This is a genomic window from Paenibacillus sp. fava2 (assembly GCF_058313675.1).
In genome coordinates this window covers 2,244,536-2,359,878 of the sequence record NZ_CM177755.1, presented here as the reverse complement: position 1 = coordinate 2,359,878, position 115,343 = coordinate 2,244,536, and the positions used below count along the sequence as shown (strand labels likewise).

Sequence of the window (115,343 nt, the reverse complement as noted above, 5' to 3'; positions counted from 1 at the left end):
GAAGGAGTGGTTTCCTTGAAAATCGATATCGGCTGCGGTTCTGCCAAAGAATCCGGTTATCTGGGAATCGACCGGACCTCGTACCCCGGAGTGGATATGGTATGTGATATAAATCAAGAGCTTCCGTTGCCGGACAACACTGCAGAATTCGTCATGGCCAGCCGCGTACTGCCGTACGTGGACGATCTGATGTCGGTTATGGCGGAGATTTACCGGATCAGCTGCCATAAAGCGGTTGTCTGCATCCTGGCTCCTTATGCGCATAGTTATCCGCACAGCTCCAACCCTTTTTTCAAGCAGAAGTTCGATGAGTATACCCCCCGCTATTTCACAGGCAGCTTTTATCAGCCGTCTGCAGGCCCGCTTTCGCCGCCGGTTCCCGATTATCCTGCTCCCGCACCTTCGTTTGATTACCGGCTGCTCCGGATGGAGCTGTTCTATCAGTATCCTTTTGACCAGTCGCTGTATGAAGCGGAGGAGCTTGATGTCCTTAAAACACTGCAAGCAAACGTCGTTCATGAAATCATGTACCATTTCGTTGTGGTCAAAAAGGACATTACCTTTGCCGAGCTGGAAGCGATGAGCCGTACGCCTTATCCGGAGCCGCGTGTTCTCCTGGAACGCAGAAGGTTAGCCGGACTTAGAGAGAAACCAATGTAAAAAAGCCGCCGCCCGGAATGGAAGCCCTCCTGAGTTTCACTAAAAATTTTGCTATGGACAAACAAGTAACCTCATTCCCCCTCATAGGCTAATATATCACAAGAAAGATGGCACATCGTCTCTGCAGGTGACGGTCTGCTTTTTTTTCGTTGCAGATTATAAGCAGTATTCAATGAAGGAGGTGAAAAAGATTCCTTTAGTCGTTCGGTCTACGATCAATGCAACCGGTGCTATTACTTTTACAGGCAATACACTCGGATTGAGCCGTTCGGATACATCGGGCGTACCGGGCACACAGGACAGTATAGGCGCCTTCACTACAATCAATACGGCCTCTACCTTCGGCACTTATCCTGCCGGGACTACCAGCCTGTATCAAAATAACAGCTCTTCCGCCATTCTGACGATTCCCGCCGGAAGCACGGTGCTGTATGCAGAACTGATCTGGGGCGGCTCCTATATTAACGGGTCCGTCAATCTTAGCGCGGCCATCAATAATCCGGTTTCGCTGACAACGCCGGCCGGCAACACAGTCAGTGTCTCTCCGGATTCAGCCACCAGCAACACGGTTGATCTGGGCGGCGGCGCTTCTGCCTACGTGCGTTCAAATAATGTAACCAGCGTCATTCAGGCCGGCGGAGCCGGAACCTATACCGTAGCCGGGGTAGTCGGCACCATAGTGATCTCCGGTGATTCTACAGCCAACCATGCCGGTTGGACCCTTGGCGTCATCTACCAGAACCCGGCGCTGCCTTTCCGCAATATGTCGCTGCGTGCCGGTGCTGTACTAGTCCAATCGACTTCAGCACCTGTGGTCACCACCATTACAGGCTTTGCTACCCCTGTAACCGGTGCGCTCGGCGGACGCATTTTGTTCAGTGCACAGGAAGGCGATGCCAACCGTTCCGGAGATCAGGCACTGTTTGGCCCTACCTCCAATACCCAGGTTGCACTGTCCGGTCCCAATAACTTTGCTAACAACTTTTTTGCCTCACAGATTAACAATGATGCCGGAGCGCTAAATACCACCGGCACATTCGGCAACCGCAACCAGACCAACGGCAGTCCCGGCAGCAACATTGTCGGCGGGCGACAGGGCTGGGATATTACGAATGTTGATGTGTCAGCCAGGCTGATTAATAACCAGTCTTCTGCTCTGCTTACACTGACGACTTCCGGTGATGCCTATGTAGTAAACGGAAATGCCCTGCAGATTGATATCAACGCCCCCAAGATCAGCCTTACCAAAAGCGCCAACGTAACCGGGACCATTGTCGGCGATACTGTAACATACACCGTAACCGTCAGCAATACCGGTACGGCAAGCGCCGCCAGTGTTGTGCTGTCGGATACTTTGCCGGCCGGTCTGACCTTTGTCGCCGGAAGTGTTGTTGTCGCCGGGGTCTCGAGGCCTACCTACGATGTAACAGCAGGCATTCCCTTAGGTTCACTCGCTCTCGGCACCTCTGTGACCGTTACATATCAGGCAAGGGTCACTTCACTGCCTAGCCCGCAGTTTGTTCCAAATACCGCCAATGCGGCCTTTACGTTTCAAAGCGTTGCCGGCGGCCCTGTTGTGTCCGGCGTCATCCCGTCCAATACCAACACTCTGCCGGTATACTCTCCCGTACTGGGACTTGTCAAAAGCGCCAACACCGCTAATGCAACCGTTGGCGACCAGATTACCTACACAATACAGATCTCCAATACAGGAAATATCGGGGCAACCACCACCCTGACTGACAACATCCCTGCAGGCAGCACCTATGTTCCGGGCAGCTTCACCGTTAACGGCACACCTGTAGCCGGAAACCCTGCTACCGGCATTCCCATCGGCACCATTGCTGCCGGAGCAAGCTCAACTGTGCAGTTCCGGATTGTGGTTAACAGCCTGCCATCACCGCCCCAGCTCGTTGATCAGGCAACGGCTGCATACAGCTTCCAGGTACCTGACGGCCGTACCGTTCCCGGCAACGCCGCTTCAAATACGCTGACCATACCTGTAACCCTGCCAAATGTATCAGTAGTCAAGAGCGCCAGCCTTCCTGATGTTGCCGTAGGGGATACTCTGCTCTACACCTCAGTCATCAGTAATAACGGCATTGCTGCCGTCACCAGTGTTGTTCTGTCCGATCCGATTCCCGCCGGCAGCACCTTTGTTCCGGGCAGTGTTGTTGTCGCCGGTTCAGCCCGGCCCACAGCGGATCCGGCATCAGGGATCAGCATCGGATCTATCCCCCCCGGCACCAGCGTCACTGTCACGTTTCAGGTTACTGTCACTTCAATCCCTGCAGGCTCCCAGCTTTCGAACCGCTCATCGGCCTCTTACAGCTCAGGGGCATTCACCGCCATTACACAGTCCAATATTACAACAACCCCGGTCTTCCAGCCTGTCATCGGGATCGTCAAAAGCGCCAGCCCGTCCAGCGCAACCGTCGGCGGGAATGTCCTGTACACGCTGCAGGTGCAAAATTCAGGCAATATTGCTGCTATCGTCACCCTGAGCGATAACATTCCGGCAGGCTCGGCTTTTGTACCGGGCAGTGTCATTGTGAACAACGTCGTCCGTCCGTCGGATTCCCCGCTCACCGGTATTCCGCTCGGATCAGTAGCACCGGGAGCAGTTGTAACGGTGACCTTTCTGACGTCAGTACAGTCGCTGCCTTCACCGGCGGTGCTAACCGATCAGGGCAGCAGCAGTTATACCTACCAGCTGCCCAGCGGCCGTTCACTGGCCGGCACAAGTGTATCCAATACGGTTAGCATTCCGGTATCCGCACCTAACATTAATCTGCTGAAAAACGCCAGCCTGAATGCCATTGCCGTCGGAGAATATATCACCTATACCGTGTCAGTCGCAAATCCCAGCGGCGTGGCGGTTAACAATGTGGTCCTCTCCGATCCGATTCCGGCCGGAGGCGCTTTTGTGGCCGGTAGTACCACCATAAACGGTACTGCGGCTGCTTCAGCCAATCCCGGCGCCGGCATCAATCTGGGAACGATCGCTGCGGGTGCAACTGTAATCGTCACCTTCCAGGTAAACGCTACCTCCGTTCCGACTTCCGGGCAGCTAAGCAACCGGGCCAGCGCCTCCTTTAACGCCGGCTCATTCAGCGGAACTGCGTTGTCCAACACTGTCAATACACCGGTCTTTATACCGGCAATCAGCCTTGTCAAAAGCGCCAATGCCGTTCAAGCCTCGGTAGGCAGCACCCTGTCTTTCTCCATTCTGGCCAGTAACACAGGCAATATCGCTGCTACCCTGAACCTGACAGACAGCCTTCCGCCCCAGGTGACCTTTGAGCCTAACAGCGTCATCGTCGGCGGCACACCGCTGCCCGGCTATAATCTGGTAAGCGGCGTGCCGGTCGGTCCGCTCGCGCCCGGCGACAGCGTTACGGTGAGCTTTCTGGTCACCGTCACAGCCCTGCCGCCGAACCAGCAGCTGCCAAACTCTGCTGCCGCCTCGTATACCTTCACCCTGCCGGACGGCCGGCAGCTTGGGGGGAATAGCGTTTCGAACACACTGTCCGTCCCTGTCTCTGCACCAAATATCAATGTCGTTAAAAGCGTAAATGCCATCGACGCCGTTACAGGTGATATCCTGACGTTCACCTCCGTGCTGACGAACACCGGTATTGCCGCTGTCAATAACATCATTCTCAGTGATCCCCTGCCTGAGAATGCAGCCTTCATCCCCGGAACCGTAATTGTGGGCGGCGTCTCCCAGCCGCTATCAGTTCCGTCCACCGGCATTCCAATCGGCAGTCTGGCCCCAGGGGCATCAGTTGCCGTAACATTCGAGGTGAGGATTACAATGCCGATTCCTTCACAGATTAATAACCAGTCAACCGTCAGCTTTACCTCCGGGGTCTTTTCCGGTTCATCCAGCTCAAACGTGACGACTACGCCGGTCATACAGCCGCAGATCTCACTTGTAAAAAGTCCCGACGAACTTAATGAAACCGTGGGCGATACAGTAATCTATACCATAGTCGTCAGCAATACAGGTAATCTTGCGGCAAATGTAACCCTGACCGACAATATCCCGGCAGGGACTACCTTTGACCCGAACAGCGTCATAGTCGGCGGCTTTCCGCAGCCCGGGTCCGCCCCGGATACCGGGATTGCCGTCGGTAACGTCAATCCCGGTTCCAGTGTTACTGTCAGTTTCATTGTTATCATAACCTCACTGCCCTCCCCGCAGCAGCTTGTCAATCAGGCTCAGGCAACATATACCTTTACTCCACCTGACGGACGCTTGTTAACGGGTACGGCTTTATCCAATATTGTAACAATAGCGGTCTCTGCACCAAATCTTACAGTAGCTAAGAGTACTACTTCGACCGCAGCGGCAATTGGAGATAGCATCCCCTATTCAATAATAATAACTAATGCGGGAATCGACCCTGTTAATAGTGTGGTGCTAAGTGACCCTACACCAACCGGTACTGTATTCTTGCCTGGCAGTGTCTCGGTTAACGGGGTTCCGTTCCCAAACGCAAATCCTGCAAGCGGGGTTTCCATCGGTTCTCTGTCTGTAGGAGCATCGGCTACAGTTACCTACAGTGTATCCGTTACTTCCGTGCCATCAAGTGCTTCAATTAATAATCAGGCCACTGTCACTTATACCTCCGGGGTTTCTTTTTCAGGCTCTACCTGGTCCAATCCGGTGGCCGTACCCGTCTTTCAGCCGAATATCGCTGTCGTCAAGGGTGCCAGTACCACCAATGCTACAGTCGGCGATACGGTGACCTACTCCCTGACTGTTAGCAACACCGGCAACTATCCTGCTGTTCTGACCGTGACCGATAATATCCCTGCGGGCACAACCTTTGTTCCAAACAGCGTGCTGGTGAACGGCCTGCCGCTGCCGCAAGCGGATCCTGCCACAGGCATCGCCGCCGGAACCATTCCTGCTGCCGGAAGCGTACAGGTGCAGTTCTCGGTTGTTATCACCTCACTGCCGTCGCCTCAGCTGCTTGTCAATCAGGGAACAGCGTCCTACACCTTTACCCTGCCGGACGGGCGGACGCTCAGCGGGTCTGCTCTGTCGAATACATTTACCATTCCGGTATCCAATCCGAATCTTGGCGTGGTCAAGAGCACAACTACTACTGCTACCACCGTCGGCGATTCCATTACTTATACAGTGGTGCTGACCAATAACGGCATCGCTGCGGTCAACAATGTCGTCTTTACCGACGCGCTTCCGGCAGGCACAACCTTTGCAGCCGGCAGTGTGCTGGTGGACGGGGTACCGCGTCCGGCTGCCTCACCGGCTACCGGGGTTACCATCGGCAGCATCGCTCCAGGGGCTTCAGTCACGGTCGCCTTTACGGTCAACGTTACCTCGCTTCCGGCGGGGGGAGTGCTTAACAACCAGTCCTCCGTCAGCTTCACTTCCGGAGCACTCGCCAATGTCGCCTTCTCCAATATCGTCACTACACCGGTCTATCAGCCGATCGTCGCTGCCGTCAAATCATCCAATGTCACCAATGCAACGGTCGGCGACACCATCACCTATACGGTTACCGTCAATAATTCAGGGAATTACCCGGCAACAGGCACTCTGACGGATACCATCCCTGCCGGCACTGTACTTGTAGCCAATAGTGTACTGATCAATGGTCTTCCGGTTCCCGGCAGTGACCCTGCTACAGGCGTCCCTCTCGGAACCATTGCTGCCGGGGCAACGCTGACCGTCACTTTCTCTGTGCTGATCGACACGCTGCCGCCGAGCCAGCAGCTCAGCAACCAGGCTATCATTTCTCTGGCATTCACGCTGCCTGACGGCCGTACCTTTAACCGGACTGCCTCATCAAACATTAATCTGATTTCGGTATCTTCACCCAACGTTGCGGTTGCCAAAAGCACCAGCGTTATCGATGCCGTCATCGGCGACACCGTCCCTTATACGGTCGTCGTCACCAATAACGGAATTGCGCCGATCAACAACGTTGTGCTCAGTGATCCGATACCGGCAGGTGCTTCCTTTGTTACCGGTAGCGTAGTTGTAGACGGCACTCCGGTACCGGGGGCAAGTCCGGCCAATGGTATTGCCATCGGCACCATTGCACCGGGAGCATCAGCCACCGTTACCTTCAACATTCTGGTAAATGCCCTGCCTGCCAGTACGGTACTGAACAACCAGGCTTCGGTAAGCTTCACCTCCGGTGCCTTCTCCGGTGCTTCCTATTCCAACAATCTGATTACGCCGGTATACCAGCCGTTCATCAATGTCATTAAGAGTGCAGATACAGCTAATGCTACTGTAGGCGATACAGTCACTTACTTCCTGAATGTGAACAACACAGGCAATCTGCCGGCTAATGTCACTATAACAGACGCTATTCCGCCGGGTGCTGTATTCGTCGCTAACAGCGTTCTGATCAATGGCGTGCCGCAGCCGGGGGCAGATCCTGCAACAGGCATTGCCATAGGTACGGTAGCAGCCGGAGCGACTGTTACAGTAACGATTACTCTGCAGGTAACCGTAGCCTCCCTGCCGTCACCGCAGCAGCTCGTCAACCAGGCAGCTTCCAGCTTCACCTTCACTCCGCCGGACGGACGCCTGCTCTCCGGTTCCTCACTCTCCAATGTGCTCGTCATTCCGGTCTCATCTCCGGACGTTACAGCCGTTAAGAGCACTCCGGCGATTGATGCGGTAGTCGGCGACCTTATCAACTACACCATTGTGGTTACCAACAACGGCATTGTCGCTGTTAACAATGTCGTACTGGTTGACCCGATCCCTGCCGGCAGCCAGTTTGTAATAGGCAGTGTAACCGTTGATGGTGTTCAGCGGCCAAATGCCAACCCTGCAGCCGGTATCGTAATCGGCACCATTGCAGCAGGAGCCTCATCGACAGTAACCTTCCAGGTACAGGTAATTGAGGTATGACACCCGGCCCGAATCTGCAGCCCGTCGTGACGAATCAATCCATGGTGCTGTTCAGCTCAGCGTCAGGAAATGACGGAATCACCTTCTCCAACACCGTCAATACACAGGTTGTAGGTCCTGTTCTCTCTCTGGTCAAAAGTGCAGACAAAACCAGTGTTTCCCTTGGGGAAACACTGGTTTATACCATCACGGCGGGCAACAGCGGCAATCTTCCTGCGCTGGTTACCATTGTGGATACCCTTCCCGCAGGGGTATCGTTTATTGCCAACAGCGTAATAAGAGATGGTGTGCCGCTGCCCGGCGTATCTCCGGAGGCTGGCATCCCGCTTGATGCGGTTGCCCCGCACAGCCAGGTTACAGTTGCTTTCCAGGTTGTCGTCGTTTCGCTTCCGCCTTCTCTTGAGCTGCAGAATGCCGCAACCGGCAACTATTCCTTTGTCACTCCGGGCGGCAGAATGGTGCAGGGGGAGCTCAGCTCGAACATCGTTACGGTACCTTTGCTGTCTTATCAGCTCTCTATCCTGCTTACTGTAAACACCCCGACCTCCTTCATCGGGGATGTGATCACCTACACGCTGCTGCTGAGAAACGAGGGTGTACGGCCGCTAACCGCTGTTTCTGCAGTCATCCCTGTGCCGGAGGGCGCCGTGTTTATCCCCGGAAGTGTAATCGCCGGGGGAGTCTATTCACCAGAAGCGGACCCTGCTGCCGGAATTCCGCTAGGAACCCTGAGCGCCAGTGCCGCGGCGGAAATCTCCTTCCGGGTACGGGTCAGCTCAGTCCCGCCGGAATCCGTACTTGTAACTAACGCGACACTCTCCTACATTGTCGATGAGGATGCCGAACAGGTGGAAAGTAACACCGTAGCCATTACAATTGTGCAGGCAGGTATCCATGTGAGCCTGAAGGTAGACCGCCATAATGCCACTCCAGGCGACAATCTCCGGTATGAATTTACGGTCCGTAACAGCGGCAATCTGGCAGTGGAAGCTGTACTGACCGATACCATCCCCGCCGGCACCCTGTTTATCTGGGACAGTATACAGGTAAACGGAGTGCCCCGTCCGGGTGTGCGGCCGGGGGATGGCGTTCTGCTAGGCACGGTAAGACCGGGAGCAGCCGTTCATGTTGCTTTTCTCGTGTCTGTACCCGCTGCTACTGATATTCTTGAATTGCCCGCTGTACAGAACCAGGGAAATACTGTGTATACCTACACTCTTCCGGACGGACGGAGCGTCAGGCAGAACGCCAGGTCCAATACGGTCATCACATTGCTCTATGCTCCGATCATTACCATTCAAATGAGCGGAGAGCCGCCGGTTGTCGAGCACGGGAGCATTGCCGAATTCAAAATCCATGTTACGAACAGCGGCAATTACCCTGCGGATGTAACCGTAATCCGGATTGTCCCGCAAGGCACGGTCATTGATCCTGATATAGTTACGACCAGCTTAGTCGCTGCACCGGTTACACCGTATAGCGGCGCTGTACCTCTCGGGATCCTTGAGCCGGGACAGAGCGTTCACCTGACCTACAGTGTGAGGATCAACATCGACTACATGGGTAACACCCTTCAGGGTAATTCAGCGGCTCTCTATGTCTATACCATTGAAGACCGCCGCTATTCAGGTGAAGCAAGATCCAACACTTACCGTCTGAGTATTGAAGAAATCAGTGAATAAAGACAGTTCACATATCCCCCATCCCCATGAATATACTTTAGTTACAACCCTTTAAGCGGACTAAGGCTTGTGCATCGACTGATTTATATTTCATGGGAGGTGGTCATCCTGCCGCAATCACCGGAGCCGTATGCGTTTGTTGTCTCGAAAGAAGACTGGTCCCTTCACCGTAAAGGCCATCAGGATCAGGAACGTCACCAACAGAAGGTCAGGGAAGCCATCAAGGATAATCTGCCGGACCTGGTTACCGAAGAGAACATTATCATGTCTGACGGCAAGCAGATTGTAAAGGTGCCTATCCGCAGTCTGGATGAATACCGGATTATCTATAATTTCCGCAAGCAAAAGCATGTCGGCCAGGGGGACGGAGACAGCCAGGTGGGCGATGTGCTCGGCCGTGACTCCCAGTCCTCCCAGCCGGGCAAAGGCGACAAGGCCGGGGACCAGCCGGGCCAGGACACCATTGAAGCAGAGGTCAATCTGGAGGATCTGGAGGACATTCTGTTTCAGGATCTGGAGCTTCCGCATCTGGCCCCCAAGGACAAGGAAGAAATTGAGGTCAAGTCAATTGTATTCAACGATATCCGCAAGAAGGGCATGATGTCGAACATCGACAAGAAGCGTACCCTGCTGGAGAATCTGCGGCGCAATGCCAGCAGCGGCCGGCCGGGCATCCACAGCATCAGCCCCGATGACCTGCGCTATAAAACGTGGGATGATGTCACGGTCCCTCACTCCAATGCGGTTATTATTGCAATGATGGATACTTCAGGCAGTATGGGCACCTTCGAAAAATATTGCGCCCGCAGCTTCTTCTTCTGGATGACCCGCTTCCTGCGCCGCCAGTACGAGAAGGTGGATATTGTCTTCCTGGCCCATCACACTGAAGCCAAGGAAGTCAGTGAGCATGATTTCTTCACCCGGGGCGAGAGCGGGGGTACAATCTGTTCATCGGCCTACCAGAAGGCGATCGAAATTATCGACAGCCGTTACCCGCCGGCCAAATATAATATTTATCCCTTTCACTTCTCTGACGGGGATAATCTGACCTCCGATAACGAACGCTGCGTCAAGTTGATCGGCGAGCTGCTGAAGCGCAGCAACATGTTCGGCTACGGCGAAGTGAACCAGTATAACCGCAGCAGCACGCTGATGTCCGCCTACCGCCATCTGAAGCAGGAGCAGTTCATGCATTATGTCATCAAGGATAAGAAAGAAGTGTACCAGGCGCTCAAGACCTTTTTTGGCAAAAGAAGCCCTGTAAAGTAACCTTAGGCATACCTGAAACCTCCTCCCTCTGCGGATGAGGTTTTTTTGCGTATTAATGCCTGTTGACATCTATATCGGCAGACGATATAGTTGTTATATCGGTTGACGATATAACGTTTGACGGTATATCAGGAAAGAGGTGATCCGGAGTGCCGGACAATAAAGATTACGGAGCCTTAACGGAAGGGGTATATTATATTCTTTTATCCTTGCTCACCCCGATGCACGGCTATGGCATTATGCAGAATGTGAAGCTGCTGAGCAATGAGCGGGTTGAGCTGGGCGCAGGCACATTATACGGGGCGCTGAGCACACTGGTGGAGCGGGGCTGGATCGAGCTGCTGCAGGGTGTACAGGATTCCCGCAAGAAGGAGTACAGAATTACGGAGGACGGCCGGATTGCAGTCCGGACTGAAATGGCCAGACTTGACGAGCTGCTGGCGAACGGCAAAAAGCTTATAGGAGGTGACCCGGAATGAGTCTCGTAAAACACAGATTTTTCAGTGATTTTGAAAAGGAAGAGGAATGGCTGAATGAGATGGCTGCCAAAGGGCTAGCACTTAGTGAATATTCCTGGGCAAGGTACACCTTTGAGGAAAGCGGCAAGGGGGAATATATCTACCGTATTGAGCTGCTGAAGGAAGATCCGAAAGGACCGGAGGCTGCCGAATATCTGCAGTTTATGAAAGAGACCGGGGCAGAGCTGGTGCCTACGGGCAAATGGTTATGGGGCATGCTTAATTACAGCAACCTGCGCTGGGTGATCTTCAGAAGAAAGGCATCTGAGGGTGCATTCAGCATCTATTCCGATCTTGATTCCAAGATCCGGCACTATAAAAGAATCAACCGCCTGTGGATGTCCCTGGCGATGATGGAGCTGATTATTGGCCTGCTCAACATCTCCCTGATGTTTGTGAACAACCCCACTGCCCTCAACAGGATTAATCTGGTCATGGGGCTGCTCCTTATCGTGCTAAGCCTGTTTTTCATTTCAATCAGCAGACCTATCCGCAAAAAGATAACGAAGCTGCAAAATGACCAGCTGATCCGGGAGTAAGGCTTCAATTCTCTTATATAAAAAAGGCCGAAAGCAGACATTCCCTGCTACCGGCCTTCTATTTGGTTTAGTGCACCTTCTCGCGGTCCTTGCCCTTGTCGGATTCACCGGCATTTTTATTGGCGGCATCGCGGTCCTGCTGCATTTCTTCTACGGTTTTCACTTTCAGGCGTGCTGCCCCTTCGTTATCTGAACGGGTAGGAATCAGGTTGCCTGAAGCCAGGCGTTCCTTCGCCGCGGCAATCGCCGTCTTGTACTGCGGCAGCCACTGCTCCCCGGCAACTAACATCTCATCGACCATCTGCCAGATTTCCTTCGGATTGCAGACTGCCCCGACCAGCGGGTCCATCATGAACGCCTGGCGCAGCAGCTGATCGTCCCCGTGCACCGCCGCTTCAACCGCCAGACGCTGTACCGATATGCTGACATTGCAGACCGCAGCCGGACCGAGCGGCAATTCACCGACCAGCGGCATCGAGATGCCGTTATGATCCGCATATCCCGGAGCTTCGATAATAGCATCTGCAGGCAGGTTGGCAATTACGCCATTGTTCACTACATTGAAGTGGCCCCGGTAGACCCGGCCTGTCTCAAGCCCTTCAATAATATAGGAGCCGTGCTCCTCCCCGCGGTTCTCCGCCGTATACTCCAGCGCAGGGTCCTTCATCCAGTTCGGAAAATCCGTCTCGAACCAGTTGCGTCCCTCGGTGCACACCCGCAGGTAACCTCCTGTTTCGCCGTTAATCCAGCTGCCGAGATCAATCCAGTCCATGATTTCGCCGCTGCGTTTGCGGTACCATGGCACATATTCACTCAGATGGCCGTTGGATTCCGTGCTGTAGTAGCCGAACCGGCGCAGCATATCAATCCGCACCTTCTCTGTCCGGCTGAATTCCGGATGACGCTCGAACGCTTCCAGCAGGCCTGCCGTCAGATCCTTGCCCTTATGCTTGGCCGAGATATACCAGGTCTGATGGTTAATCCCGGCACAGATGATGTCCACTTCGGATTTCTCCAGCCCGTATACTTCAGCGATCTGGTGATGTCCATGCTGTACACCATGGCATAAGCCGATCGTCCGGACACCGCCGTATTTGTTACAGGCCCAGGTCAGCATGGCCATCGGGTTGGAGTAATTGAGCAGCAGCACATCCGGCGAAGCCACTTCACGGATATCACGGCAGATCTCCAGCATTTCAGCAATTCCGCGCTGCCCGTACATGATCCCGCCGGCACACAGCGTATCACCCACACATTGATCCACCCCGTACTTCAGCGGAATATCCACATCGGTGGCAAACGCCTCAAGCCCGCCCATACGGATTGTACAAAATACGTACTTGGCATCCTTCAGCGCCTCTTTGCGGTCAGTGGTGGGCTTGATCGTGATCGACAGGCCGTTCTCTGTGATATCCCGCTGGCACAGCTCGGTCACCATCTGCAGATTGTGGACGTTAATATCCATAAAGGATACTTCAATATTGCGGAATTCCGCTACAGTAAGCAGGTCGCGCAGCAGTCCGCGGGTAAATCCGATACTGCCTGCCCCGATAAAGGTCACTTTAAAAGACATCGATATCATCCTCCGTTAAAGGTTATTCTACCTGTCCATTGTAGCAAGGAGACTAACGGAAGCGTAACCAATATCATGACCAGTTTACTGTTAGACTGTCAACAATTCTCACCTTTTGTCTGTAAAAGAGCTGATTTCACTCCATGAATAACGCTCGATGGAGTTACGGAATTCGACCGGAGTGACACCGGCATACTTTTTGAACAGCAGATGAAAATACTGTCTGCTGCTGATTCCGACATAATCGGCAATCTCCGCCACCGGGATCTCACTCTGTCCGAGCAGCATTTTAGCCTTCTCCATCCGCAGCAGGTTGAGATAATCGGTCAGTGTCTTGCCTGTCTGCGCCTTGAAAATGCGGTGCAGATACCCGGGATGTACATTGACAGCCGCTGCAACCTCCTTGACCTGAATACTGCGGTCATAATTCTGGTGCAGGAATTCGATGGCCCGCCGCACATAGAGCTGGGAGGGCTGCTGACTGGCTATCAGCCGTTCGCGGTGCAGCCTGGAGAGCCGGAGCAGCAGCTCCGCGAACAGCAGCTGAACGAGGCTGCCTCCCTCCTTGCCATACTGGTCCAGTTCCAGCACCAGCGCCTTCAGTACATGAAAGACTTCCTCCGGATCAGACAGCACGAGGCTGATGAACGGTTTTTGCAAAAAATCAGCCAGTTCTCCTTCCTCCCGGGCCAGCCTGCTGAGTGACGGTGCCACTCCCTTGTGCTCAGCAAAGCCAAACTCGACATTCAGCATCCGGCAGGCGCTGCCCGGTTCAACGATCAGCCGGTGCGGAACATTGGCGTCGAGCATAATCAGCTCACTTCGTTTCAATCTGAACCGCTCCTCTTGACCTGAAGCACTCTGGACATCCACCGCGCAGCTTCCGGAAATGACATACATTATTTCAGTTGAGTTATGCTGATGGAACGGCATTGTATATTGATCCCACTGCTTATAATAATAAGCAAAAAAATGCGGGCTGTACTCCTTCTCCAGCAGAGAGTGCTGAAACAGGCTCCCGCTTAGCTCATTCATGCTGTTCACTCCCTTCCATCTTGCAGCCGGTGCTTGCCGGTATACCGCTAAACTAAGCTGTACTTTGTACAATACAATAACCCTTGGCCAGCAAACAAGCCTCTGTCCCCGTAACAGTAACGGTGACAAAGGCTTGTTGTATCAGCTGCAAGGTTTATCTGCAGCGGTGCAGCGGATCTCGGCTCTATATAGTCAGCCTTCAAAAGAAACCAGTGACTGCTTCAGATTCTCCGCCAGCTCCTCCAGCTTCGCCGAGAGCGCAACCAGCTCTTCGCTGACAATGAATTGCTGCGATGACATCGAAGCTACCTCCTGAGTGGATGCGCTGGTCTGCTGCACAACCGAAGTTACGCTGGCCATCGATTCACCGAATTGGCGCTGGAATCTGCCCAGCTCGGCGACGGAGGCAGAGGATTGGCCGATCAGCTCCAGGAAAGCTTCCATTTCCGTCCGGACACTCTCAAATATAATAGAAGATTCCCGAACGGATGTAATCTGCTCCCGGAACAGCGGCCCGGCTTCGCTTACGACCTTTACTGTATTTTCAATATGGCGGCTGATCTCCTCTGTTATTCTGGAGACGGACTGGATGGATTGATTGGACTGGTTCGCCAGGCCCCTGATCTCATCGGCAATAACAATAAACCCTTTACCTGCCGCCCCTGCACGGACCGCTTCAATTGAAGCGTTCAGCGCCAGTATATTCGTCTGCTTGTTGACGGCTATCATCGGGCTCAGGATACTGCGGATCAAATGGGTGCTCTCCTGCAGCATAGCAGAGTTCTCCTGAATCAGATTCATCATCTGGACTGTGGATTCGCTCTGCTCGACCAGCGTCCGCATCAGCCCGGCTCCCTGGTCACTGACCGTCAATACCCGCTCTGCCGTACTGTCCATAATGGAATTGATTCCGGCCACCTCCTGCATCTTGGCGCCCATCAGCTCCACATTCCGGTTGCTGGCCTCAGCTTCAGCAGCCAGGCTGGCTGCCCCCTGCGCAATTTCCCCGGTTGCTTCTGCAACCTCTTTTGCATGATTGGAGGTTGCGCCGGATGCTCTCACCAGCTGCTCCGAGGTTGCCAGCACTTCAGCCGCCGATCTGCTGCTCTGGCCGGCCAGAAGGGAGATCTGTTCCATCATCTTATTGAAGCTGTGGCCCAGACGTCCAATTTCATCCTGACCTTTGAAATTCGTCCGGACCTGCAGATTGCCCCGCTCGCCTTCTTCCATCAGCCTGGCCAGCTTGCCCAACGGGCGTCCGATCAGACGCACCAGAACATAACCGATCAGCAGCGCAATGAGAGCTGCTGCAAGCACTACAGCCAAGGTAATATAGAGCAGCTTATCAGCGGATTTGGTAAAATCACTGACCGGGGCGTATCCGAGAAGGGTCCATCCACCTGTAGCAAGGGGCTGGTAGACTACCAGCTGGGACTCGCCTTGTTCATCCTTGGCTGTAAAAGACTGTTCCTGCCCGTCCTGTGGTTCTGTGGCGGCTTGTATGTATGAGGCCTGTCCAAGCAGCGCATTGTCCGCTCCATATACAATGCTGCTCTGCGGGTCCAGAATACGGATTTCTCCGGTCTGACCGATGTGGAGATTAGACAGCACATCCGTCAAGGCGCTTCCTTTAATCTCTATGAGCATATAATATTCGGCAGCCGGATTTTGAATATTGCGCAGCAGCCGGCCCATGGTCATGGATGACTCGCTGTACATCCCGAAGAACCCTTTATCCATTACCGGGAACCAGACCGGCCGGCCCTTACCTTCGTCGATCTTTTTAATTCTAGACTGAATCTCCTCACCGCCCCGGACAGCACTGACTCCGGCCGATTTGTATGACTGCGCATCCACCAGGCTTCTGGATACAAGCCGTATGGCGATCAGCCGGTCGTCTGACCCTTTTACCGAATCAAGCTTGCGGCGGATGCGGTCCTCGGCTGCTACCTTGGCTACCGTTCCGGCCGCCGGATCATTTACCAGCTCCATATCCGCCTTCAGTGCAGAATCAACTGCAAACTGTCTTGATAACGCTTCATATTCTGCAAACAAAAAATCCAGCTTGTCCGCTGCCTGAACGATCGATTGAGAGGAGGCTGCTGCTACTTCATCCGTAATAATGCCTTTGGCTGCATAGTAAGAGGTGATTCCAAGCACGGTGGACAGCAGGACAATGGTACTGAAGAGAATAACAAACAATTTGACGCCTACCGATTTAAATTGAACGTTTCGCGGCCGTTTCATCAGGCTCTCTCTCCTCATGACAGAAATAAACAGGGTACCCCCTTACTGAACTGCATAAAGGTGTACCCTGTTTTCATGGAATGCTCTAAAGTTGCTGTGTTTATCCTTTGCTCGCGCCGGCGGTCAGACCGTCAACCAGCAGACGCTGCAGGAAGCCGAACAGGATCATAATCGGAACGGAGATCATTACAGCGCCTGCAGCGAACAGCGTAAAGTTCGAATTCTGCTGGCTGTTGACCATATCCCACATCCCGACTGCAACCGTCCAGTTCTCCTTGGTCCGCAGAACCAGCTTGGCAAAGATGAAGTCCACCCACGGGCCGACAAACTGGGTCAGCGCCATATAGGTAATCATCGGACGGGACAGCGGAAGGATAATCCGGGTAAAAATCCCGAAGTTGCTCGCACCGTCAATCCGTGCCGCTTCATCCAGTGAACGCGGTATGGTATCGAGGAAGCCTTTGGCAATCAAGGTTCCTCCCAGCGGCGCTCCCGCTGCATACACAATAATCAGGGCCAGATGCGTATCAAGCAGGTCGAATTGCTTCAGCAGCAGGTAGATGGCAATCATACTCATGAAGCCCGGGAACATTCCGAGAATCAGCAGGGTTGACATCGTGGTCTTGCGGCTTTTGAACCGGAATCTTGACAGGGCGTAGCTTGTTAGAAGTGTTAACAAAACGCCGATCAGCATGGAAAATACGGCAATCTTCAGCGTGTTGGTGTACCAGGTGCCGAACATGTACACATCTGAAGTAAACAGCTCTTTATAATGGGAAAGAGTGAACTGCTCGGGAATAAGTGTCTTACTGTACAGGGATTTCCCCGGACGGAAAGAGGCCAGAAGAATCCACAGAGCCGGATACAGCGCTCCAACCGCCAAAACAATCAGAATAATATAGCTTGCTGCCAGGCGTACGAAATTCGCGAATTTGCGTCCGATCATTGGATCATATCCTCCTCTTTAAATGACTTGGTCCGGCGGTAATTGTACAGGGAGAATCCGGCCACAATGATAAAGATGATAATCCCGATTGCGGAAGCCATATTATTTTTGTTCTGGTCAGATGTTAATTTGTACAGCCAGGTGACCAGCAAGTCGGTTGAGCCGGCGTATTGATAGTTACCGTTAACCGGGGCACCGCCTGTCAGCAGGTAAATGGCGTTAAAGTTATTGATGTTGCCGGCAAACTGCATGATCAGTGTAGGTGCGGTTGAGAACAGAATCATTGGAAGTGTAATGATCCGGAATTTCTGATAGTTTGTAGCACCGTCTACTTCAGCAGCTTCATACATATCACGCGGGATAGTAGTCAGTACACCCATTACCAGCAGCATGGATACCGGTATCCCCACCCACATATTAACGAGGATAACCGTTACCTTAGCCCAGAACGGATCGGTCAGCCATGGCAGTCCGCCAAGCCCGAAATAGCCCAGATACTGGTTAATCGGACCGAATTGCCCGTTGAACAGGTTGCGCATGAGCAGCAGCGAGATCATCTGCGGAACCGCATACGGAACAATCAGAATAATTCTCCAGAAGCCTTTGAAGCGGATTCCCTTCTGGTTCACCAGCAGCGCCACAAGCACGCCGCCGAAGTATGTAGTAACCGTCGAGAGCACCGCCCAGATGATCGTCCACGTTAATACGCCATAGAAGGTTTCGCTCCATGTTTTCAGAAACAGCAGATTGCGGAACGTTTCAAAGCCGACCCAGTCAACCAGCTTGGCAGGCGGAATATGATCCGGTGCAGCAAAGTTGGTGAAGGCAAGCATGATCATAAAGATAATCGGCATGATCGTAAAGAATAAAATGCCTATGCTGGGAAGAATCAGAAACGTCTGGGCAAATTTATAATCCAGAATATATCTGACCGTCTGCTTGAATGTATTGGACTCAAGACCGGCATCACGTGCCGCTCCGATCTTATAAGCATCTCTAATGTTTATATACCAGGCACACAGTATAATGACAAAAAACAGGAGAGTAATCAAACTCTCAATCATAATGAAGATGGAGTGGTCACCTGCGACCATTTTGGCAATGCCGTTTACTTTTTCAAGACGGTTTGGAGTATCTCCCAGTGTGGTAATGCCCCAAATGGCTCTTCCAAGGTTGTTGATGAAATAGATAAGGCCTAACGCCTCTACTGCTAAGAAGATAATACCCTTGATGAATTGGCGGTTATATATTTGTCCCAATCCCATAAATACGGTCGACAGTATTGCGGCTCTCGTACGGTGTCGCTGCATTTCCCTTCCGTTCTCCTCTCCGCGCGGAATTCAGGAAACTGCCCGCCGGTGAAGCTTCGGCGGGCGATTCATTCCACAGTTTGCTATTGGTTGTTCACTGCTACGCATTCATGGTCTTACTTTGCACCGTTGTTAAGATCTTTAATTTGTTGAACTGCTTTGTCCATTGCTGTTTTTGGATCAGCATTGTTATCCCAGATTTCAGGGAGTGCAGCATTTACAGGAGCCCATACGTTACCCATTTCAGGGATGGAAGGCATTGGCTGGGAGCTCTTGGCCTGTTCAGCAAAGGCGGATACATAAGGGTCGCCTGTGATCTGCGGATCTGCAAGTGCTTCATTGTTAGTAGGGATGGAACCGACCAGCTTGTTCAGGGTCAGCTGTGAATCTTTGCTGGAAGCAAAGTGTGCATACAGCTTGGCTGCGTTCGGATACTGCGTATAAGCGTTAACCCCGAAAATTTTGATACCGGAGAAAGTAATCGCCTGTTTGCCATTAATGGTTGGTACCGGTGCAACACCCAGGTTGTCGCCAAGCGCTTCTTTGTAAGCTGCAAGCTCCCAAGGACCTGTGATGTCCATGGCTACGTCGCCGCTGGTGAACAGGGCGCGCTTGATGTCAGCGCTGATGTCACCGCTCTTGACCGGCAGTGCTTCTTTGATTTTGGCGAATGCAGTCAGACCTTCGATAGCACCTTCGTTGTTCAGGCCGATATCATCCTTGTCAGTGCCGTTTTTACCGAACAAGTAACCGCCGGTAGTTGCAATGAAGGTGTAGCCGTAGTACATGTTGCCGACTTCCCACATAATGCCGTATTTGTTCTGGTCTTTGTTAGTGAAGGTTTTGCTGAAGGCAAGAACGTCATCAAAGGATTTCGGTGCTTCAGGCAACAGTGTCTTATTGTAGTAGAGGGCATAAGTTTCAGCCGCTCTAGGGTATCCGTACAGTTCACCGTCATAGGAGGAACCTACGATGGAAGCTTCAGTATTTTCAGCTTTGGTCTGCTCGGCAAAAATATCATTTGGCAGCAGCAGGCTCGCGCTTGCGGCTTTACCAAGGTTATCATGCGGAATCAGGATAACGTCTGCAGCCAGTCCGGAAGGTCCATCCTGTGTCAGCTTGCCCACTTGGTCTGGCGGCGGAATCTCTTCAATCTTAACCGGGACATTGTATTTCTCAGTAAACTGCTTGGCGATTTCTTCAGCAAATTTTCTCTCTTCTTTACTTTCCCATACAACCAGCGATGCGCCTTCTTCAGGTACGACCTCACCAGTTACAGCCTCGCCGCTGTTTGTAGCAGGTGCGTTAGTGGCCGTGGTATCTGCCGGTGCATTCGTTGCTGCTGCGTTACCCCCGTTATTGTTGTTGCCGGAGCCGCATGCTGAAATGGACGCTGCCATTGAAACCGCTGCGGTGATAACCATGAGTTTTTTCAACTTCATTACTTTAACCCCTCCCGATTTTGTATATCGCTTTTTGTACTTGAGATGATGCTGCAGAACATGCGCAAACGATTTCAGAAGAGTCAAAAAAAATGTATGTGCCTGTCAACCATCCTTCTGAATACGCTTCAACAAGTTCTAGAAAGCGCTTCATTCATAAATTCATAATACAACAGTAATGTTAATTGTTAAAACGTTTGCACAGTGTATATTTGCCCATATAACCCATTTAACACGGGTTAACAAACAATTATCTTCGTATTTCACAGGATTACTCTTATTTACTCTCAAATACAACTTTAATAGCATAAGGTTTGGCCAAAATCAGTCACTCCTGCAATAAAACACTGTGATAAAGGTGTACTTTTTCTTATTTTGAGTACAGAAATGCTGTGCCGCTCGTGAAAAATAGTGCAATGGTTTGAACAATAGTATTGTACGGCCATATATTCCATGCTATAATCCAAACCATTATGAGCAGCCAGCCCTGCCGGCGGCAGAGGAAGCATGCGCCCTTGTTCTTACAACAATCAAAAGGCAATGTTACTTATCAGGGACAACCTCGGACAAGCTTAGGCTGGAGTTGTGCCTTTTTGCTATGGGCAAATTTCGCAATTAATATGTGCAACTGTGGCGCAAAGATGGTGCCATACAGGCATAACGCCTGTTTCTTCACATATTTATCCGGTTTTAGTCTGAAGGATCTCTGGAAGCGCAGCTCACAAAACTAAGCCTAAGCTTTCGAAGCCAGTTTTGTACGAAGGATCTCTGGAAGCGCAGCTCACAAAACTTTTAGGAGGAATTATCATGTTACTTGAAGCTGTATATCACCGCCCGCGGTTAAACTGGTCTTACGCCTATGACTATGAAACCATCCATCTCCGTCTGCGTGCCAAAAAAGGTGACCTGACTGAAGTATTCGCCTGGGCCGGGGATAAATATGCATGGGACACTACTAAAGAACTCATTCCAATGAAGCTGTTCACCAGTGATGCAATGTTCGATTACTGGGAATGTGAATCCGTTCCCCTGTACCGCCGCCTGAAATACGGATTTCTGCTGCAAAAGGGACATGAACGCATTTGGATGACAGAAAGCGATTTTCAGACGGAGCGTCCGGCAAACCCTAACCGGCTGTTCGAATTCCCCTACATAAACCGCGGAGATGTCTTCACCCCGCCAGCCTGGGTTAAAGATGCTATTTTTTATCAGATATTCCCTGAACGCTTTGCCAACGGTGACCCCGGCCTGAATCCGGAGAATGTGCAGCCGTGGGGCGGAACGCCTACCCCCGAAAATTTCTTCGGCGGAGACCTGCAAGGGGTTATCGATCACCTCGATCATCTGACAGAGCTGGGGATAACGGGCATCTATTTCACGCCAATCTTTGCCGGGACCACCAACCACAAATACGATACCGAAGACTATATGAAGGTCGATCCGCATTTCGGCGATGTCGAAACGCTCAAAAAGCTGGTCAGCGCCTGCCACGAACGCGGAATCCGCGTGCTGCTGGACGCTGTATTCAACCATTCGGGCAGAACCTTCGCCCCGTTCGTGGATGTGCTGGAGCACGGTGAGAACTCCCGTTATAAGGACTGGTTCCATGTCCGCGAGTTCCCGCTTCAGGTCGTGGATAATATTCCGAATTATGATGCCTTCTCGTTCGAACCGCATATGCCTAAGCTCAATACAGAGAATTCTGAGGTCAAGGAATATCTGCTTAAAGTGGCAGAGTATTGGATCAAAGAGGTAGGCATCGACGGCTGGCGCCTGGATGTGGCGAACGAAGTGGATCACGGCTTCTGGCGCGAATTCCGCAAGGTTGTCAAAGCCGCTAACCCGGAAGCCTACATTCTCGGTGAAATCTGGCATGAATCCGCTCCTTGGCTGGAGGGGGACAAATTCGATGCCGTAATGAACTATCCGTTCACGGATGCTGTTCTTGACTTCTTTATTGGCGGCACCCTTGACGCTGAAGCCTTTGCCAATGCAATCGGCAAGCAGCTGTCGCGTTATCCGCTGCAGGCCAGCGAGGTTGCCTTCAATCTGCTGGACAGCCATGATACCGCCCGCCTCCTGACTCTGGCCGGCGGCGACAAGAAGAAGTTTAAGCTGGCTGCGCTGTTCCAGTTCACCTTCATGGGCACGCCTTGCATCTATTACGGCGATGAAGTCGGCCTCGACGGCGACAACGATCCGGGCTGCCGCAAATGCATGGAATGGGACCCTGCCAAGCAGGATCATGACCTGTTCAGCTTCTATCAGAAGCTGATCTCTATCCGCAGCAGCCATCCTGCCCTGCGCGGCGGCTCCTTCAAATTCCTTGAAGCCGGCCGCAGCGGAAGCAAAATTGCCTTCGAACGCAGCCTGGGCGACGAAATCATCATCGTTCTTATGAATACGGAAGAAACGGCCCAGACCTTCCGGCTGGGCGTTGAGGAGCGCAGCTGGGAAAACCTGTTCACCGGTGATTCCCTGCGTGCAGAACGCGGCACATTGTCTGTCAAGCTCCCGGCTTACGGGTATACCGCAATTAAGGCGGTTTTGTAAAGACTGCCTTCTGCCGCTCAAGAGCTGGCCGGTGAACTAGATGGATTTTCGGCACTTAATTCTACTATTTTCCAATATTCATAATAACTTAGTGGAAAAATGCCATTTAATTCAGGCTCTTACCACGTTTAGGAGCTAATTCTGCAAAACTAAGTAGCGTTTTTCCACCTAAATTCTCAAAAAAGGCATATGTTAAAGAACTAAGCTGCGAAAATCCACTTAGTTTGGTCAGCACCTCCCATGCAGGCAGCATTCTCCCTGCATGGTTCCTGATCACGCTAACTTCCCGAAATATATACAAGTCAAACAGCACTCTTCAACAATTGAAGAGTGCTGTTTCCCGTTGGCCGGGATAAGCCTATCAGCGTTTGGTATTATCCACAGCTTCTGCAGACCCTCATAAACAGCTACTATTATTCAGATCCCTCTAATCAAGTCCTTTCTCATCCAAACTAATTCATACAACGCAAAGCAGCGGTCCCCGGTACATGGGGATCGCTGCTTTTTGTAACTTGGCTATAAATGCTACTTAGCCAGCAATTTGAAGATAACCTGGGCGCTTTCTGCGCGGGTCATATTGGCTTTAGGCGCAAACTGGTTGCCATCTCTGCCCTGCACCAGTCCAAGACCGGCGGCTGTATTCACATACACCGCTGCCCATGGGCTGATGCTGGCTGCATCTGCAAAGCCTGCGGAAGAAGAGCTCTGGCTTACCTTCTGCCCCTGCTTCACTTCAAGCGCACGGATGACCATAGCCGCCATCTCTTCACGGCTGATCGCCGCATTCGGCGCAAAGAGCGCGGAGCTGCGTCCGGAAACAATGCCCTGGCTGACTGCAGCAGCCACATAAGGGGCGTACCAGGCATCCGCCTGTACATCGCTGAATGTGGTCTGGCCTGCTGCTTCGATTCCCAGTGCACGGATCAGCAGTGCAGTAAATTCTGCACGTGTAACATTCGCCCCGGGGTTAAATGCTGAAGCAGACACACCTGTTACAATCTGCTTGGCGCTCAATGACTTCACGGCCTGAGAAGCCCAGTGCGAAGCAGGTACATCTGCAAACGACTTGTTCAGCTCAAGTGCCGCATATTTGCTGAAATGCGTTACCTGTGCTGTAATCCGGTCACCGCTAACCGTGCTGCGGACATACTCCAGACTGTTGTTCTCACCTACATAGAACACGCCTGTGAGATCTTTATCCGCATTGCCGCTGATAGCAAAGGTTAACTCAACCGGTGCTGTGAAAGTGCCTGCCGGCGTGCTTGTGCCGTCCTTCTTCACTACCGACAGTGAGAAATCATAAATCTTCGATGCTGCGCTAACTTGGGTAAAGGCGTTGCTCAGCCCGTTCACCAGAGCGCTTGCCGCACTATCCTGCAGCGGATTTACACTAAACTGAATTTGTGCACCCTCCGCATCTGCTCCGCTGAGAGATTTCTGGAGCTGTAGCAATACTGCATTAGGCAGATTCACACTTAATCCGCCCATCTGCAGCTCAAGAGCGTTCGTGCCCAGCGCTGCTGCAGCCTGAACAGGCAGCAGGACAGATGTTGCTGCTGAAGGAATTTCCAGGACTACTTTGCCGTCCTTGGCATTCTTCAGACTGTCTGCACTGATGGTATGGGTATTCTGTGCAGCCGGAGTAACCGGTGTACCTGTAGACGGATTTGAGCCCGGCACGGATACAAGCGCCGCTGCCAGAATAACGGTACCTCCGTCAGCTCTGCCCGGCAGCTCAAACGCTACTTTCCGGTCAGAAGATACTGTATACGTCTTGCCGCTGTATTCATCTGTTACCTTTGTTTCTGCGGCAAACGGCACAGGAATGCTTACAGATACTGCCTCAGCTTTGGTATTGATTACTGTTACAACATTTTCATTGCCATACTGCTTGTTAAACGCCAGGTATCCCAGCTCATCCGAGCCTGCCAGCGTTGTGCGGGTCCCCTTGGAGTACACCTTGGAGTACTTGGCACGGATATTCAGCAGCTTCTGGTAATGGTCGTGCAGCCCTTGCTCCGCAGTCAGCTGATCCCACGGCATATCGCTGCGGTTCTCGCTGAACTGTCCTTGCGACATATCGCCGGCATTGCTGCCGGAACGGCCGAGCTCTTCGCCGTAATAGATTACCGGCTGGCCTTTTGCCGTAATCTGCAGCGCGGCTGCGATCATCAGCTTGCCTTTATCGCCGCCCACATAATCCGAAAGGAAGCCATTTTCGTCATGGCTGCTCAGGAACTGTGCCATAGTCTTCGTATTGTCCAGCTTGGCTTCACGGTCCTGCAGATAAGCATCCACTTCGCTGATTTTGCCGTCCGTGAAATTTTTGGCTGCGCCCTTAAATCCGAAATCAAGCAGACTGTCCATCTGGCCGGACTGCAGATTGCCGCCGTCGCTGTCAATCGTGCCGCCGAAATATTCGCCAACCAGCTTGAATTCAGGATCAATCGCAGTCAGTGCATTTTTAAATGCCTTCCAGGTTGTGCTCTCCACATGCTTGACTGTGTCCACACGGAAATAATCGATTGTATCCCCGCGGTCAGTCCGGGCATTGTCAAGCCAGCCGGTCTGCCAGTCAATAATCTGCTGACGCACCGCAGGATCTTCGGTTTTGAAGTCCGGCAGTCCGGCCAGCTCACCTTTAACCGGATCGGTATCCGAAGATACGCCGTCCGTACGGAGCATGCCGTCGAAGCGTGCCTTATCTTCAGCTGTTACTCCTTCTTCATTGTCGCTCGATTTCAGGCCATAGCCTGCATGGTTAAGGACAACGTCGACCATAATTTTGATGCCTCTGTCATGCGCCTTCTCGATCAGTTCCTTGAAGGTGTCCATGTCGCCCAGATGCTCATCCAGCTGGGTGAAATCCTTGGCCCAGTAGCCGTGGTAGCCGTACTGGATACCGCCGAAGCCGACACCTTTGTTAAAGTCGATGTTATCGACAACCGGCGTAATCCACAGCGTATTGATGCCGAGCTCCTTAAGATAATCGAGATGCTCGATCATCCCCCGGAAATCCCCGCCGTGATAGGCTTCCAGATGGCTTTTATCCACATTCTCATTATTCGTCGGGTCGCCGTCTGCAAACCGGTCAGTCAGCGCAAAATAAATCCGCGCCTCATCCCAGTCAAAATCAAGCTTATCGCCGCTGTAGGTTCTGGCTTTGACTTCCAGCGTTGCCGAGCCTTTATGCGTATTGCCGTACTCGTCAACCAGTGTAAGCGGAATGGTTTTGATTCCCGCTGCCACGGTATCTTTTACCGCAACCGTCTGCTTCATCAGACCGGTATCGAGCTGAACTTTAGCCGGTCCGCCAAGTGCGGTCAGATCCATATAGCCGTCTTTATAGGAGACTTTCTCTGCTGAAGCCGCGGTAAGGGCAATGACCGCATTTTCATTCGAGCTCACCGCTTGCGGTGCTGCTGCTGCAGTAATTTTAACCTCCGGTTTGTGGTAGGTTACTGAGGATTCTCCGCCGGCCATATTTTTCGGATCAGCCAGCTCCTCGGTTACCCCGTCCTTTGTGACCAGGAAGGTGTATTTGTATGTGCCGGCCTCGGCACCTGTCAGCTCATAGCTGAACCACTCATTCACAGCGTCGTAAGTCATCGGATATTCGGAACCATTTACTTTTACAGCAACGGCCTCAATATCCTGCTGATTGCCGCTGCGGAACAGCGCATCATCACGATACATGAAGGTGATTGTTCCGTCCTTCATCACCGGACCGCTGATAAACGGCTTGATATCCAGCTCCTTCACCATACTGGTGACAATGACCTTGGTGTAGCTCTCGCCTGCCGTCAGCGGAATGACCCGGTCATCCGGATAATCCTGCTTGCCGGTATTCCAGTCAGTGCCCTTGCGCAGAACAAAGCCTACACTGGTCGCATTCGGGGCAACCTCAATCAGCACACTGGCCTTGCCGTCCTTGAAGGTGGTAAAGTCAATCTGGTCGTTCTTGGCGCCTGTATTCCAGACCCAGATATTCCAGTCCGTATAATCCTTGTCTGCACGCACATACGTAAATTCAACATAACGTTTGGTGTCTACAGCTTCTGTGACTACCTTAACCGTTACAACAGCGGATTTTCCGCCGTAAGTAACCGTAATATGGGCTGTTCCGGCTTTAATCCCGGTCACAACACCCTGGGCCGACACGCTGGCCACTTCAGGTTTGTCAGAAGTATAGACGGAGGTTTTGGTAATATTACGTTTGCTTCCGTCGTCATATTTGGCATAGGCAGCTGTCTGATGGCTTGTGCCCGTCTGCAGTGAATATGCTGCGCTGTCTGTCTCTACTGAAGTAAAGACCGCTGCCGCTGCATCCATACGGATGATTACTGCAGTAAGCGGCTGGAGCTGGATCGACGTGCCGGTAAGCGTAAACCCGCTTTGCTCTCCGGCCGGAATAGCCGTCACTCCTGCCTGATCATCATCAGCAAGAACAGTACCTTTAGTCAGATCTTCCGACAGCGAAAGTGTTCTGACTTCATCGTCTGCGTTAACGAACACATAGTAGTTGCCTGTGCCGTCTGTTGCTTTATTTTTGTAGCCGATCACGAGATCCGTTGCCTTCATTTCCGGTGCCTGGATCAGCGTAACATTGGAATCCACCAGACTTTTGTCACCCAGACGGAACGCGTCCGAGGACTTTCTGAGCTGGATCAGACCCGCTGTGTAATCCTTTGTTGTGTTCTGTACCGGATATTTCACTTCGTCCGTTACTTTAGACCAGTCAAACATGTTGACTGCATCGGAGGAATCATAGGAATCATGAATAAAATAGCCAAAGGACTGGCCGTTCTCATCCTTCATCTCGGTGTATTTCTGTTCAGGTACGCCTGTACCCAGCCATTGCTTGGTTCGCCCGTATTCCTGGCCGGCCTGCATAAAGGCCGTTCCCTGTGAAGTCAGCTCCAGCGTGTTGCCGAGACGAATCCGCTGCTGGATTTCCAGCTCGTTAGCCGGGATCGCCGGATCTTTTTTAATAGACTGGGCAATAACATCATGCAGGGTCAAATTGTCATGGGCCTCGATATAAGGCACCACATCACCCGGATCATCCGCCGGAATATTAGACGGCTGTGCCTTGATATTATTCAGAATGGTCGAAATGGAACGCGCTCCGCCTGTAATAAATCTCGGCTCTCCTTCCGACCCGTAGCCTGATTTCAGCTCGTTGCGGAACTCGTCGGAGAAGACGCCGACGCTGTCCGTCTTATTCATCCACAGCTGGTCAGCACCCTGGCCGGCAAGTGACGGGTCAGAAGCTGCACCGCCAAACGTAATCCAGCCTTCACCGATAAATAATGCCTGCGGATTGATCGCCTGGGCTGCATCATAGGCCGCCTGCACCGCATCCTGTGTGGCATCGCCCATCATATCCCAGCGCATGCCGTCAATCTTGTACTCGCTGAACCAGTATTTGACGGAATCCACCATCAGCTTCTCGGCCATTTTATGATTGGTGGCCAGATTATTGCCAAAGCCGCCGATAAAGTTGCCGCCTGCATCCTGGAACGCGTAGTAATTAGGCACAATGTCGTCCAGAAAATCTTTTTTGGCCATGTGAGTATAGACAACGTCCAGAATGACACCCATTCCGGCTTCATGCACCGCATCGATCAGGCCCTTCAGCTCTTTGATCCGTGCTTCGGGATCAGCAGGATTCTCTGAATAGGCACCATCCGGGGAGAAGTAGCTGTGCGGATCATAACCCCAGTTGTACTCGTTATTTTGTGCAGAATAGGCTGTTTCCCTTTCACCCATCTTCGTTTCATCCCCGTAATACCAGGCCATCACCGGGAGAAGCTGAATGTGGGTAACACCCATCGACTTGATGTAATCAAGTTTTTTGGCAAAAGCATCATAAGAGCCCCAGCGTTCGCCGCCCAGACTGCTCTCAATAGAGACATCGGAGGTAAAGTCACGGATATGGACTTCGTAAATAACGGCATCCTCGCGTTTTTCGTAGCCCTCGATATCTGCCGGATGAACCTCCGCAGGATAGGTTTTGCTCAAATCTACGATTGCCGCTTTGCCCACAGTATCCCCGTCCGGACCGGCAGCACCGGTTGTGTCAACAGTGAATACAGCCATTGATTTGGCGTATGGATCAAGCACTGGCTTCGTAACGCCGTGGTTGGTTACTTCATACTGGTAGTAATAGCCGCGGACATCCTTTTCCCCGCTCACTCCAGTGATATCGGCCGGTGTAAGCTCGGCAGACCATACGCCCTGCTCGCCCCTGGTCAGGCTTACATGTCCGACTTGCTTGGAAGCATCCGTTTTGCTGTATACATTGACTGTAACCGAGCTGGCCACAGGGGCCCACAGCTTCAGCGTTGCCGATTTATCTGCGGCGTGATAGGTTGCACCCAGGTCATCGCCAGTGTAATTGTACATTTCATCAAGCATTCTCCAGCCGCTGGACGCGGACACTGTTTTGCCTGAATAGGTGACACTCAGCGGTGCTTTCTCCAGGTCAAAAGCGGCCGTATCCACTTCGACAGAAGATGTGCCGGTAATTCTCACTGCTGACACGGCAATGGCAGCGCCATCTTTGTCTTTTACAGTGATCGCGCTCTTCAGCGCTGCAGCATCAAGTCCGTCAGTAAGTGTAAATCCGAGCAGCAGCTTGCTGCTGGATAGCACTTCGGCCGATACCAGCCCTATAGGCTGCTCGCCGAACGGGGAGACATACACTGTATTGTCGCCTTCTTTGATCCACAGCTGATTGTAGCGGTCAAGCAGGCTGAACGCTTTATCTCCGCCGTCCTTTGCTTCATTTGACGGGTTAACGACAAGGAAGCCCAGCTTTCTGGCATTCTCTTTCAGCGGAATATCTACATAAGCACCGAAACGGTCTGTATTCTCAGCCGGGAACATAACAGCATCTGTCGGCCATTTAGCCGGAGCCTGTGCTACGTCCTCCCAGGTCCATAAACCGAATTCGCTCTGTTTGTGATCCGCTCTGATGTAATGAATCCGGACCGTATTCGCTGGCAGTGTCGCCGGCTCGTAAGGCGTTACTTCATTGCTGCCCTGCTTGATCCAGATTTCATTGGTTTGCGGAGTGTTGATCAGGAAGGTTTTATCCCCGCTGTCCTTAGTCTCATTGGTACGGTTAACGATAAGGAAGGAGATTTTTTTCGCGCCTTCTTTTAACGGAATATCCACATAAGCCCCGTAGGAGTCCTGCTGTCCTTCAGGAAAAGCAGTCGCTCCGGATGGCCAGCCGGACGAGGCGGCAGCTACATCATCCCACAGCCACAGGCCCTGATCGGCATAATCGCCCGCCGGACGGTTGTAGTGAATCCGCATATTTCCTTCGGGAACAGGAGTTACAGTGCCAGGATTGATAGGAGCTGTAAACTTGGCGCTCACATCATGTGTCTGAGCATTATAACGGAACGTAACCGGCAGATCGGCCGGCAGATCAAGGCTCTGCTCAGCTGCAGGATAATATTTATCCCCCTCTGCAGAGGCTCCCGGTACAAAAATCTGATATGCATAATCGCCCTTAGGCAGATTTGCCGTATGCTCGTAAACGCTGTCAAAATTAGTGTCTGTCAGTAAGGTGCGGGCATCTGCCGCAGAATGGTCTTTCGCATCACCCAGCTCAGTCTGCAGGGAGCCTGTAAGTCTTGGCAGTTTATCCTGGGGAAGTAGTGTGTAGTACGTGGAGTCGGCAATTTTCTTCGTAATATCATTGTAATAAAAAGTCACCGACGTCTCGGCTGCGAGCGTAAGCACAATATTGCCGTCTTTGTTTACGCCCTGGGGATTGGTATAGCTGCTGTATCCGTAGCTTTCATCCCATGTGCCGTTTAGCGCAACCTTATATTCATAAGTGCCCGCCGGCAGTGTTCCTGTGAACATATAAGTGCCGTTGTTCATATACGTCATTTCAGTAACTGTCGTATCCGGATTCCAGTCCGCCGTCTGATTGGTTTCCGCAGACAGCTCCGACTGAAGGCTGCCGACCAGAACTGCCCTGGTTGCTGCAGCCTGTACCGTAGATGCCGGAAAACTAAAATAGGAGCACACCAGAACGACAATCATACTGATGGCGAACATTTTTTTGCTCCATGAAGCCAGTTTCATTCCAAAAAGCCCCCCTAAATGTGAGATTTGCTCCGCGGTCCGCGGGATTGCATCATGCCGTGAATGGGTTCACTTTCCGCCGTGGCTGCTCAGACCCTCTTAAGCCTGTTCCCTCCTTCTCATAATGAATGTTGAATGTAGTGCTTCTTCCAAATCCACGAACACTAGCGCAAACGTTTGCAAAAGTAAGCAAAGGACGCTGCCGCCATCAAAAAACAGACTTTAGGGTTACTCCTGCATGACAAACACACTTGTAAGCGCTTTTAAGTTCTGTTTACCATATTAATCCTCGTTTTAAAGCGTTGTCAACTGTAATTCTTTATTTTTCAGGAACAATAATACAGGAAGCTCACTGAAAATATTTTCAGACAGTTGCACATAATTGCACAAACCTCTCTGCAAAAAACCAATAAGGAAACCGGTTTTCTCAATGAAAACCGTTTGCACACTTCTATATTCCGTATTTGACGCCAAGATAGCCAACTACGCCGCTGAAAGCCCAACCCTGCCCGAGTTTGTCTGATCCCGCTGTAAAAACATGCAAAATCGGGCCGCGAATCGTGGATATTATTCCAAAAAGGCAGCAAAACAGCCTGCTGCAGGACTTTCTCTATTTACAATTATCAGCACTTCGATTAATATTACTGTGTAAAGCAAACGGTTCCATGAAGGAGGTTTCTATGACAGTTACCATCAAGGATGTGGCTAAGAAAGCGGGAGTTTCTCCCTCCACGGTATCCCGGGTGTTGTCAGGCCATCCCAGAATCAGCCTAGAAACTTCCCGTAAAGTGAAAACGATCATGGAGGAAATGGGCTATACTCCGAACATGATGGCAAAGAGCCTGGTTTCGAAAACAACCAACAGCATTTGCATCATCCTGCCGAAGCCGGCCGAGGAGCTTTTCTCCAATCTGTTCTTTATGGAATTGATCCGAGGGATTGTCACCCAGTCAAGCCGTTCAGGCTATGATGTACTGATCAGCTCCGGAGCCAACGAGAAGGAAGAGCTTGAAGCTGTTTCCCGCCTGCTCAAGGGACGCCGTGTTGACGGCGTTATTCTGCTGTACTCACGTAAGGATGATGCGGTTATTGATTTTCTCGAATCCGGCGGATATCCGTTCGTCCTCGTTGGACGAAGCGACCGCTATGAGGATATATTATCCGTGGATAACGACAATGTCATGGCAGCCTTTGACGCCACGAATCATCTGATTTCAATGGGTCATGAGCGTATCGGCTTTGTCAGCGGACCACCCAATCTGATCGTTTCGCGCGACCGTCTCGAAGGATACCGCAAGGCTATGCAGAACAGCGGTCTCGAGATGCGGCCTGAATGGATTGTAGAAGGCGAGTTTCTGCAGGACAGCGGCTACCGGGCGATGTCATTCTTTATGAATCTCCCGAACCGGCCGACAGCACTGGTCGCGGTCGATGATATGGTCTCTTTCGGCGTACTGCGCGGACTGAATGAGCTGAAATACAAGGTTCCCGAGGATCTGGCGATTGTCAGCTTTAACAACATCCCGCTCTCGGAATTGTCCAGCCCGCCAATCAGCAGTATTGACATCGGTATTTATCATCTCGGATATACGGCTTCCCAGGTGCTTATCCAGACCATCCAGAAGCCTGACAATGATCCCGGATATACGAACCGTTTCGTCATTCCTCACCGTCTGATCGTGAGAGAGTCATCCATGTATGCCCCAGGCAAGAAATGACCCAGGATTCAAAAATAAATGAAGCAGTCCGATGCTTCATTTATTTTTTCGAATATTGTACAAACGTTTGCGCTAAATTTCGGTTACAGCTATTCAAAACCGGAACCCTCATACCGAATCTAGTTCTATACACAGAAACGACGGGAAGCAAGCGCTAACAATACTCAGCATGCTTCCGAAGCAAGTTTTGTACGAAGGATTTCAGGAAGCGCAGCTCACAAAACTTAGTCCATGCTTCCGAAGTGAGTTTTGTACGAAGGATTTCAGGAAGCGCAGCTCACAAAACTTTTAGGAGGTTCAACATGTCAGAAATCAAAGCCTGCCTGTTCGATTTGGACGGCGTTCTCGTGGACACCGCCAAATATCACTTTATTGCCTGGAGAGAGCTCGCCGAGCAGCTCGGCTTCGTATTCACCGAACAGGACAACGAGCGGCTCAAGGGTGTCAGCCGGGCGGCCTCGCTGAATATTCTGCTGGAGATCGGCGGACTTACATTCAGTGAAGAGGACAAAGCGCGCTTTGCCGAGCAGAAAAACAACCGCTATGTCGAATACATCTCCAAGATGGACAGCTCCGAGATTCTGCCGGGCGCCCTCTCCTTCCTGCAGGAATGCCGCGAAGCCGGGATCAAGGTCGCCTTAGGGTCTGCCAGCAAAAATGCGATGGCCATCCTGAACAACACCGGCCTGACTCCTTACTTCGATGCCATCATCGACGGGACACACACCAGCGCCGCCAAGCCTGATCCTGAGGTCTTCCTGCTGGGCGCACAGGCGGTAGGCATTGCCCCTGAGCATTGCGTCGTATTCGAGGATGCCGAAGCCGGAATCCTGGCCGCAACCCGCGCCGGCATGCGCAGCATCGGCATCGGCTCACCGGAAACCCTGGCCGAAGCAGATTTCGTCGTCCCTTCGCTCGCCCAGGTCAGCGTATCCAAGCTGGGAGAATGGTTTGCAGCGGTTTGATGAATATTAACCGGTAATTGCGAAATGCGTCTGTTACTGCCCTACTACTTATAAAAGAACTATCTGTGAGAGATCTGAAGACACGTGATTAGCGGAGAAGGTAAAAGGAATGTGAAGAAGCGCCAGCGTTCGCCTGAAAGCTTTCCGCAGGAAAGTTCTCTTCGAAAGCCTATGCTGTCCCCGGATGCTTACCTTATAACTTCAATCTGAGCATCCGGGGACAACAGCGATCGTAACATCCTTTTACATTCGGAGCGGTTCCCCACGTGACCGTAATGTCGAACCAATAGTTCCATTTATATCATCCCTCATTTAAAAGGAGCCCAAAAACAATGAAACAATATCTCAAAATTGATGAATGGTCCATCATTGAAGAATCCTTTGATCCGCACACCCAGGAAATTTCCGAGAGTATCTTCAGCATCGGTAACGGCTACATGGGCGGCAGAGCCAACTTTGAAGAGCAGTACAGCGGCCACAGCCTGCAGGGCAGCTACATGGCAGGCGTCTACTATCCGGATAAAACCCGGGTCGGCTGGTGGAAAAACGGCTATCCGGAGTATTTTGCCAAGGTACTGAACAGCACCAACTGGATCGGCATCAACATTGATATCGATGGTACACCGCTCGATCTGGCAGCCTGCACCGTGACCCAGTTCCGCCGTGTACTTAATATGAAGGAAGGCACACTGTTCCGCAGCTTCACGGCTGAGCTTGAAGACGGCAAGCAGGTACAGGTGGAGAGCATCCGCATTGTCAGCATGGCCCGTCATGAGATCGGCGCGATCCGTTACTCGGTTACACCGCTGAATTTTGCCGGTACGCTTACTGTTACTCCTTACCTCGACGGGGACATCAAGAACAAGGACTCCAACTATGACGAGAAATTCTGGAATGAAGTGGAGAAGCACAGCGGTACAGAAGGCGGCTATCTGACACTCAAAACGAAAAAGCTGGACTTCCATGTGACTTCGGCCTTCGCTTTTGACATTGTGGTTAACGGTGAAAAGGTTACTGCCGAAGCTGAAGCGCTTGAGCAGGAGAAATATGTGGGCAGCAAAGTGGCGCTTTCTGTGCAGTCCGGCGACCAAGTGGTTATTTATAAGTATGCCGCCAATGTAACCTCCCGCAATTACGGCCTGGGCCAGCTTGTTGAAGCCGCCCACAGCGCATTGAATGGTGCCCGCGAAGCCGGCTTTGTTACCCTGCTGAACGAGCAGGCTGCAGCCTGGGGCGACAAATGGAAGGAAAGCGACATTATTATTGAAGGCGACGTGTCGGCGCAGCAGGCGATCCGCTTCAATATTTTCCAGCTGAATCAGACCTATACCGGAGAAGATGACCGTCTGAACATCGGGCCTAAGGGCTTTACGGGTGAAAAATACGGCGGCAGCACCTACTGGGACACTGAAGCGTATTGCGTGCCGTTCTACCTGAGTACTGCGGATTCCGGCATTTCGCGCAACCTGCTGATCTACCGCTACAAGCATCTGGAGAAGGCTAAGGAAAACGCGCGCAAGCTCGGCTTCAAAAAAGGTGCACTCTACCCGATGGTGACCATGAACGGTGAGGAATGCCACAACGAGTGGGAAATTACGTTTGAAGAGATCCACCGCAACGGCGCAATCGCTCACGCCATTTACAACTATGTGAACTACACCGGCGACAAGGCATACCTGGGCCAATACGGTCTTGAGGTGCTGGTGGAAATCTCCCGCTTCTGGGAGGAACGCGTGCATTATGTGCCGCGCAAGGATCAGTATGTCATGCTGGGCGTTACCGGCCCGAACGAATACGAGAACAATGTCAACAACAACTGGTACACCAACCGGATTGCTGCCTGGACGATGGAATATACGCTCGAAGCACTGAAGTACCTGCAGGAGAACGAAGCTGCCCGTTACGCAGAGCTGGCTGATAAGCTGGAGCTGCTGGACAGCGAAACGGCCAAGTGGAATGAAATTATCGGCAAAATGTACTATCCATCCGATGAGGAGCTCGGTATCTTCCTGCAGCAGGACGGCTTCCTTGATAAGGAAATTATTCCGGTGAAGGAAGTGGCTCCGGAGAATCTGCCGCTCAACCAGAAATGGTCCTGGGACCGCATCCTGCGCTCCTGCTACATCAAGCAGGCCGACGTCCTGCAAGGGCTGTATTTCCTGGGTGACCGCTATGATCTGGATACGAAAAAACGGAATTTCGACTTCTACGAGCCGATCACCGTTCATGAGTCCTCCCTGTCCCCTTGCATCCATGCCATTCTGGCCTGCGAGCTGGGCTACAAGGAAAAAGCCTATGAGATGTACCTGCGTACTTCCCGACTTGATCTCGACAACTACAACAACGATACGGAAGACGGCTGCCACACTACAAGTATGGCAGGCACCTGGATGTCGGTTGTACACGGCTTCGGCGGACTGCGCGTTCTGGCAGACCGGCTGATTCTGAATCCGTCCAACCCGGGCCACTGGACCTCGTATTCGTTCAAAATCATGTTCCGCGGCTCACGGCTCAAGGTTAACGTTACCGATGCACAGGTAACAGTAACCAACGAGACCGATGTACCGGCGGCACTCACGATTCACGGCAAAGAATATACTGTGAACGGGCTTAGCAGCGTCACTGCTGAAGGTTCCTCGGTAACGGCATAATTTTTGGCGGCCCCGGGACTTAGGTCCACGGGGCTTTTTATGTGGGTACACAAATAAGCATATAAAAGGAGTCGTTACAATGAACAGAGCTTTTTGGAAAGAAGCCGTTGTTTATCAGATCTATCCCCGGAGCTATCAGGACAGCAACGGAGACGGCATCGGCGATCTGCGCGGGATCATATCCAGGCTGGACTACCTGAAGAAGCTCGGCGTCGATGTCGTCTGGCTGTCCCCGGTCTATAAGTCGCCGAACGACGACAACGGTTACGACATCAGCGATTATGAGGACATTATGGATGAGTTCGGCACGCTGCAGGATTGGGAAGAGCTGCTGGCCGGGCTGCATGAACGCGGAATCAAGCTGATGATGGACCTTGTCATCAACCATTCCTCGGATGAGCATGCCTGGTTCGTAGAGTCCCGCTCCTCCAAGGATAATCCGTACCGGGATTATTATATCTGGCGCCCGGGCGGCCCGGATGGCGAGTTGCCGAACAACTGGAGCTCGATCTTCAGCGGTCCGGCCTGGGAGCTGGATGAAGCAACAGGTGAATATTACCTGCACCTGTTCTCGCGCAAGCAGCCGGATCTGAACTGGGAGAACCCCAAGCTGCGCGAAGCGCTCTACAAGATGATGACCTTCTGGCTGGACAAGGGTGTAGACGGACTGCGGATGGATGTCATTAACATGATCTCCAAGGTAGACGGCCTGCCTTCAGTCAAGCGCGACGATCTGGAGCCCGGCAGACTTGCAGGGGGCGGCGAATTTTATATGAACGGCCCGCGGGTCCATGAGTATCTGCAGGAGATGAACCGTGAGGTGCTGTCCAAATACGATGTGATGACCGTCGGGGAAACCCCGGGAGCCAGTGTCGGGGATGCGATTCTCTATACAGCCGAGGACCGCAAAGAGCTGCAGATGGTATTCCAGTTTGAGCATATGGACATTGATTCCGGTCCCGGCGGCAAGTGGGAGGTTACACCGTGGAGTCTGAAGGGGCTGCGCTCTATTTTGCATAAATGGCAGGTAGGGCTTGCTGAGCAGGGCTGGAACAGCCTGTACCTGAACAATCATGACCAGCCGCGTATGGTCTCACGTTTTGGGCATGACGGTGAATACCGCGTCCAGTCGGCCAAAATGCTGGCTACCCTGCTGCATACGCTAAAAGGGACTCCTTACATTTACCAGGGCGAAGAAATCGGTATGACCAATGTAAAGTTCCCTGTGCTGGAAGACTATAAGGATATCGAAATTCTGAATATGTACCGGGAAAAGGTTACGGAGGGCGGCGCGGATCACGATACGATTCTGAATGCCATCCATGCCAAAGGCCGTGACAATGCCCGCACTCCGATGCAGTGGGACGACTCGGCAAACGCCGGCTTTACGGAAGGCACACCATGGCTCAAGGTCAATCCGAATTACAAGGATATCAATGTAGAGCAGGCCTTAGCGGACTCCGATTCCGTTTTTTATTACTACCAGCAGCTGATCGCCCTGCGCAAGGAACACCTCATTATGTCCTATGGCGAATATGAGCTCCTGCTGCCGGATCATGAATATATTTATGCTTACACCCGGACACTGGATAATGAAAAATGGCTGGTGCTGCTTAATTTCAGTGGTATTCCACAGCTCGTAGAGCTACCGGAAGAGCTTGCCGCTGTAAGCGGTAAGCTAATCGGCAATTACCCGGACGAGCCGGCTGCCGCCGAACGGGAAACCCTGCGTCCTTATGAAGCCAGAGTGTACCGGCTCGGAAACTGACAGAAGTGCCTGTAGTACGTTATACTTTGAAAAGAAACCTGTCATTAATGAGCAGAGAATAACAGGACTGGTTCCTCTGACCATGATAGGATGAACTCAAAGGGAGATGACAGCGTCTTGGAATGGCTGATCCGGATGAAGGAAGCTATGGATTATATGGAGAGCAAGATGACCGAACCGCTGCGAATCGAGGATGTGGCAGGGATCGCACATGTATCTCCGTTTCATTTTCAGCGGATGTTCAGTATGCTGACCGGCTTTACGGTGGCAGACTATATCCGCAAGCGCAGGCTGACACTGGCTGCCCAGGAGCTTGCAAGCTCCAAGATCAGGGTGCTGGATGTAGCGCTGAAATACGGCTATGACTCACCGGAATCCTTTGCCAAGGCGTTCCGCAAGGCCCATGGGCTTACTCCCTCGGCGGCGCGTGAACCCGGGGTACAGCTCAAAGCGTTCCCCCGCCTCTCTTTCCACCTATCATTGAAGGGAGATCAGGAAATGGAATACAAAATTGTGGATAAGCCGGCTTTTAACGTAATCGGCAAATCAATACAGGTTACCTGCAAGGACGGAGAGAACTTCCGCAGAATTCCCGAGTTTTGGAACGAATGCAACGAGGACGGCACCTCGGATGAGCTGATTGGACTTGCTTCAGAGGAAGCATGGCTCGGTATCTGCATGAGCATGGACATGGAAAAGGATCTGCTGTCCTATTGGGTCGGGGTCCAGGCGGATGAAGCTGCAGATCCGCATGGCTACGAGAAAGGCGTCGTTCCTGCTGCCAGCTGGGCGGTATTCACTTCCAAAGGACCATTGCCGCATACGCTTCAGGCTGTCTGGCAGCGGATCTATCAGGAATGGTTTCCGGGAACAGGCTACCAGCATGCCGGCGGGCCGGAGATTGAGCTGTACCCTCCCGGAGATACATCAGCCGAAGATTATGTCTGTGAGGTTTGGATTCCGGTTGTCAAAAAATAACCGGTATTCTTCCAAGCTGCGAGAACCTAAAACAGTGAAGACCATCCCCTGCGGATGGTCTTTTTTCTATCAGGCTGTGATTTTTATTTTGAGATTCGGCATGGCCTTGGTATAATAGACAGATTATATGGTATTTCTGTAACTTATAATTGTGATCCGAAGTTCAGATTCGGTGAAGGAGAATTTAATGTCTAATGTAAAGATTTTTTCAGACAGCACTTCCGATTTGCCGCAAGGCTGGAAGCAAACGTATGATATCGGCATCGTTCCGCTGTACGTAGTATTTCAGGACGGTACATACAAAGACGGGGTAGACATTACACCCGAGGAAGTTTACCGCCGAGTAGCGGCTAACGGAGCTCTGCCGAAGACGGCTGCCCCGTCACCGGCTGACTTCATCGCAGCTTTTGAGCCGGTTATCGCAAGCGGCGGAGATGTAGTCTATATCAGCCTGTCTTCTGCCTTATCCTCTACATACCAGAATGCCCTGCTGGCTGCAGGCGAATTCCCGGAAGGACGCGTCAGCGTCGTTGATTCCGAGACCTTATGCGGCGGGATCGCGCTGCTGGTCATGAAGGCTGCCCGCGCAGCCGCCAAAGGCCATAGCAGTGCAGAAATTACCGCCATGCTGGAGCAGTGCCGCAGCCGGGTGGAGACTGAATTTGTCGTTGATACCCTTGATTACTTATATATGGGCGGCCGCTGCTCAGGGATGCAAAATTTTATCGGCAGCCTGCTGAAGATCCGGCCCGTTCTGCGGCTGATTGACGGCGCCATCGTGCCGGTCAGTAAAGTCCGCGGCAAAAAGGAAAAGGCTGTGGAGCAAATGCTGCAAAACGCGCTTGCCAATGTCAGCGAGATGGATCAGGAGCTGCTGATTATCGCCCATACGCTGGCCGAAGAAGACGCGAAGTTCCTGGAGAAGGCGCTGCGCGAGCAGACCAGCGTTAAGGAAATCGCCGTTATCAATGCCGGCTGTGTTATCGGCAGCCACTGCGGACCGGCTACTGTCGGTCTGATGTATATGCGCTAGGAGTGGTGGGACAACCTATCTACTTACGGGTTAGGGGCTGACGGGTTAGCGTAGTTAACGCTAAAACCTGCCCAAGGAGAGCCTGTGAAGATTTAGTTGGATTTTCGCCACTTAATTCAGTCTAATTTTAACTTTTACAATGATTAGTTGGAGAAACAACACCTATTATAGGCTCAATAGCCTTCCAGCGATGAAATCACTGAAATTAAGTAGCATTTTTCCAACTAAAGTTCCGAAGCCGCTGTTCTGGCGGAAAATAGGTGTCATAATTCCACTTAGTCTGTTGAGCACCCTCTGCAGCTGAAATGCAAACAACAAATAAGCCAGCCTGACCCCGGATCTCGGGGGCGGGCTGGCTTTTGTATTCATAATATTTACAATAGCTGTAACGTCCGCAAAAGGCACCGTCCTGTTACGCTTCCACCGTTTCCTTTACGAACGGGAGCATGAACCGGAAGATGGAGCCGCGGCCTTCTTCGCTCTCCACAAAAATGGTTCCGCCCATCAGCTCCACCAGCTGCTTGCAGATCGCAAGCCCGAGGCCGGTGCCGCCGTATTTGCGGTTAATGAACGGATGCAGCTGTGAGAAGGACTGGAACAGCAGGTTCAGCTTGCTGTCGGCAATTCCGACGCCGGTGTCACGCACCGAGAATTCCAGCAGATATTCCTCCGAGCCCGGCAGCGGTATATTCTTCACCGATAAGGTCACGCTTCCCCGTTCGGTGAATTTCAGCGCATTGCCGACCAGATTCACGATGATCTGCCGCAGACGGCTGGGATCGGTGGTTACAGCCTCCGGAACACTGGTATCAGCCCACCACCGCAGGGCAAGCTTCTTCTCCTCCGCCTTAGGCGTGAACAGGTCAATCACACTCTCAATCATCTCCCGCAGATCGAAGGTCTCAGACTGCAGCTGCATCTTCCCGGCTTCCATCTTGCTGAAATCGAGGATGTCATTCAGAATCTGCAGCAGACTGTAGCTGCTGCTCCGCAGAATCTCCGCATAGCTGCGCTGCTCTTCTTCAAGCTCCGTCTCCAGCAGCAGATCGGCCATGCCGATCATTCCGTTCATCGGTGTACGGATTTCATGGCTCATCATGGCCAGGAAATCGGACTTGGCCTGGGCTGCCTGCTCAGCCGATTCCTTGGCACGCCGGATTTCCCGTTCATTGGTAATATCGGCGAAGGAGAGAACTACCCCGCAGATCATGCCTTTGTCAAGCAGCGGAGCGATCCGGTAGCTTACAAAAAAGCTGGTGCCGTCCTTGCGCCAGAATATTTCGTCTGAGCTGCTGCGGATAACCCCGTCGTCCAGGGTACGTCGGATCGGGCACTCCAGCGTGGCATAGGAGGCGGTGCTGCCATGGGTCTGATTAATCAGGTCCATCAAATGGACGCCGTACAGCTCTGAGGGATGATAGCCCAGCATGTCCGCGCCTTCCCGGTTGATAAAAATGGTACGGCCTTCGGTATCCAGACCAAAGATTCCTGCCGATACCGAATTCAAAATCAGGCTTAGCCGCATATCTTCAGCCATCTCGCGCATCAGCGCCGGCCGCTTCCCTCCCTGCTGCTCTGGATGCTCTTCTTCCGTCCCGGCTGCCGTGAGCCGGCTGAACCATTCTAACAGTGCTGCAGGGAGCAGCGCATTCACATCATAATGGATAATCGCAAACACACCGGCTATCCCCTCATCTGCCTTAACCGGAGCATACGTTATGGCGGGAGAGACGGATACGCTGCCGTCTTCCTCATTCGCTGCAAGCTCAAAGCTGGAGGTTACCCCTTCCAGGGCCGCAGTAAAATGTGCTTCACCGGGAGTCAGCGCCTCCTCGGTACCACTAAATGTGTGCGCCGGAGCGCACGGAACGGCAGAGCCGAAGGCCCGGTTGCTGTCCACGAATTTCCCCTGCCTGTCCAGTATGATAATCAGGTCGGGATGATGATCATATAACGATTTAAAAGCACCTTCCTCAGAAAGCACCCTGCCCAGAATGGCAGCCCAGTCTTTAAGCATTACCCACCTCCTCCGCTGCTCAGAACCTGCTATTATGCATCCGCAAATGCGGAAATTATCTATATATGTAGAAATTCCTGAATTAAGCTTTATTATAGCAAAAAAACCGCTTGCGGTCGCCAGAAAAACAGCGGCATCAAGCGGTTTTTTCACCTTTTTTATAGTCCAAATTTCCCGCTATGCTACGTCATGAGTCTCAATCTTGCGGATCGAGAGATAGGCAATGGCAACACCTGCAATTCCGAGAACTAATGAGACTCCTACCTGATTGCCCAGCCGGAAGCCGCTGAAGTTGGATGACAGGACGCCTGAGATCAGCACGCCGGATACGATCGTAGCCGGAACTGATTTTTTGCGCATCCCGAAGAATAACGGTATCAGCCCGATTCCTGCCGAGTATATTGCATCTGAAGCGGATATTGTAAGCTGTTCACCGATCAGCCCAGGCGTCAGCTCACCGGAGATGGCATTAACAAAGTAATGATTGAAGCCGACCATCGCCGCACCCACCGCCACATTGGATACAAAAATTGTAACCAGCATAAACAAGGAGACAATCAGCAGCTTGGCTGCCATCAGCTTTTTACGGGGGATCGGGTACATGAAGAGCAGGTCAATGGTATTATTCTTATACTCATCAATGACCAGCTTGCTGATCAGGACGGACCCGAAGACCATAAATACTACTTTTACGAAGATATGCACACCGTCAAAAACATCGGCATAGGTAGCGAAGTCACCCGGATCATCTATTTCTGTGAATACAACCAGCAGCATAAACAATATAATCGCCAAGGCTGCTATCAGAGATCCTTTAAACAAACTGATTCTGTTCTTGCGCAATTCAAGTCTGATCAGCTTAAGCAACGACTTCACCCCCCATCAGTCCGACAAAATAATCTTCGAGCGAATGCTGCTTCCGGTTCAGGCTCTCCAATTCCACATCAGCCGCCGCCAGCGCTTTGCTCAGCTCCAGCTGTGAGATTTTCTCATAAATCCGGATGGTCCGCGCACCCATTACCTTAAAGTTGCTAAGTCCAAGCGTATTCGTCAGCGTGTATACCGCTTTACTGCTGTTATCCGTGATCAGCTCGATATAGTCCGTGTCCCGACTGCGGATTTCATCCATGGCAACCTCCTCCAGCAGCACGCCGTCCCGGATTACGCCGATGGTATCAGCTATCTGCTCCACCTCACCCAGGATATGGCTCGAGATCAGCAGTGTCATCCCGTATTCACGGCTCAGCATGCGGAACACCTCGCGCAGCTCCTTGATGCCCAGCGGGTCCAGCCCGTTAATCGGCTCATCCAGAATCAGCAGCTCCGGCTTGGTCATTACCGCTCTGGCAATGCCCAGCCGCTGCTTCATGCCCATCGAAAACTGCTTGACCGGCTTCTTGTCTGTCCCGGTAAGATTCACCAGCTCCAGCGCCTCCTTCAGCGCCTTCGGGTCATAGTACCCCATGTATTCCCCGTGCAGCTCCAGATTCTCCCGGGCGGTCAGCTTGTCATAGAACACCGGATACTCGATGATGCAGCCCATGCGCTTGAGCATTTCGTAAGAGCGGGATGTCATCTTTTCGCCAAAAAATTCGATTTCGCCCGCAGTAGGCTTCACCAGATTGGTGATCATTTTCATCACCGTTGTCTTGCCGGCTCCGTTCGGCCCCAGAAAACCGTAAATTTCACCCTTCTTAATATTCATATTCACATTGTTCACGGCTTCTTTGCCCTGATAGACCTTGGTTAAATTCCACGTCCGCAGTATGGTTGTCATTTCCGTTATCCCCTTTGGCTTCGTTGTCTTCCTTGATTTATATAATACAGGGGGGAATTTTCTTTTTTATTACCTGTTTCTTACGAAAATCTTAAGCTTGGAGTTTTCCTCTCCGCCTCTTTTCCAGCATTTATTTTCAATTCCAATCTGTAAAGCCTTAATTCTTAAAACTCCAGCCTGCGGAAGGACAAAGTGAACGCCGTCTTAACGTAGGGCTTGCTGGTCAAAGTAATGCTGCCGTTCATCTGCTCGGTCAGTCTTTTGGTAATGGTCAGGCCCAGACCGCTGCCCTGGTAATCACGGTTCCGCGAATCCTCCAGGGTGTACAGACGCTCAAAGATTTTATCCTGATGGCCTTCGGCGATGCCCTTCCCTCTATCCCACACCTCAATGCATACCCTGTCTTCCTTGGAAAATAGCTTCAGGCCCAGTACGCCCCCGTCACCGCCATAGGTGATTGCATTGGACAGCAGGTTGCCGAGCACCCGGTCCAGCGCCTCCTCATTCCCCATAATGTACAGCGGTTCATCCGGAATGTCGATCTGCACATCACTTCCCCCGGCGCTGAGCAGCTCATAGAAGGACAGAATGTTGCGGCGGCACAGCTCGCCCAGCTCCACACGAGTAAGCGGGATTGCTTTATCCCCTGACTCCAGCTTGGCCAGGTCAAAGAACCGGTTCATCAGCGCAATGACCTCCTGTGCTTTGGCATGAATGGTCCGCAGCATCGCCTCCCGCTCCCCGGCAGGCAGATCATGGTCCTGAAGCAGGGTCTCAATATATCCGAGTACAACGGTCAGCGGTGTCTTCAGGTCATGGGAAATGTTAGCCAGCATATGACGCATCGATTGCTCCAGCCGGACCCGTTCCACCGCGCCTTTGTGGTTGACATTTAGCAGGTCATTGAGGGTGCCCAGCAGCTGCTGGAGCGCCGGATCGCTGTTGAACAGCAGCAGCCGTTCATGCGACCCGCTCGCCATTATGCCCGTAAGCTTGGTCCGGATGTACTGCAGCTGACGCCCGTGCTCTCTCAGCCGCAGCGATTGCCACAGGATGAGCAGCAGAAGCACTGCAATAATTCCGCCGAGAAAAATAATCATGGCAGCACATCCCCCAGCTTATAGCCGATGCCCCACAGTGTTTTTATGTATTCGGGATGGGAGGGGTCATCCTCAATCTTCTCGCGCAGTCTTCTCATGTGTACATTGATGACATTCTCGTCTCCGTAATAATCATCCTCCCAGACCAGGCTGTAAAGCTGCGCCTTCGTGTACACTCTGCCCGGATTGGCCGCGAACAGCCGCAGGATCTGGAATTCCTTGGCGGTCAGCTTGACCTCTTCTCCGTGCTTCTCTGCCGAAAAGGTATCCAGATTAACAGTCAGCCCGCGCAGAGGGATGACCTTGGCCTGCTGTGCTTCGGCTGCCGGAGGTTCCTCAGCCCTGACAGCACCGGCAGCCGCATAGCCAGCCCGGCGGATCGCCGCCTTGACTCTCGCCGCAAGCTCAATCATCGAGAAGGGCTTCGTAATATAATCATCTGCGCCGAACCCGAGTCCGAGCGCTTTATCCACATCACTGTCCTTGGCGGACATAATCAGCACCGGCACCAGGCTGGCTGCACGGATACTCTGCAGCACATCCATCCCGCTGCGCCTGGGCAGCATGAGATCCAGCAGCACCAGATCATAAGCCTCCCCGCTGCGCACCTTGCGCTCAGCGGCTTCCCCGTCAAATACCTGCTCGACCTCGTAGCCCTCTTTTACTAAATAAGAGCTTACCATTCTGCTAATATCTTCATCATCTTCAATTAGTAGTACACGCTGTTGCATAACCAGGACCTCCGCGAATTCTAGTAGTTATTAATGCTTATATAAAAGATTTGCTTATTGGGGCTTGGCTGTGGCCAGCTCTTATTCATAATACCCCTTCGTCTCGGGCAGCGCTTGGTAATATTCGCTCTCCTGCACCTCGCTGATCATGTGCTCTACCAGTGCAGTCATTGCCTTTCCGTCTGCGCTTTGGTCGCATTCACTCCAGGCAAACTTCCGTTCGCTGCCGTTCATTTGTACCAGCAGCTCATAGCTGACAGCAGGCTTGATATTGCAGGCTTCCGTCAAGGTCTTGTCCTGTACATAGCCGGCCAGCACCAGCTCACGGTAAATGCTCTGCAGCTTCGCCTGCGGCAGCCGGAACTCCGCTGCTTCTGCTGTAGTGCCATCCTGGAGGTCCTTAACCAGCTTTCCCTTGAGCGTATTGATTTCGTTCTTCCGGTTCACCCCGTACTTCAGCACAAAGCCGAAGTCATCCTGCTCTGACAGCTCGTAATTAATCCAGAGCAGTGCGGCTTCCGGATATTCCCCTTCACAGCCTGTAAGTGTATATTTCAGCGCTGTGCTCCCTTTACTCTTTTCCAGTGCCCGGCAGGTATACGTTCCTGTCTCCTTGGGGCCAAAAGCGTCCTCCGTGCTGTCATAAGCAACAACCAGCTTATTATCTCTATACCGCACCTCCGTGAAGATCGGATCACCCTCAATCGTGTACAGAATAATCCGCTGGCTGCCTTTTTTCCGCTCCATGAAGTCATCCAGCCTGTCCAGGTTCAGCGGCCCCATTCCAAAGGAGTAGACCACATCCTTCTGCTCATCGATCTCATGGCGAAGCCCGCCTTTGCCAGTAAGGAAGCAGCCCTGCAAAAGCGTCATAGCCAGCAGTACGGTTAGCGTCAATGCCCCTTGGCGAAGCCCCCGACCCTTCATAGATTCAGGCTTATGCATCCGTCTGTTTTTTGGTGATAACCGCATTTTTACAGCTGCCTCCTTATCCACTCTGGAAAAGTTTGTCTATTGCTTGAGTATACCAAGCCGCTGCGGCTGTTACTACCCCATTACCGAAACTTGCAGACAAGCAGAATCTTTCTTCTCCATCCCTGTCTTTCATTTCAGGTTCACTAAAGGTAACGCGCGTATCATCCTGCTTAAGAACTTACACATAGAGGTGATGCTGTAATGATACAGATGGACAAAAAGAAAGCACTCAGCTTCAAACAAAAGATAGGAGTCGTTATTCTGGCCGTAATCCTGGTGATTGGCGGTGTGGTGTATAAACTGGCTGACCGTTACTTAATTGAGCATGTTGAGGTGGTTGTGGCAGATGATACTGCAGCTACATCAGACAACAACGGTACGACGGCAAGTGCTGAGACTGCTTCCTCCTCAGCCGAAGTTGATGCTACTTCCGACGAATGGAGCTACAGCAGCGATGACATCCAGATCAAGATTGACCAGGCTCAGACCGGGTCCGGATCAGACAAAATCACCTATTTTGTGGCGGATGTCGTGTTAAAGAAAGCAAGTAGCCTGAAGTCCGCTTTTGCCGATAACAGCTTTGGTACGAATATTACCGAGGTGACTTCGGAGATTGCTTCCAGTAATGATGCGATTTTTGCGATTAACGGTGATTATTACGGCTTCCGCGAGGACGGGGTGATTATCCGTAACGGTACGGTGTACCGCGATGAACCGGCACGGGATGCAATGGCCTTGCTGGAGGATGGAACGATGGAGACTTATAACGAAGAAGAGGTTTCTTCTGATGAGCTGCTGGCGCAGGGGGTAACCAACACGCTGTCATTCGGACCGATTCTGATTCAGGACGGGCAAATCACCAGTGATTTCAGCAGTGTCAAAATCGACACCAACTTCGGCAACCGCTCGATCCAGAATGCCAATCCGCGCACGGCCATCGGCATGATTGCCCCGAACCATTATGTGTTCGTGGTCGTTGACGGCCGCAATGAAGGCTACAGCCGCGGCATGACATTGACCGAGCTTGCGGACCTGATGCAGGATCTCGGGGCAACCGAAGCCTACAATCTCGACGGCGGAGGTTCCTCGACTATGTACTTCATGGGCCGGGTGGTCAACAATCCGCAGGGTAAAAACCAGGAGCGCGGCGTCAGCGACATACTTTACATTAAGGAGTGACCACGATTATGACTATACTAATTCCTGCATATGAACCTGACGACCGGCTGCTTGACCTGATTATTAAGCTGCAGGATTACGGGCTTGGCCCGATTCTGATAGTAGACGACGGCAGCGGACATGCTTACCGGGGACTGTTCCAGACGGCTGAAGCGTTCGGCTGCACGGTACTGACGCATCCTGTCAATTACGGCAAAGGCCGGGCGCTCAAGACCGGCTTCCGCTACATCCAGGAACAAGGGCTGCCGGGCTATGTAGTCTGCGCAGACAGCGACGGACAGCATCTGCCCCATGACATCAAGCGGGTTGTGGAGCTGCTGCACAGCCAGAGCAAGCCCGGAATCGTACTGGGCAGCCGCCGCTTCAGCGGTAAGGTTCCGCTGCGCAGCCGCTTTGGTAACTCCGTAACCCGTGGAATATTCGCGCTGACCACCGGCAGCAAAGTCCAAGATACCCAGACCGGCCTGCGGGGTTTCCCGCCGTCCATGCTGGACTGGCTGGGCCGGATTCCCGGCGACCGGTTCGAGTACGAAATGAACATGCTGCTGACCGCCCGCAAGGAGGGCTACGACATCACCGAGGAATTCATTGATACCGTGTATCTGGACCACAACAAATCGTCGCACTTCCGCCCGCTCGCCGATTCCATCAGGATCTATCTGCCGATCCTGATGTTCAGCACCTCATCGCTGCTGTCGGCGCTGATCGACTTCGTGCTGCTGTTCCTGTTCCAGCGCCTGACGCACAATCTGTTCCTGTCCGTAGTCGCCGCGAGACTGTGCAGCTCGATCTTTAATTATTCCGTGAACCGGAGATATGTCTTCAGCAGCGGCAAGCGTTCGCGCCTGCAGTCGCTCCCGAAATACTTCTCACTCGTCGTTCTGGTGCTGCTATTCAACTACGGCCTGCTCTACTTCTACAGCGAGCAGCTGATCATCCCGCTGGCAGTTGCGAAGATACTGACCGAGGTATCGATCTTCGTATTCAGCTACTGGGCGCAGCGGAGGTTTGTGTATTGAGGTGGGGACGGGAGCGGAGTCCGTCAAAAGCAAAGAGCAGCGTATCTCCTGTGTAACGGGAGGTGTGCTGCTCTTATTTTTTCTCGTACAGATCCCACCACGGCATTTCCGTATTGAAAATCAGTACAAAATACTGGTGATTGGGGTCATCCTTAAGCTCAAGAATCCGGTCACCTGTCTGAGTTTCTCCAATAGGCTTTCGTTTGGTTTTTGCACTGTATTCAATTTGATCCGCCCCGCCGCGGTAGACATAGGTTCCATACTTGGGGCTTGAAAGCTCCTTTTGGTGAATGACTGTAAAAGGTTCATATGAAGGGAAGAGTATATTTTTCACAAAATAACCCAGACCAGCAACCCCTAGAAAGATGATGAATGCTATCACCCAAAGGAGCGGTTTATTCTTAGATCGCTGATGTTTCATTGGCGGATCACCTGCTTAGATATGATTAAGTCGTTATAGCGGTAGAGTGAGGTATTTTTTATAAAACAGACTGCAACGATGAAATGACTTGATTCTTTAAAGATAGGTCTGTTCTCCATCTGCGAGGATGAGAGTAATGCCCATTTTTGTCCATGGCATATACCAAGCTTGATACTTGCTCAGACCATGAAAGTATTTGACGCATCTTCTGATTAAATGCACCATTTACAAAACCCATAATGACAAAGCCTGCTTTGTTGCATTCATTTAAAAACTCTTCTCTATTATGAGTTATTGGATCTTCCAGCAACGCAATATTGGTAGATGTAAGAGCTATTTTAGCCTTATTGTGATATATCTCAGCTTCATGACCAGCTGCATGACGAACATTAGAAAGATTATATACTCGCAAGGTTCCATCCGGTTTGCCTTTTCCTGATACTTCATAAGCACGTCTGACCACTTCAATTACATTCTGCATAGACAAGTCTGGATAATCACTGGCTTCAAAAGTGTATGCAGAACCTTTACCAGATTTAAAATCCTCCCAGCCCAATGTATTCTTAAATTCAAATCTTCCTGGATTTGTCATAACGACCATACCTATAAATTCATTAGATTCTCCAAAATGTATTTCTGTAGAATGCCTCATTAATAATACCTCTTTCTCATGCAATACCCGGATCATTGAAGCCGTTACACGTTCAGGATATTTTCTTATGGGATTCCCCCCCTTTCTATTTTGTTAATTAATGTAATCTTAACACAATTAGATTGCTATTGGTTTATGTTATAATGAGCAAAAGGCGGTGAATGAAATGTCCATTTCCAAGGAGCAATTGGAGCAAAGCTTTCGGGGCAAAGCTTATGTTGAACTTAAAGATCTGGTGCAATTGATCGAGGATAATTTCGGATTTAACGTTACGCTTCAGAGGAAAGATGAACCCGCATTTACGGAAGAGCAAAAGAAAAGAATGACATCCGTCATTTTCAAAGATGAAGATGTTCTGTACCAGATTCGTCAGGCCAAACATGACCGTGAGAATGGGATTTCCACATATAGTGACAGCGAAGAGGAGTTTGCACAATTACTGAAAGAGGTTAAGAATGATTGACCGTTACAAGGTGCTCTGGACCACTTACGCTAGGGTAGCTCTTGCCCGAATGAAGGAATATAAGGTTGACCCCTTGAACGTATTCAGACGTTCTAAATCTGTCTTAGCCGATGAGCCGAAATACAAAGCTGACGGCGTATCCGACTTTCCTGGGTTTGAATTCAACGGCTATTATTGGACATTGATTGGTAATGTAATTGTTATTTACAGGATTGATGATGAGCTTCGCGAAGTGTATGTGGATGCTTGTTACTTTGCTAATACTGGACTGTCTCATTATGTATTTTGGGGAATTGATCCAGATGAAGAATAGCCTAACCCGCGGACGTAATCTACGCATGGGTTAGGCTATTCTTTTTTCTATAATTCTTCTATCTCAACAATATCTATATCCACTACTGTATTTCCCGCTTTAAACGCTTCAATCTGAAGTAGTACTTGATTGACCATGAGCCCCACCATCATACTCTCCCCCTCCCGCCCATATACTTAAAAAGAACAGCAAGCCGGAGGGAGAGTAGAATCATGCCAAGTGAAGATGAAATCAAGGCACTGGAGCGGTCGATAGCCGAGATTACGGAGATTGCTACCGGGTTCGGGCTGGATTTTTACCCGATGCGGTATGAAATATGTCCTGCCGATATTATTTATACCTTTGGGGCCTACGGGATGCCTACCCGGTTCGGGCACTGGAGCTTCGGAAAAACGTTTCATAAAATGAAATCACAATACGACTTCGGACTCAGCAAAATTTACGAGCTTGTCATCAACTCCAACCCCTGCTACGCCTTTCTGCTGGACGGCAATTCCCTGATCCAGAATAAGCTGATTGTCGCCCACGTGCTTGCCCACTGCGATTTTTTCAAAAATAATATGCGCTTCTCCATGTCCAACCGCGATATGGTCGAGAGCATGTCTGCCACAGCCGACCGGATCGCCGGTTATTCGGTGACCTACGGCATTGACCGGGTGGAGCGGTTCATCGACTCGGTACTGGCCATTCAGGAGCATATCGACCCCAGCCTGATCCAGCCGCGCAAGCTCGGCAAAACCGATCTGCTGGAAGCCAAGATGAGAGCCAACAAGGATACGCAGGCCGGTAAACCTGGAGAGGACAATGCCTACAGCGAGCTGTGGAAGCTCGATCAGGCCAAAGCCGGTCCGCAGGAGCCTGATGCTGCTGCCAAGCGTGCCTTTCCGCCTGAGCCGGAAAAGGATATCGTCTGGTTCATCCAGCAGTATTCGACCACTCTGGAGGATTGGCAGCGCGATATTATGACCATGCTGCGCGACGAGATGCTCTATTTCTGGCCGCAGATGGAGACGAAGATCATGAACGAAGGCTGGGCCTCCTACTGGCATCAGCGGATCATGCGCGAGCTGGATCTGACGCCGGAGGAGACAATCGAGTACTCCAAGCTCAATTCGTCCGTCGTGCAGCCGTCACGCCAGAGCCTGAATCCGTATTATTTGGGCCTGAAAATCTTTGAGGATATCGAGCGCCGCTGGGACCGCGACAAAATGTTCGAGGTGCGCGAGCTCGACTCCGACATCTCCTTCATCCGCAGCTACCTGTCGAAGCAGCTGGTTAACGACCTTGACCTTTATGTGTTCGAGAAAAAAGGCCCGGAATGGAAAATCACCGACAAAGCGTGGGAAAATGTCCGCGACCAGCTCGTGCTCGCCCGGGTCAACGGCGGCTCCCCATACCTCGTCATTCAGGATGCCGATTATGAGCGCAACGGTGAGCTGCTGATCGTCCACCGCTACGAGAGCATCGAGCTTGACCTGAAATATCTGGAGCGTACCCTTCCGCACATCTACTCTCTCTGGGGCCGCACCGTTCATCTGCAGACTGTCGTGGAGGATAAAAAAGCTTTGTTCACCTATGACGGGAAAAAGGTGCAGCGGAAGTTTATGTAGGTTATTAGGAGAATACAGTATGCTAAAAAGAGAGCCTATCCCTGTCGGGATGCTCTTTTTTTGTGATGTTCGTCTGGATTGTATTGTGTAATAGCTGACACTATGGGCCCTCATCGCCGTATAAGCTACGCCCGTACCTGGAACCGTTCCGCCAAATTCCATAAAAACATTTATTTATATTATTAATAGTTATAATGGAATACAGGGGTGATTGAATTGAGTACAAGCAAACAACGTGTTCATCTGATTGACGGGCTGAGGGGGTTTAGCTTATCCGGCATCCTACTGGCCAATATGCTGATCTTTCAGTACGGAATGTACGGGGAGTCTGAGCCGCAGCTGTTCGGAATCGTGGGAACTGACCTGGTGTTCCGCTCTCTAGTGTTTATCTTTATCGTCGGCAGCTTCATGCCTATCTTCACTTTCATGTACGGGTTCGGCATGGTTAAACTGTCTGAAAGCCTGAAGGAGCGCAGTCTCCGGCCAAAATGCCACCTGGCCCGCAGATTTCTCATGCTGCTGGTCTTGGGGCTGCTGCATTCGTTTTTGCTGTGGGAAGGCGACATATTAACCTTTTACGGGTTAACCGGCTTCTTCCTACTGCTGTTCCTGAACCGGAAACCCAAGACGCTGCTGGTCTGGTCGGTGCTGCTGCTGTCGGTAATGGGGATACTGGGTGTCATTCCGCAACAACCGGGAGATCCGCTGGCCGGAGCATCGCCGCATACGCAAAACTACATACGGGAAAGTATTGATATTTATGGTTCAGGAAGCTACGCAGAGATCATGAATTTCCGCAACAATGCTGACCCGCTGTCGGAAGAGGATAGCACCATCATGGCAATTGCAGCCCTATTAGCTCCATTGCTGACGGCTCCTCTGTTCCTTCTTGGTATGCGGGCCGCCCGCACCGGCATATTCGATAATCCGCAAGCCAAACGCAGCATGTATCTTCGGCGCACGCTCATTCTGATTCCGGCAGGACTGCTCACCAAAGTATACAGCGTACTGGCCCAGCAGCTGGGAGGAGAATTCCTGCCCGGAGCGGGAATCGGCGATTTGGCTGGCGGGTCGCTGCTCGCACTCGGTTATATCTATGCCTTCGCCCTTCTGTATACGAGACCTGCCAAGACCGGTCTGCTGCAAAAGTTCGAAGCCGTGGGACGGCTTTCGCTGACGAATTATTTGATGCAGAGTGTGATCTGCACAACCATCTTTTACGGCTATGGACTGGGTCTGTTCGGCAGGGCAGGCGTGCTCGGCGGCTTCGGAATCGTTCTGGTGGTCTACGCTGTGCAATTATTGCTAAGCCCCTACTATTTAACATTTTTCCGCAACGGCCCTGTTGAACAGCTCCTGCGTATCTGGACTTATCTGACATGGAACGGCCGGCCAAAGCGGAATCGTCACAGCGAATCTCCGCCGGAGGCTGGTTCTCCCACAAGCAGCCAATCGACAGCATAACCGCAGCCGGTTCTCTGGGATATGAGGTTGTGACGTGAATAAGGCACTATCTGCCGGCACTCCGATGAGAGCGCCGCTGATAGTGCCTTCTCCTTTTTATCTACAAAAATACCACGGTGATTGTATTCGATACAATAGAATGCGCAACGTAGATTGTATTTAGGCTAATGTTACGAAGCTGCAGCAACTATAAGTAATCTACCATCCGCTGATTCATCCCGCTTTTTCAATGCAGGCTGCTATTCGCCAAGGAAAAACTGCATCGTCCGGTCCCCGCCGCCCGGCAGATATTCATGCCCGAAGTCCGGGTAAACGACAAGCTGCTTGGGCGCGGTGATTTTGTTATAGGCTGCGAACTGGGTGGACGGCGGGCAGATGGTATCCATCAGACCGGTGAAGAACAGTACCTCACCCTGAATGCGGGAAGCCAGATGCTGCAGGTCGATATAACCCAGCTTTTCAAAAACCTCGTCCTCCCGCTCATGCAGCGGATCGAACTTGCGGAAATAGATGTTCAGCTCATGGTACGCATCCTTGGCCAGATCCATTTCCCATACGCGTTTGTAATCACATAGGAACGGATATGTAGTGGCAGCCTTTTTTACCCGCGGCTCGAGTGCGGCACAAGCGATGGTAAGAGCTCCGCCCTGCGACCCGCCCATAGCATATACACGCTCCGGATCTACTCCCGGCAGTTCAAGCGCAATTTGTGCCAGACGGACGGTGTCGAGATAGATGTGGCGGAACAGCAGGTTATCCGGATGATCATCCAGCCCGCGGATAATATGTCCGTTATGTGTATTGCCCTTCACACCGCCTGTATCCTCCGACAATCCACCCTGTCCCCGGCAGTCCAGTGCCAGCACCGAAAAGCCCAGCGAGACATAAGCAAGCTTATCCTGCCACTCACCGGCGTCACCGGTATAACCGTGGAACTGAAGAACCGCCGGCTGCGGCGTGCTTACTGCTCTCGGACGCAGGTATTTGGCATGGATGCGCGCACCGCGCACTCCCGTAAAGTACAGATCGAAGCATTCGGCCTGCGGTGTCTGAAACGTACTCGGAATCAGCTCAAGCTGCGTGTCTACCGATGCAAGCTCCTCGAGAGCGCGTTCCCAGTAAGCGTCGAAGTCAGCCGGACGCGGGTTTCTTCCCTGGTATTGTTTTAACTGTTCTAGCGGCATATCTACTAATGGCATTTGCGGAACATCCCTTTCGGCAATAGGTATACATTCTAACCCATTATAGAATCCGCCGGGAATGATTGGTATTAGATGATCTTACGAAAAAAACGTTTGCAATGCTTGCTCAAGTAGGCGTGATGGTGGAAAAAATGCTCATTGCGGAACTGCGTTTCCTTAGTCCAGGATTTTTGGCTTTTGTTCTTTAACCGCGATCAGCGGAATCAATTGAAGTTATCCGGTGAGCGCAGCACCGGAAAAGCTGATGCATCTGAGATGCTGTCATGCATCGCAGGCAGCACCTCACAACAATGGCCCGCCAGCACGGGTCCCGTGCGTCGCGGGCCTGATCCGGCCGCCACCACAGCGGCCGTGAAAATAGACAGGCAAATGCTGGCCGGGTGGGCGCAACGGAGGGAATTTTGGAGCTGCAGGAGCGGTAGCGTCCGCCTTTAAGGTTGGATTTCGACCGCTGCATAGCGGCCTCAATCAGGAAATCCAACCTTAACAGCGGCCGGAAGCCCAAACATTCCCGCAGTGCAGCCCCTTCACCCGGACAGTATTTGCCCCGATTTAGTGACTATTTTCACGCCCGCACCCTCACAGGAATGTAAATCTCCATCACCGTATCCACCCGCGAATGGCAGCGTTCGTCGTAGAATTCAAAGTCCAGCTTATCCTCGTCGAACGCGTAGCCGCTGCCCGGAAACCACTCCTCAAAGATGTACTTCCAGGTGCTTCTGATCACCTGGACGAATACATCCGGGTCGCCGTTCTCTGTCCCGTCCACCGGGGGGGTGGTGAACACCGCATACTCTGCCGCAGGCACCTCCACAGTCAGCATATCCGGCGTCACCCTGGAGAAATCATCGACTATCACACCTAGCAGATACACAGCGTTGCCGTCACCATTAGCGGGCACACATAGCCCTACTTCTCCGTGTCTTGGCGGATTAAGGATGCTGTACATTTTATCCTCCAGATTCTCGCCCTCATACTGGCTCCAGAACGAGGCAATATCCTTGGTATAGCTGCTGTCCGTCACATTCGTCGCAATGCCATAGCCTGCCGCCTTAAAAGCCGGCTTCGTCACAAACACTGGATTCATCAAATACCCTCCGATCTCATATTCCGGACCATCCTGAAGATACCCTGCCGTCCGCGCCGCGTACTGCGAGGGACTGTAGCCGTACGCTTTGCGGAACGCTTTGGTGAAGCCGCCGGGTGTTTCGAACCCGTAATCCAGCGCAATCTCCGTCACACTCCGGCCGCTGAACAGCTCCACTGCCGCCAAAGACAGCTTCCGGCTGCGCACGTATTCCATCACCGGCACTTCCCTGCACAGGCTGAAAACCCGGCAGAAATGATACAGCGAATAGCCGGCCACAGCGGCGATCTCCTCAGCAGTCAGGTTTTCCTTAATATTCACCTCAATATAATCGATGCATCGCTCTATATCTTTACTGTAGTTCACTGAGCAGCCCAGCCTTTCCCGTACGGTACCTTCATTATAGCAACCCGCTGCGCAGAGGACTGTTCCTGTTTTGCTGGATTAAAGATTCAGGCAGCATAATTAAACCTGACGCACTGTGGTCAAGTTAGATGAGGTATAGTTAGTATAGAAAAAATAACCACTACACCCTATTTACAGGAGGATCTATTAATGGCACCAAAAACTAACGCTCAGCGGGTATCCGAATTTCAGTCTTTTATCCCCTATATTCAATCCCTGGAATCCCTGGACAAGACTGTCTGGGAAAGCCCCATCGGAGAGGGGAAATGGTCGCTCAAAGAGCTGCTGTGCCACATGATGCGCTGGGATCAGTATTTTTACGAGGAGGCATTTGCCAAAGTGAAGGAAGGTCAGCCGGTGACCTCGAAGCATCTGAATTTCAACGAATTTAACGCCCGGGCGATCCAGTACGCGCAGACTGTAACCGTGCAGGAGGCGATTCAGCAGTTTGTATGGTACCGGAGCCTGATCGTCGGCCAGATGACAGACATTAGCGAGGAGGAATTTATGCGGACGCATAAGGACGGGGACGGCAAAAACTTCAGCTACCGCGGGCATCTGCGGGGCTTCCTGCCCCACGATAAGCACCATAAGAAGCAAATGGAGCAGTACATACAGTCTCAGACAGTCTCCAAAGGCTGATTTTAACCATCACGTATCCGGGTGATCTTTTCACATAGTTGCCGGCAGGGTCCAGCATAACGTTTCTGTCCCTCCGCCAGACTTAACTGCACTCTGTATAACTAAAGCAGCTCTTTTTTCCAGAAAAATCCGTTTAGCTGTATTGCATACACTTAAAAAGCGCATAAAAGCCTGTACCAGGCCGATACAAGCAAATTTAGCTGCAAAACTACACTTATATCGCGAAGATACAAATTTTTGCCCCTTTTAACTGCACAAACTGCACTAGACATGCGGCAAACCTAACATAAATTTTTTTGAAATAGTTAGCTAATTATGGATAAAAAAGATGAGTTTACTCTGGTGAAAAATGAAAAAAGCCCTAATGTAGAGAGAGTAGGCAGGTTACCCACATCTCTCCACAAAAGGAGCTAATCCATGGGTAACATATCGCAAAATTCAGTTTTACGCAAGTACTTACAGCATTTAATGTTACATTCTTTTCGTTGTCCATTCGCAGATCATTATTCGAAAAAACTTACCGTTGGGGCCGCGATTACCCTTTTTGTAGAAGCTCAGTTGCAGCAGAGGCGGACTCTTTCCGACATTGTGCTCCATTTGGAAACGAATGCAGAACTTCAGGACATTACCGGACTCACGACCATTCACGAATCGACCTTGAACCGCAAGCTCGGCACCATCCCTCTTGCTTATCTCGAGTGGTTGTTTACCGATCTTGTTCAGGAATTAAAATTGCGAAAAGCGGAAGCCAAGGGCATCAAGCATCTTGGAAAGTTAGCACCCGTCGATTCAACGAGCCTTTCGCTACCCAAAATACTCGGCGATTGGGCGTTTTATCAAAATAAGACCAAGGGTGTCAAAATCCATACGCGGCTGCTTTCGCTGGAAGCAGGGTGTCATTTTCCGGATGAGATTGTCCTTTCCACTATCGGTGTGTCGGATCAACAAGCGGTCAAATATCTGGTTGTGCCTGGAGAATTCACCTACATTTTCGACCGTGGCTATGTGCATTACGGAAACTTCAGAGAATGGTCGGAAGGGACGGTGCTTTTTGTAGCCCGGATCCGTGCAAAAACAAAGTACACCGTGCTGACCGAACATCCCCTTTCGGGTAGCAGCAATATTACTCGGGACGCTGACGTTGAGATTCTGGATAAAAAATCGGGCCAAACGTTTTGCGTTCGCCTTGTACAATTCCAAGATAAGCATGGAAAAATCTACGAGGTCATCACAAATCGTCAGGATCTTTCAGCCGAAGACGTTGGTGAAATTTATCGCTGTCGCTGGCAAATTGAGCTGTTTTTTAAATGGATCAAGCAGCATCTGGCCACCGTAACGTTCCACAATCACCACCCCCACGCAGTGTGGGTCCAATGTTACATCGGAATCATTACGGCGCTACTTTGTCAGCTCATCCATTTAGAAGTGCGGTCCACCCTAAGTGTATGGAGCATGCTGCGAAAGATGAGGTATTACGCCATGAAAGACTGGGATGTATTTATTGAAGCGCTGAATCGTGAACCGACTCGTCGTTCTAAAGGTCGGCAAAAGATCCCTAAGCCCGCAGAAACTCCAGAACAAACGAAAGAGAAACGAGCGACGGTAAAGATAATTCTCAGATAACAAACATAATATACCATTTATTGGTAACTAACCTACGTTTTAAGACGCCACTGTTCTTTTTTCATTGAGTCTATAAAACTAACTGTAAAATTATTACTTTCGGTTTAATTTAGCTCTCATGTAAGTTTGTATGCATGTCTAGTGCACAAACTGCAGCTATATCAGCAAACTCCACTCAACTCTGCAAAAAAAAACTGCCCCTCCCCCTCGAAAGGGGAAAGAGCAGGCAGCTCCTCGGGACCACACGCTACCTTACAGCAGCACATGATTCTCCACATTTACCGGGTGGATCAGCACCCACATATAATACAAAGCCTTGGCGGCTTTGGCCCGGGTAACCCGCAGCTTGGGCTCAAGACCGTCAGCGTAGGACAGCCCGCCCCGCTTTCTGCCTCCAGCTCACTAAGCTCGAATCCTCCATGAGCAGCCGTAATCTGCGCACGGTTCACCCGGCGCGGCGGCAAGGCACCGGTCTGCTCCACAAAACCATAGCTGCCCGTATCCTCATACCGCACTGCCCCGGTCTCCCGGTTATAGGGAACCGTTACATACCCGTCCTTCGGAATGCCGGTGAAGTTATACCGGTATCCCCCCGGCTGCTCAGATTGTTCCGGCTGCTGTCTGCTGCCCGTCCCCATATTTCTCCACCTCCAGTGATGCCAGCAATAGCGGCCCCACTCCCATCGGTGTATCCGATACAACAGCCTCGGAAATGTAGTAATCGTAAGAACCGTTGCGGTCTTTACTCAGTCCGGCTCCATTGCAGATTTGATGCAGATGAAGACCGTCGTTGTCCTCTGTGACCAGATGCTTCACAATGCCGTCATAGCCCTTAAGCATAGCTTCTCTAAAAGAACGCTCCAGATAACCCAGTCTCAGACCTTTAGCCATGGCATAGACGAACATGGTTGAGCCGGTCGCTTCCAGGTAGTTGCCTTTACGGTCCGCCTGATCCAGTACCTGATACCAGAGGCCGGTCTCTTTGTCCTGTACCTCCAGAAGCGCGCCGCATACCCGCTGGAAAATACCGATAATCGTTCCGCGCTGCGGATGGGTCACCGGGAAATGCTCCAGACAGTCTACGCAAGCCATTACATACCAGCCCATCGCCCGGCTCCAAAAGTGGGAGGATAATCCGCTTGAGGAGTCCGCCCATTCCTGCTCCTTCGATTCATCCCAGCCGTGATACAGCAGCCCGGTACGGGGATCGCGGGTCCGGCGCTCGATCAGCAGCAGCTGGTGGGCCGCCTCGTCAATCAGCTCAGGACGCTGGAAAATCGCACCGAACTGGGCCAGGAACGGCGAAGCCATATATAAGCCGTCCAGCCACATCTGGAACGGGTATACCTTTTTGTGCCAGAAGCCGCCTTCCGAGGTGCGGGGGTGGCTGATCAGCTGCGCAGCCAGCAGGTGGGCTGCTTCAGCGTAGCGCTGCTCTCCGGTTTTCTGGTAGAGCAGGAACAAGTTTTTACCCTGGTTGATCTGGTCCAGGTTATATTCCTCCAATCGGTACGTCCGGATCGAGCCGTCCTCCCCGATGAAGCTGTCCATATGCCGCTGCATATAATCGAAATACTCCGGCTCATCCAGCTGAATGCCGGCTCTTGCCATCGCCAGCTGCAGCATTCCCGGGACATAAGCCCAGCGCTCCAGCAGATAAGCATGTTCACCTTGCTCATTACACTGCCCGAGGATGGTGTCCGCAATCCTGCGGGACCAGCTCAGGGTACTCACTTCAGTTGTAGGCATCCTTCATTCCTCCTGTCGTTTATCTTGCATATCAAGTCAATCGGCTAGCTGCCCGCGCAGCCAGGCAAATGCCGGTCCGCCGTGAATCTCATGCCCGCCCGGGAAAAAGTCCGCAACGGCCTGCCCCGCATGGCCCGCCGCGCTGTAAATCTCCTGCAGTCTGGCTAACGCCAGCGACGCGCCTTCCGGACCGAACAGCGGATCGGCAGCGCCCGACTCCAGAAACAGTCCGCGCGGCGCGATGAGGCCGAGCAGATCCGGCATTTCAGCTTCCAGTAAAATCTCCGGAATGTAGTTATCCAGGCAGTGGTTCCGGGAGAGAATACTGGCTGCGAATGTATTGGCATAGCCGCTGACTACCGCGCAGGCGATCCGTTCATCGAGCGCCGCTGTGAACCCGGCTACCAGTCCGCCGCCGGAAATGCCCATAATGCCGGCCCGCCCGTGCCGCACCTCTTCGCGGGTCTGTAGGTAATCCACTACCCGCATCGTCTCATAGATGCGGTATCCCGCCATCGTCTGCCCGGCCATTAACAGCGCCGCGGACAGGCGGAAGCAGGAGTTTTTGCCCGGCTCGCCGCTTGCACGGTCTTCAGCCAGCCGCCGGTCACCGAAGCCAAGCACCTCCGGCGCAGCAACAACGAATCCCTCTTTGACCAGGGATACGGCAAAATCCTTATGCAGCCCAGGGTCACTTTGCCGCTCTGAACCGTCCGGATTCAGGCCGCTAATCTCCCGGCTGCCGTAGCCGTGCCCGTGCACGGCGATAACGGCAGGCGCAGGCGAAGCTGAAGCCTGCTCTGGAATCAGCAGGTATAGCGGCATCCGCAGTCCTTCATAGGTCGTAATCTCGATCCGCTCCCGGACATACCCGGAGCAGGCAACACGCTCCAGCAGTACGGGCTGAAGCTCGGCATGCCGCTCCGGGAATCCGCCCAGCTTCTCCGTGAAGGCAGCGGCAAGGCCAGATCTCCACTGGCTAAACGGGACATTCCCGCGGTAAGCCGAGCTGCGGGGCGCAGAATCCGTCAGCATGTTCATATATTGCTGCAATTTATCCATGCGTTGTCCGCCTCCTCAATTCAGCCTGCATTAAGCAGGTGCTTAATACCCTTCCGGATGCCAGCCGCCGAGCACGTTCAGCACCCTGTATTCAGCTGCTTCTTCGGCACTCAGCTGCCGGGACCAGGATACTCTTGCCTCAGAATTGGCTCCCGGGCCGCTGCTGGCATATTCCTCATAACGGCTTGTTGTTTCCCGCTCCGGCTGCCCCCAGTTGTGCCACCCTTCCGGGGTAACAGAAGCATCCATAGCGGTGCGGATAAAGGCCACATGGGCAAAGTCCCGCCAAGGCCGTCCCAGATACACCTCACTTACTCCCTCGCCACCGGTAATCCGGCAATCAAGGAACACATAGCCGAACCGCGTGTTTTCCGGAGTGGAAGCTGCTGTAATGTAGCCTCTGGAACGCTTGTTGTGCAGCTCGCAGCGGTCGAACAAAGCGGTGGCCGCGCCGAAAATATAATCCACATCGCCCTCAATGTAGCAATTGTCGTAATACTGTCTGCCTTGGCCGGTATAAAGGGTGTCCTGGTCGCCAAGCAGGCGGACACGCCGGAAGACGGCCTGGTCTGCGTCGATAAAAGCAGCTACCGCCTGGCCCGTACCCGGACCGGAGGCGTTACGGACGGTCAGGTTCTCGGCCGTGAAGCCTGCGGCGAACACATTTAGTGTGCCCGACCGGAATGTGCCTAGCGGCTCTCCGTCCGGGCCGGGTGTATGCGCATTATCCGACCAGCTGAGGATCGTGGAATGCGGATCTTCGCCAAGCAGCAGAATAGGCGGCAGATGCTGCCCTACGATGATTTTTTCTTCATAGACACCGGGCTTAATGCGGATGGTGACCGCAGCGCTGTGCTCCGGCGGAATGGAATCCAGCGCCTCCTGCAGGCTGCTGAACGCTTCAGTGCTATTTTTGGAAACGGTAATAAGCATGTGCGGCTCCTTTCATAACCACCTGAATGTATTCTATAATAGCCGTATCGGCCTGTAGAAAAGAGGAGACTAATGAACAGCGTAAGCAGCCCTAATCCCAAATATCATATTGCAGACGGGCGCTGCAGCATTCAGCATATGAAGCGCAAGGGCATTACCGCCATGCCGCGTCCGCACAGCCATGAACTAACGGAGCTGTATTATCTGCTGGAGGGGGAGCGCGTCTACTTTGTCGATGACAGGGTGATTACGGTTCACAAAGGTGAGCTGATTCTCATCCCCGGCAACGAGCTTCATGCTACAGCCAGCTCCGAAATCGCCGAGTTTGAGCGGATTCTGATCAATTACGACCCGGCACTGCTGCCGCCGGCACTGCGCAGCAGTGCGCAATGGTTCAGCAGCCGCGGCTACCGCCTGTTCAGGCTGACACTGCGTGAGCAGGACGAGGCGGCAAGCCTGCTGAACCGGATGCTGGAGGAATGCCGGCTGCAGCGGCCTTTTTATGAAACGTCGATCCTTACGCTGCTGACTGAGCTGATGATTCTGCTGCAGCGTTCCGAGACTACCTCACAAGCCGGGGCAACCAAACATCCGCTCCATCAGCTGGTAACAGAAGTCGCCACCTATATCCGCGATCATTACCGGGAGTCACTGACGCTTGAGCAGACTGCAACGCATTTTTTCATCAGCCCCTCTTATTTAAGCAGGGTCTTCCACCGCCTGACGGGCTTTCATTTCCGCGAGTACATCGTGCATATCCGGGTCAGGGAAGCAGAGCGGCTGCTGGCTGGCTCTGCCGGTAAAATCCAGGAAATCGCCTCGGCAGTCGGCTTCGAGCATCTCTCCCACTTCAATAAGACGTTTAAAAAATCAACCGGGCTGACACCGCTTCAGTACCGGAAGGAAGCCAAGGCCCGGCCGGCCTCGGGCTCACGGAGTACCCGGGAGACCGCAGACGGTGACATCATCTTAACTCCGGGCGAGTAACAGCTCATCTGAATTCGTAATGGTGACATTGCTGCATTTCGTAATCTGTAACCCCGGCAGCTGAGCAGTCTGCAGCCTGATCCCATCAAGCTTCAGCCCGTCGGCATTGCGTAAAATAATGCCCTGCTCACTGTCCGCCCGCAGGTTCTCAACAGTGAGCCCGGCCAGCGGCAGCTCAGGCAGCCCGTTCACCAGCAGTGCGGTATTCGCTCCCTGGCAGACGATATTGCGCAAGGTAATATCCTTGAACTGCGGCGTTTCTTCGGTTACGGGCAGCAGCTGCTCATCATGTCCCTCCGAGCCCTCGACGCCCGCGTAGAACATGTGGAAGGAAACAGCCTCATGAATAATGCCGCTCATAGTGATGTTTTCCATTACGATATCCTCGACGACCCCGCCCCGGCCTCTGGCGCTTTTGAATCTGAGGCCAATGTCCGTTCCGATGAACAGGCAGTCATTGACCCGGACGGCATGTACGCCGCCGGACATTTCGCTGCCGATGACCACGCCGCCATGCCCGTGATACACGGTGCAGTGGCGGATCGTAATATACCGGCAGGGTTTGCCCAGCCTGCGCCCCTCTTCATCCTTGCCTGATTTCAGGCAGATCGCGTCATCCCCGACATCGAAGCTGCAGTGTTCAACAAGCGCATGACTGCAGGATTCCAGATCAATGCCGTCCCCGTTCTGCGAATACCAGGGATTGCGGACCTGGACATTCCGTACCGTAATCTGTTCACAGGCCATCGGATGCAGACACCACGCAGGCGAGTTCTGGAAGGTCGGCCCGTCCAGCAGTACTCTGCTGCAGTTCCGCAGGCTGAGCAGTGTCGGGCGCAGATAGTCACGTACCGGCAGATACGCTTCCATAGCGGTCTCCCCGCTCTCCTGCAGCTTGCGGACATAGGCCTCGCCCTCCAGCGCTGCACAGGACGGCCACCAGATCTCCCCGTCCTCATCCACAACTCCGCCGGAGCCGGTCAGCTTCTTCCACTGCTGCTCTGTCATTTTGAACCGCTTTACCGGACGCCAGCCTTCACCGCTGCCGTCAAAAACTCCCTCGCCTGTAATGGCTACATCGCTTAATCCGTCACCGTCCAGCGGTGCCTGGCAGCGCCAGCCGGAATTGCCTTCATAAAAGGACGGCTGCAGCGGATACAACGAGGAGTCGGACACAAACTTCACCATCGCTCCCCGCTCAGCGTGCAGATTAATCCGGCTGTGCAGGGTCAGCGGTCCGGTACGCCAGAGGCCCGGAGGAATGATAACCGTTCCGCCACCCGCCTCAGCACAAGCATCCAATGCACCCTGGATTGCGGAGGTACAAAGGGACAGTCCGCCTGCCTCAGCCCCGTAGTTGGTAATTTCAAAGGTCCGCTCCGGAATCTGCGGAAGCTCGGGCAGCGGATAAGCCTCTCTGCTCTCATTAACACTCATCTTATGGTCTCCCCCTGTTCAAGCCCTTCATAGCTGAACCAGTCGAAATCTGCGTAATTGCCGCTTTCTGCGCCTTGCGAGCAGGCATACATGCCGATGTATGCCCCGGTAAACCCTCCGGCCAGATCGGTGCTCAGCACGGTTCCGTCCGCTTTTTCATGCAGCGCTGTCCACTTGTCAGCCTCGGATATTCTGTAAAAAAAGCTGTATTCCTGTCCCTTTGCCTGGACCTTAAACTGCACTTTATTTCCTGAATACGGCTTCGACGCGAGCAGCTGCTCACTTCCGCCGCGCCGCTCAATCAGGCGCAGCACCTGCTCACCGGCATCCAGTCCCAGCTCATAGCGGAAGTGGTAATTTTCATTCTGCAGCAGCACAAGTCCTGCAGCTTCACCCTCCTGTGCGGGACTAAAGGTCATCTCCGCCGCAGCCCGGAAGCTGAGATGCTGCTGTCTTCTTCCAACAAAAGAAGGATTGGCTACCTCCGACAGCTTTTCCGGCTTCAGATGCAGACGCAGATGTCCCGGGTTCTCGGTAAGGCTCCAGAATTCACCGCGCGGTGTCCGCAGGAAGTTCCAGCTCAGGCCCAGCTCACCGCTTGCAAAATCATCGCGCGCCGGCAGCTCCGGCCATTTCGTCTCCGGCAGATCCGGTGCGGCGGACTCGAATTCCAGCACGCCTTTGCCGGGATTCACTACAGGCCACTCATTCTCCCAGACTACCGGAGTAAGGAAGGTTTCGCGGCCCAGGTTGCGGTAATAGCCGCCGCAGGTGCGTGAAGCCAGACAGAACATCCACCAGTCGCCATGCTGGGTCTCAACCAGCTCGCCGTGGCCGACGTTGACGATCGGGTATTGCCGGCCGAGATGCCGGTGGGTCAGAATCGGATTGGCTTTGTGTCCTTCATAAGGTCCGGTTACGTTTTTACTTCTGGCGATCGTAATCGCATGGGTATGCCCGGTACCGCCTTCGGCAATCAGCACATAATACCAGCTGCCGATCCTGTAGATATGCGGACCCTCCTGGGCGTGGGCCACTTTAAGCGACCCTTGCCAGATGCTGATTTTGGGTCCGACCAGCCTGCCTGCCTCAAGATCAATCTCCTGCAGCCAGATATCCATATGCTTCGGATAATCCTGCCCTTCAGGCGGAACACGGTTACCGGTGTAGTACACCTTGCCGTCTTCATCGAAGAACAGCGAGGAATCAATCCCCGGAGCATCCTCCAGCCAGACCGGATCGGACCAGTCTCCGGCAGGATCAGTGGCGGTGACATAGAAGTTATGCTGGTTTTTGTCATTGTCTACATAGGTCGTAATCATATAAAAGATTCCCTGGTGATAGCGCAGCGTCGGCGCCCAGATGCCCATGGAGGGAATCGTATGGTCGAGATTCAGCTGTGACGGCCGGTCAAGCACATGCCCAAGCTGCCGCCAGTTGACCAAATCCTTACTGTGAAAAATCGGAACGCCGGGAAAAAATTCAAAGCTGGAAGTAACCAGATAATAATCCTCACCGACACGGATAGCGGATGGATCAGGATAGAAACCCGGCAGGACCGGATTGCGGAATGTTCTCAATACAAGAAGCCTCCTTAAAAGCGGTAGTATGTAAGCACCACCAATTATAGTTCGCATGAATACAACTTTCTTGCATTTTCCATGCTCTCTTTCTCCATTTTTATACTTTCATGCTCTAAATCCGCTTTTTCACTGCTTGTCAGAAGCCGATATGTCACCATAGAATGGGGGTAGCAGGTTTTACACAAAGGGGCGATTTGTTTGGGAAAACGAAAGCGATTGTACACCCGTTTCTTTATAAGCCTGACCACAATATCCGTCTGCTGCATTCTTGTGCTGGCGGTGGTCATCTTTTTCTGGTACCGGAATATATCGATAGCGAATGTCAACAAAGCCAACCGGAATGTGCTGCTCAATACTGAAACCGTATTCATGAACTATAAGGAGATCGTCCAGAATTACACGATGGATTTCTATGCCAATCCAAACATTAATGCGCTGATGCTAAGCGGCGATACAGGCTGGAGCGACCAGCTCTACAGTGCCTTGAGCCAGATTAAGGGTGCGCTGGTGGTCAACCAGTATTTGGAGAACGCTTATATTTTCGGAGTGGATGAGCCGGTTGCGATGTTTGAAAATATGCCGCTGAGTCCCGAATCCAAGCTGCAGCTGGCGGAGCGGATGCGGGATAGCCGGATTGTCGAATCTCCGTTTCTATGGGATGCTGCCCAGAACAATGGCGCTCCTGTAAAGCTGATGACGGTTTTCTATAATGACCGGGCGTTTGCGGACAGTGAATATTACGGGGCTGTTGCTTTAACTGTGAATTTGTCCAAGCTGCAGAACAATCTTTTTACACAGGCTGAAGGAGAAACGACACGTTATGCTGTGCTGGATGACAACGGTACTGTACTTATGCACAGTGCGCTTTCCGGCCATCCGCTGGAATCCGGGATGCTGGAGCAGATCGTGAAGTCTTCTCCCGGACAAGGCTCCTTTGTCTATAGGGGAGGCGGCGAGCCCCGGCTGGTTACCTTTGTCTATTCCCTGCAGGATAAGCTGTGGTTTATATCGGACACTCCCTATAAAGACAGTATCCGGGATATCTCCAGTGCCCGTAATCTGATGATTACGCTGTGCCTCGGCCTCATTGCGGCAGCAGCAATAGTCTCCGGCCTGATCTCACGCCGGATGTACCAGCCGATCGGCCGTCTGTTCGGCAACATCCTCCACCTGTCCGGCAATGAGGAAGCGCTGAAGACCGGCAGCGATTTTGCGGCGGCCAGCCAGGAGCTGGAGCTAATCGGAGCACGGCTGAACCAGCTCAAAAAGGAAAGCGACGACAGCTCCCTGATGCGCTGGCTGCTCTCCCCCCGCAGGGCTCCGGACGAGTCGCTCAACCCCAATATGAGCCTGGGCGCAGCCGGTGGTGCATACTGCGTCTGCGTACTGGCCGTGCTGGAGGAGGCTCCGGCTGCCGGGCTGCAGCAGATTTGCGGCGCAGCGGTAGAACAGATCCGCACGGAATTCTCCGGACTGGCCGCTGTGCAGGCCTTCCACCCGCATGAAGGATCGGCCGTCCTGATCCTAAGCGAGCTGCACAGCGGAAGTCTAGGAGACTATGCCCAGTATAGGGATAATTGGGAGACTCTGGCGGCCCGGCTCACCCGACCCGGAGTCCGCTGCGTGCTTGGAATCAGCGGATTGGCGGAGGACCTCAGCCTCCTGAAGCCCAAATACAATGAAGCGGCTAACGGCCTCCAATACGCCAAGTTTCAGGAACAGCGGAACATCATTTTTGCCGATGATACGGTCCACCTGAACAGCAGCCCGGTTCCTGACAGCACACTTGAACCGGTGCTGCAGGCGGTCCGGCTGCCGGAGCAGCGCAGCCATATCCCGCAGGCTGTGGAACGTCTGCTTGCCGTAGTGACCAGCTACCGGATAGAACAGGCTACCATCGCCGTTTCGAGGCTTGTCCTGGAGCTGGAACGTACTGCCGGACTGGGCAGCGATATCCGGCACTCCGGCTTTCTGGATCATTACCAGGTCATCTGGCAGATCCAGAGCTACGAGAAGCTGCGCGGCTGGCTGGAGGAATGCTGCTATACTGCGACCGGACGGATCGACGGCATGAGCGCAGTGCAGTCCCGGAGTATCGCGGCTGAAGCCATCTGCTATATCAGGGAGCATTACAACGATCCCGGGCTGTCGCTTAACTCGCTTGCCGAGAAGCTGTCACTCAGCCCTGCTTACCTCAGCCGGCTGATCGCCGATGAAGTGGGCAGCAGCTTCCCCGACTTCGTCAACCAGATCCGGCTGGAGCAGGCACAGCTGCTGCTGGTGAATGAGCTCGCGCTGGACATCCGGCAAATCGCCGAACAGGTCGGCTACAACAGCAGCACCTATTTCACCACCCAATTCAAAAAACGCTACGGGGTAACCCCGTCCAAATGGCGGATGAACCACATTCTGCAGTCGCATGGATAGCAGATTAGCTGGGATAGCACCGTTAGGCGCAAATAGTCGGTTAGTAAGGACAGCACGTGTAGCGTGGACAGCACATATAGAACCAATACCACCTATAGCACCTATAGCACCGTTTGCGCCAATGGCACCAATAGCACCAGTAACACCAGTAGCACCAGTAGCACATATAGAACCAATAGTACCTATAGCACCAATAGCATCAATAGCACCGTTAAACGTATCACTTCACGCTACAACAACTACAATGATAAAGGGGATGCTTCCTCAGCTGTAGGCTGTCAGGAGGCATCCCCTTTTGCAGAAGTAACATGAGCCACAATGGAAACAGCCGCTCTTCCTGAAGCTGACCTTCCAGTACCTAAGTGGATTTTCGCTACTTAAATTTGTCCTTTTCCGGCTTTTACAATCATTAGTTGGAAAAAGCACACTTAATTGCGGCCATAAAGCGTAATTGAGATGATTCCGGAGAAATTAAGTGACGTTTTTCCACTTAGTTTCTTTATTCCTGGATTTATCGAACAATTAGATAGCATATTTCCACTTAGTCCAACCGGTGAATGCATAACAAGGGGACGCTATATCCGGCAAGCTTCTTGTACTCGGCAAAGCTAATCCCATCAACCACTCCGCAATCATCAATCATCAATCACCAATCACCAATCACCAATCACCAATCACCATCAACCACACCGCAATCACCCATCACCAATCATGCCGTGTTATCCGCAAAACAGCCCCCAAACGCCCCTTTTAAGCCCAAAAAGCAGAAAACTGAAGCCTTTTACGTTTTTTTAAGCCCGCAGATTCCGCTTTTTTTAACTTTTTTCCGTTTATTTTGATAGCGTTTACATTTGTCTGCGATTTATGCTTTGCCATGTAAAGCGTGCTGCCAAGGCACGGAAAAAATACCGCTACACAAGCTGGCTTACAAATGAAATGTACAGGCGGCAGCAACAAAAGGGAAGCCTGGAACTGCAAGGAGCGTAGCATCCGCCTTTAAGGTTTGGATTTCTACCGCAAACAGCGGCCGGAAGTCTAAAACTCCCTGCAGCTTACGCCCCTGCGCCGGCCAAGTAAACAGAAGTCAGCTTGTTTTAGCGGCACAAAGGAGTGACTGTTAATGATCCAAGAGGCTGCACCCGGAACACCGGTACGGCAGAGCCCGGTCCCCAAGACTTCCCGTATCGGAAGCCTCCGCAAATCGCTGAAGCGGGACAGCTCGCTGTATCTGCTTGCCCTGCCGGGCATCATTATTCTGATCCTGTTCGCCTACCTGCCGATGAGCGGCCTGATTCTCGTCTTCAAAAACTACAACTATAATGACGGGATTTTCGGCAGCCCGTGGGCGGGCTTCTCCAACTTCGAGTTTTTCTTCTCCAGTATGGAGGATGCTCTGCGTGCAACACGCAACACCGTAATGTTAAATGTGCTTTATATGCTGACCGGCACCTTCTGCTCCGTGGCGATCGCCGTCATTCTGAACGAGCTGCGCAGCAAGTGGTTTATCAAGGTAACGCAGAGCGTGATGTTTTTCCCGTATTTTATCTCTTGGATTATTATCGGGGCGATCCTCTTCTCCCTGTTGGATTATGACAAAGGGATTCTGAACCAGCTGCTTCAGGCGCTTGGGGTCAGCCAAATGGACTGGTATTCCAGCCCGTGGCTGTTCGTGATCATTCTGGTGCTGGCGAATATCTGGAAAAGCGCCGGATACGGCGCCATCATCTACTATGCCGTGCTGCAGGGGATCGATACCTCCTACTATGAGGCGGCCAAGATCGACGGGGCTTCCCGGTGGCAGATCATCACCAAAATCACCGTTCCGATGCTGATTCCGTCCATCATTCTGATGACCCTGCTCGGAATCGGCGGGATGCTGAAGGGCGATCTGAGCATGATTATGGGTGTCACCTTCCTTAACCCGCTGCTGCTGCCGACTACGGACATCATCGACGTCTATGTGTACCGCACAGCCATACGGTCCGGGGAATTCGGCTTCGCTTCAGCCATTACGCTCTACCAGTCCGTCTTCGGCTTCATTCTGGTGCTGCTGGCCAACAAGCTGGCGGGCTGGTATGACAAAGACAGCAAACTATTCTAGGAGGCCAGAATCATGCCCGCTACTGAAAATAAAGGCCTGCTCGTTTTCTTTTACATCTGCATAGCTGTATTCTCGGTCATCTGCCTTGTACCGTTTGTGCTGGCGGTGTCCGGCTCCCTCTCCACGGAATCGAGAATTGCCGCTGAAGGCTACTCCTTCTGGCCGCGCGGCTTCAGCCTGGAAACGTACCAGTTTCTCTTCGGCTCCAAAGCCGATCAGATCCTAAGGGCCTACTCCATGTCGCTGGTTGTAACCGTTCTCGGTACGCTTACTGCTGTGCTGGTGACCACTGCCTATGCCTACGTTATTTCTGTCAAAGGCTTCCGGCTCAAAAACATTTTCGCCTTCTTTGCCTACTTCACCATGCTGTTCAGCGGCGGAACGCTGCCGTGGTATCTGCTCAGCACCAAATATTATCATCTCGGGGATACGCTGCTCGGACTGTTCATTCCTTACGTGCTAAGTGTCTTCCTGATGTTCCTGATGGCCAACTACTTCCGCAGCATTCCGCATGAGATTGTGGAGTCGGCGCAGATAGACGGCGCGGGCCACCTGAAGATCTTTTTCAGCATTATGATTCCGCTCGGCCGGGTCGGGCTGGTCACGATCTCCCTGTTCTACGCGCTGCAGTTCTGGAACGACTTCTATCTGCCGCTGATGCTGGTAACCGACCAGGAGCTCTACACGATCCAGTATCTGATGTACAACATGATGGCCAACATCCAGTTCCTTGCTTCCGGCAACGCCGCACAGGTTGGAGGCGCGATTATCGCTCCGCCGCTTGAGACCGCCAAAATGGCCATGACCTGTCTGACCGTTCTGCCGATCGCTATTCTGTACCCGTTTCTGCAGGGCTTTTTTGTCAAAGGGATTGTGGTCGGTTCGGTCAAAGGCTGACCCCGGCACCATGCCGCCGTACGGATTGCTACAGGCCTGTGCCCCCGTGTCCCGACTTGTTGTACAATGGGTAAGGGAGCACAGCCGCTGCAATATATGCTTCATGAGTACATTCTAGTTCAGGAGGGTTCATCATGAAAAAGAAAAAAGGTTGGTTAAGTCTGCTCCTCTCCGCTGTGTTCCTGTTAAGCGCCTGCTCTCAGGGCAATAATGAAAGCGCTAACTCAGGTAACTCCGGTAATACTGGCAGCACAGGCAGTGAAGGAACAACACCTGCAGCTACAGCGGACAGCACAAACAACAGCAGCACCCTGGCACCGGCCAAACTGAAGATCGTCCTCTACGGCGACGAGTCCAACCGGATGAAAGAGCTGGCAAAGACCGAATTCTACGATGTGATCAAAAAAGAAATCAATGCCGAGGTGGAATTCCAGTTCCTGCCCTGGACCGAATACGGCGGAGGCAAAACCGACCTGATGCTCTCTACAGGTGAGGATTTTGCCACCTATACCGATACTAATTACATGGTAAAATCAGTAGCCAAAGGCTTGTACGCCGATCTTACCCCCTATGTTGAAGCTTTGACCGATCTCAGTGCTAATGTGGATGAGGCTTCTTTTACCGCCTTCCAGCTGGATGGCAAGCAGTACGCGATCCCTGTAGGCAACAAACCGAACTCCGCCGAATTTTACAGTGTGCTGGTCCGCCAGGATCTGCTGGAGGAGGCTGGCATGGCTCAGGTGACTTCCCTGGCTGAGCTTGAGACTTTTTATGATAAGGTCCATGCCGTTCATCCCGAGCTGATCGGCTACGCCGGTACGGATGCCCGCAGAATGCTGCAATACGACTTTACCGACAAGAATCTCTTTTGGCAGAATGACTTTATCGCCCTAGATGAATCTATGCAGGATGATAAGATTATCAGCTGGTTTGAATCCGAAGAATTCAAGGCCTATGCGGGCCTGATGCGGGGCTGGTATGACAAAGGCATTATTCCAAAATACGCCGCCACCAACGTGCCGCAGCTGCAGTCCGACTGGAACTCCGGCAAGGCGATGTTCTGGGCCGGAACGGCAGCCCGTCCGTTTGAAGGTGCGGCTACGATTTCCCAGGCTGTCCCTGACGCCAAGCTGGTCAACTATTTCCTCGGCACCGGCCGTCCAAAAATCAGCCGCGGAACGTACAGCACCGCCTTTTTCGTCTCCGCGGCAGCCAAGGACCCGGAACGGTATCTGATGTTCTTCAACCTGCTGCAAAAGAACCAGGAGCTGTATGACCTGTTCGCCTATGGTATTGAAGGCACTGACTACACCCTGGATGATAACGGCCGCCTGACCAAAATCAATACAGACTCACTCATCCCCGACTGGCTGCTGATGAACAAAAACTTCATCCGCTTCGACAACACCGTGCCGGATGATTTCATCGCCGAATACAAGGCATGGGATGACGGGGCAATCATCTCCAAGGGCGCAGGCTTTAACTTTGACAACACACCGGTCAAAAATGAAGAAACCAAGCTGAACGGTGTATTCACCGAGTACCTTGCACCGATCGGCAGCGGCTTCAGCGATTATGAGACTGCCTTCCCGAAAGCGCTGGAGCGCCTGAAGGCAGCGGGTATCGACAAATATATCGCCGAGTACCAGAAGCAGTTCTCGGAGTGGTACGCTAAGCAGGCGAGATAGCAGCTTGTACACAGCCCCGGTTCATTCAAGCCTGAATGAACCGGGGCTTTTGGGGTCCGCCGCCTGGTACCGCAGCCTTTCAAAGTTATATGATGAAATTCAGGCCCGGCCTGACCCGGTAATCGGTCGGCGACAGGCCGTTGCGCTTCTTGAAGGCCTTGCTGAACTGATAGACGTCGGAATAACCGCAGGCTCTGGCTATATCCCCGATGGAATCTCCAGTGAAGCGGAGCCGGCGAACCGCATGCTCGTTGCGGAGCTGGACGAGATACTCCTTGGGGCTGCATCCGTAACGGGCTGCAAAGCTTCTGCGCAGATAGACAGGAGAGTAGCCGGTCTGTCTGCACATTTCTTCAATGCGCAGCTCACCCGCAAACCCTGTATCAAGCTGCTCCTTGAAGCGGCGCAGCACCGCTGCCACATCCCCCTCACCACCCTTGCTCCCTCTTTCTTGGGCGGCTTCATGCAGCTCGGGAATCAGCCGGTACCACAGCGATTTCACGCGCGCATCGCGCACGGAATCTCCGGGCACCCATTCCTGCTCCGCTTCCCGGAAGAGCCCGCTGATCCTCCGCATCCGCTCGCCGGTCAGCGGCATAAGAAAAGGCAGCCTCAGCCTGTCGATGGATTCCGGGACAGCCCACCCCTCCTCACTTCTTTGCAGCGATGCACAATCGAACAGCAGCATGGTCATCCTCAGAGGATGGGATTCAGATGACTTCATGTACAGCGGCAATCCCGGCCAAAGATACACCACTGTGCCTGTTTCAACTTCCTGCTCCTCCTCCTCGCAACGGAAGACTCCTTTGCCGCTGTAGATGTAGTACAGCGTATGCCCGGATACGGTCTGCCGGATATCTTCCCAGCCCGGTACCGCCGGCTTGGCCAGTACCCAATGGACATGCGCGGCCAAATTCCCCAACTCGTATTCCACCCATTTCCCTCCCCACAATACATTGTATCGTTTATGATAAATGATTCAGATTGGTTTTACCATTGTCGCTGTACTCTGACCAATGCTAAACTCCCTTCATAAAGGACATCAACCTATGATGTACCTTAAATTCATATTGGGGATGATCATCTTGATTCGAACGTTTCAACAGCACCGGCTCAGGGATTGCCGCCTGCTGGACGGATTATGGGATTTCGTTTTTGATAAAGAGAATATCGGTTTAGCGGAAGGCTGGCATGAGCAGTTCCCGGCTGAATCCACTCAGATGCCAGTACCGGCATGCTGGAACAATGAGCTTGGCAAATATGAGTACGAAGGGGTAGCCTGGTACCGCACCCGGGTGACGATTGAGGAGACCAGCCATCTCCGCCTGCTGTTTCACGCCGTGCTCGGACATGCGGATGTGTACTGGGACGGCATCCATTTAGGCTACCATTACGGCGGTTATACGCCGTTCAGCTTTATCGTTCCTGATGTCCGGGCAGGCGTCCACGAGCTGGTCGTCCGCACGGACAGCCTGCTTGAACGCAAAACGATTCCGTATCATATCGTGGACTGGTTTCACTACGGAGGCATTATCCGTCCGGTAGAGCTTCAGCTCCTTCCGGATGTCTCCATCGAGAGCATGCGCATCACCTACAATATGACGGGTGATACCAGTGCCGGCATCCGGGTGGCGCTTAATCTCCGCTCCCTGTCAGACAGTCTGTCAGAAGTGCCGGTTGCCCTGTACCGTAACGGAGAGATCGTCTATACCGGAAGCGCAAGCCTTGATCCCGGCGGAAGCGCAGTATTAAACATAGAACAATCCTGGACGGAACTCCACCGCTGGGAGCCGGATAATCCCGCGCTCTACATGATCCGGGCCGTAGCAGGCCGGGATGATTTGACCGACCGCATCGGATTCCGGACCGTGGAGAAGCAGAACAAGAAGATCCTGCTGAACGGCAAAGAGCTGTATCTGCAGGGCGTGAACCGCCACGAGGAGCATCCGGAGTGGGGATTCGCTTTCCCCAACAAACTGATGACCAAAGACCTTGATATTATTCTTCAGATGGGGTGCAACACGGTGCGGGGTTCCCACTACCCCCAGAGTGAATACTGGCTTGACCTGCTGGATGAACGCGGCGTGCTCTTCTGGGGTGAGATTCCCATCTGGGGTGCCGCCTTTCCGGCAGAGGATACCGGAGATCCGGTGTTTATCCAGCGGGCATTAACGATGATGGGCGAGATGATTGAGCGGGATCTGCACCATCCCTCCATCCTGTTCTGGTCTGTCCATAATGAGATTGACACCCGCTCAAGCCAGGCCTATGACCTGTCCGTCAAGATGACAGAGCTTGTCCGGAGCAGGGATCAGTCACGGCTGGTGGCTTATGCCACGATGCATCCTATGACAGATATCTGCCTTGGCCTGTTCGACGTGATCGGTATCAACTACTATGACGGATGGTATTTCGGCCATGCAGGTTTTGCGGAGATGCTCACCACCTTCCATGAGCGCTGCAAGGCATACGGAGCAGAAGATACGCCAGTGCTCATGACCGAGTTCGGGGGAGCGGGTATACAGGGTGACTCCGGCTGGGAGCCCCGTTTATTCAGCGAGGATTACCAGGCTGAAATACTCAGCAAGGCCTTGAAGCTGTTCCGGAGTGACGGCAAAATCAGCGGCACTTACGTCTGGCAGTTTGCCGATACCAGGGCACAGCTGGAGAGCTTCCGTCCCCACTTCAGGGACCGCGCGCGCTCCTTCAATAATAAAGGGCTGGTCAATGAATACCGCAAGCCCAAGCTGGCCTACCGCATAGTCAAGGGTATTTATACCGGTTGCTCCGATCCTTATGCCTGGGGCTCAACCCTGAAATCCTAATCACATCAGGAGCCGCTCCCGAGCGGACGGCTCCTCTCTTCCAGAAATCTTCTTACGGGGCTGCTCTGCGGGATAACAGGATTTAATGATCGTCAATCCATTTAAACAGGGAGGGCATTTTCAATGTCAATGCACAGAAGAACGGGCAAGCCGGCAGCTTCGCTGGCTATGCTGGCACTGGTTATAACGGTGGTAACGGCGTGCGGCGGAGGGGGAAATGAAGGCTCAAACGGGCCGGCATCACAAAAACAGGCTGCGGCCACATCAGAAGGATCATTATCCAAGCTAACGTATTGGGTGGAATTGTTTCCGGATGCTGCCGCCATTATGAAAAGCTATGCAGAGGTTACCGCCTGGAAAGAAATCATGGCCAAAACCGGCGTTAAGGTTGAATTCCAGCACCCGGCACAAGGCCAGCTCGCAGAGCAGTTCAATCTGATGGTTGCATCCAATACGCTGCCGGATGTTGTGGATTATGGCTGGAACCTGTATCCCGGCGGAGCCCAGAAAGCAATTAGAGATAAAAAAATCATTCCTCTAAATGACTATCTAGATAATGCCCCCAACCTGAAAAAGCTGCTGGATGCCGATCCGGAATGGAGAAAAATGAGTTCTACCGATGACGGCAATATTATCGGCTTTCCGTTTATCCGTGAAGATGTCACCCAGCAGGTATTCCTGGGTCCTGCCATCCGCCAGGACTGGCTGGATAAACTAAATTTATCCTCACCGACAACCATCGACGAATGGTACACCGTTTTGAAAGCGTTTAAAGAACAGGATCCGAACGGCAACGGCCAGGCCGACGAGATTCCGATCCTGATTCCGGCGGGAGAATTGGCCTTTGCAGGGGCCTTCGGAACACCAAACGATTTTTACCAGGAGAACAATACCGTCAAATACGGCCCTATCGAACCCGGATTCAAGGATTACCTGACTACCATGAACCAATGGTACAAGGAAGGGCTGCTCGACAAGGACTTTGCCAGCACCGACAACAAAATGAGAGATGCCAAAATAACAGGCAGCCAGGTCGGCTCTGCAGTGTTGTTCCTTAACGGAGGAATCGGAAAGTATATGGATCTGATGAAGGAGACCCAGCCTGATTTCAAAATAACCGGAACGGCCTATCCGACATTAAAGCCCGGAGAAAAACCGGTATTCGGTTACAGGGATAATCCGGTTACCGGCATTTTCACCGCAATTACCGGGAGCAACAAGCACGTGGCCGAGACTGTAAAATTCCTGGATTTCCTCTACAGCGAGGAAGGAAAACGGATCATGAACTTCGGCAAGGAAGGAGAAACGTATACTATGGATGGAGACAACCCGGTGTACACGGATCTTATCCTGAAGAATCCCGACGGCCTGCCGGTTTCCCAGGCATTCAGAAAACATATCATGGGTGCCACCTCAGGCCCTTTTGTGCAGGATATCCGCCATTCGCAGCAGTATACAACCAAGCCGGAACAAAAACAGGCAATGGAGCTGTGGTCCGCCCCTACACATGAGAACAGAATGCCGCCGTCCACGATCGCTGTGGAAGACAGCAGCCGGTTCGCCTCCATCATAACTGACGTCAATACGTACAAAGATGAGATGATGCTGAAATTTATTATGGGTTCGGAGTCTCTGGAGCAGTTCGATAAATACGTCGAAACGCTCAAGGGCCTGGGCATTGAGGAAGCGATTCAGATTCAGCAGGCCGCTCTGGAACGCTACAATAACAGATAAGTTCATGAATACCCGGAATAGAAGCAGCCGGCCGCTGCTTCTATTCCGGAAACCTTTAATGGAGGGAGAACACCGTGCCCGACTTACAACAAAATGTAATGCAGCCCACAGCCGCAAAGCCTTCGGGAGGCAAATGGAATTTCATCAAACGGGATATCATCCGCAACCGCTACATTTATCTGATGCTGCTTCCCGTCGTCTCCTATTACGCTCTGTTCCATTACGGGCCGATGTACGGCCTGCTCATAGCTTTTAAAGATTATGGTATCGCGGATGGCGTCTGGAAAAGTCCATGGGTCGGTTTAGACCACTTTATAAACTTCTTCAACAACCATTATTTTTGGCGGCTGATCCGTAACACCTTATTGATCAACATTTTTCAACTGCTGATTGCCTTTCCCGCACCGATCATTCTGGCTCTCCTGCTTAATGAACTCCGCAGTGTTCTCTTTAAAAGGGTTGTACAGACCATCAGCTATCTCCCCCACTTTATTTCAATAGTAGTTGTTGTAGGGATGATCGTTGATTTCGTTGCACGCGACGGTCTGATCAACAATATTCTGGGCATGTTTGGCATAGAGCCGATCGCTTTCCTGCAGGAACCCGGCTGGTTCCGCCCGCTATATATCTCTTCCGAAGTCTGGCAGGGCATCGGCTGGGGCTCCATCATCTATCTTGCCGCCATGTCTACCATTGACCCTGCCCTGTATGATGCAGCCCGTATAGATGGGGCCGGCCGCTTCAAACAAACCTGGCATGTAACCATTCCGGGCATTATGCCGACGATTGTAATCCTGCTTATCCTCAATATAGGGTCCATGCTCTCCGTCGGAAGCGAAAAAATCATTCTCATGTATAACCCGCTGACCTATGAAACGGCCGATGTCATCTCAACCTATGTCTATAGAAAAGGGATTCTCGGAGCCGATTTCGGATATTCCGCTGCCGTAGGCTTGTTCAATTCAGTGATCAGCTTCATCCTGCTTACACTCGCCAACACCATCAGTAAACGGTTAAGCGAGCACAGGCTGTGGTAAAGGGGAGAGAACACATGTTATTTAAGCCCACTCCGGGTGAAACCGTATTCAAATGGTTTAATTTAGGCTTTATGCTGCTGCTCTGTTTCGTCACGCTGTATCCGTTTATCTACATCCTGCTCGCCTCTCTGAGTGACCCGGCGCAAATCGCCCGGTTCCGCGGGATGCTGTTCTTCCCCCAGGGGTTCAGCCTGGATGCGTACAAAGCCGTGCTGGAAAATCCCATGATTCTGACAGGCTACCGGAATACGCTATTCTATGTCACGGCAGGCACTGTTATCAACCTGATCATGACTACACTCGGCGCTTACGCGCTCTCCCGCCGCAATGTTTATTTCAACAACACGATCATGCTCATCATCATTATTACGATGGTGTTTCACGGAGGGCTTATTCCCTCCTTCCTGCTGATCAATAATCTGGGGATGCTGAATACGCCCTGGGCGCTCCTCCTGCCCGGCGCTATCAGCTCCTTCAACCTGATCATTATGCGCACCGCCTTCCAGGGCATTCCCGTCAGTCTGGAGGAATCCGCGCGCATTGACGGGGCCAATGACTGGGTAATCATGCTGCGGATTATTTTACCCCTATCCATGCCTGTAATCGCGGTAATGATATTGTGGTATGCGGTGGGACACTGGAATTCTTATTTCAGCGCACTGATCTATCTGCGTGACCGGGAGCTATTCCCGCTTCAGCTGGTGCTCAGGGAGATTCTGATCTCCAACAGCACCGACAATATGATGACCGGGGCGGCAACCAGTGACCGGGCGGATATCGGAGTGACGATCAAATACGCTTCCATTATTGTATCGACCCTGCCGATTCTGGTGCTTTATCCGTTTCTGCAAAAATATTTTGTGCACGGGGTCCTGATTGGCGCATTGAAGGAGTAATACAGCCGTTAAAAAAGGCAAGCTGCCGGAACCCGGAAGCTTGCCTTTTCAATTGCCTTTTTTTAAAACTGCAGCAGCTCTTCTCTTTAACACATATAGCCGGCCCCTGGCCTGCTGCACAGCCGCAAGCTTACCGGTTCAGCAGGCTTCCGACATATTTCAGCAGCTCATTAGCGCAGATCGGGCAGTAGTTGTGCTCCTCGATCAGGCGTCTGGACACCTCATTGATCCGCTTCAGCTGGCTTTCATCCGGCGTTTTGGACGAGGTGGTGATCTTCACGATATCCTTCAGATCGGCAAACAGCTTCTTCTCAATCGCTTCGCGCAGCCGGTCATGATTGTTGTATTCGAACTTTTTGCCCTTGCGGGAATAGGCCGAGATGCGGATCAGGATCTCTTCGCGGAAGGCTTTTTTGGCATTCTCCGAGATGCCGATCTGCTCTTCAATCGAGCGCATCAGCCGCTCATCCGGCTCCATCTCTTCATCTGTAAGCGGATCACGGATTTTGGTCCAGTTGCAGTAGGCTTCGATGTTGTCGAGATAATTCTCGAACAGTGTTTTGGCCGACTCTTCAAATGAGTAGACAAATGCCTTCTGCACTTCGCTTTTGGCAAGTATATCGTATTCCTTGCGGGCAATGGAAATGAAGTTCAGGTAACGCTCGCGTTCCTCTTTTGTAATCGAGGGGTGGGAATCCAGTCCGTCCTTGATCGCCCGCAGCACATCCAGCGCATTCATGCACTGCAGATCACCCTTGATCAGGGCGCTGGAAATCCGGTTAATGACATACCGCGGATCGATGCCGGACATGCCCTCATCCAGATATTCGGTCTGCATCTCCTTGAGATCGGCTTCCTTGTAGCCCTCGACCTCTTCGCCGTCGTACATCCGCAGCTTTTTGATCAGGTCCATCCCCTGCTTCTTGCTCTCCTTGAGCCGGGTCAGGATGGAGAAAATCGCTGCTGCCCGCAGGGCATGCGGCGCAATATGCACATGCTTCATGTCGCTCTGGCCGATCAGCTTGGCGTAGATCTTCTCCTCTTCCGATACTCTCAGGTTGTACGGCACCGGCATAACGATCATGCGGGACTGCAGCGCCTCGTTCTTTTTATTGGAGATAAAAGATTTGTACTCCGTTTCGTTGGTGTGGGCCACAATGAGCTCATCTGCACTGATCAGCGCGAAGCGCCCGGCCTTGAAATTTCCTTCCTGGGTCAGGGACAGCAGGTTCCACAGGAACTTCTCGTCGCATTTCAGCATTTCCTGGAACTCCATCAGGCCGCGGTTGGCCTTGTTCAGCTCCCCGTCGAACCGGTAAGCGCGCGGATCGGATTCCGAGCCGTATTCCGTGATCGTCGAGAAGTCGATGCTGCCGGTAAGATCGGCAATATCCTGGGACTTGGGATCAGAGGGGCTAAAGGTTCCGATGCCGACACGTTCCTCTTCCGATAAAATAACGCGGGTGACCTTGACCTGTTCAATATCGCCGTGGTAATCATTTCTCAGCCGCATCTGGCAGGACGGGCACAAATTACCTTCGATGCGCACCCCGAGCTCCCTTTCAATCTCCGGTCGAAGCTCGAGCGGAATCAGGTGCAGCGGTTCCTCATGCATCGGGCAGCCTTCAATCGCGTATACGGCGCCGGCATCGGTACGCGAATACTGCTCCAGGCCCCGTTTTAACAGTGTAACCAGAGTCGATTTACCGCCGCTGACCGGCCCCATCAACAGCAGAATCCGTTTGCGGACGTCGAGCCGGCGGGCAGCGGAATGGAAATACTCCTCCACCAGCTTCTCCACCGCACGGTCAAGCCCAAAGATTTCCTGCTCAAAAAACTTATACCGCTTGCGTCCATTGATGTCCTCTACGCCATGTGATTTGATCATGTCGTATACTCTGGAGTGAGCCGTCTTAGCGGGAGAGGGGTCTTTTCTCAGCAGTCCTATATAGTCCTTAAAGGTGCCGCTCCACGCCAAACGGTCATTCTCAGCCCGATACGAAGCTATACGCTCAAAAATGTCCATTGCTCGCTGCCTCCTCTTGCGCTCCTACTTGCTCGATTGGCTTTAAAAGTGTATTACATACCTATGCGGGGAGCCCGGAATAGTTGACCTCTTTTTTGCTGTGCTATAATAGAGAATCATTATGAATCATAGAACTTCACATATAACGTTAACTACCTGGTGATTGGATCCAGGGAAAAGGGAACGGAGGGAACTCCGGGAGCTGCAGGGTGTTCAAAACATTAAGCAATCAATAGATCTGTAAAGTGCACAGGAGTGACTACGATGGCAATCAAGCATGAAACGGAGCTGTATGCTCCTCTTAAGGCTTACTTTGAGCGGTATGGCTACTCGATCAAGGGGGAGGTGCGGACCTGCGATCTGGTCGGCCTGCGGGACGGCGAGGAGCAGCCGCTGATCGTGGAGATGAAAAAAACGTTCAACCTTGCCCTGCTGCTGCAGGGGGTTGAACGTCTGCGTCTCAGCCCCAACGTCTACCTCGCCGTGGAGCGTGTCCGCGACAAAAGAGGGGCGGTGAACCAGCGCTGGGGCGAGCTCACCGGGCTGTGCCGCCGGCTCGGCCTCGGGCTGATCACCGTCGTCTTCTACAAGACGAAGGCTCCGCTCGTCGAGGTGCTCGCGGAGCCGGGCGACGCGCCGCCTCAGGTGCGCAGCGGCGCACGGCGGCGCGAGAAGCTGCTTCTCGAGTTCCGCGAGCGCAGCGGGGACTACAACACCGGCGGCAGCACGCGCGTCAAGCTCGTGACTGCCTACCGCGAGAAGGCGCTGCGCGTGGCACTCGCGCTGCAGGCCGCTGAGGCCGACGCTGCGCTCGGCCTCGTTTCGGGGCGCGCCGGGCGGAGCCGCGCGCCTGCCGTTGACCCGGCCGCTGCGCCCGGCCGGGAAGGGATTACGCCCGCCGAGCTGCGCAGGCGGAGCGGGGTGCCTGGCGCTGCAGCGATTCTGCAGCGCAATTACTACCGCTGGTTCACACGGGTGAACCGCGGGCGGTACCAGCTCACGCCAGCCGGCACGGCCGCGCTGGTGGAATACGCCGCGATCGCCGAGATCAGCGCGGGCAAGGTGTAGTACTGCGGCGGTGCTGCGGCGGTGCTGCAGCTACACAGGCGTCACTTGCGCTGCCCCTGGCTGCATGCTTCCCGCGGCGGCGCAGGTCCCACGCTTCTGCTGCTGCGCCTACCGTATGCTTCCGCAGGTTTTTTAATCAATTGGGAGAAGAGCCCTCGGCATCTAGTTGGATTTTTGCCACTTCATTTGAGCGATTTGCGCCATTTGTTATGATTAGTTGGAAAATCGGCATCTATTTTTGCCTATATCCCTCTTTGGAGGGGAAAATCGAATCATTAAATGGCGTTTTTCCACTTAGTTCCGCTTTCCTCATAGTTTCCTCAGAAATAGATGGCAAATTTCCACTTAGTCTTGATTTAGCTTAGGCCCATCCCTGATTCAGCTTTTAAATCCCTCAGCCTGATGACAATCCGGTCCAAGTCACTCCGGCGGGGTGCCCCCAACTAATTAGCTATAACCGCATCCACCCGCCCGGCCCGCTATTCACAGCTCATAGCTCCGCCCGTTCAGCAGCAGGGCTGCGGCGCTGCCGGCCAGCAGCATGACCAGCACATTGCTGGCGACCGTCAGCCAGTTAATGGTGTCGTTAATATCTGCCGCCCGGACCCGGGTGACCGGGGTCACACTCAGCAGGTTGGCGTACAGCTTAAAGGAATCCACCGATGACGTGCCGATGCTCCAGTGCCAGCTCCCCTGTACAGCCCCTGCAAACTGGACAGCCACCACTCCGGCCAGCACTGTCACAATGCAAAGGTGGCTAAGCTGCGGTTTACGGAATCTTTTGCCGGCAGCCAGTGCCAGTCCGATCAGAGCGAGACCCGCAGGCAGACTGAGCAGCTTGGACAGCACCAGATAAAGGATACCGAGTGCAGGACTCGAGGACGGCTCTATACGCATCTGATACAGGCCGGACGGATTCAGGAACACCTCCAGCAGTGTGGTTGACCATACCGCCATGCTGCCAAGGATGAACACGGCTGATTTTACAGCGAACAAGGAGGAGGTCCTGACCGGCAGCAGGTGATTAACAGGCATAACGCCGGTGAAAAATTCCTTATACAGGTCTGTGTAGATATACAGCGGAACAAGCAGACCGATTACCATATTCGCAGTCAGCGCCAGAAAGGCCAGATCCTGCTGCGTACTGAACAGAAAATACAGATTGATCAGCATACTCAGACCAGCAAGTGAGCCAAACACCGCCAGATGCTTCCTGCATTCGAGCTTAAACTGATGGACAAGTATCATATCGTAACTCCCTTTACTTCACAATTTGTTTAAAAACATCCTCCAAAGACATGCCATACTCCCGCTTTATATCCGCGACACTCCCCTGCAGCTGCACCCTGCCCTCATCCACAATGGCAATATCGGTAAACAGCGGCTCCACTCCCTGAATCAGATGCGTGCTGACCAGAATGGTGCTGTCCCCGGTAAAATGGTCGAGGATAATCGTCATGATTTTATCCCGGGTGGAGGGGTCCACTGCTGCAAGCGGCTCATCCAGCACATAGAGCCTGGCCTCCCTGGCAAAAGCAAGCGAGAGACTCAGCTGCTCCTTCATTCCTTTTGACAGCGACTTCACCTTGTCTTTCACATTCAGGCCAAGTGACCCGATCATCTCACGGGCTCTATCCTGCCTGAAATCAGCAAACGCATGTCCGAAGAACGAGACACTCTCCTCCACCGTCATCCACGGATATAGAAACTCGTGGTCGGGCAGGTAGGATACGATCTTCTTCGTCTCTACACCGGGCCTCTTCCCGTCTACCAGCAGAGTGCCTTCGTAATGGCGGAGCAGTGAGACGATCAGCTTCATCAGGGTTGTTTTCCCTGCCCCGTTCCTTCCCAGCAGCCCGACAATTTTTCCCCGCTGAATCTTCAGCTCCAGCCCGTTAAGGGCCGTTTTGCGGCCATAGCTTTTGCTAAGGCCACTGCATTCCAGTATGTTCTCCACAGCCATCCTCTTTCTGCCTTCCTTTCTGTTTGAGCCTGCACCAAGCCTCATCAGCTTCTGACCGTTAGACCAGCCTTTTCCATAAAACCCCTGCACCGTCACCGAATTTACACATTTGATGGTTTCCTTGTGCATCTTCATTGCAGTAACTTTCCAGCTCTCGTTCCCTTTAATTCACACTGCTTTCCCCATTCAGATCCTGCTCTTCTCCCGGACAAAAAAAAGCAAGCCCCCTACAGCGGAGCTTGCCTATCTGCTATTCGATTACCCTTTGGCCTGCGACTTGCCGGCCGAGGTTAGCTTCTTCCGCCCCTCAGCTCCGGGCCGTAAACTCAGTCACAGCCTCGCTCATCAGGTTCATGCCGAGCAGCAGCTCATCCCGGCCGGGATGGCTGAAGTTAAGGCGGATGCGGTTGCCGCCGCCGTTTACGCTGCAGAGCTGGCCGGGAAGAAACGCGACTCCTTTGGCCAGTGCAACCTTCAGCAGCATCATCGCGTCCAGCCCTTCCGGTAGAGAGACCCACAGAAACATGCCGCCCTCCGGCAGGTCATATTCACTGTTCTTCCAGGCCGGACGCTTCAGCAGCTCAGTCATCAGCTTCAGCCGGGTACTGTATTCCCGGTTCAGGACAGCAATGTGCTCCCGAAGATTAAAAGCTGTTACATCCAGCAGATAATGCAGCAGCCGCTGATTCAGCGAGCTGGACTGCCAGTCCGCCATCTGCTTCGCGGCAGCCATCATCGAGATCAGCTCACGGCTGCCTGCAGCCCAGCCCGTCCGCAGGGCAGGCGCGACCGTCTTGCTGAACGAACCTATGTAGAGTACGTGCCCGCCTATGCTGACATTCTCCAGCGCGTAAAGCGATGGGTAATTCGCAACCGGAGATGCGCTACCGGAACGCTTGAAATGCAGATCCCCATAGGAATCATCCTCGACGATAAGCAGGTTATGAGCAGTACATAGCTCAAGTACCTCCTTGCGCCGCTCCAGGCTCCATAGAATACCGCTCGGATTGGTATAGCTTGGCGTTGCAAACAGCATCTTGGGACGGTGCTGATGAATCTGGGCGCGCAAATGATCCGGGAGCAGCCCGTTGCAGTCTCCCTGGACAGGTATAATAACCGCCCCCTGCATCCGGAGCGCCTGCAATATCCCCGGAGAAGTCGGATTTTCAACCAGCACCCGGTCACCTGGATCAATATAGACCCGGGAGAGCAAATCGATCGCTTGTTGACTTCCCGTTGTCAGAAGAACCCCGCCTTCCGCAGTGTTCACACCTTTTCCCTTCAGCCAGTCACCGGTCAGCCACTCACGCAGCGGCGCATAGCCCTCGGGATCACCGTACTGCAGTGCGCCCGCATCAGCCGTGATTACTGTCGAAGCTGCTTCTGCAAGCAGTGATAACGGGAACAATTCTTCTGCCGGCAGCTCTTCTGCCAGAGAGATTAATGTACCGCGCCGCGTCTGGGTACGGATGCTGAGCTGCGGTGAAGAAACCAGCGTATGCGCACGGGCAGAAAACTCATACTTCATATTGTTCCCCCTTCCCTGGTACCAAGAATATTCCCGCCTTACCGGTAATATGTCGCCAATGCCGGCTTACGCGTAGATTTGCTTGTTCTGCCTTGAGAAAAGCGCGAATTTTTCAATAGCCTGGGCTCTCGTCGATACATCCAGCTTCACATAAATCTTTCGCAGATAATTATCAATAGAACGGCGGCTCACTTCGATTTCAAGGGCAATTTTGTCGTAAGTGATTCCCTGCACAATCCTCTCCATGATAAACATCTCCGTTTGCGTCAGCTGCATTACACTATCCAGCCCGCGCGATGAGGTTACAGGCCGGTATCCCTTTTGTATCCAGGTCAGCGGAAGTGACAAAAAGCCTTCACGCAGTCCACCGATCATCAAAAGCAGCTGCCGGGATGATGCCCCCTTGGACAGCACTCCGCTGGCCCCCAGCTCAAGCAGAGGCTGAAACAGTTCGCTGTCTTCTTCCTCTGTCATAATAATAAAATGTGCTTCCTCACAGCTGCTCTTCAGCTCCGGCAGCACATTCTCCACATTGCCTTCCGGCATCTGATAATCCGCCAGCACCAGATCGGGCTGAAGCTCCTTCACACTGTACATGCCTTCGCTCCAGCTGTTGTGCATGGCCAGAACAGCAAGCTCTCCTCCTTCCTCCAAAATCAGTTTAGTCCCCAGCATACTTGTGGGATGACATCCCACGATGACCACCCGCCAAACCTTCATCATTAATCCCCCAGACCTCCTGCTGTCTATATATTTACTCCGAGTGGAAAGCGCTCTAAGCGTGTTTTGCTGATACGCAAGCAAGGATGGTTGACGATATATGTATAGTTTTTCCTTCTTTTTCCTTGAATACGCCCCTCAGATATTCCAATCTATAGAAATTGTATCGCAGTACTTTAATAGGATGCAAATACTTTTTCTCCTTTGCATTTAGGCTCTTTCACTTTTGCGAAACTTGTAAAAGTCTGATAGAATGAGGACTTGAAAAAAAGTGCTTGAGGTGATGTTGAAATGCAACCGCTAGCGGAATCGACCCCTGTACACTCGCGGCGTACTGCAGTGAGAAAAGGCCCTTCCGTAAAATGGTTTTTACTGTTCTGGATTGTGATGATTGGAGTAGGTGCATATGCCGTCTACAGCTACACCAACCATCTGAAGCAGCAGGTGCTGGCTGAGCTCGGTAATCAGAGCCGGCAGCAGCTTACCGTTTTGCAAACCGATTACGAGGCGCGGATCGCCGCCCTCTCCGAAGAAGTGAAGGAGCTGCAGAACACGGTGCAGACCTTTAATGAACTGCTGACGTTTACCAAAGATAACGCAAGCAATAAGACCGACAACAGCAATAAGCTTTACACCCAGCTAAATGAGGTCAAGAAGCAGCTGGATGCACTCAAGAAAGAGATGGATCTGTTAAAATGATGACCCCTGTCAAAAGAGTCAACCGTTTCTTCATGCTTCTGACGGCGCCTTTTATCGGACTCCTGATTGCCCTTTGGGCATATCAGCCCAAGCTGACACTGGATCTGGATACGAGCCAGTTTGCTGCCGCTCCCGGACCGCTTGAACAGACGGCTCAGCTGAAGCAGGATTTGCTGCAGGCCCAGAATGCCGCATCGCACACCATTGATGCGATAGGGGCCACTGCCACACTGTATAACCAGACCACGAATGCGATGAATTCGCTGGTCACCACAGCTGCAGCCCAGGTGTCCCGCCCGGAGCTGATCTATAACAGACGGATCACGGCAAGGCTCGGCGTTCCCGCGGATGTCATCAGCAGTGACCGGATTACCATTGAATTATACCGGCTGAACCCCGGCAACTATAAAGCATATGCCTTAAAAATCAGGCTGAAGGATGCTGCAGCGATGAAAATGAGCCTGGCCGGCGACGGCACCGGCCAGGCAGAAACAACCATGCAGGCCGCAAACCGTTATGGCGCGGTTGCCGGCATCAACGCCGGCGGCTTTGCCGACCAGAACGGCAAGCGGTATCCATTGTCCACGACCATTGCGAACGGCAGCTATCTGTACGGCTTTGAACCAACCTATAAGGATCTCAGCTTCGTCGGCCTCAGCAAAGCCGGCAAGCTGATCGGCGGCAAATTCAGCAGCAGGGCACAGCTCGACCAGCTTGAACCGGCATTTGGCGCAACCTTTGTGCCTGTACTGATCAAGAACGGCATGCTGCAGCCCATTCCTTTGAAATGGCAGATAAGCCCCAAACGTGCCCCTCGTACCATAATCGGCAAATATAAAGATGATCAGCTGCTTGTGCTGGTTGCCGATGGTTATAACGAGAGCGGCAATTCCGGGGCAACTCTGACGGAATTACAGAGCAAGCTGTGGCGCATGGGTGTAGTTGATGCCTATAATCTGGACGGCGGAGGCTCATCCTCACTGATATTCCGGGGCAAAGTCATCAACAAGCCGTCTGACGGAGTTCTCCGGCAGGTGCCGACCAATTTCCTGTTTTTCAAGTAGCATCATTTCTATTGCAAGCTTTCATCTATTCAATGCGATATCCTGTCAATGTCTTTTCTCACTTTTCCGCTTTTAATTTATGACCGCAGCAGGTTATAATGAAGGTAACGTTTACAATCCTTTACGGAGGTGTCCAGTATGTCGTTCTCCTTAACCTTTTGGATTGTCACCCTCGTACTCCTGCTTTTTCTGACCGGTATACTAACCGCTGCTTACAACGACGATAAGACCAAAGGTTTGTAGTTGACCGCCGTGTCCCATACGGTACACACTGCTTCGAATCCGAAAAAACGCCGCACAGTGTGCGGCGTTTTTTTTCAGTGTTGGCCCGCTGTGGATGCGCAGTACCAGAACTATGTAGGAATGTTACTTGCCGCCTTCTCCGGGAGAAAAGGGACAGGACTTAAGCATGTCTCGGCAATTGGGTCATTTCTGAAAGACATTCTGCACAGATGTAACGTTCTTTATACTCGCTTACGCCTTCCATGGATCCGCAGAACACACATTTGGGACGGTAGCGCTCCAAAATGATGTGGTCGCCCTGCACAAGAATTTCTACCGGGTCTCCTTCATTCATTTGGTACCTTTTACGCAGAGACTTAGGCAGAACAATTCTACCCAGCTGATCTACTTTACGAACTACGCCAGCAGGTTTCATATCTTACGTACACCTCTCCTGTTCAACTATTAAATTAGTAGTTACTACTTTTTTCGGCAGTATTCTTCTATTTCGTTATTCATATTGTCGAATCCTGCTGAAAAAAACAAAAAATCATGTCTACTTTTAAAAAAGTTCCGGAAAATCCAGCTGACGCAGTGCTTCATAGACAATAATCGCTGCCGAATTGGATAAATTCAGCGATCTGACCGCCTGGCCCATCGGCATACGCATCGCTGTTTCCTTCCCTGCTTCCAGTATCTCTGGCGACAGCCCTTTGGTTTCTTTGCCGAAAACAAAGAAATCACCGTCCCGGAAGGCAAAGTCTGTATACCGCTTCTCAGCCTTAGTCGTAGCGTAGAAAAAACGTCCTTCGCTGTATTTCTCCAGGACCTCGGCAAACGAATCATGATATTCAATGGTGACAGCATGCCAGTAATCCAGCCCCGCCCGCTTCAGCGTCGCATCGTCGGTGCGGAAGCCCAGCGGCCGGACCAGATGAAGATGGGTGCCGGTAGCCGCACAGGTACGGGCAATATTGCCGGTGTTCGCCGGTATTTCCGGTTCAACCAGCACAATGTGTAATGCCATTTAGGTAAACTTCCTCTCTGTAGGCTTCAATAGCCCTGTGTTGTAAGTAAACATACAGCTCTAGGATGACAGACGGACCGTTCAAAGGCAAGCAGAAGACCTTCCGCCTAAGCAGCGGAAGGTCCGGAAATTTGAATCATTAGCCTTGAGTTTGCCGGAAATGCTTCATGAAATCAGCAAGCGCCTTAACGCTCTCATAAGGAACAGCGTTATAGATGGAAGCACGCAAGCCTCCGACGCTGCGGTGTCCCTTGAGGCCGATGAAGCCTTCCTGCTCGGCAGCCTTGACGAACTGTTTCTCCAGCTCCTCGGACTGCATCCGGAAGGTGACGTTCATAATGGAACGGCTGCCTGCCTCTGCTACTCCGCGGTAGAAGCCGTCGCTGCCGTCGATATGATCGTACAGCAGACCGGATTTATCACGGTTTTTGGATTCGATGCCGGCAAGCCCGCCCTGCTCCTCAATCCATTTTAACACTTCATTGACCATATATACAGAAAAGGATGGCGGTGTATTGTAAAGAGAGTTGTTCTTGTAATGTGTATCATAACGCAGGATCGTCGGGATGTTCGCAGGTGATTTGGCAATAAGCTCTTCTTTGGCAATTACCACAGTCACCCCGGAAGGTCCAAGATTCTTCTGCGCGCCGGCGTAGATCAGCCCGAATTTGCTGACATCAAAGGAACGGCTCAGAATATCACTGGACATATCTGCAATCAGCGGAAGAGAGCCTGTATCCGGATATTCCGCATATTGCGTCCCTTCAATGGTCTCATTGGAGGTAATATGCAGGTAAGCTGCATTGTCAGCAGGCTTGATACTGCTAAGCTCCGGAATAGCCAGGAACTTCTTGTCCTCGGAGGATGCGGCAACATGCGCTTCTCCTACCAGCTTCGCTTCCTTGAGTGCCTTGTCCGCCCAGCTTCCTGTCATTACATAGCTGCCGACTTGTCCGCTGGAGATGAGGTTCATCGGGATCATGGCGAACTGCGTGCTGGCTCCGCCCTGCACAAATAATACTTTGTAGCCCTCAGGATTGCCGAGCAGGGAAAGCAGACGCTCCTGCGCTTCATTATGCACGGATTCGTATATTGCCCCGCGGTGCGACATCTCCATAATGGACATTCCGCTCTCCCGGAATTCAACAAACTCCGCCTGTGCGCGTTCGAGTACTTCAAGCGGCAGCGCCGCCGGTCCTGCATTGAAATTGTATGCTCTCTTGCTCAAAATTGCCCCCATCCTTTCTCTCCTACGAATATGGATATCGCTATGATAGCAGCATTCCAACACGCCAGCAAGTATAATTATTCACATGTAGCGTAAGATCGCCTGGCCTCAGAACGTGAAAAACTGATAGCTGCGGCTCCAATCCCTGCTGTGACGCGGTAAAATGCTGATGTCCGCAAAAACCTCAGGAGAAATCACATGCCGTTCCCCCCAGAGAGCCATACGCTCCGGACGGAAGCTTCCGCTCTCACGCATGCCTGCTCCGCTCGGCTTGTGAACCAGCTCCCAGTACCAATCCGCATCCTCCTTCTCCCAGCCGCTCAGCCGGCAGTAGAACGGACGGTCAGGCACAGCAGTCCAGCTTACAAGGTTTCCCGACACATGCAGCAGCCCGGAGGTATACGAGGATTCCGGTTCATGCACACCGGCTTCTGCAGGTAGTCTCAGCTCATAGTCTTTCCCGGCAGGAGCATCATTGATTCCAACGAAGTTATGAATATACTCTTCCGTATGCAGCGGCTTTACCCCGGTATTTTCCAGTGAATAATCAATGGTGAGCCTGTCCCCGTGAAGAGAGATCCGTTTGCTAAAAAGCATACTGTACCCCCTGCACTCCTCAGACTTCACCATATATACTATTTCATGCCGGCTGCTTTCCGTCTTTATCTCAGCGGGGATGAGCGGGTACGCAGCCATAAAATCATAAGCAGCATCATCCGTCTTCTGCAGCAGCCCAACACCCGGCTTCGGAAACCACTCCCCGGCGGCCGCTTCCGTGTAGCCGATTGCCCGGGAGATGCCGAATTCGTTGCAAAGCCCGATCCCCCCGCTGCCTTTTCCTGCCTGCAGACTCTCCGGAACACAAAAGGTATGCTTCCCTTCCTCCAGTGTGACCTGGGTAATAAAACCGGTCCAGTCAAATCTGGTGCCGCTGTAATCGCCGGGCTCTGCAATATCCACAGTCAAAATTCCATTTGAGAGCTGGTGTGCCATTCTCATCCATCCTTTCAGAATAACCGCTTGTTCAGAGTCTATCAAAAAAGAGCCTGCAGCACCTTAAGAGGCAGCGCAGGCACTTCTCATTATTTATCTATTGCTCAGGCAAGTTCAACCTTCAGTTCATGAACCTGTCCTTCCGGCAATCCCTGCAGCACCGCACGCGGAATCAGCACACCCTCTGAGACGCGCTGAAGCGTCACCACAGCGCCGTTTAGAGTAACTCCGTGTATTTGGTACTCTCCATACTCAGCGCTTCCTGTGGACGTGTAGGCGACCTCCAGCTCACGTCCGGCAAACAGAGTCTTAACCGACGCCCTGCCCTGTGCATCAAACTGCTCCTTGACCAGCTTCGGTGCAAGCAGCAGATCACCCAGATGTCCTTTAACGCCGAATACCTCTGTCACCATCGTCAGCAGCAGCCAGCTGGCCGAGCCGGTCAGATACGTATACATCCCTCTGCCTTTTTCATTGATATATTCCGGAATCCCCGGGTACATCCTGCTCAGCTCAAAATTCACGCTCAGGCTGTACAACGAATCAAGCACCTTGTATCCTTCACGGACGTAACCGCGTTTATACAGCGCATTTCCGTACATTACAGTCATATGGCTGAACATCGCCCCGTTCTCTTTATGGCCAAAAGCAAACCCGAAGGCACGGCCCAGATTTTGCTGGATGCCGCCGAAGTCCGAATTCAGCCGGTAGCCGATTCTGGCATCGAACAGGTTTCTTTCTACGGATGCGATCATATGCGGAATCTGCTCAGGGGCTGCTGCGCGGCCGAGAAGCGGAAACACCTGTCCGGTAAGCGTCATCCGGACACCTCCGTCCCCCTCTCCTTCTACCCGTTCACCGTCATTATTGTAGTAGCCGTTAAACCAGCCGCCGCCGTGAATACTTTCCACCCATTCATTACTGCGCAGGTGGCTGAAGATCCACTCTGCCTTGCGGGCCAGGTCATCCGCCACCCGTCCAAGCTCCAGCTCTGCCCGGATGCCGCTCACCCGGTTCGGCGCAGCAGCATAATAGCGGTTCAGCCGTTCCTGCTTGGCGGATACAGATGCATAATCGACACTCTCGCCCAAGGAGTCCAGCAGCAGCAGCATTTCTTCCGCCAGCTCCAGTGTGCCGCTTCCGGTTCGGTCCTGCAATGTGCGCAGCAGCTCGGACAGCTCATAAAGGTTATCGCCGTAGAAGGCGGTGAAGGTAACACTTTCTCCCCGCTGGGCCGCCATATCCAGCCCGTCATTCCAGTCTGCACCCTCCAGCAGAATGTTATTATGCTCACCTACATTGAAGAACGGAACCAGATTCTGCAGCAGGATATGCTCCAGGATCGTACCGGTATAGACCTCTCCTGCACTGGTGCGCAGGCTGCTGCCTGCAGCAGGCTCCCAGGAGCTGTCGCGTTCACGGCAGCGGCTCATGAAGGAATCCCGGAAGTACGTCTGCTCCTGGAGCAGAAAATCGAGATCACCGCTTTGATTCAAATACAGCAGGGTTGTCATAAACGGCCACGCCCCATGGTCCATCCATACGCGCGGGATGTTATTCCGGTCGGCAATGAACTCTCCGGGGTGCTGGCCGATGATGGTTGCATTGCTGCCGTCTATTCTCACACCCGCATAATTATTCAGCAGCAGGCTGCGCACATCCTCCGGTTCCATGATCAGCAGGGCCAGGCAATCCTGCCATAAATCACGCCAGCCCCGGCCGCCGCGGCCGTAATCATGGTAGGGCAGAAATGAGTTCCCGTACAGCCTGCGCAGCACCGGCTGCAAGGTAACCCATTTCATCCACTGGTCAGCGCGGTCATCCCCCGTATGGAAAGACACTGTGTTCACTTTGTCCGCCCAGAACTGCTTATTAGCCGTAAGCTCGGCATCAAAAGCCGCTGCAGAACCGTATTTCCCCATCAGTTCTTCCATATCAATCCGGTCATTGCCTATTGCCATCACCACTACATACGAACGGCTCTGGCCCGGCTGCAGCGCAACTGAAGCGAATCTTATTCCTCCCAGTGCTTCATAACCCTCGCTATGCAGAGCTCCGCCCCGGCCGGGCTGCGGCTCCGCATTCCATACTACCGCTTCAGGCCAGTCCAGGCTGCCGCCTTCACCAATAAACTCTTCCTGAACAGGAAAGAAACCAACAGGCAGAGCACCGTCCTCTTCCGCGCCAAAAACACCATAGGACGTATGATTAACCCGATGTCCGCGTTCATCAAAAGACAATGCGGGCTGAACCTCAACGCCATAGTCCAAGGTATAGATCCGGTTCAGCAGTGAAGTGACATGCCGGTGATCCCGCAGATCATCTGCCGAACGTGCATACAGCGGGATGGCCGCAGTGGGCGTAATCCATATTTCCCCTGTTCCCGTATTCGTAAGCACCACCTTCATCAGCTCAACCTTATCACTCCCGCCGGGAACGACGCTGGTCACTTCCGCTTTGATGCCCAGCTGCCGGTTCTCCCGTGTAACCTTGTGCCACAGCAGCCCCGCTTCCAGCAGAGCATCGTCTGTAGTCTCCGAATAAGCCTCCGCATGCTGGCGGGCTGAATTCCCGGCTGCCGACCAGGCTCCCTTGCCGTCGATATAAACCCAGAAATTGCGGGATGCCCGCGAATTGTGCAGATCCTCCACAGAGAGCGGCGGTGTCAGAAAGGTATTATGTCCCGAGGTTACCTGGCCATGAAGCTGCGGAGTGACGGAGGACATCATGCCCCCTTCATTAACCAGCGGAAAATACAAGAAACTGCTCCGGTCAGGCTGCTCCAGACTGAACTCCCCATTCTGCCCGGTGAACTGCCAGCCTGCACTTTTTTTATGTGCCAAAGTATTCATCCTTCCAGATCTATTTACGAAACCGTTTTCGAATTTATTATGGCACCGTTAACAAATGTTGTAAAGGTATTTTTGGATGAACTGCTGTATATAGTTCAGAGTTAATTAAATCCTCGCCTTAAATGTTAAATTATCAAGGTTTTTTCCCTTCCTCATCTGCAATTGACACTCCTGCAGTAACCAGGAATCATCCGAAAATACTGCCGAAAATGCGGATAAATCATGAAATGAAGAATCACATAGAACTAAAATTTTGTCCGGAAGGTATCTCAAATCATACTAAATCTCATTTTAGTAAACGCATTCTTTTCTATTTATAATAGAATATTCTTAATTATCGGACATTTTTACGAAAATTTTCGTTGATTTATGTTTTCTGACAATTCAAACCATACAGTCAGTCTCCAAAAAGGTCACAAAAAAGCCTCCGGGTCTCCCCGGAGGCTTCTGAGCAAAGCTAAAATATTTATTATTCCGATCCTATACGTCGAAGTATAGGGCATATTCGTGCGGATGAACGCGAATGGCAACCTCTTGTGCTTCACCGCGTTTCAGAGCGATGTAGTTATCGATGAAGTCCTTAGTGAATACGCCGCCTTCTGTAAGGAACTCATAGTCAGCTTCCAGAGCGTCAAGCGCTTCGTTCAGGCTGCCTGGTACGCTGCGGATTTTTTCTTTGTCGGCATCGGACAATTCGTAGATGTTCTTGTCCAGCGGACCGTAACCCATTTCTTCAGGGTTGATCTTTTTCTTGATTCCGTCCAGACCAGCCATCAGCATAGCCGAGAATGCCAGGTAAGGGTTAGCAGTGGAGTCAGGTGTACGGAATTCAATACGACAGCCCTTAGGTGTTACAGCAGCTACCGGAATACGGACAGCAGCGGAACGGTTACCTTTGGAATATACCAGGTTAACCGGTGCTTCATAACCAGGTACCAAACGTTTGAACGAGTTGGTGCTTGGGTTAGTCAGCGCGATCAGTGCTGGAGCATGATACAGGATACCGCCGATGTAGTGCAGAGCCATTTCACTCAGGTTGGCATAAGCACCTTTTTCGTAGAACAAAGGCTCGCTGCCGTTGAAGATCGACTGGTGAACGTGCATCCCGCTACCATTGTCACCGAACAGCGGTTTTGGCATGAAGGTTGCAACCTTGCCGTACTGGCGTGCAGTGTTCTGCACAATATATTTGTAAGTCAGTAGATTGTCAGCTGTTTTCTTCAGGGTATCGAAACGGAAGTTGATTTCCGCTTGTCCCGCAGTCGCCACTTCATGGTGGTGACGTTCAATTTCAAGACCTGCTTCGCCGAGCAAACGGCACATTTCACTGCGAATATCCTGTTGGGAATCCACTGGTGCTACCGGAACATATCCGCCTTTAACGCCAACCTTGAAGCCCAGGTTGCCGCCTTCTTCCTTGCGGTTCGTGTTCCATGCTGCTTCTTCGGAATCTACGGAGAAGGAAGAGCTGTGCATTGTAGTTTCGTAACGAACATCGTCAAAGATGAAAAACTCGGACTCAGGTGCGAAGAATGCTGCTGTACCTACACCGCTTGCCTGCAGGAACTCTTCAGCTTTTACTGCGATACCACGCGGGTCGCGCTCATAACGTTCGCCGTCAGGAGTGAAGATGTCACACATGATATTCAGCGTCGGGTGAGCTGTAAAAGGATCAATGTATACAGTACTTGGATCAGGCATCATTACCATGTCCGATTCTTCAATACCGCGGAATCCTTTGATGGAAGAACCATCAAACGCTACACCATTTACAAATGTTTCTTCCTCAACTGCAGATGCTGGCAATGAGATATGATGAGCACGTCCACCCAAATCTACAAAGCGAAAATCCACCCACTCGATATTGTTTTCCTTGATCGTCTGCAACACTTTTTCAACCGACATGAATAATTCCTCCCCAAGTTCCGAACATTAACCCGCTCTCAGTATCAAATGTTCTTGTTTTTATTTTTTTACTGTCGTCATTATAAAACTCATACCTAACATCGTCAATGCTTATGTCAGGTATTTTTGATCACAATGTAAGATATTCTGACGCTTTCGTGAATAAGCCGCAGCTTGCCTCAAATTGTATTCCATAATGCCAGCCTAAATATAAAATAGCCCTCTTTCCCGCCTGGTTGCAGGAAAGAAGGCCATGTGTGGCAGGTTTCTTCCGGTTAATCAGGCAATAGGCGCCGCTTCAAGCGATTCGGAGAATTTGCGTCCGACCAGCGGTGCAAGTTTCTCCAGATCTCTAAGCAGCTTATCGAACTGATCCGGGAACAGGGACTGAACCCCGTCACCTGTCATGGAATTGTCAGGATCTGTATGCATTTCAATAATCAGACCATTAGCCCCGGCGGCAACAGAGGCTTTGGCCATCGGCTCTACCAGCTCGCGGCGGCCGGTGCCGTGGCTCGGGTCAGAAATAACCGGCAGATGGCTCAGGCTCTGGAGCACCGGAATCGCGGACAGATCAAGGGTATTACGGGTATAAGTCTCGAATGTTCGGATTCCGCGCTCGCACAGCATAACATCACGGTTGCCGCCGGCAAGGATGTACTCGGCCGCGTTCAGGAGTTCGTCATAGGTTGCGCTGAAGCCGCGTTTAAGCAGCACAGGGCGGCCGCAGGTGCCGAGCTTGCGCAGCAGATCGAAATTCTGCATATTGCGTGTGCCTACCTGCAGAATATCCGCATGCTCCGCACAAATATCCACATACTCCGGTGTCATAACCTCGGTAATGGTCAGCAGGCCATGCTTCTTGCCGGCCTCGGCCATCATCGTCAGGCCTTCCACACCAACACCCTGGAAGCTGTATGGGCCGGTACGCGGCTTGAATGCGCCGCCGCGCAGCACCTGGCCGCCGGAGGCCTTGACCAGCCGGGCGATTTCATCAATCTGCTCAGGTGATTCAACCGCACACGGCCCGCCCATAACCACAAGATTCTCCCCGCCGATCTTCACGCCGCGGATATCGATAATGGTATCCTCCGGATGGAAGTCACGGCTGGCCAGCTTGTAGGATTTGGTGATCTTCACAACGTTCTGCACACCCTTCATCTGGCGCAGATGCTCGGCAAGACTTGGCGTAACACCGCCGATGAGTCCGATTACCGTATGGTCTGCACCGCGCGACAGATGGACCTGCAAGCCCTGTTTTTCAATAACGGCAATAATGTCATTTACCTGCTCCTGCGGTGTCTGATTAGACGTAATAACGATCATATTATAGCTCCCCTTTGTCAGGATATTCCTGTTATAATTTTAAAATAAATAAAAATACTATTACGCTACGACGCGTGTGTGCTTTTAAGCGCTAAAGTGATTTTACCGCATAATACAGTATCCGTCAACTTATTTTCCGGCTGGAACCGCCGGTTATTCCAGTAATTACTAGAATGGCAATATTCGCCAAGACTACTTTTATGGAAAAACAAGGAATACAAAGCAACATAAAAAGCACCCGTTCTCTCCAACCGGAGGAACAGGTGCCTGATTATGGCATGTGAAATAGATAACGAATAAGTTCAGAACAGCCTCAGGTAGCGCTCGTAGTCTTGTTCTTGACCGGCGGCAGCAGCTTCGCCATGTTCACTGTACGCTTGATCTCCCAAGTCTCAGGCTTCGCCGGATCGTACTGCTCCAGATAGTTAATAAGCTCTTTAGTGATCGGGGTAGGCGTGGAGGCCCCTGAAGTTACTCCTACCTTGTTAACACCCTTCAGCCATTCGGTATTCAGCTCGGATACATCTGCAATCCGGTGGGCAGGCGTACCGGCAATCTCTTCAGAGACCTGTGCCAGCCGGTTGGAATTGTTGCTGCGCGGATCACCGACGACGATTACCAGGTCGCACTGCCCGGCTTGATCAGCCACAGCCTCCTGGCGCACCTGAGTAGCCATGCAGATCTCATTATGCACTTCTGCTCCGGGGTAGGTTTCCAGCAGCTTTTTCATAATATGCTTGATATCCCACTGGCTCATCGTGGTCTGGTTCGTGATGACGATTCGTGAAGAGGGCACATTCAGGCCTGCGATCTCTTCTTCCTTCTCGATCAGATGGACATGCTCCGGCGCGATGCCTACGGCGCCTTCCGGCTCCGGATGGCCTTTTTTGCCGATATAAATAATCTCGTAGCCTTCCTCCACCTTCTCTTTGATGAGATCGTGGGTCTTCGTTACATCCGGACAAGTAGCATCCACCGTAGTCAACCCTTTGGCGCGGGCCAGCCTGCGCACTTCAGGAGAAACACCGTGTGCGGTAAAGATAACCGTACCGCTGTCGACCTTATCGAGAATATCCAGACGGTTATGCCCGTCAAGGGTAATAATTCCATCGTCCTCAAAGGAATTCGTAACATGACTGTTATGTACAATCATGCCAAGTATATAAATCGGCCGGGGCAGATCGAGGTTCTGGGCGGCCTGCCGTGCCATCACCATGGCATCTACGACACCATAGCAATAGCCCCGGGGAGAAATTTTGATGACTTCCATGTATGTTCACCGGCTTTCTGCTGTCAATGACGGCTATAATAGGACCTGTCTATTATACCCTATTCCAGCGGCGGAGCAAAGAGAAGGGGCAGCCAGATAATAAAGGTCGTCCCCTCGCCCTGTCGGGTAACTACCTCCACTGACCCTCCGTGCTCATCGATAATCCATTTGGCGATAGACAGCCCGAGGCCAATTCCTTCGGTCATTCCCCTTGATTCGTCCGCCCGGTAGAAGCGGTCAAAGATGTGCGGCACCTGATCCTTGTCCATGCCGATCCCGGTGTCCTTGATCCGGATGCCCACCTGATTCTGATAGAACACAGCATCCATGGTAACCTCGCCGGAAGGCGTATACTTAAAGGCATTGTCAATGAAAATGAACAGCATCTGCTGCAAATAATCCTTGTTGCCGACAATATATTTACCGTTCATCTGGCTCAGATCGCCGATAGACCATTCGGACTGGCGCGGCAGGAACGACGCTCTGCGGGCCACCTCTGTCATCAGCGGCTCGAGCGCCACCGGCTCCTTGTCAAAGGTGCGGCCGGTATCCGCCCGTGCCAGCGAGAGCATGTCGCCGACAAGCCGGCTCATCCGTTTGGACTCATCGGCTATATCCTTCACTGACTCAATGGACAGCTGGCGGATTTCGGCTTCACTCATCCGGCTCTGCTCAGGTTCCATCTCCCAGACCTTCTGCAGCAGGTCGATGTTACCCCGGATCGTTGTAAGCGGTGTCCGCAATTCGTGTGAAGCATCCGATACGAACCGGCGCTGGGTGGCATAGGAATCCTCAAGCTCCCTGTAGAAGCCCTCCATCCGCCCAAGCATACTGTTAACCGTCTCAATCAGCCGGCCGATCTCGTCCGGAGGTCCGTTATATTCAATCCGTGAGCTGAGATCGTTGCCGGTCTGAATCCCGTTGGCTGCCTCAATGACCATGCCGATCGGGCTCATAGATTTCCGGGCCAGGAAAAGCCCGAATGTAAACGCGGCAATCAGCGTGGCAAAGGAGCCGACGAGCAGAATATTTTTAAGCCGGTTCAGAAGCGACAGCTGTTCACCCGTATACACCGCCACCTGCAGCACCGCAGGGTAATTTCCGTTAGAGGTGCCTACATCAAAAGCCTGCTGGTAGATCAGAAACGGATTTCCGCCGTAATTGGCCTGCGAGAATCCCTGCTGGCTGGCGGCGTCCGCCTTGGCCGGCACCTTGAACTGCAGATTGATCTCAGACATGTTCTGGCTTGGAATCAATTTATCCAGATCGTAAATATACAGCTGGGCAAACAGGCTCTGCCCCGCCGGACCGCCTAGCACCTGTTTAAGAGTTCCATCATTGTAGTCAAAGTCAGTTTTGAGGCCTACCTGCTGTGCCTGCCGCATAAGCCGTTCTTTCAGATCCCCATAAGTATTAAAATAGACAAAACCGTAAATTGCGGCTGATAAGGCCAGCAGCATAACGGCCAAAATCCCTGAATACCAGGCTGTCAGCCGCAATTTAATAGACATGTTAGTCACCTCTTAGAATGTAACCGGCTCCCCGGATCGTCTGAATTAACCGTTTGCCGCCGTGCTCCTCTGTCTTCTGGCGCAGCATGGCAATATATACCTCAAGCACATTGGATTCCCCGCTGTAGTCATAACCCCAGATTTTATCCATAATGAGGTCACGGGAGAGCACACGCTTCGGATTCTGCATGAACAGGTGCAGCAGCTCGAACTCCTTGGCGGTCAGCTCCAGACGTTTGCCGGCACGGGTTACTTCGCGTGAATCCACATCCAGCGTGATATCTTCATAAGTTACTGTCTGATCGGGTGTTCCTCCCTGCTCGCTCTTACGTCGCAGCAGCGCACGCACACGGGCCAGCAGCTCCTCCAGCGCAAACGGCTTGACAAGATAATCGTCCGCTCCCAGATCAAGCCCTTTAACACGGTGCTCTATCTCATCCTTAGCCGTCAGCATCAGCACCGGAACGGTGCTGCCTCCCTCACGCATGCGCCGGCAGACCTCAAAGCCGTCTACCTGGGGCATCATCACATCCAGAACAACCACATCGGGGTCACTGGTCAGAATGGCGCGCAGCCCGTCCGCCCCGTTGGATGCCGTCTTTACATCATAGCCTTCAAAGGCAAGTCCGCGGCGCAGCATGGAAGTAATCTTTTCATCATCATCAATAATTAAAATATTCGGTCGCATCAGGCAGCCCCCATTGTCCAGTTCGTTTTGTCTCTATTGTAGCATGAATGTACGGATTCACGTCCAGCAGCAGCACAAACGGAAGGGTTGCCCCTTCCGTCTGTCAATACCGTCCGGTGTGGTTACTGCCGCTGGGTTTGGGTGGTATCAAAATCATTTTTGTTGCCGATTGTCACTGGCAGTTCCAGTGTTTTACCGTCACGGACAACATTCAGTGTAATCTTGTCACCGACCTTCAGGGATTGAATATAAGTGATCAGCTCCTGGCTGGTCGCATACTTTGTGCCGTTCACACCTGTAATGATATCGTAAGGACGCAGATCTGCAGTGTAGGCAGGCGATTTGAATACAATCTCAGCCACTACAGAGCCCTCGGTAATGTCAGTACCCATCTGCTGTGCAACCTGATCAGTAATCGTCATCAGCGATGCACCGATGAATGGAACCGGCTCCTTAGGGATTTCCTGGTTGGCTTCCAGTTTGTCTACAACCTCTTTAATGGTATTCACTGCGATCGCAAAACCGATCCCCTGTGAATCCGTGCTGACTGCTACGTTCATCCCGATTACTTCACCGTTCAGGTTAAGCAGCGGACCGCCGGAGTTCCCCGGATTGATCGAAGCATCGGTCTGCAGCAGGTTTTTGTAATTACGGGTGCCGCTGCCGTCTTCTTCGTTAATATCGATGCTGCGTCCTTTCGCACTCAGTACACCGGCTGTAACGGTATGATCAAAGCCCTGCGGGTTACCGATCGCTACTACCTCGGAGCCGACCTTGAGGCTGTCGGAATCACCAAGCGCTACTGTAGGGAAGTCGGAGCCTTCAATTTTCAGAACGGCAAGATCCAGGTCTTTGCTTGAGCCGAGCAGCTTCGCTTCATATGGCTTGGTTGTTCCGTCAACCGTAACCTGAATAACGTCTGCACCTTCAACAACGTGCTGGTTAGTCAGAATGTAACCGGAGGATTCATAAATGAAGCCTGTTCCGATTCCATAAGGAGTGAGCTGTGAATCCGAATTACTGCCTGACTCCGACTGCGAGTTACGGTCTGTTCCGGAGGAACCGCTGCCCCCGAACTGGTCACCGAAGAAAAACTGCGAGAACGGGTCACTCATATTCGGATTGGAAGATGAGCTTCTGCTGGAGCTTTTCACCAGCGTCTCAATCTTCACGACAGCGGGACCAACCGCATCAACCACATTGGATACATCCGTTGTGCCGGTAAGCAGCGAGGTTGTAGAAGTAGAAGGTGTTACACTCGCGCTGCCGACAGCCGATTTAGCCGTTGTGCTGGCCACCGATGCTGTTGTTGCCTGGTCACCGGTGAACCAGTTGCCGCGGTCTGCCGCAAACATCGAACCGGACAATACGACCATACCGGCCAGGAAGGAGACCAGTACTGCTTTTATAGGCTTCTTGGGCTTGCTGTTGTACTGCCAGCCGTTTCCGCCATCCGCACCGTTTCCGCTGCCGCCGCGTCCGCCGTTACCATCATAGCCGGTGGTGCGGAGCGATGTGCTGTAAGGAAGCTGCTTGACCGGCTGCGGAGCAGTGACCTCTACACGCTCAGGCTCACGGCGGCTGTAATGCTGACTGTTGTCCTGATTGGCGTCCTCATTGTTAATGGATTTAAAAGGTCCGTACGAGTAGTAGTAGGATGATCCGGATTCCGTTGATTGAGCCTGGCTGCTATTGTCGGTATTATTATTAGTGCTGCTAGCTGGTTCGTTATCACGATTAAAGTTGTTAGAATTATTATTGTTGTTGTTATCCATGTTTACGTTCCTCCCGTGCCTTGTCTGTCTGACAAGGAATATTGTGTTTTCTTCTTGTTCTTATTTTGTACTTTAAACCTTAACTGAACATTAAAAACAATTTAATCAGAGATAAAAGATGATAGAAATTTACGCCGAAAAAGCAAAAAGTCCCGGTGCTTATCTGCACCGGGACTTCTTTTGGAGTTTTAAGATTAATAATATGAAGTTCCTGCTACCCCTGGGCCCAGCCCTTTCGGTGGGCGTAAATGGCCAGCTGGGTGCGGTCATCCAGCTCACATTTCATCAGCAGGTTGCTGACATGCGTCTTAACCGTCTTGATACTGATATGCAGCTCCTCGCCGATGTCCTTGTTGGTCTTGCCCTCGGCGATAAGAAGCAGCACCTCCTTCTCACGTTCGGTGAGACCGGACGAATCGCCCTGAACCGTCCGCTGGCGGATCCCGCGGGTTAAAGCCTGCGACACATCGCCGGTCATGACCGGCATGCCGCGGTAAGCCCCCTGCAGGGCGTAAATCAGCTCTTCAGCGGAGACAGTTTTGAGTACGTAGCTGACTGCACCGGCTTCAATCGCATCAACCACCAGATCATCTTCCAGAAAGCTGGTCAGGATGACGATCTTGAGACCCGGAAATTCGGCCAGTACAGCCCTTGTCGTTTCGGCTCCGTTCATCACCGGCATCATCAGATCCATGAGCACCAGATCAGGCAGCTTCTCCTGGCCCCAGTCACGCAGCATGTTCAGCGCTTCCGCCCCGTTCCCTGCTTCGCCGACAACCTCGAACAACGGGTCCAGCATCAGATACGTTTTGAGTCCCATCCGCACCATGTCATGATCATCCACCAGCAGTACTTTTATGACACTCATGTCTATTCCTCCTGTTCCTGATTGCCTTGAACAAATTTTGGTATATGTACGCGGATCGTCGTTCCCGCCCCTTTGCGGCTGATGATTTCCACCTGCCCGCCGAGCTTTTCGGCACGCTCACGCATGGTGGTCAGCCCGTAGGATCCCTGCTTGTGCTGCACATGCTCAAAACCCTGACCATCATCGCTGATGCTCAGTACGACCTGCCTCGGGGCTTCACGCAGAGACAGGCTGACTACACGCGCGCCGGCATGCTTGACGATATTAGCCATAGACTCCTGGATAATCAGGAACAGCTGGTGTTCAATCGCCTCCGACAGCTCACCCTGCAGCTCCAGCTCCTTGACCCCTTTGAGCCCGTTCTGCCGGCAGTAGTCCGGAAACCATTTCTCCAGCGCCTCGAACAGATTCCTGCCCTCGAGCTCCACCGGACGCAGCTGTGCAATCAGCGCCCGCATCTGCTTCTGCGCCATTTGCGACATCGTAATCAGCTGGTGCATAACCGTTATTCCCTGCTGCTCATTGCGTTCAAGCACTTTAGGCAGCGAAGAGGCGGACATATGGATCGCGAACAGCTGCTGGCTTACCGTGTCATGCAAATCACGGGCCATCCGCCGGCGTTCCTCCAGTACCGCACTCTCCGCCGCCTTTTCTTTTTCAATGACTTCCTGTGCACCGAGCCGCTGCAGAATCTGCATTTTATTCTCAACCGTATCCATCATCATATTGAACTCATGGTACACTCTGGCAAAGGACTGATCATCACTCTCCGGCATCCGCACAGAAAGATTGCCTTTGGCCACCTGCAGCATGTTCAGATCAAGATGGTCGATCCGCCGCTGGATCCGCTGTCCGGCCATATAGCCGACTACAATGTTAAACAGCACAATTCCGACGATAAGATACAGCCACATACGGTAATCCACAACTTCAATGTAGCCCAGGCATGTCCCGGCATAGACAAGTCCGGCGGCGACGCCTCCGCTGAGGAGAAAATAGAGCAGCAGCAGCCATTTGGTATTGCTGAAGATCGTCCCCATCCTTTAGCCCACCGTCTTAACCTTGATATCGCCGATGAAGGCGCTGACGTTAATCCGGACCTTTTTGCCGGCCTCCTTGTAATAAGGGGTCTTGCACTGCACACTGCTCATAAACCCGCTGCGCGTCTGCTCCAGCACCTGCATATCGCCGATAAAGGAACTGCTGTTGACCGAAACACCCAGATCCATATCATCCGGGATATAGACTTTGATGTCGCCGACAAAAGCGGATATGTTGATCTTGGTCTCGCCATAAGGAATCTGGGCATTGGTCAGATCAAGCACGGTATCTCCGATGAACTGTGAAATGTTGGTGTGCTTCAGCTGAAAATGCTCCTTGCCCATATGCACGTCCCCGATAAAGGCCGAACGGTTGGTCGTTTCCTTATGGTTATGGGTTTCATGGAACTCCTCATGCCACTCCCCGTGTCTGCGGGCATGGCGCTCCTGGCGTCTGCGTTCATGGCGGTCACGGTTCTCCTTCCACCGCGCTTCGGTTGCCGACTGAAAATATCCCTTCGGGTCCTGCTCCTGCTCATGGGCACCCTCTTCATCCTTGGAGAGGTAGTCGTCCCAGTTGCGTTCTCCCGCAGGCTTGCCGAATTTCTGCTCGAACTGTTCATCCAGCGTGGATTCCAGCGGCTTCGGAGGCGCTGCAGGCTCATGCGAACCCGGTCCGGGCGGATAAAAGTCAGGAGGTGACGAAGGTGCCGGAGGAACCGGAGGAACATTGCGGCTGCGCGGTTTAAAGATCACATACAAGCCGCCGCCGATCAGCATTACCGGAAAGAGCAGCTTGAAAAAGTCGCCCGGCGACACATCAAACCAGGCCAGATTCCGTCCCAGGAAATAAACCCCGAGCGCGAGGAAGAAAAATCCCCAGAAGGCCGACGATCCTTTTGAACCATTATCATGGGTGGACAAAAAATTCTGGAGCCCCATCCAGATCAGGATAAGCGGCCAATAGTCCGAGAAAAGTGAACCTATACTGAAATCGGTGTATCCCATCTGCCTCAGCAGGAACATCCCGCCGAGTCCAATCAGGATCAGTCCGCCGAGAACCTGGCTGGTGAACCTTCTTTTCATGCTTCATTTCCCCTTTATGATGTCGTTTTTGCCTTCATGCATACCTTATAGACTTAGTCTACAGCATTCGGAGGCCGGAGGACAGCGGCGTAAGAAGGAAAGCGGACTCAGTCTCGGGACCGAGCCCTCTGGAATTATAAGGGATATTTGTCCATACGGCGGCAGGCGCCTTTAAAAACGAAAAAGGACTGTCCCGGCGCCCATCATCTGAGCGTACCGGAACAATCCAGCTTTAGCATATCGGTGTTAGCCAGCGTTCACAGCATTACTGCTGCGGTTTTTGCACCGGCTTAACAAATGTACCCTGCTTTGTTGCGCCGTCATTTTCAACAGCAAACTCGGCATTGTATTTTTCATTCGGTGTTTTGTAGTTTTCTTGTACTTTTGGTTTTTTAGCCACTGGAATTCACCCCCTGAGTGTTCTCGATAAGGGCACTCAATGTACCCCAGTCGATATTATGGCGGGCCAGGGGCTGTCTTATACATTTGCAAGTGAAAAACATATCAAACCTTCATGCAGGCTGTGGTTCCGTCTCAAATGCTCTCTTCCAGCAGGTCCTGGGGAATCGTTTTGTAGGTCTGAATCGCTTTGCCCAGATCCTTGAGCATGCTCTCCGTACACTTACCGTTACCGCGCTTAATCAGCTGGACAACAACCGTCTTTTTGCCCCATTCCTTGTACACCTGCTTGGTGGTGGCGAAATACAGGTCGATCTTGCGTCCCTTGATTGCAGAGCCGGTATCGGCAACGATTGCATAACCGTAACCCGGGATATAGAGAATGCTTCCAAGCGGCAGTACCTTCGGGTCGGCAGCAATGGTGGATACCGCATATTTGTCCCTGCGTACTTTAACGCCCGAATAGGTGATGCCGTATTGCGGATGCTTGGATGTCTTGCCTGTAGACTCGTAGCCTGCAGTATAGCCGGTTGCCGTAACCTTCATTGAAGTGATAATCTGCTCGGGCGCCGGTGCAGCAACGGGAACTGAAGCAGGCTGCTTGACAGCGGTATCCGGCTGCTTGTCGGCGGGTGCAGCGGTTGCCTGCGGTGCCTCGGTTGCCTGTGGTGCCTCGGTTGCTGCCGGCTTCACCCGTGAAATCCCTCCGAGCTGAGAGGCTCCTGTAAAGTATGCATCCTGCGAGTATACGGTGGCCTGCCCGGTTGTCTGCTCCTCCGGCATTGCTTTTCCGCTAATGCCTGTAAAAAAGGACGCGCCCTGTCTATTTTGAAAATCATCTGCCTTTAATGTGCCGCTGTTCAACTGGCCAGCAATGTCCGCTGTTCCTCTGGCCTGGGCGTATCCCGTACCCTTGTCCGGATAAGCACCTGCAGCCGTAAGAATAAGCACTACCGTAACCATTAGACACCAAAGCCTCTGGCATAAGCCCATTTTGTTCATTTGATAAACCTCCCCCTATTAGCGAAGGTTTCCCGTTTCACAAAATTTTATACATGAAGCGCTGATATGCGGCTTCACGAGGCATATGACAGAGGCTATTTAGTCAGGCTTTACATTAAATAACGCGGCCGGAAATTTCCTTGCTGAGCATCTCGACTACTTCTTCGAGCGGCTTGGCGCCGATATCGCCTTCTCCGCGTTTGCGGACCGATACGGTGCCGGCATTCATCTCATTCTCGCCGACTACAAACATGTACGGAAGCTTCTCCAGCTGGGCTTCACGGATCTTATAGCCGAGCTTCTCGTTACGCAGATCGACTTCAGCGCGGATTCCGCTTCTCTGCAGCTTCGCTTCAACATCCTTGGCATATTCGTCAAAGGCCGAGGATACCGGAATAATCTTGACCTGCTGCGGCGACAGCCACAACGGAAGGGAGCCGGCAAAGTTCTCCAGCAGGAACGCTACGAAACGCTCCATAGTACCCAGAATACCACGGTGTAATACAACCGGACGGTGCTTGTTGCCGTCGTCTCCGACATACTCCAGCTCGAAGCGCTCAGGCAGCAGGAAGTCGATCTGTACAGTGGACAGGGTTTCTTCTTTGCCAAGCGCGGTACGGATTTGCACATCCAGCTTAGGTCCGTAGAATGCTGCTTCGCCTTCCGCTTCAAAGAACGGCAGACCGGCTTCTTCCGCTACCTCGCGCAGCATACGCTGTGCAGTCTCCCACATTTCATCGTTCTGGAAGTACTTCTCAGTATCCTGCGGATCACGGTAGGAAAGACGGAAACGGTAATCGTGAATACCGAAATCGCTGTATACCTGCTTGATCAGCTCTAGCACGCGTTTGAATTCGCTCTTGATCTGGTCCAGACGGCAGAAGATATGGGAATCATTCAGCGTCATGGAGCGCACGCGGTGCAGACCGGTCAGCGCGCCGGACATTTCATAGCGGTGCATCGTGCCCAGCTCGGCGATGCGGATCGGCAGGTCGCGGTAGCTGTGCATTGAGCTCTTATAGATCATCATGTGATGCGGGCAGTTCATCGGACGTAGCACGAACTCCTCGGTATCAATAACCATCTTAGGGAACATATCTTCCTGGTAGTGCTCCCAGTGCCCGGAAGTTTTGTACAGCTCTACGTTACCAAGCACCGGAGTGTATACATGCTGGTAGCCGAGGCTGGCTTCCAGATCGACGATGTAACGCTCCAGAATGCTGCGCAGCTTGGCGCCTTTAGGCAGCCAGATTGGCAGGCCCTGTCCGACCAGCTGATTGAAGGTGAAGATTTCCAGCTCTTTACCCAGCTTGCGGTGGTCGCGTTTCTTGGCTTCCTCCAGCAGGCGCAGGTGCTCATCGAGCTGGGCTTTTTTGATCCAGGCTGTACCGTATACGCGCTGCAGCATTTTGTTCTTGCTGTCTCCGCGCCAGTAAGCGCCGGCTACATTCATCAGCTTGAATACTTTGATCTTGGAAGTGGACGGCACGTGCGGTCCGCGGCACAGGTCGAAGAATTCACCCTGCTCATAGATCGAAATCACGCTGTCTTCCGGCAGCGCCTCAATCAGCTCCAGCTTGTACGGATCGCCAAGCTCACCGAAAATATCCAGCGCTTCCTTGCGGCCGACTTCCTTGCGTACGATCGGCAGATTTTCGTTAACGATGCGTTCCATTTCCTTCTCGATCTTGAGCAGATCCTCCGGATTGAGCGGATGCTCAAGGTCCATATCATAGTAGAAGCCGTCTTCAATAACCGGACCGACACCAAGCTTGACTTCCTTCGCGCCGAACAAGCGTCTGGTTGCCTGGGCCATCAGGTGGGCCGTACTATGGCGCATAACCTCAAGACCCTCCGGTGAATCCAGCGTAACGATCTCAATGAGTGCGCCTTCTTCAAGGGGTGTTGACAGGTCTACGACAATCCCGTTCAGCTTGCCTGCAGCTGCATTCTTGCGCAGGCCGCTGCTGATCGAAGCGGCTACATCGTCGATAGTGCTGCCGTTCTCATATTCCCGGACCGATCCGTCCGGAAGCTTAATACTTACTGACATTGTTGTTCCTCCTAGTGGTTGGTAGCTAGCCCTCTGAGGGCATTAAGTGGCGGTACGGAAAATCCACGCAAACAAAAAACACCCGTCCCGTAAAGGGACGAGTGATTGCACCCGTGGTTCCACCCAAATTCGATTCTGTACAAGAATCCTTCATCAGCATGGGAATAACGGCCATGAACCGGCGGTTCTTACTATCCCGTGGAATGCAGAAGCCTCCGGGAGTTCATAACCGCAGCTACAAAGGGGTAGATCGAAAGCCGGATACCGGAGGAAATTGCAGCCTGGGTTTCCTCTCTCTGAAGCGGTCCTGACACAAGCGATCCATGTCTTTGTCGACGCTGTTAACGTGAATTATGCAGTAATTATAAAGCTGTCCGTCGCTTCAGTCAAGCGTACGAGGCAGGATTTCCTGTTATTGCTTACTCCTCTTCCCGGCGTTTTTTTCCCGGCAAGCGGCCCGCGCGCTTTAAAGACTCACGCAGCAAATATTCAATGTGTCCGTTTACGCTGCGAAATTCCTCTCCGGCCCAACGCTCCAGCGCTTCATACAGCTCCGGATCAATCCGCAGCGGAAAGCTCTTTTTGGCCGCCATGATTCATCATCCCCTAGTACAACGAACCGGCATTGATCACCGGGCTCGCTCCGCGCTCAGAAACAATCGCCACCATCAGGTTGTTGATCATCGCCGCCTTACGCTCTTCATCAAGCTCAACCACGCCATTTTCTTTAAGCTGGCGGATCGCCATGTCTACCATGCCGACAGCGCCTTCCACAATGATCTGCCGTGCCGAAAGAATGGCCGAGGCCTGCTGGCGCTGCAGCATCGTGCTGGCAATCTCTGTAGAATACGCCAGGTGCGTCAGCCGCGCCTCAATCACTTCTACCCCGGACAAGGACAGGCGCTCCTGCAATTCTACAGCCAGTTCCTTGGCAATTTCGTCCGCATTGGCCCGCAGTGACATACCTGATTCATTAAAGTTATCATACGGGTATTTGCTCGCTACATGACGGAGTGCCGTCTCACTCTGAATTTCCACAAAGGCCATATATTTATCTACATCAAACAGCGCCTTGGCTGAATTGATAACCTTAAACACAATGACTGCCGCAATTTCAATCGGATTCCCTTCCACATCATTAACCTTCAGCTTGACACTGTTAAAATTGCGCACCCGCAGCGACACAGTCTTGCGGATACTGAACGGAATAACCGCCCACATCCCGCTCTTCACAATGGTTCCGACATATTGGCCGAAGAAAGTGACTACAACTGACTTGTTGGGTTGAACGATCGTGATGCTTGTGCACAGAACTGCGGCAACCAGAAATAGAACAATTGGTACTGCAACATATTCGTGGGCTCCCCCGTAGATTCCCCCTGCCAGACAGACCACAATCAGTGCAATAACCCAAAATCCGCTTACCGGACGCAAAATTCTCTCCTTCATAAAAGCACCTCCGTAAGATATGTATTTGATATAATTATGATATCACTTTTGGATGTAAATGTAAATCTGTTTTTTAATATTCAAAGCCCGTTTCGATAAAAGTCACTGCATTTCTTCTAATCCTCTTCTATACTACAAATCTAAGTTTTCATTCTTTCAAATATATTGGATAAGGACGTGACCTTCATGAGCGAAAAAGAACAGGTGCTGGATATTATCAAGGCTTCGGCAACTCCCCTCACCGCCGGTGAGGTAGAGAAGCTCTCGGGCCTTGCACGCAAAGTGGTAGACAAGGCTTTTACTGAGCTGAAGAAAGAAAATGCCATTGTCTCTCCGGTCCGCTGCAAGTGGGAAGCTGCTGTAAAATAAACAACTTGTTACATTGGACAGGCCCATGCGGGATTCGCACGGGCCTGTTTATGCGGTGAATGGAGCGTTTGAATAGTCATAAAGGAACGAAAAGATGCCCCGCGTCATCCGGAGATGACGGGGGCACCTTTATTATAGGAGCTGAATTTAGGAAGCTTTGTTCTCAAGCATGCGGTAGATGATTACTGCAGCCTGAGCGCGGTTGGCCATAGCCTTTGGTGCAAATTTACCGCCGTCTACCCCATTCACGATTCCCAGCTGAGTCAGCTGTGCAACAGCTTCCTGAGCATAAGGAGCGATGGAATTTTTATCGGCAAATTCGCCGAGCGCTGCAGAGGCATCAACTGGCTCCAATTGACCGGCAAGAGCATTCACGATCATGATTGCCATTTCCTCGCGGGTAATCTCTCTTCCCGGTTCAAATTTGCCGTTGCCGCTGCCCTTCACAATACCTGCGTTAACAGCAGCAGCAATCGAATCGGTATACCATACTCCCTGCTTCACATCGTTAAAAGCTGTAGCGGATGCTGGCGCACTCAGGTTCAAAGCACGTACGAGCATCGTTACGAATTCAGCACGGGTTACTGTTTTGGTTGGAGCGAACTGGCCGTTCTCCAGACCCTTCACAATGCCCTTGGCTGCCAGGGAGGTAATGGCTTCCTGAGCCCAGGCTACTTTGCCCAGATCATTGAAAGTGCCTGGTGCCGCCGAAGGAGCCGGCGTTGCCGATGGTGCTGGTGTTGCGGATGGAGCCGGTGTTGCCGATGGTGCTGGTGTTGCCGCCGGCGCAGGAACGCCGCCAGGAATTGCAGCCGGAGCCTTAGTGTTGTTAGTGATACGGCCTTCAACTTTAGCTGTAATGGCTCCGCCTTTGAACGTGTCTACAATGTAATCGTAGAATACATCCAGATCAATCGGGCCAGGTACAGAAGCGCTGGCTTTGGTCAGTACGGTGTAGTTATCACCGCCTGCAGACATGAAGTTGTTCACGACCGCAGTATAGCTCTTGTTCATGTCAATCGGTGTACCGTCAGCCTTGGTCAGGCTGGTGATACGGTCCTTAACCGGCAGATACATTTCAGCCGTATATTTCAGGCCGGAAATCTGCAGGGTTTTCGTATCGGCTGTTCCGTCAGCTTTTACTCCCCATTGCTGCTGCAGCAGGGTTTTGATCTGCTCACCGGTCAGGGTCAGCTTCACCAGGGTATTGCCGAAAGGCTGGATCTTGGCCAGATCTCCAAAGGATACATTGCCCTTAGGAAGGTCAGCACGGATACCGCCCGGGTTCATGAAGGCAAAATCTGCTGCTGCTGCTCCGTCACCGAAATCAGCTGCACGCATTGCATCGGCAATCAGGTTGCCGAGCGGCGCTTCATTGTTGTAGACATCTGTACGGGTAATTGTACCGTCAGTTGTACCTACTGGCTGGGTCAGTTCCGGATGCTTAGCCAGATACTTGTTAACCAGAGCAACCGTTTCAGGATCAGGTGTTACCCCTTCCTGGAAGGTAGATGTAACTGTTGCAGACTTTGTTTTTACATCGCCTGTTTTAGGGTCAATGACCAGTTTAATATCCTCAAATGCAGTACCATAAGAGTAAGCCTGAACAACCAGCTTGCCGTTTACGATGTCGTTCGCATAGCCGTGGTTGTCCCCGGCAACGATGACGTCAACCGGTGAGTTAGCCGGCAGGGCTTTGGCGAGATCTGCTGCTTCGCCTGTCGTTACATAACCGGTATTTGCATCGCCTTTTGTTGTAGCAGGATCATGTGCCAGCACGATGATCGTTTCAACACCCTGGCTCTGCAGTTCTTTAGCGTATTTCTCGATAGCCGCTACTTCTTCATCGGCTGTCAGGAACTCAACGCCTACCAGGCCGGATGGAGCTACTTTGCTTGGCGTCGCTTTTGTTACCACACCGATAAATCCGATTTTCACGCCGCCTACTTCTTTAATAACATAAGGGTTGATGATTGGATTCTTGTACACACTGTCAACCACGTTGGCATTGATGTAATCAAAGTCTGCGCCAGCATGAGTTACATTTTTGTTCTTAGGATCAACACCGCCGAAAATCTGTGTTTTCAGTGCTTCAACGCCCTGGTCAAATTCATGGTTACCCAGTGTTCCGACGTCGAACTTCATCAGGTTCATCCATTCATGGGTCGGCTCATCACGCTCAAGTGAAGATACCGGAGCCGATGCGCCTACGGAGTCCCCGTTGTGGAAGAGCAGGGAGTTTTCATACTTGGCACGTGCCTGTTTCAGGTATGTTGCGAGAATCGCAGCAGTACCTGCATTCTTGCCGCTTACTACAGAAGTAGTATCCAGCTGGCCGTGGAAGTCGTTAATACCGATCAGGTGAACTTCAACATCTGCAGTTGGTGCAGGTGTGTGCTGCTTCAGATCAAGGCTGAAAATACTGAAGCCTTTAACATCTTTGGTTTTCGTGTCCTTCATGTTGGAAGGCAACACTTCAGCTGCTTCTGGTGAAGACGGGAAGGTTACTGTTACATTGCCTTTGATTGGAGCAATCGACCAGTTGCCGTCAGCAGTCGGATCAACTACGCCAGCCTCACTGATGTAATCCATCAGTACCTGACGGTTTTCCATCTGGGAGTCGATAATCATTTTGCCGGCTTTTACGCCCGGGAAGTTACCGCCGCCGCTTGCACGGTAGTTGTTGGTAACCACTACAAAATTCTGGTTCAGATCAAGCGGCTGCCCGCCGTAAGTAACGCTGGTTACACGGCTGGAGGTTGCATCATTAATAGAACCGTCCGGTTTGTATTTGGCATTTTTGGTTACGTCGATCGTGTACTGAACACCGTCAATAACGTCGAAGTTATATACCGCAAAAGCAGGATTCAGAAGGGTCTGTGCTGTCGAAATCCCCGGCTTAATCCGGTTGAATGCGCCTGCGCTCATTTCAATCCATTCTTTTACGGTCGAGCCTTTTACAACAATCGCCTTCAGCGTGTTGTCATACAGATAAAGGTCGCTGGCGCTGGCGATTGTCAGATTTCCCGCCTTAATTTTAGTGTATTCTGTCGGGCCGTTACGTCCGGCCTTGAATGGAGCACCTACACTTAGAATCGGGTAATCTCTATATGCGGCCAAAGCCTCATCCGTATTGATCAGATTCGATACATAACGCTGCTGCGCGTAAGTTACGATCTGAACGGTCGGATCATCCTGCACCATGGCGAAGAAGCTGTTCATTGGGGCAGTAGTTTTTCCAAGAGGCTGATTTACGTATGCTTTAGTTGCCTCATG

General features: G+C 52.4%; 84 protein-coding genes (1 of these 84 cut by a window edge). 34 read left to right on the top strand and 50 right to left on the bottom strand.

Going from position 1 to position 115,343, the window contains the following annotated elements:
- Positions 1-15 precede the first annotated feature (15 nt).
- From AC4G46_RS09770 to AC4G46_RS09745, 6 genes are all read left to right on the top strand, one after another.
- Complete coding sequence (locus AC4G46_RS09770; RefSeq protein WP_491127759.1) at positions 16-660, top strand: methyltransferase domain-containing protein; 645 nt, start codon at positions 16-18, stop codon at positions 658-660.
- Between the two features lie 172 nt (positions 661-832).
- Complete coding sequence (locus AC4G46_RS09765; RefSeq protein WP_491127758.1) at positions 833-7,564, top strand: DUF7507 domain-containing protein; 6,732 nt, start codon at positions 833-835, stop codon at positions 7,562-7,564.
- A gap of 26 nt (positions 7,565-7,590) precedes the next feature.
- Positions 7,591-9,246 carry a hypothetical protein gene (locus AC4G46_RS09760; RefSeq protein WP_491127757.1) on the top strand — a complete coding sequence of 552 codons (1,656 nt, stop codon included), beginning with the start codon at positions 7,591-7,593 and terminating at the stop codon, positions 9,244-9,246.
- Between the two features lie 108 nt (positions 9,247-9,354).
- Entirely contained in the window at positions 9,355-10,515 is a 1,161-nt protein-coding gene (yhbH, locus tag AC4G46_RS09755; protein WP_068720605.1) for a sporulation protein YhbH, read from the top strand.
- A 149-nt stretch (positions 10,516-10,664) separates the two neighbouring features.
- Entirely contained in the window at positions 10,665-10,994 is a 330-nt protein-coding gene (locus tag AC4G46_RS09750; protein WP_491127756.1) for a PadR family transcriptional regulator, read from the top strand.
- On the top strand, positions 10,991-11,572 hold the full coding sequence (locus AC4G46_RS09745; RefSeq protein WP_491127755.1) for a DUF2812 domain-containing protein: 582 nt from the start codon (positions 10,991-10,993) through the stop codon (positions 11,570-11,572). The genes AC4G46_RS09750 and AC4G46_RS09745 overlap by 4 nt, the downstream gene beginning before the upstream one ends.
- A gap of 67 nt (positions 11,573-11,639) precedes the next feature.
- Here AC4G46_RS09745 and AC4G46_RS09740 read toward each other — a convergent pair whose 3' ends face one another.
- The 6 genes from AC4G46_RS09740 to AC4G46_RS09715 form a co-directional block, all read right to left on the bottom strand.
- Positions 11,640-13,145, bottom strand: coding sequence for an alpha-glucosidase/alpha-galactosidase (locus tag AC4G46_RS09740; RefSeq protein WP_491127754.1), 1,506 nt, complete (start codon positions 13,143-13,145; stop codon positions 11,640-11,642).
- A gap of 108 nt (positions 13,146-13,253) precedes the next feature.
- A complete protein-coding gene (locus tag AC4G46_RS09735; RefSeq protein WP_491127753.1) occupies positions 13,254-14,180 on the bottom strand; it encodes an AraC family transcriptional regulator in 927 nt (308 codons plus the stop codon).
- A 192-nt stretch (positions 14,181-14,372) separates the two neighbouring features.
- Positions 14,373-16,427, bottom strand: coding sequence for a methyl-accepting chemotaxis protein (locus AC4G46_RS09730; protein ID WP_491127752.1), 2,055 nt, complete (start codon positions 16,425-16,427; stop codon positions 14,373-14,375).
- A gap of 100 nt (positions 16,428-16,527) precedes the next feature.
- Positions 16,528-17,373, bottom strand: coding sequence for a sugar ABC transporter permease (locus AC4G46_RS09725; protein ID WP_179088036.1), 846 nt, complete (start codon positions 17,371-17,373; stop codon positions 16,528-16,530).
- Positions 17,370-18,683, bottom strand: coding sequence for a carbohydrate ABC transporter permease (locus AC4G46_RS09720; protein WP_491127751.1), 1,314 nt, complete (start codon positions 18,681-18,683; stop codon positions 17,370-17,372). Before AC4G46_RS09720 ends, AC4G46_RS09725 begins: the two co-directional genes overlap by 4 nt.
- A gap of 116 nt (positions 18,684-18,799) precedes the next feature.
- A complete protein-coding gene (locus AC4G46_RS09715; protein WP_491127750.1) occupies positions 18,800-20,125 on the bottom strand; it encodes a sugar ABC transporter substrate-binding protein in 1,326 nt (441 codons plus the stop codon).
- 807 nt (positions 20,126-20,932) lie between these two features.
- Between AC4G46_RS09715 and AC4G46_RS09710 the strand changes: the two genes are divergently transcribed.
- Positions 20,933-22,678: an alpha-glycosidase gene (locus tag AC4G46_RS09710; RefSeq protein ID WP_491127749.1), complete on the top strand. Its 1,746-nt coding sequence runs from the start codon at positions 20,933-20,935 to the stop codon at positions 22,676-22,678.
- Between the two features lie 106 nt (positions 22,679-22,784).
- On the opposite strand, the gene AC4G46_RS09705 is transcribed toward AC4G46_RS09710, so the two are convergent.
- On the bottom strand, positions 22,785-22,913 hold the full coding sequence (locus AC4G46_RS09705) for a hypothetical protein (protein ID WP_491127748.1): 129 nt from the start codon (positions 22,911-22,913) through the stop codon (positions 22,785-22,787).
- Positions 22,914-23,203: 290 nt separating this feature from the next.
- Positions 23,204-30,787 (bottom strand): pullulanase, encoded by a 7,584-nt coding sequence (locus tag AC4G46_RS09700; RefSeq protein ID WP_491127747.1) that lies wholly within the window; start codon positions 30,785-30,787, stop codon positions 23,204-23,206.
- Positions 30,788-31,467: 680 nt separating this feature from the next.
- On the opposite strand from AC4G46_RS09700, the gene AC4G46_RS09695 reads away from it, so the two are divergent.
- The 6 genes from AC4G46_RS09695 (at position 31,468) to AC4G46_RS09670 (ending at position 39,900) form a co-directional block, all read left to right on the top strand.
- The gene (locus AC4G46_RS09695; protein WP_221802690.1) at positions 31,468-32,505 is read left to right on the top strand and encodes a LacI family DNA-binding transcriptional regulator; all 1,038 of its coding nucleotides are present in this window, start codon (positions 31,468-31,470) and stop codon (positions 32,503-32,505) included.
- Positions 32,506-32,807: 302 nt separating this feature from the next.
- Complete coding sequence (gene pgmB / locus AC4G46_RS09690) at positions 32,808-33,470, top strand: beta-phosphoglucomutase (protein ID WP_491127746.1); 663 nt, start codon at positions 32,808-32,810, stop codon at positions 33,468-33,470.
- Positions 33,471-33,802: 332 nt separating this feature from the next.
- A complete protein-coding gene (locus AC4G46_RS09685) occupies positions 33,803-36,121 on the top strand; it encodes a glycoside hydrolase family 65 protein (RefSeq protein ID WP_491127745.1) in 2,319 nt (772 codons plus the stop codon).
- 79 nt (positions 36,122-36,200) lie between these two features.
- Positions 36,201-37,889, top strand: a complete 1,689-nt coding sequence (locus AC4G46_RS09680) for a glycoside hydrolase family 13 protein (RefSeq protein WP_491127744.1) — start codon at positions 36,201-36,203, stop codon at positions 37,887-37,889.
- A gap of 90 nt (positions 37,890-37,979) precedes the next feature.
- A complete protein-coding gene (locus AC4G46_RS09675) occupies positions 37,980-38,867 on the top strand; it encodes an AraC family transcriptional regulator (RefSeq protein ID WP_491127743.1) in 888 nt (295 codons plus the stop codon).
- Between the two features lie 187 nt (positions 38,868-39,054).
- Entirely contained in the window at positions 39,055-39,900 is an 846-nt protein-coding gene (locus tag AC4G46_RS09670; protein WP_491127742.1) for a DegV family protein, read from the top strand.
- 412 nt (positions 39,901-40,312) lie between these two features.
- Here AC4G46_RS09670 and AC4G46_RS09665 read toward each other — a convergent pair whose 3' ends face one another.
- From AC4G46_RS09665 to AC4G46_RS09640, 6 genes are all read right to left on the bottom strand, one after another.
- Positions 40,313-41,917, bottom strand: a complete 1,605-nt coding sequence (locus tag AC4G46_RS09665; protein WP_491127741.1) for a PAS domain-containing sensor histidine kinase — start codon at positions 41,915-41,917, stop codon at positions 40,313-40,315.
- Positions 41,918-42,094: 177 nt separating this feature from the next.
- The gene (locus AC4G46_RS09660; protein WP_491127740.1) at positions 42,095-42,793 is read right to left on the bottom strand and encodes an ABC transporter permease; all 699 of its coding nucleotides are present in this window, start codon (positions 42,791-42,793) and stop codon (positions 42,095-42,097) included.
- Complete coding sequence (locus tag AC4G46_RS09655; protein WP_491127739.1) at positions 42,777-43,694, bottom strand: ABC transporter ATP-binding protein; 918 nt, start codon at positions 43,692-43,694, stop codon at positions 42,777-42,779. The genes AC4G46_RS09660 and AC4G46_RS09655 overlap by 17 nt, the downstream gene beginning before the upstream one ends.
- A gap of 164 nt (positions 43,695-43,858) precedes the next feature.
- A complete protein-coding gene (locus tag AC4G46_RS09650) occupies positions 43,859-44,794 on the bottom strand; it encodes a sensor histidine kinase (protein WP_491127738.1) in 936 nt (311 codons plus the stop codon).
- Positions 44,791-45,525: a response regulator transcription factor gene (locus tag AC4G46_RS09645; RefSeq protein ID WP_491127737.1), complete on the bottom strand. Its 735-nt coding sequence runs from the start codon at positions 45,523-45,525 to the stop codon at positions 44,791-44,793. Before AC4G46_RS09645 ends, AC4G46_RS09650 begins: the two co-directional genes overlap by 4 nt.
- 81 nt (positions 45,526-45,606) lie before the next feature.
- Positions 45,607-46,452 carry a DUF4362 domain-containing protein gene (locus AC4G46_RS09640; protein WP_491127736.1) on the bottom strand — a complete coding sequence of 282 codons (846 nt, stop codon included), beginning with the start codon at positions 46,450-46,452 and terminating at the stop codon, positions 45,607-45,609.
- A 249-nt stretch (positions 46,453-46,701) separates the two neighbouring features.
- Here AC4G46_RS09640 and AC4G46_RS09635 point away from each other — a divergent pair, with 249 nt between their 5' ends.
- Together AC4G46_RS09635 and AC4G46_RS09630 are read left to right on the top strand one after the other, a co-directional pair.
- Positions 46,702-47,679: a phosphodiester glycosidase family protein gene (locus AC4G46_RS09635; protein WP_491127735.1), complete on the top strand. Its 978-nt coding sequence runs from the start codon at positions 46,702-46,704 to the stop codon at positions 47,677-47,679.
- Positions 47,680-47,687: 8 nt separating this feature from the next.
- Positions 47,688-48,698 carry a GtrA family protein gene (locus AC4G46_RS09630; protein WP_491127734.1) on the top strand — a complete coding sequence of 337 codons (1,011 nt, stop codon included), beginning with the start codon at positions 47,688-47,690 and terminating at the stop codon, positions 48,696-48,698.
- A 73-nt stretch (positions 48,699-48,771) separates the two neighbouring features.
- Here the strand turns inward: AC4G46_RS09630 and AC4G46_RS09625 are convergent, their stop codons facing one another.
- Together AC4G46_RS09625 and AC4G46_RS09620 are read right to left on the bottom strand one after the other, a co-directional pair.
- Positions 48,772-49,119, bottom strand: coding sequence for a hypothetical protein (locus AC4G46_RS09625; RefSeq protein WP_491127733.1), 348 nt, complete (start codon positions 49,117-49,119; stop codon positions 48,772-48,774).
- A gap of 58 nt (positions 49,120-49,177) precedes the next feature.
- Positions 49,178-49,771 (bottom strand): hypothetical protein, encoded by a 594-nt coding sequence (locus tag AC4G46_RS09620; RefSeq protein ID WP_491127732.1) that lies wholly within the window; start codon positions 49,769-49,771, stop codon positions 49,178-49,180.
- A 166-nt stretch (positions 49,772-49,937) separates the two neighbouring features.
- On the opposite strand from AC4G46_RS09620, the gene AC4G46_RS09615 reads away from it, so the two are divergent.
- From AC4G46_RS09615 to AC4G46_RS09600, 4 genes are all read left to right on the top strand, one after another.
- Positions 49,938-50,234 (top strand): hypothetical protein, encoded by a 297-nt coding sequence (locus tag AC4G46_RS09615; RefSeq protein ID WP_491127731.1) that lies wholly within the window; start codon positions 49,938-49,940, stop codon positions 50,232-50,234.
- On the top strand, positions 50,227-50,547 hold the full coding sequence (locus tag AC4G46_RS09610; RefSeq protein ID WP_491127730.1) for a hypothetical protein: 321 nt from the start codon (positions 50,227-50,229) through the stop codon (positions 50,545-50,547). The genes AC4G46_RS09615 and AC4G46_RS09610 overlap by 8 nt, the downstream gene beginning before the upstream one ends.
- Positions 50,548-50,759: 212 nt before the next feature.
- On the top strand, positions 50,760-52,157 hold the full coding sequence (locus tag AC4G46_RS09605) for a SpoVR family protein (RefSeq protein WP_491127729.1): 1,398 nt from the start codon (positions 50,760-50,762) through the stop codon (positions 52,155-52,157).
- A 207-nt stretch (positions 52,158-52,364) separates the two neighbouring features.
- Positions 52,365-53,621 (top strand): DUF418 domain-containing protein, encoded by a 1,257-nt coding sequence (locus AC4G46_RS09600; RefSeq protein WP_491127728.1) that lies wholly within the window; start codon positions 52,365-52,367, stop codon positions 53,619-53,621.
- Between the two features lie 239 nt (positions 53,622-53,860).
- Here the strand turns inward: AC4G46_RS09600 and AC4G46_RS09595 are convergent, their stop codons facing one another.
- The gene (locus AC4G46_RS09595; protein WP_491127727.1) at positions 53,861-54,820 is read right to left on the bottom strand and encodes an alpha/beta fold hydrolase; all 960 of its coding nucleotides are present in this window, start codon (positions 54,818-54,820) and stop codon (positions 53,861-53,863) included.
- Positions 54,821-55,388: 568 nt separating this feature from the next.
- Complete coding sequence (locus AC4G46_RS09590) at positions 55,389-56,276, bottom strand: AraC family transcriptional regulator (protein ID WP_491127726.1); 888 nt, start codon at positions 56,274-56,276, stop codon at positions 55,389-55,391.
- A gap of 189 nt (positions 56,277-56,465) precedes the next feature.
- Between AC4G46_RS09590 and AC4G46_RS09585 the strand changes: the two genes are divergently transcribed.
- The gene (locus tag AC4G46_RS09585) at positions 56,466-56,957 is read left to right on the top strand and encodes a DinB family protein (RefSeq protein WP_491127725.1); all 492 of its coding nucleotides are present in this window, start codon (positions 56,466-56,468) and stop codon (positions 56,955-56,957) included.
- A 417-nt stretch (positions 56,958-57,374) separates the two neighbouring features.
- Complete coding sequence (locus AC4G46_RS09580) at positions 57,375-58,580, top strand: IS4 family transposase (protein ID WP_491127724.1); 1,206 nt, start codon at positions 57,375-57,377, stop codon at positions 58,578-58,580.
- Between the two features lie 290 nt (positions 58,581-58,870).
- On the opposite strand, the gene AC4G46_RS09575 is transcribed toward AC4G46_RS09580, so the two are convergent.
- Genes AC4G46_RS09575 through AC4G46_RS09560 form a run of 4 tightly spaced genes read right to left on the bottom strand, consistent with a single transcriptional unit; the run spans position 58,871 to position 62,324 of the window.
- Complete coding sequence (locus AC4G46_RS09575; RefSeq protein ID WP_491127723.1) at positions 58,871-59,218, bottom strand: hypothetical protein; 348 nt, start codon at positions 59,216-59,218, stop codon at positions 58,871-58,873.
- On the bottom strand, positions 59,181-60,329 hold the full coding sequence (locus AC4G46_RS09570) for a glycoside hydrolase family 88/105 protein (RefSeq protein ID WP_491127722.1): 1,149 nt from the start codon (positions 60,327-60,329) through the stop codon (positions 59,181-59,183). Before AC4G46_RS09570 ends, AC4G46_RS09575 begins: the two co-directional genes overlap by 38 nt.
- 36 nt (positions 60,330-60,365) lie before the next feature.
- Positions 60,366-61,391, bottom strand: coding sequence for a dienelactone hydrolase family protein (locus AC4G46_RS09565; protein WP_491127721.1), 1,026 nt, complete (start codon positions 61,389-61,391; stop codon positions 60,366-60,368).
- Between the two features lie 42 nt (positions 61,392-61,433).
- Complete coding sequence (locus AC4G46_RS09560; RefSeq protein WP_491127720.1) at positions 61,434-62,324, bottom strand: pectinesterase family protein; 891 nt, start codon at positions 62,322-62,324, stop codon at positions 61,434-61,436.
- A gap of 72 nt (positions 62,325-62,396) precedes the next feature.
- On the opposite strand from AC4G46_RS09560, the gene AC4G46_RS09555 reads away from it, so the two are divergent.
- Entirely contained in the window at positions 62,397-63,311 is a 915-nt protein-coding gene (locus AC4G46_RS09555; protein WP_491127719.1) for a helix-turn-helix transcriptional regulator, read from the top strand.
- Here the strand turns inward: AC4G46_RS09555 and AC4G46_RS09550 are convergent.
- Positions 63,294-64,748 (bottom strand): glycoside hydrolase family 28 protein, encoded by a 1,455-nt coding sequence (locus AC4G46_RS09550; RefSeq protein WP_491127718.1) that lies wholly within the window; start codon positions 64,746-64,748, stop codon positions 63,294-63,296. The genes AC4G46_RS09555 and AC4G46_RS09550 overlap by 18 nt on opposite strands.
- Positions 64,745-66,328 carry a glycoside hydrolase family 43 protein gene (locus AC4G46_RS09545; protein ID WP_491127717.1) on the bottom strand — a complete coding sequence of 528 codons (1,584 nt, stop codon included), beginning with the start codon at positions 66,326-66,328 and terminating at the stop codon, positions 64,745-64,747. The genes AC4G46_RS09550 and AC4G46_RS09545 overlap by 4 nt, the downstream gene beginning before the upstream one ends.
- A gap of 201 nt (positions 66,329-66,529) precedes the next feature.
- Here AC4G46_RS09545 and AC4G46_RS09540 point away from each other — a divergent pair, with 201 nt between their 5' ends.
- From AC4G46_RS09540 to AC4G46_RS09525, 4 genes are all read left to right on the top strand, one after another.
- Positions 66,530-68,758, top strand: coding sequence for a helix-turn-helix domain-containing protein (locus AC4G46_RS09540; RefSeq protein WP_491127716.1), 2,229 nt, complete (start codon positions 66,530-66,532; stop codon positions 68,756-68,758).
- Positions 68,759-69,878: 1,120 nt separating this feature from the next.
- On the top strand, positions 69,879-70,859 hold the full coding sequence (locus tag AC4G46_RS09535; protein ID WP_491127715.1) for an ABC transporter permease: 981 nt from the start codon (positions 69,879-69,881) through the stop codon (positions 70,857-70,859).
- A 12-nt stretch (positions 70,860-70,871) separates the two neighbouring features.
- Positions 70,872-71,756 carry a carbohydrate ABC transporter permease gene (locus tag AC4G46_RS09530; RefSeq protein ID WP_491127714.1) on the top strand — a complete coding sequence of 295 codons (885 nt, stop codon included), beginning with the start codon at positions 70,872-70,874 and terminating at the stop codon, positions 71,754-71,756.
- 134 nt (positions 71,757-71,890) lie between these two features.
- On the top strand, positions 71,891-73,444 hold the full coding sequence (locus AC4G46_RS09525; protein WP_491127713.1) for an ABC transporter substrate-binding protein: 1,554 nt from the start codon (positions 71,891-71,893) through the stop codon (positions 73,442-73,444).
- A gap of 85 nt (positions 73,445-73,529) precedes the next feature.
- On the opposite strand, the gene AC4G46_RS09520 is transcribed toward AC4G46_RS09525, so the two are convergent.
- Entirely contained in the window at positions 73,530-74,378 is an 849-nt protein-coding gene (locus tag AC4G46_RS09520) for an AraC family transcriptional regulator (protein WP_491127712.1), read from the bottom strand.
- A gap of 142 nt (positions 74,379-74,520) precedes the next feature.
- Here AC4G46_RS09520 and AC4G46_RS09515 point away from each other — a divergent pair, with 142 nt between their 5' ends.
- The 4 genes from AC4G46_RS09515 to AC4G46_RS09500 all read left to right on the top strand — a co-directional run bounded on the left by AC4G46_RS09515 (position 74,521) and on the right by AC4G46_RS09500 (position 79,936).
- Positions 74,521-76,269, top strand: a complete 1,749-nt coding sequence (locus tag AC4G46_RS09515; RefSeq protein ID WP_491127711.1) for a glycoside hydrolase family 2 protein — start codon at positions 74,521-74,523, stop codon at positions 76,267-76,269.
- Between the two features lie 123 nt (positions 76,270-76,392).
- The gene (locus tag AC4G46_RS09510; RefSeq protein WP_491127710.1) at positions 76,393-78,003 is read left to right on the top strand and encodes an extracellular solute-binding protein; all 1,611 of its coding nucleotides are present in this window, start codon (positions 76,393-76,395) and stop codon (positions 78,001-78,003) included.
- A 98-nt stretch (positions 78,004-78,101) separates the two neighbouring features.
- On the top strand, positions 78,102-79,040 hold the full coding sequence (locus AC4G46_RS09505; protein WP_491128836.1) for an ABC transporter permease: 939 nt from the start codon (positions 78,102-78,104) through the stop codon (positions 79,038-79,040).
- Positions 79,041-79,054: 14 nt separating this feature from the next.
- Positions 79,055-79,936, top strand: coding sequence for a carbohydrate ABC transporter permease (locus AC4G46_RS09500; RefSeq protein ID WP_491127709.1), 882 nt, complete (start codon positions 79,055-79,057; stop codon positions 79,934-79,936).
- A 130-nt stretch (positions 79,937-80,066) separates the two neighbouring features.
- Here the strand turns inward: AC4G46_RS09500 and AC4G46_RS09495 are convergent, their stop codons facing one another.
- Positions 80,067-81,962, bottom strand: a complete 1,896-nt coding sequence (locus AC4G46_RS09495) for a PrkA family serine protein kinase (RefSeq protein WP_491127708.1) — start codon at positions 81,960-81,962, stop codon at positions 80,067-80,069.
- A 264-nt stretch (positions 81,963-82,226) separates the two neighbouring features.
- Between AC4G46_RS09495 and AC4G46_RS09490 the strand changes: the two genes are divergently transcribed.
- On the top strand, positions 82,227-83,030 hold the full coding sequence (locus AC4G46_RS09490; protein WP_491127707.1) for a DUF2161 family putative PD-(D/E)XK-type phosphodiesterase: 804 nt from the start codon (positions 82,227-82,229) through the stop codon (positions 83,028-83,030).
- Between the two features lie 483 nt (positions 83,031-83,513).
- Here AC4G46_RS09490 and AC4G46_RS09485 read toward each other — a convergent pair whose 3' ends face one another.
- The 4 genes from AC4G46_RS09485 to AC4G46_RS09470 all read right to left on the bottom strand — a co-directional run bounded on the left by AC4G46_RS09485 (position 83,514) and on the right by AC4G46_RS09470 (position 87,244).
- Entirely contained in the window at positions 83,514-84,278 is a 765-nt protein-coding gene (locus tag AC4G46_RS09485; protein ID WP_491127706.1) for a hypothetical protein, read from the bottom strand.
- Positions 84,279-84,291: 13 nt separating this feature from the next.
- The gene (locus tag AC4G46_RS09480) at positions 84,292-85,128 is read right to left on the bottom strand and encodes an ABC transporter ATP-binding protein (RefSeq protein ID WP_491127705.1); all 837 of its coding nucleotides are present in this window, start codon (positions 85,126-85,128) and stop codon (positions 84,292-84,294) included.
- A 172-nt stretch (positions 85,129-85,300) separates the two neighbouring features.
- Positions 85,301-86,521, bottom strand: a complete 1,221-nt coding sequence (locus tag AC4G46_RS09475) for an aminotransferase-like domain-containing protein (RefSeq protein WP_491127704.1) — start codon at positions 86,519-86,521, stop codon at positions 85,301-85,303.
- 66 nt (positions 86,522-86,587) lie between these two features.
- Positions 86,588-87,244, bottom strand: coding sequence for a response regulator (locus AC4G46_RS09470; protein ID WP_491127703.1), 657 nt, complete (start codon positions 87,242-87,244; stop codon positions 86,588-86,590).
- Positions 87,245-87,532: 288 nt separating this feature from the next.
- Between AC4G46_RS09470 and AC4G46_RS09465 the strand changes: the two genes are divergently transcribed.
- The gene (locus AC4G46_RS09465; RefSeq protein WP_491127702.1) at positions 87,533-87,940 is read left to right on the top strand and encodes a hypothetical protein; all 408 of its coding nucleotides are present in this window, start codon (positions 87,533-87,535) and stop codon (positions 87,938-87,940) included.
- Positions 87,937-89,004 (top strand): phosphodiester glycosidase family protein, encoded by a 1,068-nt coding sequence (locus AC4G46_RS09460; RefSeq protein ID WP_491127701.1) that lies wholly within the window; start codon positions 87,937-87,939, stop codon positions 89,002-89,004. Before AC4G46_RS09465 ends, AC4G46_RS09460 begins: the two co-directional genes overlap by 4 nt.
- A gap of 403 nt (positions 89,005-89,407) precedes the next feature.
- Here AC4G46_RS09460 and AC4G46_RS09455 read toward each other — a convergent pair whose 3' ends face one another.
- The 19 genes from AC4G46_RS09455 to AC4G46_RS09365 all read right to left on the bottom strand — a co-directional run bounded on the left by AC4G46_RS09455 (position 89,408) and on the right by AC4G46_RS09365 (position 111,698).
- Entirely contained in the window at positions 89,408-89,662 is a 255-nt protein-coding gene (locus AC4G46_RS09455; RefSeq protein ID WP_068728943.1) for an AbrB/MazE/SpoVT family DNA-binding domain-containing protein, read from the bottom strand.
- A gap of 126 nt (positions 89,663-89,788) precedes the next feature.
- Positions 89,789-90,253, bottom strand: a complete 465-nt coding sequence (gene trmL / locus AC4G46_RS09450; RefSeq protein WP_090713778.1) for a tRNA (uridine(34)/cytosine(34)/5-carboxymethylaminomethyluridine(34)-2'-O)-methyltransferase TrmL — start codon at positions 90,251-90,253, stop codon at positions 89,789-89,791.
- 139 nt (positions 90,254-90,392) lie between these two features.
- The gene (gene serC, locus AC4G46_RS09445) at positions 90,393-91,484 is read right to left on the bottom strand and encodes a 3-phosphoserine/phosphohydroxythreonine transaminase (RefSeq protein ID WP_491128835.1); all 1,092 of its coding nucleotides are present in this window, start codon (positions 91,482-91,484) and stop codon (positions 90,393-90,395) included.
- A 105-nt stretch (positions 91,485-91,589) separates the two neighbouring features.
- Positions 91,590-92,474 (bottom strand): hypothetical protein, encoded by an 885-nt coding sequence (locus AC4G46_RS09440; RefSeq protein ID WP_491127700.1) that lies wholly within the window; start codon positions 92,472-92,474, stop codon positions 91,590-91,592.
- 104 nt (positions 92,475-92,578) lie between these two features.
- Entirely contained in the window at positions 92,579-95,326 is a 2,748-nt protein-coding gene (locus AC4G46_RS09435) for a GH36-type glycosyl hydrolase domain-containing protein (RefSeq protein ID WP_491127699.1), read from the bottom strand.
- Between the two features lie 480 nt (positions 95,327-95,806).
- Positions 95,807-97,231, bottom strand: a complete 1,425-nt coding sequence (gene glnA, locus AC4G46_RS09430; protein WP_491127698.1) for a type I glutamate--ammonia ligase — start codon at positions 97,229-97,231, stop codon at positions 95,807-95,809.
- A gap of 279 nt (positions 97,232-97,510) precedes the next feature.
- The gene (aroF, locus tag AC4G46_RS09425; RefSeq protein WP_039871525.1) at positions 97,511-98,557 is read right to left on the bottom strand and encodes a 3-deoxy-7-phosphoheptulonate synthase; all 1,047 of its coding nucleotides are present in this window, start codon (positions 98,555-98,557) and stop codon (positions 97,511-97,513) included.
- A gap of 313 nt (positions 98,558-98,870) precedes the next feature.
- Complete coding sequence (locus AC4G46_RS09420; RefSeq protein WP_491127697.1) at positions 98,871-99,827, bottom strand: 4-hydroxy-3-methylbut-2-enyl diphosphate reductase; 957 nt, start codon at positions 99,825-99,827, stop codon at positions 98,871-98,873.
- 59 nt (positions 99,828-99,886) lie between these two features.
- Entirely contained in the window at positions 99,887-101,338 is a 1,452-nt protein-coding gene (locus tag AC4G46_RS09415; RefSeq protein ID WP_491127696.1) for a sensor histidine kinase, read from the bottom strand.
- Between the two features lies 1 nt (position 101,339).
- A complete protein-coding gene (locus AC4G46_RS09410) occupies positions 101,340-102,026 on the bottom strand; it encodes a response regulator transcription factor (protein ID WP_068728956.1) in 687 nt (228 codons plus the stop codon).
- Between the two features lie 122 nt (positions 102,027-102,148).
- Positions 102,149-103,801: a S1C family serine protease gene (locus AC4G46_RS09405; protein WP_491127695.1), complete on the bottom strand. Its 1,653-nt coding sequence runs from the start codon at positions 103,799-103,801 to the stop codon at positions 102,149-102,151.
- 214 nt (positions 103,802-104,015) lie between these two features.
- A complete protein-coding gene (locus tag AC4G46_RS09400) occupies positions 104,016-104,669 on the bottom strand; it encodes a response regulator (protein ID WP_491127694.1) in 654 nt (217 codons plus the stop codon).
- A gap of 2 nt (positions 104,670-104,671) precedes the next feature.
- Positions 104,672-105,709, bottom strand: a complete 1,038-nt coding sequence (locus AC4G46_RS09395; RefSeq protein ID WP_491127693.1) for a sensor histidine kinase — start codon at positions 105,707-105,709, stop codon at positions 104,672-104,674.
- A gap of 3 nt (positions 105,710-105,712) precedes the next feature.
- Positions 105,713-106,795 carry a cell wall-active antibiotics response protein LiaF gene (liaF, locus tag AC4G46_RS09390; RefSeq protein ID WP_491127692.1) on the bottom strand — a complete coding sequence of 361 codons (1,083 nt, stop codon included), beginning with the start codon at positions 106,793-106,795 and terminating at the stop codon, positions 105,713-105,715.
- Between the two features lie 265 nt (positions 106,796-107,060).
- Entirely contained in the window at positions 107,061-107,195 is a 135-nt protein-coding gene (locus tag AC4G46_RS09385) for a hypothetical protein (RefSeq protein ID WP_260510224.1), read from the bottom strand.
- Between the two features lie 134 nt (positions 107,196-107,329).
- Positions 107,330-107,896 (bottom strand): 3D domain-containing protein, encoded by a 567-nt coding sequence (locus AC4G46_RS09380; RefSeq protein WP_491128834.1) that lies wholly within the window; start codon positions 107,894-107,896, stop codon positions 107,330-107,332.
- Between the two features lie 415 nt (positions 107,897-108,311).
- Positions 108,312-110,249 (bottom strand): threonine--tRNA ligase, encoded by a 1,938-nt coding sequence (gene thrS / locus AC4G46_RS09375; RefSeq protein WP_491127691.1) that lies wholly within the window; start codon positions 110,247-110,249, stop codon positions 108,312-108,314.
- 419 nt (positions 110,250-110,668) lie between these two features.
- Complete coding sequence (locus AC4G46_RS09370) at positions 110,669-110,842, bottom strand: type II toxin-antitoxin system antitoxin (protein WP_039871515.1); 174 nt, start codon at positions 110,840-110,842, stop codon at positions 110,669-110,671.
- Between the two features lie 13 nt (positions 110,843-110,855).
- Positions 110,856-111,698: an SPFH domain-containing protein gene (locus AC4G46_RS09365; RefSeq protein WP_491127690.1), complete on the bottom strand. Its 843-nt coding sequence runs from the start codon at positions 111,696-111,698 to the stop codon at positions 110,856-110,858.
- Positions 111,699-111,884: 186 nt separating this feature from the next.
- On the opposite strand from AC4G46_RS09365, the gene AC4G46_RS09360 reads away from it, so the two are divergent.
- Positions 111,885-112,067: a transcriptional regulator gene (locus AC4G46_RS09360; protein WP_491127689.1), complete on the top strand. Its 183-nt coding sequence runs from the start codon at positions 111,885-111,887 to the stop codon at positions 112,065-112,067.
- A 147-nt stretch (positions 112,068-112,214) separates the two neighbouring features.
- Here AC4G46_RS09360 and AC4G46_RS09355 read toward each other — a convergent pair whose 3' ends face one another.
- A protein-coding gene (locus AC4G46_RS09355) for a bifunctional 2',3'-cyclic-nucleotide 2'-phosphodiesterase/3'-nucleotidase (RefSeq protein ID WP_491127688.1) crosses the window boundary here: on the bottom strand, positions 112,215-115,343 show its 3' portion. Its footprint extends 1,185 nt past the window's final position; only the last 3,129 of its 4,314 coding nucleotides appear in the window; the start codon falls outside the window, past its right edge; its stop codon occupies positions 112,215-112,217.

Bases quoted from the DNA above. Each gene is read 5' to 3' on its own strand.
- AC4G46_RS09645 (WP_491127737.1), bottom strand. From the start codon at position 45,525: ATGCAACAGCGTGTACTACTAATTGAAGATGATGAAGATATTAGCAGA.
- AC4G46_RS09730 (WP_491127752.1), bottom strand. From the start codon at position 16,427: ATGAAACGGCCGCGAAACGTTCAATTTAAATCGGTAGGCGTCAAATTG.
- trmL (WP_090713778.1), bottom strand. From the start codon at position 90,253: ATGGCATTACACATTGTGCTGGTTGAACCGGAAATACCGGCGAACACC.
- AC4G46_RS09475 (WP_491127704.1), bottom strand. From the start codon at position 86,521: ATGAAGTATGAGTTTTCTGCCCGTGCGCATACGCTGGTTTCTTCACCG.
- AC4G46_RS09615 (WP_491127731.1), top strand. From the start codon at position 49,938: ATGTCCATTTCCAAGGAGCAATTGGAGCAAAGCTTTCGGGGCAAAGCT.
- AC4G46_RS09550 (WP_491127718.1), bottom strand. From the start codon at position 64,748: ATGAGTGTTAATGAGAGCAGAGAGGCTTATCCGCTGCCCGAGCTTCCG.
- glnA (WP_491127698.1), bottom strand. From the start codon at position 97,231: ATGTCGGTTGAAAAAGTGTTGCAGACGATCAAGGAAAACAATATCGAG.
- AC4G46_RS09695 (WP_221802690.1), top strand. From the start codon at position 31,468: ATGACAGTTACCATCAAGGATGTGGCTAAGAAAGCGGGAGTTTCTCCC.
- AC4G46_RS09625 (WP_491127733.1), bottom strand. From the start codon at position 49,119: ATGAAACATCAGCGATCTAAGAATAAACCGCTCCTTTGGGTGATAGCA.
- AC4G46_RS09485 (WP_491127706.1), bottom strand. From the start codon at position 84,278: ATGATACTTGTCCATCAGTTTAAGCTCGAATGCAGGAAGCATCTGGCG.
- AC4G46_RS09525 (WP_491127713.1), top strand. From the start codon at position 71,891: ATGAAAAAGAAAAAAGGTTGGTTAAGTCTGCTCCTCTCCGCTGTGTTC.
- AC4G46_RS09680 (WP_491127744.1), top strand. From the start codon at position 36,201: ATGAACAGAGCTTTTTGGAAAGAAGCCGTTGTTTATCAGATCTATCCC.
- AC4G46_RS09725 (WP_179088036.1), bottom strand. From the start codon at position 17,373: ATGATCGGACGCAAATTCGCGAATTTCGTACGCCTGGCAGCAAGCTAT.
- thrS (WP_491127691.1), bottom strand. From the start codon at position 110,249: ATGTCAGTAAGTATTAAGCTTCCGGACGGATCGGTCCGGGAATATGAG.
- pgmB (WP_491127746.1), top strand. From the start codon at position 32,808: ATGTCAGAAATCAAAGCCTGCCTGTTCGATTTGGACGGCGTTCTCGTG.
- AC4G46_RS09620 (WP_491127732.1), bottom strand. From the start codon at position 49,771: ATGAGGCATTCTACAGAAATACATTTTGGAGAATCTAATGAATTTATA.
- AC4G46_RS09745 (WP_491127755.1), top strand. From the start codon at position 10,991: ATGAGTCTCGTAAAACACAGATTTTTCAGTGATTTTGAAAAGGAAGAG.
- AC4G46_RS09420 (WP_491127697.1), bottom strand. From the start codon at position 99,827: ATGGAAGTCATCAAAATTTCTCCCCGGGGCTATTGCTATGGTGTCGTA.
- AC4G46_RS09675 (WP_491127743.1), top strand. From the start codon at position 37,980: ATGAACTCAAAGGGAGATGACAGCGTCTTGGAATGGCTGATCCGGATG.
- AC4G46_RS09575 (WP_491127723.1), bottom strand. From the start codon at position 59,218: ATGGGGACGGGCAGCAGACAGCAGCCGGAACAATCTGAGCAGCCGGGG.
- AC4G46_RS09650 (WP_491127738.1), bottom strand. From the start codon at position 44,794: ATGATTATTTTTCTCGGCGGAATTATTGCAGTGCTTCTGCTGCTCATC.
- AC4G46_RS09455 (WP_068728943.1), bottom strand. From the start codon at position 89,662: ATGAAACCTGCTGGCGTAGTTCGTAAAGTAGATCAGCTGGGTAGAATT.
- AC4G46_RS09580 (WP_491127724.1), top strand. From the start codon at position 57,375: ATGGGTAACATATCGCAAAATTCAGTTTTACGCAAGTACTTACAGCAT.
- AC4G46_RS09515 (WP_491127711.1), top strand. From the start codon at position 74,521: ATGATCATCTTGATTCGAACGTTTCAACAGCACCGGCTCAGGGATTGC.
- AC4G46_RS09490 (WP_491127707.1), top strand. From the start codon at position 82,227: ATGGCAATCAAGCATGAAACGGAGCTGTATGCTCCTCTTAAGGCTTAC.
- AC4G46_RS09460 (WP_491127701.1), top strand. From the start codon at position 87,937: ATGATGACCCCTGTCAAAAGAGTCAACCGTTTCTTCATGCTTCTGACG.
- AC4G46_RS09500 (WP_491127709.1), top strand. From the start codon at position 79,055: ATGTTATTTAAGCCCACTCCGGGTGAAACCGTATTCAAATGGTTTAAT.
- AC4G46_RS09365 (WP_491127690.1), bottom strand. From the start codon at position 111,698: ATGAAGGAGAGAATTTTGCGTCCGGTAAGCGGATTTTGGGTTATTGCA.
- AC4G46_RS09480 (WP_491127705.1), bottom strand. From the start codon at position 85,128: ATGAAGATGCACAAGGAAACCATCAAATGTGTAAATTCGGTGACGGTG.
- AC4G46_RS09715 (WP_491127750.1), bottom strand. From the start codon at position 20,125: ATGAAGTTGAAAAAACTCATGGTTATCACCGCAGCGGTTTCAATGGCA.
- AC4G46_RS09700 (WP_491127747.1), bottom strand. From the start codon at position 30,787: ATGAAACTGGCTTCATGGAGCAAAAAAATGTTCGCCATCAGTATGATT.
- AC4G46_RS09570 (WP_491127722.1), bottom strand. From the start codon at position 60,329: ATGCCTACAACTGAAGTGAGTACCCTGAGCTGGTCCCGCAGGATTGCG.
- AC4G46_RS09440 (WP_491127700.1), bottom strand. From the start codon at position 92,474: ATGGCACACCAGCTCTCAAATGGAATTTTGACTGTGGATATTGCAGAG.
- AC4G46_RS09415 (WP_491127696.1), bottom strand. From the start codon at position 101,338: ATGTCTATTAAATTGCGGCTGACAGCCTGGTATTCAGGGATTTTGGCC.
- AC4G46_RS09640 (WP_491127736.1), bottom strand. From the start codon at position 46,452: ATGAAGGGTCGGGGGCTTCGCCAAGGGGCATTGACGCTAACCGTACTG.
- AC4G46_RS09610 (WP_491127730.1), top strand. From the start codon at position 50,227: ATGATTGACCGTTACAAGGTGCTCTGGACCACTTACGCTAGGGTAGCT.
- AC4G46_RS09400 (WP_491127694.1), bottom strand. From the start codon at position 104,669: ATGAGTGTCATAAAAGTACTGCTGGTGGATGATCATGACATGGTGCGG.
- aroF (WP_039871525.1), bottom strand. From the start codon at position 98,557: ATGATCGTTATTACGTCTAATCAGACACCGCAGGAGCAGGTAAATGAC.
- AC4G46_RS09635 (WP_491127735.1), top strand. From the start codon at position 46,702: ATGATACAGATGGACAAAAAGAAAGCACTCAGCTTCAAACAAAAGATA.
- AC4G46_RS09535 (WP_491127715.1), top strand. From the start codon at position 69,879: ATGATCCAAGAGGCTGCACCCGGAACACCGGTACGGCAGAGCCCGGTC.
- AC4G46_RS09530 (WP_491127714.1), top strand. From the start codon at position 70,872: ATGCCCGCTACTGAAAATAAAGGCCTGCTCGTTTTCTTTTACATCTGC.
- AC4G46_RS09605 (WP_491127729.1), top strand. From the start codon at position 50,760: ATGCCAAGTGAAGATGAAATCAAGGCACTGGAGCGGTCGATAGCCGAG.
- AC4G46_RS09565 (WP_491127721.1), bottom strand. From the start codon at position 61,391: ATGGATAAATTGCAGCAATATATGAACATGCTGACGGATTCTGCGCCC.
- AC4G46_RS09470 (WP_491127703.1), bottom strand. From the start codon at position 87,244: ATGATGAAGGTTTGGCGGGTGGTCATCGTGGGATGTCATCCCACAAGT.
- AC4G46_RS09435 (WP_491127699.1), bottom strand. From the start codon at position 95,326: ATGAATACTTTGGCACATAAAAAAAGTGCAGGCTGGCAGTTCACCGGG.
- AC4G46_RS09630 (WP_491127734.1), top strand. From the start codon at position 47,688: ATGACTATACTAATTCCTGCATATGAACCTGACGACCGGCTGCTTGAC.
- liaF (WP_491127692.1), bottom strand. From the start codon at position 106,795: ATGAAAAGAAGGTTCACCAGCCAGGTTCTCGGCGGACTGATCCTGATT.
- AC4G46_RS09670 (WP_491127742.1), top strand. From the start codon at position 39,055: ATGTCTAATGTAAAGATTTTTTCAGACAGCACTTCCGATTTGCCGCAA.
- AC4G46_RS09370 (WP_039871515.1), bottom strand. From the start codon at position 110,842: ATGGCGGCCAAAAAGAGCTTTCCGCTGCGGATTGATCCGGAGCTGTAT.
- AC4G46_RS09710 (WP_491127749.1), top strand. From the start codon at position 20,933: ATGTTACTTGAAGCTGTATATCACCGCCCGCGGTTAAACTGGTCTTAC.
- AC4G46_RS09505 (WP_491128836.1), top strand. From the start codon at position 78,102: ATGCAGCCCACAGCCGCAAAGCCTTCGGGAGGCAAATGGAATTTCATC.
- AC4G46_RS09395 (WP_491127693.1), bottom strand. From the start codon at position 105,709: ATGGGGACGATCTTCAGCAATACCAAATGGCTGCTGCTGCTCTATTTT.
- AC4G46_RS09740 (WP_491127754.1), bottom strand. From the start codon at position 13,145: ATGTCTTTTAAAGTGACCTTTATCGGGGCAGGCAGTATCGGATTTACC.
- AC4G46_RS09360 (WP_491127689.1), top strand. From the start codon at position 111,885: ATGAGCGAAAAAGAACAGGTGCTGGATATTATCAAGGCTTCGGCAACT.
- AC4G46_RS09665 (WP_491127741.1), bottom strand. From the start codon at position 41,917: ATGCTTAAAGACTGGGCTGCCATTCTGGGCAGGGTGCTTTCTGAGGAA.
- AC4G46_RS09410 (WP_068728956.1), bottom strand. From the start codon at position 102,026: ATGCGACCGAATATTTTAATTATTGATGATGATGAAAAGATTACTTCC.
- AC4G46_RS09735 (WP_491127753.1), bottom strand. From the start codon at position 14,180: ATGAATGAGCTAAGCGGGAGCCTGTTTCAGCACTCTCTGCTGGAGAAG.
- AC4G46_RS09765 (WP_491127758.1), top strand. From the start codon at position 833: ATGAAGGAGGTGAAAAAGATTCCTTTAGTCGTTCGGTCTACGATCAAT.
- AC4G46_RS09595 (WP_491127727.1), bottom strand. From the start codon at position 54,820: ATGCCATTAGTAGATATGCCGCTAGAACAGTTAAAACAATACCAGGGA.
- AC4G46_RS09655 (WP_491127739.1), bottom strand. From the start codon at position 43,694: ATGACAACCATACTGCGGACGTGGAATTTAACCAAGGTCTATCAGGGC.
- AC4G46_RS09685 (WP_491127745.1), top strand. From the start codon at position 33,803: ATGAAACAATATCTCAAAATTGATGAATGGTCCATCATTGAAGAATCC.
- AC4G46_RS09510 (WP_491127710.1), top strand. From the start codon at position 76,393: ATGTCAATGCACAGAAGAACGGGCAAGCCGGCAGCTTCGCTGGCTATG.
- AC4G46_RS09555 (WP_491127719.1), top strand. From the start codon at position 62,397: ATGAACAGCGTAAGCAGCCCTAATCCCAAATATCATATTGCAGACGGG.
- AC4G46_RS09720 (WP_491127751.1), bottom strand. From the start codon at position 18,683: ATGCAGCGACACCGTACGAGAGCCGCAATACTGTCGACCGTATTTATG.
- AC4G46_RS09465 (WP_491127702.1), top strand. From the start codon at position 87,533: ATGCAACCGCTAGCGGAATCGACCCCTGTACACTCGCGGCGTACTGCA.
- AC4G46_RS09560 (WP_491127720.1), bottom strand. From the start codon at position 62,324: ATGCTTATTACCGTTTCCAAAAATAGCACTGAAGCGTTCAGCAGCCTG.
- AC4G46_RS09405 (WP_491127695.1), bottom strand. From the start codon at position 103,801: ATGGATAACAACAACAATAATAATTCTAACAACTTTAATCGTGATAAC.
- AC4G46_RS09495 (WP_491127708.1), bottom strand. From the start codon at position 81,962: ATGGACATTTTTGAGCGTATAGCTTCGTATCGGGCTGAGAATGACCGT.
- AC4G46_RS09585 (WP_491127725.1), top strand. From the start codon at position 56,466: ATGGCACCAAAAACTAACGCTCAGCGGGTATCCGAATTTCAGTCTTTT.